Origin of the sequence: Shewanella sp. NFH-SH190041, from assembly GCF_024363255.1 — a bacterium.
Classification (GTDB): domain Bacteria; phylum Pseudomonadota; class Gammaproteobacteria; order Enterobacterales; family Shewanellaceae; genus Shewanella.
Genome location: NZ_AP026070.1, coordinates 747,774 through 863,116 on the forward strand (window position 1 = coordinate 747,774; position 115,343 = coordinate 863,116).

At 48.5% G+C, this 115,343-nt stretch carries 90 protein-coding genes and 4 tRNA genes (2 of these 94 cut by a window edge); 56 read left to right on the forward strand and 38 right to left on the reverse strand.

The window, feature by feature from the left end:
• Positions 1–278, reverse strand: the start of a protein-coding gene (locus NFHSH190041_RS03370; RefSeq protein WP_261923904.1) for a fumarate reductase flavoprotein subunit. The gene continues 1,720 nt to the left of window position 1, outside the view; only the first 278 of its 1,998 coding nucleotides appear in the window; its start codon is at positions 276–278; the stop codon falls past the left edge of the window.
• Positions 279–356: 78 nt separating this feature from the next.
• Positions 357–1,076, reverse strand: a complete 720-nt coding sequence (locus NFHSH190041_RS03375) for a fumarate reductase cytochrome b subunit (RefSeq protein WP_261923905.1) — start codon at positions 1,074–1,076, stop codon at positions 357–359.
• Positions 1,077–1,864: 788 nt separating this feature from the next.
• Between NFHSH190041_RS03375 and aspA the strand changes: the two genes are divergently transcribed.
• Both aspA and NFHSH190041_RS03385 read left to right on the forward strand, forming a co-directional pair.
• Positions 1,865–3,328 (forward strand): aspartate ammonia-lyase, encoded by a 1,464-nt coding sequence (aspA, locus tag NFHSH190041_RS03380; protein ID WP_261923906.1) that lies wholly within the window; start codon positions 1,865–1,867, stop codon positions 3,326–3,328.
• Between the two features lie 234 nt (positions 3,329–3,562).
• Complete coding sequence (locus NFHSH190041_RS03385) at positions 3,563–4,867, forward strand: anaerobic C4-dicarboxylate transporter (protein WP_261923907.1); 1,305 nt, start codon at positions 3,563–3,565, stop codon at positions 4,865–4,867.
• Positions 4,868–4,988: 121 nt separating this feature from the next.
• Here NFHSH190041_RS03385 and NFHSH190041_RS03390 read toward each other — a convergent pair whose 3' ends face one another.
• Positions 4,989–6,314 (reverse strand): outer membrane protein transport protein, encoded by a 1,326-nt coding sequence (locus tag NFHSH190041_RS03390; RefSeq protein WP_261923908.1) that lies wholly within the window; start codon positions 6,312–6,314, stop codon positions 4,989–4,991.
• 1,252 nt (positions 6,315–7,566) lie between these two features.
• Positions 7,567–7,728 (reverse strand): hypothetical protein, encoded by a 162-nt coding sequence (locus NFHSH190041_RS03400; RefSeq protein WP_261923910.1) that lies wholly within the window; start codon positions 7,726–7,728, stop codon positions 7,567–7,569.
• Between the two features lie 73 nt (positions 7,729–7,801).
• Here NFHSH190041_RS03400 and fdnG (NFHSH190041_RS03405) point away from each other — a divergent pair, with 73 nt between their 5' ends.
• From fdnG (NFHSH190041_RS03405) to selB (NFHSH190041_RS03430), 6 genes are all read left to right on the forward strand, one after another.
• Positions 7,802–10,822, forward strand: a complete 3,021-nt coding sequence (gene fdnG / locus NFHSH190041_RS03405; protein WP_261923911.1) for a formate dehydrogenase-N subunit alpha — start codon at positions 7,802–7,804, stop codon at positions 10,820–10,822.
• A 3-nt stretch (positions 10,823–10,825) separates the two neighbouring features.
• Positions 10,826–11,710: a formate dehydrogenase subunit beta gene (fdxH, locus tag NFHSH190041_RS03410; protein ID WP_261923912.1), complete on the forward strand. Its 885-nt coding sequence runs from the start codon at positions 10,826–10,828 to the stop codon at positions 11,708–11,710.
• A 3-nt stretch (positions 11,711–11,713) separates the two neighbouring features.
• Positions 11,714–12,352 (forward strand): formate dehydrogenase subunit gamma, encoded by a 639-nt coding sequence (locus tag NFHSH190041_RS03415; RefSeq protein ID WP_261923913.1) that lies wholly within the window; start codon positions 11,714–11,716, stop codon positions 12,350–12,352.
• Position 12,353: 1 nt separating this feature from the next.
• Positions 12,354–13,259, forward strand: a complete 906-nt coding sequence (gene fdhE / locus NFHSH190041_RS03420; protein ID WP_261923914.1) for a formate dehydrogenase accessory protein FdhE — start codon at positions 12,354–12,356, stop codon at positions 13,257–13,259.
• A gap of 82 nt (positions 13,260–13,341) precedes the next feature.
• Positions 13,342–14,787 (forward strand): L-seryl-tRNA(Sec) selenium transferase, encoded by a 1,446-nt coding sequence (selA, locus tag NFHSH190041_RS03425; protein WP_261923915.1) that lies wholly within the window; start codon positions 13,342–13,344, stop codon positions 14,785–14,787.
• Positions 14,784–16,694 carry a selenocysteine-specific translation elongation factor gene (gene selB, locus NFHSH190041_RS03430; protein WP_261923916.1) on the forward strand — a complete coding sequence of 637 codons (1,911 nt, stop codon included), beginning with the start codon at positions 14,784–14,786 and terminating at the stop codon, positions 16,692–16,694. The genes selA (NFHSH190041_RS03425) and selB (NFHSH190041_RS03430) overlap by 4 nt, the downstream gene beginning before the upstream one ends.
• 13 nt (positions 16,695–16,707) lie before the next feature.
• Here the strand turns inward: selB (NFHSH190041_RS03430) and NFHSH190041_RS03435 are convergent.
• A tRNA-Sec gene (locus tag NFHSH190041_RS03435) sits at positions 16,708–16,802 on the reverse strand.
• 137 nt (positions 16,803–16,939) lie between these two features.
• Between NFHSH190041_RS03435 and fdhD (NFHSH190041_RS03440) the strand changes: the two genes are divergently transcribed.
• The 9 genes from fdhD (NFHSH190041_RS03440) (at position 16,940) to NFHSH190041_RS03480 (ending at position 29,961) form a co-directional block, all read left to right on the forward strand.
• Positions 16,940–17,803: a formate dehydrogenase accessory sulfurtransferase FdhD gene (fdhD, locus tag NFHSH190041_RS03440; RefSeq protein ID WP_261923917.1), complete on the forward strand. Its 864-nt coding sequence runs from the start codon at positions 16,940–16,942 to the stop codon at positions 17,801–17,803.
• 608 nt (positions 17,804–18,411) lie between these two features.
• Positions 18,412–21,429 carry a formate dehydrogenase-N subunit alpha gene (fdnG, locus tag NFHSH190041_RS03445; protein ID WP_261923918.1) on the forward strand — a complete coding sequence of 1,006 codons (3,018 nt, stop codon included), beginning with the start codon at positions 18,412–18,414 and terminating at the stop codon, positions 21,427–21,429.
• Between the two features lie 2 nt (positions 21,430–21,431).
• The gene (fdxH, locus tag NFHSH190041_RS03450) at positions 21,432–22,346 is read left to right on the forward strand and encodes a formate dehydrogenase subunit beta (protein ID WP_315972964.1); all 915 of its coding nucleotides are present in this window, start codon (positions 21,432–21,434) and stop codon (positions 22,344–22,346) included.
• A 5-nt stretch (positions 22,347–22,351) separates the two neighbouring features.
• Entirely contained in the window at positions 22,352–22,996 is a 645-nt protein-coding gene (locus tag NFHSH190041_RS03455) for a formate dehydrogenase subunit gamma (protein WP_261923919.1), read from the forward strand.
• A gap of 1 nt (position 22,997) precedes the next feature.
• A complete protein-coding gene (gene fdhE, locus NFHSH190041_RS03460) occupies positions 22,998–23,963 on the forward strand; it encodes a formate dehydrogenase accessory protein FdhE (RefSeq protein ID WP_261923920.1) in 966 nt (321 codons plus the stop codon).
• A gap of 100 nt (positions 23,964–24,063) precedes the next feature.
• Complete coding sequence (gene selA, locus NFHSH190041_RS03465) at positions 24,064–25,545, forward strand: L-seryl-tRNA(Sec) selenium transferase (RefSeq protein WP_261923921.1); 1,482 nt, start codon at positions 24,064–24,066, stop codon at positions 25,543–25,545.
• Positions 25,542–27,731 carry a selenocysteine-specific translation elongation factor gene (selB, locus tag NFHSH190041_RS03470; RefSeq protein ID WP_261923922.1) on the forward strand — a complete coding sequence of 730 codons (2,190 nt, stop codon included), beginning with the start codon at positions 25,542–25,544 and terminating at the stop codon, positions 27,729–27,731. Before selA (NFHSH190041_RS03465) ends, selB (NFHSH190041_RS03470) begins: the two co-directional genes overlap by 4 nt.
• The gene (fdhD, locus tag NFHSH190041_RS03475; protein ID WP_315972965.1) at positions 27,731–28,702 is read left to right on the forward strand and encodes a formate dehydrogenase accessory sulfurtransferase FdhD; all 972 of its coding nucleotides are present in this window, start codon (positions 27,731–27,733) and stop codon (positions 28,700–28,702) included. Before selB (NFHSH190041_RS03470) ends, fdhD (NFHSH190041_RS03475) begins: the two co-directional genes overlap by 1 nt.
• 860 nt (positions 28,703–29,562) lie before the next feature.
• Positions 29,563–29,961 carry a hypothetical protein gene (locus NFHSH190041_RS03480; protein WP_261923923.1) on the forward strand — a complete coding sequence of 133 codons (399 nt, stop codon included), beginning with the start codon at positions 29,563–29,565 and terminating at the stop codon, positions 29,959–29,961.
• 205 nt (positions 29,962–30,166) lie between these two features.
• Here the strand turns inward: NFHSH190041_RS03480 and NFHSH190041_RS03485 are convergent, their stop codons facing one another.
• The 6 genes from NFHSH190041_RS03485 to cutA all read right to left on the reverse strand — a co-directional run bounded on the left by NFHSH190041_RS03485 (position 30,167) and on the right by cutA (position 36,522).
• Positions 30,167–30,616 (reverse strand): hypothetical protein, encoded by a 450-nt coding sequence (locus NFHSH190041_RS03485; protein ID WP_261923924.1) that lies wholly within the window; start codon positions 30,614–30,616, stop codon positions 30,167–30,169.
• Complete coding sequence (locus NFHSH190041_RS03490) at positions 30,609–30,932, reverse strand: hypothetical protein (protein ID WP_261923925.1); 324 nt, start codon at positions 30,930–30,932, stop codon at positions 30,609–30,611. The genes NFHSH190041_RS03485 and NFHSH190041_RS03490 overlap by 8 nt, the downstream gene beginning before the upstream one ends.
• Before the next feature lie 109 nt (positions 30,933–31,041).
• Positions 31,042–32,226 (reverse strand): galactokinase, encoded by a 1,185-nt coding sequence (locus NFHSH190041_RS03495; RefSeq protein WP_261923926.1) that lies wholly within the window; start codon positions 32,224–32,226, stop codon positions 31,042–31,044.
• A 325-nt stretch (positions 32,227–32,551) separates the two neighbouring features.
• Positions 32,552–34,174 carry a cation:proton antiporter family protein gene (locus tag NFHSH190041_RS03500; RefSeq protein WP_261923927.1) on the reverse strand — a complete coding sequence of 541 codons (1,623 nt, stop codon included), beginning with the start codon at positions 34,172–34,174 and terminating at the stop codon, positions 32,552–32,554.
• Positions 34,175–34,345: 171 nt separating this feature from the next.
• The gene (locus NFHSH190041_RS03505; RefSeq protein ID WP_261923928.1) at positions 34,346–36,196 is read right to left on the reverse strand and encodes a protein-disulfide reductase DsbD; all 1,851 of its coding nucleotides are present in this window, start codon (positions 36,194–36,196) and stop codon (positions 34,346–34,348) included.
• On the reverse strand, positions 36,193–36,522 hold the full coding sequence (cutA, locus tag NFHSH190041_RS03510) for a divalent-cation tolerance protein CutA (RefSeq protein WP_261923929.1): 330 nt from the start codon (positions 36,520–36,522) through the stop codon (positions 36,193–36,195). The genes NFHSH190041_RS03505 and cutA overlap by 4 nt, the downstream gene beginning before the upstream one ends.
• 216 nt (positions 36,523–36,738) lie before the next feature.
• On the opposite strand from cutA, the gene NFHSH190041_RS03515 reads away from it, so the two are divergent.
• A complete protein-coding gene (locus tag NFHSH190041_RS03515) occupies positions 36,739–37,299 on the forward strand; it encodes an FxsA family protein (RefSeq protein ID WP_261923930.1) in 561 nt (186 codons plus the stop codon).
• 42 nt (positions 37,300–37,341) lie between these two features.
• On the opposite strand, the gene NFHSH190041_RS03520 is transcribed toward NFHSH190041_RS03515, so the two are convergent.
• Positions 37,342–38,226, reverse strand: a complete 885-nt coding sequence (locus NFHSH190041_RS03520; RefSeq protein ID WP_261923931.1) for a LysR family transcriptional regulator — start codon at positions 38,224–38,226, stop codon at positions 37,342–37,344.
• Between the two features lie 382 nt (positions 38,227–38,608).
• Between NFHSH190041_RS03520 and NFHSH190041_RS03525 the strand changes: the two genes are divergently transcribed.
• Positions 38,609–39,037: a PACE efflux transporter gene (locus NFHSH190041_RS03525; protein WP_261923932.1), complete on the forward strand. Its 429-nt coding sequence runs from the start codon at positions 38,609–38,611 to the stop codon at positions 39,035–39,037.
• 33 nt (positions 39,038–39,070) lie between these two features.
• Here NFHSH190041_RS03525 and NFHSH190041_RS03530 read toward each other — a convergent pair whose 3' ends face one another.
• Complete coding sequence (locus NFHSH190041_RS03530; RefSeq protein WP_261923933.1) at positions 39,071–40,894, reverse strand: protein kinase domain-containing protein; 1,824 nt, start codon at positions 40,892–40,894, stop codon at positions 39,071–39,073.
• Positions 40,895–41,173: 279 nt separating this feature from the next.
• Here NFHSH190041_RS03530 and NFHSH190041_RS03535 point away from each other — a divergent pair, with 279 nt between their 5' ends.
• On the forward strand, positions 41,174–41,518 hold the full coding sequence (locus tag NFHSH190041_RS03535; protein WP_261923934.1) for a hypothetical protein: 345 nt from the start codon (positions 41,174–41,176) through the stop codon (positions 41,516–41,518).
• A gap of 138 nt (positions 41,519–41,656) precedes the next feature.
• Positions 41,657–42,316, forward strand: a complete 660-nt coding sequence (locus NFHSH190041_RS03540; protein ID WP_261923935.1) for a thiopurine S-methyltransferase — start codon at positions 41,657–41,659, stop codon at positions 42,314–42,316.
• 157 nt (positions 42,317–42,473) lie between these two features.
• On the opposite strand, the gene NFHSH190041_RS03545 is transcribed toward NFHSH190041_RS03540, so the two are convergent.
• Positions 42,474–43,547, reverse strand: coding sequence for a porin (locus NFHSH190041_RS03545; RefSeq protein ID WP_261923936.1), 1,074 nt, complete (start codon positions 43,545–43,547; stop codon positions 42,474–42,476).
• Positions 43,548–44,115: 568 nt separating this feature from the next.
• On the opposite strand from NFHSH190041_RS03545, the gene tcdA reads away from it, so the two are divergent.
• Positions 44,116–44,949: a tRNA cyclic N6-threonylcarbamoyladenosine(37) synthase TcdA gene (gene tcdA / locus NFHSH190041_RS03550; RefSeq protein ID WP_261925024.1), complete on the forward strand. Its 834-nt coding sequence runs from the start codon at positions 44,116–44,118 to the stop codon at positions 44,947–44,949.
• Between the two features lie 464 nt (positions 44,950–45,413).
• The gene (locus tag NFHSH190041_RS03555) at positions 45,414–46,025 is read left to right on the forward strand and encodes a superinfection exclusion B family protein (protein WP_261923937.1); all 612 of its coding nucleotides are present in this window, start codon (positions 45,414–45,416) and stop codon (positions 46,023–46,025) included.
• A gap of 39 nt (positions 46,026–46,064) precedes the next feature.
• Here NFHSH190041_RS03555 and NFHSH190041_RS03560 read toward each other — a convergent pair whose 3' ends face one another.
• A complete protein-coding gene (locus NFHSH190041_RS03560) occupies positions 46,065–46,199 on the reverse strand; it encodes a DUF3149 domain-containing protein (RefSeq protein ID WP_261923938.1) in 135 nt (44 codons plus the stop codon).
• A 280-nt stretch (positions 46,200–46,479) separates the two neighbouring features.
• Here NFHSH190041_RS03560 and NFHSH190041_RS03565 point away from each other — a divergent pair.
• Positions 46,480–46,566 (forward strand) — tRNA-Leu (locus tag NFHSH190041_RS03565).
• A gap of 449 nt (positions 46,567–47,015) precedes the next feature.
• Here the strand turns inward: NFHSH190041_RS03565 and NFHSH190041_RS03570 are convergent.
• Positions 47,016–47,624, reverse strand: a complete 609-nt coding sequence (locus NFHSH190041_RS03570) for a DeoR family transcriptional regulator (protein ID WP_261923939.1) — start codon at positions 47,622–47,624, stop codon at positions 47,016–47,018.
• Between the two features lie 179 nt (positions 47,625–47,803).
• On the opposite strand from NFHSH190041_RS03570, the gene NFHSH190041_RS03575 reads away from it, so the two are divergent.
• On the forward strand, positions 47,804–48,187 hold the full coding sequence (locus tag NFHSH190041_RS03575) for a hypothetical protein (RefSeq protein WP_261923940.1): 384 nt from the start codon (positions 47,804–47,806) through the stop codon (positions 48,185–48,187).
• 54 nt (positions 48,188–48,241) lie between these two features.
• Here the strand turns inward: NFHSH190041_RS03575 and NFHSH190041_RS03580 are convergent, their stop codons facing one another.
• The gene (locus tag NFHSH190041_RS03580) at positions 48,242–48,487 is read right to left on the reverse strand and encodes a hypothetical protein (protein ID WP_261923941.1); all 246 of its coding nucleotides are present in this window, start codon (positions 48,485–48,487) and stop codon (positions 48,242–48,244) included.
• Positions 48,488–48,489: 2 nt separating this feature from the next.
• Here NFHSH190041_RS03580 and NFHSH190041_RS03585 point away from each other — a divergent pair, with 2 nt between their 5' ends.
• Complete coding sequence (locus NFHSH190041_RS03585) at positions 48,490–48,813, forward strand: hypothetical protein (protein ID WP_261923942.1); 324 nt, start codon at positions 48,490–48,492, stop codon at positions 48,811–48,813.
• Between the two features lie 4 nt (positions 48,814–48,817).
• Here NFHSH190041_RS03585 and NFHSH190041_RS03590 read toward each other — a convergent pair.
• From NFHSH190041_RS03590 to NFHSH190041_RS03600, 3 genes are all read right to left on the reverse strand, one after another.
• Positions 48,818–48,893: transfer RNA gene (locus tag NFHSH190041_RS03590), tRNA-Lys, on the reverse strand.
• Positions 48,894–48,924: 31 nt separating this feature from the next.
• Positions 48,925–49,000, reverse strand: a tRNA-Lys gene (locus NFHSH190041_RS03595).
• A gap of 169 nt (positions 49,001–49,169) precedes the next feature.
• A complete protein-coding gene (locus NFHSH190041_RS03600; RefSeq protein ID WP_261923943.1) occupies positions 49,170–50,297 on the reverse strand; it encodes a DNA cytosine methyltransferase in 1,128 nt (375 codons plus the stop codon).
• A 250-nt stretch (positions 50,298–50,547) separates the two neighbouring features.
• Here NFHSH190041_RS03600 and NFHSH190041_RS03605 point away from each other — a divergent pair, with 250 nt between their 5' ends.
• Positions 50,548–51,150, forward strand: a complete 603-nt coding sequence (locus NFHSH190041_RS03605) for a hypothetical protein (protein ID WP_261923944.1) — start codon at positions 50,548–50,550, stop codon at positions 51,148–51,150.
• Positions 51,151–52,477: 1,327 nt separating this feature from the next.
• Here the strand turns inward: NFHSH190041_RS03605 and NFHSH190041_RS03610 are convergent.
• The 3 genes from NFHSH190041_RS03610 to NFHSH190041_RS03620 form a co-directional block, all read right to left on the reverse strand.
• The gene (locus tag NFHSH190041_RS03610) at positions 52,478–53,428 is read right to left on the reverse strand and encodes an IS30 family transposase (RefSeq protein WP_261921717.1); all 951 of its coding nucleotides are present in this window, start codon (positions 53,426–53,428) and stop codon (positions 52,478–52,480) included.
• A 491-nt stretch (positions 53,429–53,919) separates the two neighbouring features.
• On the reverse strand, positions 53,920–54,720 hold the full coding sequence (locus tag NFHSH190041_RS03615; protein WP_261923945.1) for an FTR1 family protein: 801 nt from the start codon (positions 54,718–54,720) through the stop codon (positions 53,920–53,922).
• A gap of 857 nt (positions 54,721–55,577) precedes the next feature.
• Positions 55,578–57,974 (reverse strand): DUF1561 domain-containing protein, encoded by a 2,397-nt coding sequence (locus NFHSH190041_RS03620; RefSeq protein ID WP_261923946.1) that lies wholly within the window; start codon positions 57,972–57,974, stop codon positions 55,578–55,580.
• A gap of 567 nt (positions 57,975–58,541) precedes the next feature.
• Between NFHSH190041_RS03620 and NFHSH190041_RS03625 the strand changes: the two genes are divergently transcribed.
• Both NFHSH190041_RS03625 and NFHSH190041_RS03630 read left to right on the forward strand, forming a co-directional pair.
• Positions 58,542–59,000, forward strand: coding sequence for an inhibitor of vertebrate lysozyme family protein (locus NFHSH190041_RS03625; protein WP_261923947.1), 459 nt, complete (start codon positions 58,542–58,544; stop codon positions 58,998–59,000).
• A gap of 205 nt (positions 59,001–59,205) precedes the next feature.
• On the forward strand, positions 59,206–59,775 hold the full coding sequence (locus NFHSH190041_RS03630; RefSeq protein ID WP_261923948.1) for an anthranilate synthase component II: 570 nt from the start codon (positions 59,206–59,208) through the stop codon (positions 59,773–59,775).
• Positions 59,776–59,997: 222 nt separating this feature from the next.
• Here the strand turns inward: NFHSH190041_RS03630 and NFHSH190041_RS03635 are convergent, their stop codons facing one another.
• Positions 59,998–60,729, reverse strand: coding sequence for an IS1595 family transposase (locus NFHSH190041_RS03635; RefSeq protein ID WP_261925025.1), 732 nt, complete (start codon positions 60,727–60,729; stop codon positions 59,998–60,000).
• A gap of 897 nt (positions 60,730–61,626) precedes the next feature.
• Here NFHSH190041_RS03635 and NFHSH190041_RS03645 point away from each other — a divergent pair.
• The 11 genes from NFHSH190041_RS03645 to NFHSH190041_RS03695 all read left to right on the forward strand — a co-directional run bounded on the left by NFHSH190041_RS03645 (position 61,627) and on the right by NFHSH190041_RS03695 (position 76,929).
• Entirely contained in the window at positions 61,627–64,110 is a 2,484-nt protein-coding gene (locus tag NFHSH190041_RS03645; protein ID WP_261923949.1) for a S9 family peptidase, read from the forward strand.
• Positions 64,111–64,548: 438 nt separating this feature from the next.
• A complete protein-coding gene (locus NFHSH190041_RS03650) occupies positions 64,549–65,769 on the forward strand; it encodes an aspartate aminotransferase family protein (protein ID WP_261925026.1) in 1,221 nt (406 codons plus the stop codon).
• 63 nt (positions 65,770–65,832) lie between these two features.
• Entirely contained in the window at positions 65,833–66,858 is a 1,026-nt protein-coding gene (gene astA / locus NFHSH190041_RS03655; RefSeq protein WP_261923950.1) for an arginine N-succinyltransferase, read from the forward strand.
• A gap of 5 nt (positions 66,859–66,863) precedes the next feature.
• Positions 66,864–68,324: a succinylglutamate-semialdehyde dehydrogenase gene (gene astD, locus NFHSH190041_RS03660; protein WP_261923951.1), complete on the forward strand. Its 1,461-nt coding sequence runs from the start codon at positions 66,864–66,866 to the stop codon at positions 68,322–68,324.
• Between the two features lie 337 nt (positions 68,325–68,661).
• A complete protein-coding gene (locus NFHSH190041_RS03665; protein ID WP_261923952.1) occupies positions 68,662–69,477 on the forward strand; it encodes a DUF1338 domain-containing protein in 816 nt (271 codons plus the stop codon).
• Positions 69,478–69,614: 137 nt separating this feature from the next.
• Complete coding sequence (locus NFHSH190041_RS03670; RefSeq protein ID WP_261923953.1) at positions 69,615–70,049, forward strand: hypothetical protein; 435 nt, start codon at positions 69,615–69,617, stop codon at positions 70,047–70,049.
• 824 nt (positions 70,050–70,873) lie between these two features.
• Positions 70,874–72,100, forward strand: a complete 1,227-nt coding sequence (locus NFHSH190041_RS03675) for a NupC/NupG family nucleoside CNT transporter (RefSeq protein WP_261923954.1) — start codon at positions 70,874–70,876, stop codon at positions 72,098–72,100.
• Between the two features lie 3 nt (positions 72,101–72,103).
• Complete coding sequence (gene deoD / locus NFHSH190041_RS03680) at positions 72,104–72,814, forward strand: purine-nucleoside phosphorylase (RefSeq protein ID WP_261923955.1); 711 nt, start codon at positions 72,104–72,106, stop codon at positions 72,812–72,814.
• 452 nt (positions 72,815–73,266) lie between these two features.
• The gene (locus NFHSH190041_RS03685) at positions 73,267–74,496 is read left to right on the forward strand and encodes a NupC/NupG family nucleoside CNT transporter (protein ID WP_261923956.1); all 1,230 of its coding nucleotides are present in this window, start codon (positions 73,267–73,269) and stop codon (positions 74,494–74,496) included.
• A gap of 104 nt (positions 74,497–74,600) precedes the next feature.
• Positions 74,601–75,047 carry a PaaI family thioesterase gene (locus NFHSH190041_RS03690; RefSeq protein ID WP_261923957.1) on the forward strand — a complete coding sequence of 149 codons (447 nt, stop codon included), beginning with the start codon at positions 74,601–74,603 and terminating at the stop codon, positions 75,045–75,047.
• Positions 75,048–75,483: 436 nt separating this feature from the next.
• Positions 75,484–76,929: a catalase gene (locus NFHSH190041_RS03695; RefSeq protein ID WP_261923958.1), complete on the forward strand. Its 1,446-nt coding sequence runs from the start codon at positions 75,484–75,486 to the stop codon at positions 76,927–76,929.
• Positions 76,930–77,324: 395 nt separating this feature from the next.
• Here the strand turns inward: NFHSH190041_RS03695 and NFHSH190041_RS03705 are convergent, their stop codons facing one another.
• Positions 77,325–77,894 carry a TMEM165/GDT1 family protein gene (locus tag NFHSH190041_RS03705; protein WP_261923960.1) on the reverse strand — a complete coding sequence of 190 codons (570 nt, stop codon included), beginning with the start codon at positions 77,892–77,894 and terminating at the stop codon, positions 77,325–77,327.
• A gap of 622 nt (positions 77,895–78,516) precedes the next feature.
• On the opposite strand from NFHSH190041_RS03705, the gene NFHSH190041_RS03710 reads away from it, so the two are divergent.
• On the forward strand, positions 78,517–79,710 hold the full coding sequence (locus NFHSH190041_RS03710; RefSeq protein WP_261923961.1) for an amino acid permease: 1,194 nt from the start codon (positions 78,517–78,519) through the stop codon (positions 79,708–79,710).
• A gap of 155 nt (positions 79,711–79,865) precedes the next feature.
• The gene (locus NFHSH190041_RS03715) at positions 79,866–82,019 is read left to right on the forward strand and encodes a S46 family peptidase (RefSeq protein ID WP_261923962.1); all 2,154 of its coding nucleotides are present in this window, start codon (positions 79,866–79,868) and stop codon (positions 82,017–82,019) included.
• A gap of 10 nt (positions 82,020–82,029) precedes the next feature.
• Here the strand turns inward: NFHSH190041_RS03715 and NFHSH190041_RS03720 are convergent, their stop codons facing one another.
• The 4 genes from NFHSH190041_RS03720 to NFHSH190041_RS03735 form a co-directional block, all read right to left on the reverse strand.
• Positions 82,030–82,773: an RNA pseudouridine synthase gene (locus NFHSH190041_RS03720; protein ID WP_261923963.1), complete on the reverse strand. Its 744-nt coding sequence runs from the start codon at positions 82,771–82,773 to the stop codon at positions 82,030–82,032.
• Positions 82,685–83,503 (reverse strand): DUF998 domain-containing protein, encoded by an 819-nt coding sequence (locus NFHSH190041_RS03725; RefSeq protein ID WP_261923964.1) that lies wholly within the window; start codon positions 83,501–83,503, stop codon positions 82,685–82,687. The genes NFHSH190041_RS03720 and NFHSH190041_RS03725 overlap by 89 nt, the downstream gene beginning before the upstream one ends.
• A gap of 130 nt (positions 83,504–83,633) precedes the next feature.
• Positions 83,634–84,314: a hypothetical protein gene (locus NFHSH190041_RS03730; RefSeq protein WP_261923965.1), complete on the reverse strand. Its 681-nt coding sequence runs from the start codon at positions 84,312–84,314 to the stop codon at positions 83,634–83,636.
• A 210-nt stretch (positions 84,315–84,524) separates the two neighbouring features.
• A complete protein-coding gene (locus tag NFHSH190041_RS03735; RefSeq protein ID WP_261923966.1) occupies positions 84,525–85,865 on the reverse strand; it encodes a Na+/H+ antiporter NhaC family protein in 1,341 nt (446 codons plus the stop codon).
• A 434-nt stretch (positions 85,866–86,299) separates the two neighbouring features.
• On the opposite strand from NFHSH190041_RS03735, the gene NFHSH190041_RS03740 reads away from it, so the two are divergent.
• The 6 genes from NFHSH190041_RS03740 (at position 86,300) to NFHSH190041_RS03765 (ending at position 92,107) form a co-directional block, all read left to right on the forward strand.
• Entirely contained in the window at positions 86,300–87,577 is a 1,278-nt protein-coding gene (locus NFHSH190041_RS03740; RefSeq protein ID WP_261923967.1) for an O-acetylhomoserine aminocarboxypropyltransferase/cysteine synthase family protein, read from the forward strand.
• 104 nt (positions 87,578–87,681) lie between these two features.
• A complete protein-coding gene (mpl, locus tag NFHSH190041_RS03745; protein ID WP_261923968.1) occupies positions 87,682–89,052 on the forward strand; it encodes a UDP-N-acetylmuramate:L-alanyl-gamma-D-glutamyl-meso-diaminopimelate ligase in 1,371 nt (456 codons plus the stop codon).
• Positions 89,049–89,729: a flavin prenyltransferase UbiX gene (locus NFHSH190041_RS03750; RefSeq protein ID WP_261923969.1), complete on the forward strand. Its 681-nt coding sequence runs from the start codon at positions 89,049–89,051 to the stop codon at positions 89,727–89,729. The genes mpl and NFHSH190041_RS03750 overlap by 4 nt, the downstream gene beginning before the upstream one ends.
• Before the next feature lie 7 nt (positions 89,730–89,736).
• A complete protein-coding gene (gene hpt / locus NFHSH190041_RS03755; protein ID WP_261923970.1) occupies positions 89,737–90,267 on the forward strand; it encodes a hypoxanthine phosphoribosyltransferase in 531 nt (176 codons plus the stop codon).
• A gap of 131 nt (positions 90,268–90,398) precedes the next feature.
• Positions 90,399–91,334: an ABC transporter ATP-binding protein gene (locus NFHSH190041_RS03760; protein ID WP_261923971.1), complete on the forward strand. Its 936-nt coding sequence runs from the start codon at positions 90,399–90,401 to the stop codon at positions 91,332–91,334.
• A 2-nt stretch (positions 91,335–91,336) separates the two neighbouring features.
• Complete coding sequence (locus tag NFHSH190041_RS03765) at positions 91,337–92,107, forward strand: ABC transporter permease (RefSeq protein ID WP_261925027.1); 771 nt, start codon at positions 91,337–91,339, stop codon at positions 92,105–92,107.
• 121 nt (positions 92,108–92,228) lie between these two features.
• On the opposite strand, the gene panC is transcribed toward NFHSH190041_RS03765, so the two are convergent.
• From panC to sfsA, 7 genes are all read right to left on the reverse strand, one after another.
• Positions 92,229–93,074, reverse strand: a complete 846-nt coding sequence (gene panC / locus NFHSH190041_RS03770) for a pantoate--beta-alanine ligase (protein ID WP_261923972.1) — start codon at positions 93,072–93,074, stop codon at positions 92,229–92,231.
• A 9-nt stretch (positions 93,075–93,083) separates the two neighbouring features.
• Positions 93,084–93,878 (reverse strand): 3-methyl-2-oxobutanoate hydroxymethyltransferase, encoded by a 795-nt coding sequence (gene panB, locus NFHSH190041_RS03775; protein ID WP_261923973.1) that lies wholly within the window; start codon positions 93,876–93,878, stop codon positions 93,084–93,086.
• A 135-nt stretch (positions 93,879–94,013) separates the two neighbouring features.
• Positions 94,014–94,490: a 2-amino-4-hydroxy-6-hydroxymethyldihydropteridine diphosphokinase gene (folK, locus tag NFHSH190041_RS03780; protein WP_261923974.1), complete on the reverse strand. Its 477-nt coding sequence runs from the start codon at positions 94,488–94,490 to the stop codon at positions 94,014–94,016.
• A 1-nt stretch (position 94,491) separates the two neighbouring features.
• A complete protein-coding gene (gene pcnB / locus NFHSH190041_RS03785; RefSeq protein ID WP_261925028.1) occupies positions 94,492–95,901 on the reverse strand; it encodes a polynucleotide adenylyltransferase PcnB in 1,410 nt (469 codons plus the stop codon).
• 78 nt (positions 95,902–95,979) lie between these two features.
• On the reverse strand, positions 95,980–96,852 hold the full coding sequence (gene gluQRS / locus NFHSH190041_RS03790; RefSeq protein WP_261923975.1) for a tRNA glutamyl-Q(34) synthetase GluQRS: 873 nt from the start codon (positions 96,850–96,852) through the stop codon (positions 95,980–95,982).
• A 56-nt stretch (positions 96,853–96,908) separates the two neighbouring features.
• On the reverse strand, positions 96,909–97,352 hold the full coding sequence (gene dksA / locus NFHSH190041_RS03795; protein WP_261923976.1) for an RNA polymerase-binding protein DksA: 444 nt from the start codon (positions 97,350–97,352) through the stop codon (positions 96,909–96,911).
• A 160-nt stretch (positions 97,353–97,512) separates the two neighbouring features.
• Positions 97,513–98,217 (reverse strand): DNA/RNA nuclease SfsA, encoded by a 705-nt coding sequence (gene sfsA, locus NFHSH190041_RS03800; RefSeq protein ID WP_261923977.1) that lies wholly within the window; start codon positions 98,215–98,217, stop codon positions 97,513–97,515.
• A gap of 204 nt (positions 98,218–98,421) precedes the next feature.
• Here sfsA and pepB point away from each other — a divergent pair, with 204 nt between their 5' ends.
• Positions 98,422–99,702 (forward strand): aminopeptidase PepB, encoded by a 1,281-nt coding sequence (gene pepB, locus NFHSH190041_RS03805; protein WP_261923978.1) that lies wholly within the window; start codon positions 98,422–98,424, stop codon positions 99,700–99,702.
• 157 nt (positions 99,703–99,859) lie between these two features.
• On the opposite strand, the gene thpR is transcribed toward pepB, so the two are convergent.
• On the reverse strand, positions 99,860–100,378 hold the full coding sequence (gene thpR, locus NFHSH190041_RS03810; protein ID WP_261923979.1) for an RNA 2',3'-cyclic phosphodiesterase: 519 nt from the start codon (positions 100,376–100,378) through the stop codon (positions 99,860–99,862).
• 149 nt (positions 100,379–100,527) lie between these two features.
• On the opposite strand from thpR, the gene NFHSH190041_RS03815 reads away from it, so the two are divergent.
• The 3 genes from NFHSH190041_RS03815 to mrcB all read left to right on the forward strand — a co-directional run bounded on the left by NFHSH190041_RS03815 (position 100,528) and on the right by mrcB (position 107,678).
• Complete coding sequence (locus tag NFHSH190041_RS03815; RefSeq protein WP_261923980.1) at positions 100,528–102,699, forward strand: putative bifunctional diguanylate cyclase/phosphodiesterase; 2,172 nt, start codon at positions 100,528–100,530, stop codon at positions 102,697–102,699.
• A gap of 110 nt (positions 102,700–102,809) precedes the next feature.
• Entirely contained in the window at positions 102,810–105,317 is a 2,508-nt protein-coding gene (gene hrpB / locus NFHSH190041_RS03820) for an ATP-dependent helicase HrpB (RefSeq protein ID WP_261923981.1), read from the forward strand.
• Positions 105,318–105,335: 18 nt separating this feature from the next.
• Complete coding sequence (gene mrcB, locus NFHSH190041_RS03825; RefSeq protein ID WP_261923982.1) at positions 105,336–107,678, forward strand: penicillin-binding protein 1B; 2,343 nt, start codon at positions 105,336–105,338, stop codon at positions 107,676–107,678.
• Between the two features lie 268 nt (positions 107,679–107,946).
• Here mrcB and NFHSH190041_RS03830 read toward each other — a convergent pair whose 3' ends face one another.
• The gene (locus NFHSH190041_RS03830) at positions 107,947–109,458 is read right to left on the reverse strand and encodes an EAL domain-containing protein (protein WP_261923983.1); all 1,512 of its coding nucleotides are present in this window, start codon (positions 109,456–109,458) and stop codon (positions 107,947–107,949) included.
• Between the two features lie 415 nt (positions 109,459–109,873).
• On the opposite strand from NFHSH190041_RS03830, the gene NFHSH190041_RS03835 reads away from it, so the two are divergent.
• The 4 genes from NFHSH190041_RS03835 to NFHSH190041_RS03850 all read left to right on the forward strand — a co-directional run.
• Positions 109,874–111,613 (forward strand): DUF4856 domain-containing protein, encoded by a 1,740-nt coding sequence (locus NFHSH190041_RS03835; protein ID WP_261923984.1) that lies wholly within the window; start codon positions 109,874–109,876, stop codon positions 111,611–111,613.
• A gap of 143 nt (positions 111,614–111,756) precedes the next feature.
• Positions 111,757–113,016, forward strand: a complete 1,260-nt coding sequence (locus tag NFHSH190041_RS03840) for an imelysin family protein (protein ID WP_261923985.1) — start codon at positions 111,757–111,759, stop codon at positions 113,014–113,016.
• Positions 113,016–115,256, forward strand: a complete 2,241-nt coding sequence (locus NFHSH190041_RS03845) for a TonB-dependent receptor family protein (protein ID WP_261923986.1) — start codon at positions 113,016–113,018, stop codon at positions 115,254–115,256. The genes NFHSH190041_RS03840 and NFHSH190041_RS03845 overlap by 1 nt, the downstream gene beginning before the upstream one ends.
• 12 nt (positions 115,257–115,268) lie before the next feature.
• A protein-coding gene (locus tag NFHSH190041_RS03850; protein ID WP_261923987.1) for a sterol desaturase family protein crosses the window boundary here: on the forward strand, positions 115,269–115,343 show its 5' end (the start). 1,170 nt of this gene lie beyond the right edge of the window; the window shows 75 of its 1,245 coding nt (coding positions 1–75); its start codon is at positions 115,269–115,271; the stop codon falls past the right edge of the window.

Below are 115,343 nucleotides of genomic sequence, written 5' to 3' on the forward strand. Positions count from 1 at the left end.
GCACAGTGGGCAAACATACGGGCGACTTTTTGATCGCAACCCCAGTCAGAACCTTTTACGGTATCTTGAAAGTGAACATCTTCGTTATCACCCATACCTTTGACGGTATTCCCTAAACTGGCCTGCATACCACCTTGTGCTGCAGCGGAGTGAGAACGTTTTGGTGGAATAAGGGATAAAACCAGGGTATCCAATCCGCGCTGTTTGGATTCAATGGCGACCCTCAGACCAGCAAGGCCTGCGCCGACAACCAGTGAATCGGTATAGAAAATTTTCACACTAACTCCTTAATACCCGATGGTCGGGTACCAAATTTCAATCTTGTGCTTTTATTGATTTTTGTTCTTTATCTGAACTTAATGCGGTACATATGGGGTAACAGGCAGAGTTAATTGCGCACCCAGATGCAGGTAAGTGCACAGGCTGGCCAGTCCCAGTACGAATAGATAAGCAATCAGTACCATGGCGATGCTTCTAACCAGGTTACGGCGTTTGAACAGACCCCATTTCACGCTGACACGGTACAGACCAAATACCCCGTGGATAATCACGATAGGCAGGAAGATGCTGTACAGTACCCACACATTGTCCAGATAAACGCGGGCAGGTGACATATTAGGGCCGATGCTAGGCTCTTGGATCATCTGGAACAGGTGAACAGGCACTAAGAAGAACAGCGCGCAGCCAGTGAGCAGTTGCCAGAACCAGATAGTGGTATCACCGTGTTTTACTGTGCCTTGGAAGTTTCTGAGTGCGCGCCATTGGCCAAGTTGGGCAGGGAAACGGCGCAGTGCAGTCACTGCGTGGATAATAAAGACCACCAACATAAAGACAGAAATTGCCCGGGTGACCCAGTGCCAGCCATAAGGAGTATCGCTGAACATGCTGCCTTCAAGGAACTGCACTGTGTGGAAGAATGCTTCCTTGCCGAGCAGAATACTGGATTCAAAGTGCAAGTGCACAAGCAGGAATAAACCTAAGATAATGCCGGTGGCACTTTGTAACATATCGGCTCTGGCACTGCCTGGAGTCCCCACCACCCTTGGGTTAAATGGATTTGGAATAAAAACTTTCATTGCTGTTTATCCATCTCTGAAAAGACTGTTAATGAAAATGGAACATACGAAGTGTATTTAAAATAACAAGTATCAAATGTATCAGAAGGCTATTAAAAACAATCTGGGATAAACATCACTGGAATTTTGAAGATTTTTAAAGGTCGCTCACAAATTCGTTTAAAAAAATAGTTTTTTTAATCATCAAATTTATTTCTTTTAATTTTTTATATCGCTAAAGTTGAATTATTCGAAAGCCTATATTAGGAATAACGAAAAATGATTTATATATCGCGTCTCAGTGAGTAATTATTAATGAATAAATCTTTATAATAAATTTTACTGATATTTAAAAAGGGAAGGATAAGATTTAATTGAGAATTATTATCAATAATAAATGATTTGTTATGCAGTTAAATGGCGTTTAAATTCAAAAAATTCATTAACTTATTGTGTTTAATGGGTTTTATTTTGTGTCTTGGGATAGCATTTCCACAAATGTATTCACCTGACTGTGATCTTGTTTGCATCGTGAGTTTTAAAAATAAAATCTTGGTGACAGTGGTCACGCCAATATAAAATTTCGCACTATCAAATTAGAAATGAGATATTCACCACAATTATTCTGAACTAACTTGTCCATATTATTTGCAATCAAATGTAACAGGTAATTTGATATTGGTTCAGAGCATCAAAATATATTGCTTTACCTTGTTGGTTATCATTATTTATCAATTTAATATTAATTGATGCAATACATATTGATGGGCTGTATTTTAAACTCCTAATAAAAATAGGATATGGTTATTATGATTACTAATGTAGAAACCCAAACTCAAGTTGGTGTTGAAACTGCTTTACCAACCAGAACTGAAGTTGACTTGTTGGGCGAACGTCAGGTACCTGCTGATGTATATTGGGGTGTACATACCTTAAGAGCAATTGAAAACTTCCAGATTTCAGGTAAAACCATTTCCGATGTACCTAACTTTGTTCGCGGTATGGTATTTACTAAAAAAGCAGCGGCAATGGCTAACAAAGAGCTGCACGTTATCCCTGCAGAAATCGGCCAATACATTATTGATGCCTGTAACCTGGTTCTGGAAACCGGTAAATGTATGGATCAGTTCCCATCTGATGTATTCCAAGGTGGTGCTGGTACTTCCGTAAACATGAATACCAACGAAGTGATTGCTAACGTGGCACTGGAGCTGATGGGCCACGAAAAAGGTGAATATCACATCATTAACCCTAATGACCATGTTAATAAGAGCCAGTCAACCAACTGTGCTTACCCAACTGGTTACCGTATTGCTACTTATAACTGCATCGTTGAGTTGCTGGAAGCCATCAATTATCTGAAAGGGTCTTTTGACGTCTTGGCAGAAAAACATGCTAATGACCTGAAAATGGGCCGTACTCAGTTGCAAGATGCTGTGCCTATGACAGTAGGTCAAGAATTCCACGCTTTTGCCGTTCTGCTGCAAGAAGAAGTGAAAAACCTGCAGTATGCCGCTAACCTGCTGCTGGAAGTGAACCTGGGCGCAACTGCTATCGGTACTAGCCTGAACGCGGTTGAAGGTTTCTCTGAACTGGCTATCAAACACCTGGCAGAATGTACTGGCCTGAACGTGTCTAAAGCAGAAGATTTGATTGAAGCAACTTCTGACTGTGGTGCTTATGTTATGGTACACGGCGCCCTGAAACGTCTGGCGGTTAAACTGTCTAAAGTTTGTAATGATCTGCGTCTGCTGTCCTCAGGTCCCCGTACTGGTTTGAAAGAAATCAACCTGCCAGAACTGCAAGCAGGTTCTTCTATCATGCCAGCAAAAGTTAACCCAGTAATCCCAGAAGTGGTTAACCAAGTATGCTTTAAAGTTATGGGTAACGATATCACTGTGACTATGGCTGCTGAAGCTGGTCAGCTGCAATTGAACGTGATGGAACCTGCTATTGGCCAAGCAATGTTTGAGTCTATCTCTTTGCTGACTAATGCTTGCAGAACTTTGGCTGACAAGTGTGTTAACGGTATTACCGTGAATGCTGAGCGTTGCAAAGATTATGTATTTAACTCTATCGGTATCATCACTTATCTGAACCCATTCATCGGTCACCATGAAGGTGACGTGGTTGGTAAAATCTGTGCTGAAACTGGCCGCAGCGTCCGTGATGTAGTACTGGAACGTGGTCTGCTGACAGAAGCTCAACTGGACGATATCTTCTCTGTTGAGAACCTGATGCACCCACAATATAAAGGTAAACGTTTTAACTAACCGCTACGTTAAATAAGTATGAGTGGAAGGAGTCGTTACTAACGGCTCCTTTAACACTGTTATTTACCGGGGCGAGAGTTAGAGCGGAATTTGATCACGGCTTTCATTCTACGACTTTACTATCGTTCAGCGACCATAAAGTGATACCTATTTCCCTGGCGAATGGCTCGGCGGAATAAGATAGCGATCAAGATTCTAGTGCTTTGCCCTGGTGCTTTATCAGGACGTTTTTCTATGAGCATCGTTGAACTATTTATTGTATTGGCGTTTATCTTTTTAGGCGCCAGAATCGGTGGGATTGGTATCGGTTTGGCCGGTGGTGCCGGTGTTTTGGTCCTTTGCTTTGGTTTAGGATTAGATGCCGGTCATATTCCCGTTGATGTTATTTTGATCATTATGTCTGTGATCACCGCCATTTCTGCTATGCAAGTAGCTGGTGGTATGGACTGGTTGGTGGATGTCGCTGAAAAATTTCTGCGCAAAAACCCGAAACGCATTACGTTTTATGCCCCTATTGTGACCTATTTAATGACCCTGCTTGCCGGGACAGGTCATACCGCATTTTCTACTCTGCCTGTTATTGCTGAAGTGGCCAAAGGCCAGGGCGTTCGTCCGTCCCGTCCTTTGTCTATTGCTGTAGTCGCCTCTCAGGTTGCTATTACCGCCTGTCCAATTTCTGCTGCCGTGGTCTTTTTTGCCGGTGTGCTGGCTCCGGTTGGGGTGGGTTATATCGAGCTGCTGCTGATTTGTATTCCAACCACATTTGTTGCCTGTATGATCGGTGCCTTTGTGGCGAACTTTATGGGCTGCGAACTGAAAGATGACCCTGTTTATCTTGAGCGTTTGGAAAGCGGTTTAATCAAGCAACGTACCACTACTGAACGTCGTCAAATTAGCAAACATGCAAAATTGTCTGTTGGTATCTTCTTTATTGCCATTATTGCTGTGGTAGCTTATGCCACTGTGATCAGTCCAACTGTTGGTCTGATTCACCATGCGCCTATTCCACGTAACGAAGCCATCATGTCTATGATGCTGGGCGCGGCGATGCTGATTGTGCTGCTATGTAAGGCTGATGCCAGCAAAATCTCCAGTGCCGGTACTTTTAAATCTGGTATGAGTGCTTGCGTGTGTGTACTGGGGGTTGCTTGGTTAGGTGATACTTTTGTGGCAGCCCATATTGGTGAGATTAAAGAATTTGCCGGTGGCCTGTTGGCCCAATATCCTTGGATGTTAGCGGTAACCTTATTCTTTGCCTCTATGCTGCTGTATTCTCAAGGTGCAACTACTGCTGCTCTGATGCCTGCGGCAGTGGCAATTCATGTTGCGCCTCTGACGCTGGTTGCTTCATTTGCTGCGGTCTCTGCACTGTTCGTGTTGCCTACCTATCCAACACTGCTGGCGGCAGTGGAAATGGATGACACTGGTTCAACCCGAATTGGTAAGTATGTTTTCAACCATCCTTTCTTTATTCCTGGGGTGGTCAGTATTGTGGCTGCAGTAGCACTGGGCTTTGCTTTTGGTAGCCTGATTATTTAATTTGCACTGCAGCATTTGCTGATTATCGATTGGTTGATGATTGAGCCAATGCTAAGCATATTAAAAGGGCGCTTATTACTTTATTTAGCAATAAGCGCCCTTGTTTTATCTATGAAATTTATCAGAAGCGGTAGCTTAACTGGACACCCATCAGCCAGACATCCCCTTGGGTGGTGCCGCTGAACTCTCCGCCAAACATGGCGGCAACTTTATCTGAACGGGCACCTTGGCGTGGCTCTGATACCCGGGATTGCTGTGCCAGCAAATAAGCCATACTGATATCAACAGTCATATGTTTTGATACCTGATAACCATATCCCAGTGAAGCCCAATAACGGTTCATTTCCGGAATGGTCAGGGTACGGGTTGCATCATCCACAGATGATTTATCAAATGCGATACCACCCCGGATGACGCTGCGGTCAGAGACTTGGTATGTGCTCCCCACTGCGGCCCGGTAACTGTCATGCCAGTTTTCTTCTTTTACCAGCCAAGCGTTTTCTGGTACGCCCGGAATTTCCGCCCGCAGTTGGGTAAATTTACTCCAGTCTGTCCAGTTAACGCTGGCATGTAGCGCCAGGCGTTCAGTCAGTTGGTGTTTCGCGGCCAATTCTGCGGTAGCGGGTAGCGTCAGCGCCATGGTACCCGGATAATGCTGCTCTGGTTTGAGAGGATTAAAGCCTAAGCCATAGGCATGTCCTTGCAGCTTTAAGTCCACCTCTGAGCGGTAGCTCAGACCAATGGTGGTTGCCTGGCTGGCATGCCACAGAGCCCCTGCTTGCCATGCCCATGCGGTATCGTCACCGGCCATATATTTCAGCACTGTGCCTTTGGGGACAGATTGCGGAAATAACTGCAGTGGCGCTGAGCTGGTCGCACTGATATCCGCATCGGCCATCACATAACGCAGACCAAACCCCACGCTGATGCTGTCATTGAAGCGATAGGCAATATTGGGGTTTATTTCAATGGCTTTAATAGAAGCCTCATTGCCGAATTGGGTGCCACGGAAGCTGTCTTCCAGTTTGGATGACATGCCATACCCGGCACTCATTGCCAGACCTGCGCTCCAATGCGGGTTTATTTGATAGCTGAGATAGGCATTGGGGATCAGCGCGCTTTTGGCGATATCTGTGGCCTTGGTGTCATAGGTTGTCACCTGATGCGTTAAGCCATACATATGTTGGATACGGGTCTGGCCAGTGATATCAATATGCGGCATGACCTTGATGGCGCCAGCAGATATCTGTAGACCGGGTAAATCTGATAACAGTGCTGGGTTTCTGAATTGTGCGGAGGCGTTATCAGCTATCGCCGCTTCCCCGGCAAATGCCCGGCCTAAACCGGTAGCAGATGTTTCCGCCAATTGGAATCCGGCGGCATAAACCTGTGCAGATCCTGCTGTTAATGCTGCCGCAGCGGCGCAAATTAATGTGTGTTTTTTCATCTGTGTCTACCGGGGTATATGGCTGTGTTGATGAGCTTATGTGAGTAACCACCAACGCTGGAAAAGTGGCGCAGTTTAGAGATGTGACAGCACAATGCAAGTGCCCGCCGACAAGGCTTTGTGCGTTTTTGACGAAAAAAATAATGAAATCATATTGATGTTAAGTGGTCTTACTTCTGTAGTCCTTTGGTTTGATAAAGGTACTGACTAGGGTCTGTTGACCTTTCAAGTTTGTTTTTGCAGCGATTTGAGGATGCTTTATACAAGGCAGAGGCTTTGATAGGTAGTTGTGCTACCTGATAAGCCGATAACGCAGTAGAAAGGCGCCTCAAACGCTGCCCGCAGGGTTCGGCTAAAAGCGTTTTACTCTTTGTTGAGCGGTTCTTGCTTAGAATAACTAGGCGACAAACCACTCGCCGCGATTAAAACGCTTTTATCTCGAACAAAATTTAATCACGAAACGTCAACAGACCCTAGGATATTGAGCGTTCGCTTTAGGGCAAGCGATGTTGAGATGACGCTGCTAATATCAACCTTGATTTCGTTAAGGGCTGAACAGAGAAGTGAGTTGCTTGCATGGCGCGTAACATTGTTATTGGATGTAAGCACGCACCAGAATGTTATTGCTAGCGTCTTATCAAACGCCATATCAAGCGCTATCTCAAAAGCCACAGTAATCCAAAGTGTAGATTTGCCTGTTTGGCTTTAATCTTGTTTTTCTATTTATTTCCCTATTTATTTCACTATACCTGTGTGTTTTAGTCGGGTTTTCAACTTGTATCACCGTGGTACAGCTTGGCTACATCAATTAACAAATGCACGGAAAAATGGGAACGTACCCTTTATGTGATATGGGTCATTTTGTCTATAAAACATTATTCTGGCGTTGATATGCTGTGTAGATCACATAGATGCGCTGAAATTTGAGCTTGAGCACGGAGTTTGGTTGCCATGACTGCAGCTATGGAATAACCCGCGTCAGCAAAGGATATCGGCGATATATCGATATGTCACAGCGCATTATTTTAGCAAACTTATGCTTTTGCAGTGACTGATTTTGCTGTGTGTCATAATGTATCAGTCGTCCATGTCAATCTGTCCATATCGTCTGACTACTGTTTTAACAGTGTTTATATCTATTATTCTGATTATTATTGGTATTATATATTGCAATATAACTATTTAATGGTTGTTTTGTGCGATATCGAATTTTAAGTGATCTGGATCAAGTGTCGTAAATTGTCATTATTAGTCATTTCTCAGATACTCGCTGCCGCCGCAGAACATGCTGCGGTACAACGGTTCCCTGTTGTTGGTGGCGGCCAATGCTGCACCAGCCCCGATCTATGTCGTGTGATCGGGTATGGGTATCGGACACGGTGTTTGTGATCTGCAGCGCTTTAGGCGATTGCATATCAGAAACCTTTGTCCTTGGAGACTATTGATTGGCACTGCATGTGTATTGCCATTGATAAGGGTGATGAGTAATGAACAGACGACAGTTTTTTAAACTGTGCGCAGGCGGGGCAGCAACCTCGGCTATGGCTGCGCTGGGTATGATGCCCGGCATAGCCTTTGCCGCGCCTCGCGAATTTAAATTGATACGGGCCAAAGAAACCCGTAACAACTGCTGCTACTGCTCCGTAGGCTGTGGCCTGCTGATGTATAGCCGTGGCGACATGAGCAAAAACGTGGAACATGCACTGTTCCATATCGAAGGTGATGCTGATCATCCAGTAAGCCGTGGTGCCCTGTGTCCAAAAGGTGCCGGTCTGTTGGATTTTGTTAACAGCCCAGACCGTCTGAAGTACCCAGAGTGTCGTGCTCCTGGTGCTACTGAGTGGACTCGCATCAGCTGGCAGGACGCATTCAAGCGTATCGCCCGTTTGATGAAAGATGACCGTGATCAAAACATGATCACCGTTAATGAAGATGGCACTACAGTAAACCGCTGGATGACCACAGGTTTGCTGGCTGCATCTGCCCAGAGTAACGAAAACGGATTCCTGACCCAGAAGTTCTCCCGTGGTCTAGGAATGGTAGCCGTCGATACCCAGGCCCGCATCTGACACGCACCAACGGTAGCAAGTCTTGCTCCATCATTTGGTCGCGGCGCGATGACAAACCACTGGATCGACATTAAGAACGCTGATGTGATTGTGGTTATGGGCGGTAATGCCGCTGAAAACCACCCAGTAGGTTTCGGTTGGGTTACTGAAGCAAAACAGCATAACAACGCCAAACTGGTTGTGGTTGATCCACGTTTCAACCGTAGTGCTGCTGTGGCTGATTACTATGCCCGTTTACGTTCCGGCTCTGATATTGCCTTTTTCCTGGGATTGATCCGTTATCTGATCGATACCAAGCAGGTGAACTATGAGTATGTGAAGACCTTTACCAATGCTAGCTTTATCGTTCGCGAAGGCTTTGGTTATAAAGATGGTCTGTTCACCGGCTATGATCCTGAAACTAAGAGCTATGACACTGAGTCTTGGTTCTATGAGCTGGATGCAAACGGTTATGCCAAGGTTGATGAAACCTTAAGCCACCCACGTTGTGTATGGAACTTGCTGAAACAGCACGTTGACCGTTACACCATTGATGAAGTGGTTAACATTACCGGTACGCCGAAAGCCCAGTACGAAAAAGTCTGTGGCATCATCGGTGAAACCCATGCCAACAACAAGGTTGCAACCTTCCTGTACGCTCTGGGTTGGACTCAGCACTCTAAAGGTGCTCAGAACATCCGCTCTATGGCAATGGTACAGTTGCTGCTGGGTAACATTGGTGTGTTGGGTGGCGGTGTTAACGCTCTGCGTGGTCACTCTAACATTCAGGGTATTACCGATATGGGTCTGTTGGCGCAGAACCTGCCAGGTTACCTGAAGCTGCCAAATGATAAAGACGTTGATCTGCGTGCTCACTTGAAGCACAACACCCCAGCTGCACTGCGTCCGGGACAGACCAATTACTGGAGTAACTATCCTAAGTTCTTCGTGTCTTTGATGAAATCATTCTGGGGTGCAAACGCTACCGCAGCCAATGACTTCGGCTATAACTGGATGCCTAAATGGGATGAGCAGTATGACATACTGCGTTATTTCCAGATGATGAAAGACGGCAAGGTTAATGGCTATTTTATTCAGGGCTTTAACGTTTTGGCTTCACTGCCAAACAAAGCCAAGACTCTGGATGCACTGTCTAAGCTGAAATTCATGGTCGTGCTGGATCCGCTGGCTGTAGAAACTGCAACTTTCTGGCGCAATAAGAAGCTGTTCAACGAAGTTGATTCTGCCAATATCAAGACCGAAGTGTTCCGTCTGCCTACTGGCTGTTTTGCCGAAGAAGAAGGCACTATCGTGAACTCTGGCCGTTGGATGCAGTGGCACTATAAGGGTGCTGCAGCGCCTGAGGAAGCCATGAGTGATGGTGAAATCTGGTCCGGTATTCTGCATGAGCTTAAAGCCCTGTATGCCAAAGAAGGTGGTGTACTGCCAGAAGCGGTTGAAGCAATTGACTGGAACTATGTTGATCCGCACAACCCACGTGCTGATGAACTGGCTAAAGAACTGAACGGTAAAGATCTGATCACTGGTAAGCAGCTGTCCAGTTTTGCCCAGCTGAAAGCTGACGGTACTACATCAAGTGGTTGCTGGATCTACACAGGCTCTTGGACTGAAGCCGGTAACATGATGGCTCGCCGTGATAACTCAGATCCATCTGGTAAGGGTATTACCCCTAACTGGTCATTTGCATGGCCGCTGAACCGCCGGATTCTGTATAACCGTGCTTCTGCCGATATCAATGGTCAGCCATGGGATAAAGACCGCACCCTGATGCAGTGGAAACACGGCAAGTGGACCGGTATCGACGTGCCTGACTTCAATGCCAAGTTGGATCCGGTTGCCAGTGCTAAGACAGGTTTCCTGATGAACCCTGAAGGTACCGGTCGCCTGTTCTGTACCCGTCTGATGAAAGATGGTCCATTCCCAGAGCATTATGAACCGTTTGAAACGCCAATCGGTACTAACCCAATGCACCCGGAAGTGGTACAGAACCCAGCAGCCCGTATTTTTGCTGATGACGCTGCCCAGATCGGTGATTTTAAAGAATTCCCATATGTGGGAACCACTTATCACCTGACTGAGCACTTCAACAACTGGACTACCCATGCGCGTCTGAACGCCATTGCTCAGCCTCAGCACTTCATCGAAATGGATGAACAGCTGGCTGCTGAAAAAGGCATTAAGAACGGTGACTGGGTCAAGGTAAGCTCAAAACGTAGCTATATCGTGACCAAAGCCATGGTAACCAAGCGGATGCAGCCTGTCATGGTGAATGGCAAGCAGGTACATACCATTGGTATTCCACTGCACGCCAACTATGAAGGTCTGACCCGGGAAGCGTATGAGATTAATGCTCTGACGCCAGTTGTGGGCGATGCCAACAGCCAGACTCCTGAGTACAAGGCATTTTTGGTTAACATTGAAAAAGCAGAGGGGCTGTAATCCATGTCAGCAAGAGACATTATCATGCGCTCAGGCACCTCTGAGCTGACCCCAGCCGCCCAGGCTCGCCACGCAGTGGCACCTGTGGCCAAGCTGTTTGACGCTACCAAATGTACCGGCTGTAAAGGCTGTCAGGTAGCCTGCAGTGAGTGGAACGACCTGCGTGCCCCTGTGGGCACCTTCCAGGGCAGTTACCAAAACCCAATGGAGCTGTCATCTGAGTGTTGGACTCTGATGCAGTTCCATGAAGTGATGGATGACGACAAGTTCAGCTGGAACTTCACCCACACAGCTTGTATGCACTGTGGTGACCCATCTTGTCTGAAGGCTTGTTCTACTGCCGGCGCCATTATCAAGCGTGCTGACGGTACCGTGGACTTTGATGCCGACAAGTGTATTGGCTGTGGTTACTGTGTCACTGCTTGTCCATTTGACGTACCAAAACTGTCCCCTGTAGACCACAAGGCGTATAAGTGCACCATGTGTGCCGACCGTCTGGCTGCGGGCATGGAGCCTTCCTGCGTGAAGACTTGTGTGACTGGTGCACTGAAGTTCGGTACCAAGGAAGACATGCTGTTTACTGCGCAGCAGCGGATTAAACAGCTGCATGCTGAAGGCCATACCAAAGCAGGTATCTATGATCCTGCAGGTGTAAACGGTACTGGCATGATCATGATTCTGAAGGATATCACTAAGCCTGAAGAATACGGTCTGCCAAAAGACCCACAGGTCAGCACACCTAATACCCTGAAACAGGACTGGATTAAGCCTCTGGGCGCCGCCGGTATTCTGGGTCTGGCTGCTGTTGCTGTGATCCACCGCATTGCTGTGGGCCGCAACGTTGTGGAAGAGGAAGAGTCCTCTTCTGACAAAGCAGATAAGGAGTAAGTCATGGAAAAACAGCAAATGATTACCCGTCACAAGTTGGCCGGTCGTCTGTGTCACTGGTTTATTGTGGCTACCGGCCTGTTCACTTTCTTGACCGGTTTCTCCTTCCTGTATCAGTCATTCCAGTGGCTGGGGTTCATTTCCGGTACCCCACAACTGGCCCGTGTGCTGCACCCATTTGTGGGTCTGGCCATGTGTGTTGCGCTGATGCTGATGCTGTCCCGTTACTATGGCCACAATAAGTGGATCAAAGGTGACTTTAAGTGGCTGCTGAGCGTGAAGGAAGTATTGCTGCAAAATGAGGACAAAATTCCTCCTGCCGGTCATTACAATGCCGGTCAGAAGATGTTGTTCCGTATGTTTGTGGTATGTGGTCTGGGCTTGATCATCTCTGGCTTTATCATGTGGCAGCCTTACTTTGCGCCTCACTTTAGCGCGGCGACCGTGCAGTGGGCCGTAATGTGTCACGCAGTATTTGCCCTGATTATGGCCTTAGGTCTGATCGTGCATGTTTGGATGGCAGCTTGGATTGAAGGCTCTATCACCGGCATGCTCTATGGCAAAGTTAGCCGTGCATGGTTGCATAAGCACCATCCACTGGCGTTGAAAGAAATCGACGAAAACTCTCAGGAAACTCATTGATATGACTGAAGCAAGCTCCCAAGCTGGGCAACTGAATCCGCCTAGCCTGGCTATCGTGTCGGTAATCGCAGCCGATCCGGCTAAACTGTACCGCCGCCGCGCACAGCGTATTGCTGCGGTGAAGCAGGACAGTCAGATCGCTGACTACCTGCTGATGCTGGAGCAATTGGTACTGACCCAAGCAGATATCGCTGCCAACGGGGAGTTCGGCCCTGTGCCTGAATATACCCCAGGTGAAGAAATGCCTTTCTCACTGGCGCACTTTGGGGAAGACAGATGCTGGCAGGGAGTCTTGCTTGAGTTGATCGCAGGTCTTCAGCCTCGGGTGTCTACCGAGGTCGCCGATGTGCTGAGCCGCCTTGGCCGTGAAGATGGCGCCCAGCTGCAACAGTGGGCCGCTGCGCTGCGCAATGGGAAGTTCTCTGCCGTACCTGGCGAATACAGCCTGTTTATTTGGGCTGCACTGTCGCTGTACTGGTCCCATTGGGCACCTATGGTGATCCCTTCTTTGAAGGTAGAGCTGATGGCCCATAAGGAACTCTGCCCAGTTTGTGGCAGTCACCCTGTGGCCAGTGTGGTGGTGGATAAGCCGCGTAAAGGTCTGCGTTATCTGCATTGCAGCATGTGTGAGAGTCAGTGGCATTTAGTCCGGGCTAATTGCACTCGCTGCCATGAAGACGATGGGATTTACCTCTGGGCTGAGCAGGAGAAAGATGCTGCAGTGCGTATCGAAAGCTGCGATCACTGTAAAGGCTATACCAAGATGATGTTTACTGATCTGCACCCGGATCTGGACGCGCCAGTGGATGATTTACTGACACTGCATTACGACCAGTATCTGGCGGAGCAGGGCTTTAAACCCACTACGGTTAACCCTTTCCTGCTGGTACATGAGGATGCTGAGTAAGCACGATTGAACCAATGGCGGACAGCAGTTTGCTGTCCGCTTTTTTTCGTTTTTCCGCTGGAAACTGAGTAAGTAAAGACCCATGACTCAAGCTATCAATACCCAACAGGCGCTGTACCGTGCCCTACCGGCTATGGACACGCTGTTGCTGATACCTCAAGTGATTGGCCTTAGCCGTCAATATGGCGCGGCATTTGTGAAGAACACACTGACCGGGCTACTAAATCAAGCCCGGCAGCAGATTGCCAAGCAGCATTCATTACCACACTGGTGCCTTGACCAAACCGCGTTGGTTGACTGGTTAACGCAGCAACTCCAGCTGCAAAGCCGTCACAGTATGACGCCAGTGATGAACCTATCCGGCACTGTGTTGCACACTAACTTAGGCCGCAGTCAGCTCAGTGAAGCGGCGATTACGGCAGTAACCGATGTGATGCGTTATCCGGTGCCGCTGGAATTTGATATGGGCGCCGGTAAACGGGGCCACAGAGACAGTCGCATCAGTGAGCTGGTGCATGAGCTCACTGGTGCGCAGGCTTGCTGTGTGGTGAATAACAATGCTGCCGCGGTACTGTTAATGCTGGCGGCTGTGGCACCGGGCAAAGAGGTGATTGTCTCCCGGGGGGAGCTGGTGGAAATTGGCGGCGCTTTTCGTATTCCGGACATTATGGCGCAGGCCGGTTGCAAGCTGGTTGAAGTGGGCTGCACCAATCGCACTCACCTTAAGGACTATGCTGCCGCCATTACCGACAATACCGCCGCGATTATGAAGGTGCACACCAGTAACTACCATATCAGTGGCTTTACCGCTGCGGTCAGTGAGGCTGAGCTGGCGGGGTTATGCCAAGCGCGGGGGGTGGCACTGATATCGGATTTAGGCAGTGGCGCATTAACGGATTTAGCCCGCTTTGGGCTGGACAGTGAACCGATGCCGCAACAGATGCTCAACGGCGGGGTGGATTTGGTCAGTTTTTCAGGGGATAAGCTGCTGGGCGGGCCACAAGCTGGTTTAGTGGTTGGGCAACAAGCGCTAATCGACAAGCTGCAATCCCATCCGCTTAAGCGGGCGCTGCGCTGTGACAAGATGACCCTGGCGGCACTGGAAGCCACTTTACTGGCTTACCGTAACCCAGAAACATTAGACAATGAACTGCCGATGCTGCGCAAATTAGCGCGGCCAGTGCCGGAGCTTAATGCCGTAGGCGAGTGGTTATTGGCGCAATGTCGCGCGCTACATCAGTACTTTTCTATCACGCTAACCCCGTGTGAGACTCAGGTGGGCAGCGGCTCACAACCCCATGTGCTGTTACCGTCAGTGGCGCTGTGTTTCAGCCCTAAAGAGGATAATAGCGGCCCGGGTGTGAGAGCTCTGGAGCAATGTTTTAAAGCGGCAACAGTATCTGTGATCGGCCGGATATCGGCCAACCGTTTGTGGTTGGATTTGCGCGGCTGTGATGATGATGCTGCGCTGGGACGAGTTATCGCCACACTGGATGCGGCCCTGAGCCGGGGAGAGATTAGCCTGTGATTATTGTGACTGCCGGTCATGTTGACCATGGTAAAACCAGCCTGTTGCAGGCGCTGACCGGAACAGACGCAGACCGTCTGCCAGAGGAAAAGCGCCGGGGGATGACGATCGATCTGGGTTATGCCTTTATGGACATTAACCGGGATCAACGGCTGGCTTTTATCGATGTGCCGGGCCATGAAAAATTTATCAACAATATGCTCTGTGGTATCAGCCATGCCCGCCATGCCATGCTGGTGGTGGCCTGTGATGATGGGGTGATGCCCCAAACCCAGGAGCATTTGCAGATCCTCTCATTGCTGGAGCTGGAAACGCTAACACTGGTATTGACTAAATGTGATCGGGTAGAGCCTGCGCGCATTGCCGCAGTGGATGCCCAGTTGGATCACTTGTTAGCCGGTTTTCCGGCGCTGTCAGGTGCAGTAACAGAGCGATTTGCCGTGTCATCCCTCTCTGGGGTGGGCATTGAGGATTTAAAACACTATTTATGTGGGCTTGCGCGGCAGGAGCTGGCGCATCAAGGCGGTGACTGCCGCAGTTTTCGGATGAACATCGACCGAGCATTTACCGTAAAAGGGGCAGGCTTGGTGGTGACCGGAACGGTGATCAGCGGTGAAGTGGGGTTGGGGAACACGCTTTATTGTAGTGGACAGAAACAGCCTTTGAGAGTACGGGGGGTACATGCTCAGGGGCAGCTGAGGGAGCAGGGCCGCGCAGGGGAGCGTGTGGCACTGAATCTTACCGGCGGCAGTCACCACCATACCCCACAGCGGGGCGACTGGCTTAGCGCATTAGCACAGCCCGAGCCTTGTGAACGCGTTACTGTTGTGTATCAGGGGGAGTATCCGCCTAAGCATTGGCAAAGCGCGCATTTTCATCATGGTGCGAATCACACCACAGGCCATATTGGTTATTTGAGTGCCCTAGATAACGGGGCTCATTTGCTGGAATTAGTGCTGGATAAGCCTTGGTTACTGGCTTGTCGAGATTTGATTGTTATCCGTGATGCCGGTGGTAAGCAGACATTGGGCGGCGCGCGGGTTATCGAGCTTAATCCGCCAGCCCGTGGCAAGCGTAAACCGGAACGTTTGACGCAGCTGAGTGCTTTGGCTGAGTGCAGCACAGCGTCGGCGGCCTTGGCACAGCGACTGATGGATAATGTGGTCAGTGAGCCAGATTTCTGTTGGGACTGGCAACTGTCGCCACAAGCTGCTGAGGCGCTGGTATATGGGCTGCAGGAAAGCGGTATTGTGCTGAACCGGGTAGCAGACTATTTGGTCGGCGATAAGCCAGTCGCTGCGCTGACAGCGCGCTTATTAGGGCTATTAAATCAATACCATGATGCTCATCCTGATGAGTTAGGTTTGGCACGGCCGCGATTAGGGCGGATGCTGCAGGCAAAAATGCCACAGGAAGTGCTGGATTTTGCTCTGAATAGCTTGCTTGAGCAGGGTGAGCTACAGCAACAGCGTGGGCTGCTACACCTGCCCAGACACCAAATTAGCCTGACTGCCGCAGAGACCGCATTGTGGCAACGGATGCAGACACAGATGCAAGCTGATCCTCAGCCCTTATGGGTGACGGATTTTGCCACTGAGCTGGGTGAGGATGCCGCGGTGATCCGACCGCTGTGTTACAAGCTGGTGCAGCTAGGTTATCTCACCGCCGTGGTGCGGGATAGATACTTGGCCACTGAGCAGGTATATGGTTATGCCGCGCTGATCCGTCACTATTTGGCGAGCCATGATGCGCTGGAAACCGCTGCATTTCGTCAGCTGATTAATCTGGGCCGTAAAGTCAGTATTCAAGTGTTAGAAATGTTTGATAAGAGTGGATTTACCCGCCGTAAATTTCAGTCTAATGCCAGAACATTGCGGGATGAGAATCTGTTTATCAGCGAAGAGTAGTCATGTGGGAATTTGGCGGAAGAACACAGGAGTTGAACCTGCCCGGGACTGCTGGCAGCCCCACCCGGATTTGAAGTCCGGACGCCTCACCGGAGACGACGTTCTTCCCAAGAAGTGTCGGGATAATATGTAAATCCCGATGTGAGTTCAAGGATAAATCACCTAATTTTACTAATTAACTTTGAATTAAATCATCAGGTTACATTGATGTTGATTGAGGGTTAATTATATTAACTGGAATCACGATGGAAAATAAATCAGCCCCGGTAACCCAGCATCTGGATGTCATCCGTTTTCAGGGCAGCAGTCTGCATACTGCTGAGGATATTGTGGCCAATGAAGTGCGGGTCGCGCTGGTTTATAACGGTGTGTCTCACACTGTGATGATGGCATCCCCGCAGGATCTGGAAGCTTTTGCCATCGGCTTTACCCTGTCGGAGCGTATTGTCGAGCAGTTAGCGGAAATCAAGGATATTGAAATCCAGACCGTTGCGAATGGCGTGCTGATTTATATGGAGATCACCCAGCGGCGCTTTATTGCCTTAAAAGAACAGCGCCGTTCTATGGCTGGCCGTACCGGGTGTGGTCTGTGTGGCGTGGCTCAGTTGGAGCATGCGATGAAGCCTGTTATCCAAGTGGCTGATAGTCAGCGCTTTGCCTTGGCTGATTTAACCAATGTACTGGACACCATTGCTGACTATCAGCCGATATTCGGAGATACCGGTGCAACCCATGCGGCGATGGCGCTGGCCGCTGATGGTTCATTTATCAGCGCATTTGAAGATGTTGGACGGCATATTGCCCTGGATAAACTTATCGGTGCATGTGCCAAAGAGGCTATCCGCCCTGCTGCGGTACTGCTGACGAGCCGTGCCAGTTTTGAAATGGTGCAAAAAGCCGCCAGTGCAGGGATTGAGATCCTGTTTGCTATCTCGGCTGCTACTGCGCTGGCAGTGGAGTTAGCGCAGCAGTCCAATATCACCTTGGTGGGTTTTTGTCGTCATGGTCGGGCGACGGTTTACAGTCATCCACAACGTATTGAAACCGGTTGCCAGAACAATTTTGTTAACTTTCCTCACAGTGATACTGAGCTGGCGGTGGCGAATTAAACTTCCTATTACACTAAAAATCTAATTTATTCCCCGCTTAAGTACCTAGTGATAACCATCACAAAACAAAAATGACCCAGAGTTAATGTCTGGGTCATTTTGTCTTAACTCGTATATCAGTAGTGCATATTGTAGATTTGGCTAATGTATAGCCTCTATTTTGACTGTCTCAATTTATCTTTATTAACCCCTGCCCTGATGCGGTTTTGTTAGGGTGGTAGGGTGTGTTTTACCCCTTATCGATAATGTTATTTTCAAGTTGTATCATTTTAAATTTTGCTAGAGCATGGGACATTATTTCCCTTGATGGGTTGTCAATATGTCCAATGCTGTTGTTGGCTATTTATTTGGTGTTTTAAGCTGAAAATTAATAAACATATGAATTATAAAGTTGAAAAATTGGTGTTTTGCAGAATAACTTTGCATTAGCTGTTGAGCTGTGATCTTCGTCTTGACGGATTTATTGTCATTATTCGTTTGTTTTCTGATACTCGCTTGGCCTTAAAACGGGTTTGCTGTTTTAAGGGTGTGACTCGGCAGTTAACATAACCGGTATTAAATCGGGCTGCTGTCGGGTAGGAATCTTTTCAAGTGTGAGGCTACTCAAGATGGACAGACGACAGTTTTTTAAACTGTGTGCCTGCGGAGCGACAACCTCAGCGATTGCAGCTTTGGGCATGATGCCCGGTGAAGCGATGGCCGCGCCCCGTGAGTATAAATTGTTAAGAGCGAAAGAAACCCGCAACAACTGCTGTTATTGCTCCGTAGGCTGTGGTTTGCTGATGTACAGCCACGGTACCGTAGGCAAAAACTCAGAGCAGAGTATTTTCCATATTGAAGGGGATGCTGATAACCCAGTAAACCGTGGCGCTCTATGTCCTAAAGGCGCGGGTTTGGTGGATTACGTCAACAGTCCACATCGTAACCAGTATCCGGAAGTGCGGGAGCCGGGTACCAATGAATGGAAACGTATTTCTTGGCAGGACGCTTATGCCCGTATCGCCCGTCATATGAAAGATGACCGCGATGCAAACCTGATTGAGAAAAATTCTACAGGTCAGACAGTTAACCGCTGGATTTCCACCGGTATGATGACCTCTTCCGCCCAGCCAAATGAAGGCGGGTTTATTACCCAGAAATTTGCCCGTTCTTTGGGCATGGTACCAATCGATACGATTGCACGTGTGTGACACGCCCCAACGGTAGCAAGTCTTGCTCCAACATTTGGGCGTGGCGCCATGACCAACCACTGGATCGATATTAAGAACACCAATCTGGCTGTGATTATGGGCGGTAACGCCGCAGAAGCACATCCGGTCGGCTTTGGCTGGGTGTCTGAAGCGATGCAGCACAACAATGCCAAACTGGTGGTGGTTGATCCTCGCTTTACCCGTAGTGCCTCATTGGCTGATGTTTATGCTCCACTGCGTAGTGGTACCGATATTGCTTTCCTGCTCGGGGTGATCCGTTATCTGATCGAGACAGATCAGGTTAACCATGACTATGTCAACGCCTATACCAACGCCAGCTATATCGTCCGTGACGACTTTGAATTTAATGATGGTCTGTTCAGCGGTTTTGATGAGCAAAACGGCGGTTACAACAAAGAATCTTGGTTCTATGAACTGGATGATGACGGTTATGCCAAAGTTGACCCAAGCTACCAGCACCCACGCTGTGTGTGGAATCTGCTGAAACAGCATGTTGAGCGTTACGACTTTGATACCGTGAGCAATATTACCGGTACACCGGTTGCCGATTATCAGGCAGTCTGTGAAGCCATCGGCTCTACCCATACCCATGACCGTGTCGCGACCTTTATGTATGCGCTGGGCTGGACTCACCACTCAAAAGGTGCCCAGAACATCCGTACCATGGCCATGGTACAGCTACTGCTGGGGAACATCGGGGTATTGGGTGGCGGGGTTAACGCATTGCGCGGTCACTCCAACGTACAGGGCGCCACAGATATGGGTCTGCTGTGTCAGAGCCTGCCAGGTTACCTGAAGCTGCCAAATGATAACGATACAAATCTGCAGACGTATCTGAAGAACTACACCCCTGTGCCGCTGCGTCCTGGCCAGACCAACTACTGGCAGAACTACCCGAAATTCTTTATCTCGCAGATGAAGTCTTTCTGGGGTAAGAACGCCACGAAGGCGAATGATTTCGGTTATGACTGGATGCCAAAATGGGATCTGCAATATGACCATATCAAGCATCTGGACATGATGTACCACGGCAAGGTCAATGGTTTGTTTGTGCAGGGCATTAACTGCATTAACTCTATGCCAAACCGCAACAAGACCTTAAAGGCGCTGAGTAACCTTAAGTACTTGGTGATCATGGATCCGCTGCAGACTGAAACCGCTGAGTTCTGGCAGCATGCTGCTGACTACAACGAAGTGACTCCGGCAGATATTCAGACCGAAGTTTTCCGTCTGCCAACCACGCTGTTTGCTGAAGAAGAAGGCTGTATTGTTAACTCAGGTCGCTGGATGCAGTGGCACTGGAAAGGCGCGAACCCACCGGGTGAGTCTAAGCCAGATGCTGAGATCCTCTCCGGTCTGATGTTGACCCTGAAGCAACTGTACAAAACCGAAGGCGGTAAATTGCCAGAGCCGGTACAGGCAGTGAAGTGGGATTACCATAACCCGGCGTTCCCGCACGGGGAAGAAGTGGCGAAAGAACTGAACGGTAAAGATATTGCTTCTGGTCGTCAGTTGGATAACTTCACCCAGCTTAAAGATGATGGCAGCACAGAATGTGCTTGCTGGATCTACTCCGGTTGCTGGACTGAAGCGGGCAATATGATGGCGCGCCGTGACAACCATGATCCATCCGGCAAAGGTATCACGCCGGGATGGGCGTTTGCTTGGCCGATGAACCGTCGCGTGCTGTATAACCGCGCATCTTGTGATGTGAACGGTAAGCCATGGGATCCAAACCGCATGATTCTGGAATATACCGATGGCCATTGGCACGGTATCGATGTGGGTGACTTCAATATGAAGCTGCCACCACAGGAATCTGCCCATCCGTTCATTATGCAGCCTGAAGGTGTGGGTCGTTTCTTCGCCCTGCGTATGCTGGCAGAGGGACCGTTCCCTGAGCATTACGAGCCGATGGAATCACCAATTGGTACTAATCCGCTGCACCCGAATGTGGTCAGTAACCCTGCGGTACGTATGCTGCCAGGGGTGAAGGAGACTTTAGGTACCAATAAGGAGTTCCCTTATGTCTGTACCACTTACTCTTTAACTGAGCACTTTAACTATTGGTCTACCCACTGCCGTCTAGCGGCCATCTCTATGCCGGAAACCTTCGTTGAAATTGACGAAATGCTGGCCAAAGAGAAGGGCATCAATAACGGTGATTGGGTCACCATCAGCTCTAAGCGGGGCACAGTGGAAACTAAGGCACTGGTGACACAACGTCTGCAGCCACTCAAGGTCAATGGCCAGTGGGTTCACACTGTCGGTCTGCCACGTCACGGCAGCCATAAGGCGCTGACCCGTAAGAGCTACACCTGTAACGTGCTGACCACGGAAATCGGTGACGCTAATACCCAGACTCCTGAGTACAAAGCGTTTTTGGTCAACATTGAAAAGGCGAAGAGGGTCTGATTATGTCTGCACAGGATATTATTTTAAGTTCAGGCACATCCAGTATGGCCCCGGCCGCTCAGGTGCGCCGCAAAGTGGCAAAAATGGCCAAGCTGTTTGATGCCACCAAGTGTAACGGTTGTAAAGCCTGCCAGGTGGCCTGCAGTGAGTGGAACGATCTGCGCGCCCCTGTGGGTGAATTTACCGGCAGCTACCAGAACCCGGCGGACTTGTCCTCCGAGTGCTGGACGCTGATGAAGTACAACGAGTTCAAACAGGACAATAAGCTGCACTGGCAGTTTACCCATAGCGCCTGTATGCACTGTGATGATCCCGCCTGTCTGACGGCTTGCTCCACCAAAGGTGCCATCGTTAAGCGTTCTAACGGCACGGTGGATTTTGACTCGGATAAGTGTGTTGGTTGTGGCTACTGTGTCAGCGCCTGTCCGTTCAACATTCCCCGTATCGACCCTGTGGATCAGAAAGCATATAAGTGTACTTTGTGCTCTGACCGTACCCAGATTGGCTTAGAGCCTGCCTGTGTCAAAACCTGTATTACCGGCGCACTTAAGTTTGGTACTCGGGAAGACATGCTGTTTTACGCCGATTTACGGGTTAAGCAGCTCAAAGAGCGAGGCTATGCCAATGCCGGGTTATATAACCCGCAGGGTGTCGGCGGCACCGGGATGATGATGATCCTGCATGATGTCAACAAACCGGAAAGCTACGGCTTACCAGCGGATCCGAAAACCAGCTTGCCGACCACACTGTGGCAGGATGTGGTTAAGCCGCTGGGTACCGCCGGTATTGTGGCCACTGCGGCGGTGGCGATTTTGCACCGCATTACTGTGGGCCGCAATATTGTTGAGGAAGATGAGCCGGCTGCGTTTGACCACAGCCACAAAGATACCCATAACCAACCGTCAGATAAGGAGTAACAGCTATGCAAAAGCCTGACAGAATTTTGCGTCACACCCTGTTTGACCGCATCTGCCATTGGTTTGTGGTGGCGGCGGGTCTGGTGACCTTCTTGACCGGTTTCGGGTTGTTTTTCCCCTCGTTCCAGTGGTTGGGTGCCATCGCTGGCACCCCACAAATGGCGCGCTTTGTTCATCCATTTGCCGGGCTGTTGATGTGTTTGCCCCTGATGCTGATGTTGGTGCGTTATTACCACCATAACAAGTGGGAAAAGAACGATCTGAAATGGATGTTGGCGATCAAGGATGTGATGTTCGAGAACGAGGACAAAATCCCGGCTATCGGCCATTACAACCCAGGTCAGAAAGTGCTGTTCCGTACCTTTGTGGTGACCTCTATCGTCCTAACGGTAACAGGTTTCATCATGTGGCAGCCTTACTTTGCCCCTTACTTTGACTCTACCACTATTGAGTGGGCCATTTTACTGCACGCAGTTTGCGCGGTGATCATGCTGATCTTCGTCATGGTGCACTTCTGGATGGCAACTTGGGTGGAAGGCTCTGTGGCCGGGATGCTGTATGGCACTGTGTCACGGGCTTGGTGTAAGAAGCACCACCCGAACATGCTCAATGATCCCGAACTGAAAACAATTAAGCAGGAAAAACACTGATATGAGTACAGCTCCAGTTAATGTGACAGGTCTGGACCCTGAAATGCTGGCAAAGGATGCCTCAGTTATTAAAACCCTGATCCCGGCTAACCCGGTTGCCGTCTACCAGCGCCGTGCAGAGCGGTTGGCGGAATTGGCTCAGGACACTGCCATGACAGAATACTTTGGCTTACTGAAACAGCTAACAGCGGCCCAGGCGAAACTGGCAGCAGATTCCATCCTTGGGCCCAAGCCTAAGCTGGATATGAGTCAGGCCAGGCCAATGGCATGGCACCACTTTGACTGGGGCAACTACTGGCAGTCAGGTTTGTTAGAACTGATCAGTGAAGTCTTACCCGGTGTTGCGCCATCGCTGGCCGCGGTATTGCGGGAGCTGGCGGTAATGGAGCAAGACAAACTGCAGCAGTATGCCGAAGATATGCTGGCTGGGCACTTTACTCGTGTTCCTGCCCAGTACAGCTTGTTTATCTGGGCTGCACTGTCGCTGTATTGGTCCCGTTGGGCTGTGGATGTGGCAACTGAGCTGGCTGCAAAAGGCGTTGGGTATAAGTCCCTGTGCCCGGTCTGCGGCAGTCATCCGGTCGCCAGTGTGGTGCGGGAGCAACCCCGTCAGGGGCTGAGATACCTACACTGCAGTTTGTGTGAAACCCAGTGGCATCAGGTACGCGCCGAATGTACCTGTTGTGGGGATAATACTGATATCCACATCTGGTCAGAAACCGAGACCAAGGCACCACTGCGGATTGAAAGCTGCGGTAAGTGTCAGGGTTACACCAAAATGCTGTTTACCGATATCGACCCGCGGCTGGAAGTTGCCGCCGATGATCTGGCCAGCATGATGATGGACGCCCATTTGGTAGAGCAGGGGTTCCATGCTTCTACTGTCAATCCACTGTTGCTGGCTCATGAGCAAACAGAGGATGGTCAGGAGGTTGAAGCTCCTGTGACTGACACGCAGTCACACTGAATCTGACAAGAACAATCGTGTTTAATTGAATATCCGGGAGGCAGTGCGCTGCCTCCCGCTTTCCCCGCCCTGTATCCAAACAAGCATGTAAACAAGACTTATGACTCAAGCTATCGACTCTTCCCGCGCGTTGTTTCGCCTGCTGCCAGCGATGGACAGCCTGCTTAAGATATCTCAAGTGATGAGTTTTACTCACTGTTATGGTCGCTCTGTGGTCAAAACCTGCCTGGCTGCCATGTTGGCACAAGCCCGCCAACAAATTGCCCATGGCGGTTCGTTACCGGATTGGTGCCTTGATCAAGCGGTGTTGCTTAGCGCGCTGGAGCAGCAACTCCAGCTGCAAAGCCGTCACAGTATGACGCCGGTGATGAACCTATCCGGTACTGTGCTGCACACTAACTTGGGCCGCAGTCAGCTCAGTGAAGCGGCGATTGCGGCGGTAACCGATGTGATGCGTTATCCGGTGCCGCTGGAATTTGATATGGGCGCTGGTAAACGGGGCCACAGAGACAGTCGCATCAGTGAGCTGGTGCATGAGCTGACTGGCGCGCAGGCTTGTTGTGTGGTGAATAACAATGCTGCCGCGGTACTGTTAATGCTGGCGGCTGTGGCACCGGGCAAAGAGGTGATTGTCTCCCGGGGTGAGCTGGTGGAGATTGGCGGCGCTTTTCGTATTCCGGACATTATGGCTCAGGCCGGTTGCAAGCTGGTTGAAGTGGGCTGCACCAATCGCACTCACCTTAAGGACTACGCTGCCGCGATTACCGACAATACTGCCGCGATTATGAAGGTGCACACCAGTAACTACCATATCAGTGGTTTTACCGCTGCGGTCAGTGAGGCTGAGCTGGCGGGGTTATGCCAAGCGCAGGGTGTGGCACTGATATCGGATTTAGGCAGTGGCGCATTAACGGATTTAGCCCGCTTTGGGCTGGACAGTGAACCGATGCCGCAGCAGATGCTTAACGCCGGGGTGGATTTGGTCAGCTTCTCAGGGGATAAGCTGCTGGGCGGGCCACAAGCTGGTTTAGTGGTTGGGCAACAAGCGCTAATCGACAAGCTGCAATCCCATCCGCTTAAGCGGGCGCTGCGCTGTGACAAGATGACCCTGGCGGCACTGGAAGCCACTTTACTGGCTTACCGTAACCCAGAAACATTAGACAATGAACTGCCGATGCTGCGCAAATTAGCGCGGCCACTACCGGAATTGACCGTGTTGGGGCAATCGTTACTGGCTTTCGCGCCACGGCTAGCCAAGTTGGGTGTGACTTTGCAGTTGGCAGCTTGTGATACTCAAGTGGGCAGCGGCTCCCAACCTCATTTATTGCTGCCTTCAGTGGCCTTGACTTTCGCCCCAGCGGGTCGATTGTCACTTGGCATGCTAGAGCAGATATTCAAGACGCTGCCTCGCCCTGTAATTGGGCGAATATATGCCAACCGATTGTGGCTGGATTTACGTGGCTGTGAGGATGATACCGCGCTGGGGATCGCCTTGGAGCAATTGCTGACCAGACTCACTGCATATCAGGCATCACAGCCACAGGATACTGCTGGGGGTGAACGCCAGGAGGTGAGCGCATGATTATTGTTACCGCAGGTCATGTGGATCACGGTAAAACCAGTTTGATCCGCGCGCTGACCGGCACGGATGCCGACCGATTGCCTGAAGAGCAGCGCCGGGGGATGACGATCGATCTGGGTTATGCCTTTATGGACATTAACCAAGGTCAGCGGCTGGCCTTTATTGATGTGCCGGGCCATGAAAAATTTATCAATAATATGCTCTGTGGTGTCAGCCATGCCCGTCACGCCATGCTGGTGGTGGCTTGTGATGATGGCGTGATGCCACAAACCCGTGAGCATCTGCAAATTCTGACCTTGATGCCACTGCAGACACTGACGTTGGTTTTGACCAAGTGCGATCGGGTCGCAGATAGCCAGATTGCAACTGTGCAGCGAGAGGTGATGCAGTATTTGGCCCAATGCGCGGGCCTCAAGGGGGTCGCGTGTTATCCCTTGGTGGTGTCAGCCCATAGTGGCCAAGGCATGGCGGCGCTGAGTCAACATCTGCAATCACTGGCGACGGCGAAGCAAGCTTGTGATCAAGCTGTTTTAGCCAGTGGATTTCGTATGGTGCTTGACCGGGTGTTTACGGTAAAGGGCGCCGGTTTGGTTGCCACTGGCACAGTGATCAGCGGCGCCGTGGCGCTGGAAGACAAGCTGCACTGCAGTGGACAAAACAACTTGTTGCGGGTGCGCGGGCTACATGCCCAGGGGCGGAAGGTTAGCCGGGCTGTGGCGGGTGAGCGGGTGGCATTGAACCTCACCGGTAATAGCCGCCCACTAAGCCGAGGGGATTGGTTATCATCCTCTGCGGAGCCGATTGCCACTGACCGCATTAGTGTGCTGCTGCGTGGGTTTACTCCGACCCATTGGCAAAGCGTTCACTTGCACCATGGCGCCAGTCACTGTCTTGGCCGCATTGCATTATTAACAGAGCTAACAGAGCTGCCTGCGGCTGATGGGGTGTTAGAGGAGAGTGCCAATCTGGCATTAGCTAGTCTTGCAGGCGCTGATCAGGCGGCGCTGTATCTTGCCGAGTTGGTCTTGGAACAACCTTTAGTACCTGTCGCCGGGGATATGCTGGTGGTTCGTGATGCTTGTGGCCGTCATACCTTGGGCGGCGCACAGGTGTTGGAGTTGTCTGTTCCGTCCCGGGGCAAACGCAACACAGCAAGACTGGCTTATCTCACTTCGCTGGCGCACTGCGTATTCGCCGCCAATACCCTGATGAACGATGCTGTGGCACAGATCCCATCGCCAAGCGCTGCGCAAACATCAGAGCTGCAAACAAACAGGTTGCAGACCATTTTGTTGCGCTGTGGCTATCAGGCTCAGTCGGTCGCCCAGTTATCTTGGGATTATCAATTATCTGCTAGTGCAATGGCGACATTGAGTGCCTCGGGACAGCTTGTTTCTCGAGGCGGTTGGCTGGTGACGGCAGAACGATTAACCGAATTACAGCAAGTAATTGTGGCGCGATTGGATGCCTTTCACCAGCATAGCCCGGATGAGCTTGGTGTCGGGCGAGCCAGGTTGATGCGTATGTGCCATTGCAATTTACCGACCCCATTGATCAGTGCAGCAATTGATGGCTTGGTGATAGCGGGCTCACTGGCAACAACCCGAGGCTTGCTGCATTTGCCCCAGCACGCCTTAGCGCTGAATGATACCGAGCAACAGTTGTGGCAACAGTTACAGCCCCAGTTTGTGCAATCCCGCGGCATGTTGTGGACCACGGATATCTGCACTGCGCTGACGCTGGAGCCAAAGGCGGCGCGGCAACTGAGTTACAAGCTGGTGCAGCTGGGTTATATCAGTGCGGTGATAAAGGACAGATACTTGCTGACGGACACCCTGCAGCAGGGCGCGACATTGTTGCTGTGCCATTTTGCCAAGCACAGTGAGATTAGCACCAGCGAGTTTTGTCAGGCGATGGCAATGGGGCGCAAGGCCGGGATCCAACTGCTGGAATATTTTGATCGCAGTGGCTTTACCCGCCGCTTACACCGAGCCAGTCAGCGCTCATTACGTGATGGTGAATTATTTGCCCATCTGCGGGATGAGGGGACTGATACAAAGCATACTGTCGCCATGATGGCGAAGAATGAATTGACCCAGCGACCGGCACAGTCCGGTGCTTATACCAGCTGCCTTAGCGCCAACCAATTTAGTGCCAGCCAATGTAGTGCGGCAGAGAGACAATAATGGATCAAAGTATGGATATGATGGTGACGTTTGATGAGCAAAATAGCTGTGCATTGTCTGGTGTCCCCAGCTTGCAGATGACTGATGCTGGGCAAGGGTGCGATAGCGGATTTGCCCCACAGGTTTCTCAGCCCACTTTCCAGCCGGTGACTCAGGTCGCTGGGGTACTGTCCGGTAAAGATGGTTATGTCACTGATGTCAGTGATGCCCTTGCGCAAGAAGTGCGGGTGGCATTGGTATATAACGGTATATCCCATACTGTGATGATGGCATCGCCTGAGCATCTGGAAGAGTTCGCGATCGGTTTTACCCTATCAGAGCGTATTGTGAGTGATATCAGCGAGATCAAAGGGGTTGAGCTGGAATATGTGACATTGGGCGTGATAGTGCAGTTGGAGATTACCACCAGACGTTTTGCTGAGTTAAAACAGCAGCGGCGTAATATGGCGGGTCGGACAGGCTGCGGCCTTTGCGGGGTTGCTCAGTTAGATCAGGCCGTCAAATCTGTGATACCGGTTGTTGGTGAGAGTCTTTTCAGTCTTGGTGCACTACAACAGGCACTGGGGCAACTGAAGGCATATCAGCCTTGTTTTGCCCAAACAGGGGCAACCCATGGCGCCATGGCGCTGGGCGCAGATGGCAGTATCCTCGCAGGGTTTGAAGATGTGGGGCGACATATCGCGCTAGATAAATTAATTGGGCATTTTGCCAAGCAAAAACAGCCCATGCCTAAGGCCGTACTGCTAACTAGCCGCGCCAGTTTTGAAATGGTGCAAAAAGCCGCGGCGGCTGGGGTGGAGCTGTTATTTGCTTTGTCAGCGGTTACTGCGTTAGCCCGAGAGCTGGCTGCGAACAGTAATATCACCTTGGTGGGGTTTTGCCGTGATAACCGCGCGATGATCTATACCTGCCCCCAGCGAATAATGGCTGATGGTGTGTCGTCGCGCTGTGATGATGTTAATGCGGCCTGACACTCCCCGGGATGATTTTTAGCGCTGTGTTTTAATGGATACCTTTCCAACTCAGTTAGCGGTAGGGCATTCAGTTGCTGCCAGACGGCGCTAGAACGCTATAGCACTGGGACGTCAAAACGAGGTATTGTGCTGTATTAGTGTCGATGCCATGTCATTTTGCTAAGGGGCGATAGCCATTGCGGTATCGCCCCTGTTTATCTCTTAGCTTTTTTATCCCTTAGCTTTTTTATCTCTTATCTCCCCTTACCCTTGGTTCTTCTTTTTGCTTGTATCGTCGCTTTGATTATTTTTTCGTTGCGACTTACCTTGTCATGCCTTTGTCGCATCTCCTTGCCATATCTCTTTCCTTTGGTGTGTTGATGCTGTGCGCTGTTGTTTCTGCATCCTGTGTGTTCCCTTTATCTGAAATGGGGCAGAGATTAAATTTAACCAAAGGCTAAATTAACCTCTTTGCATGCTTAGCATATATGGGAATTATCTATTCCCCGGGCAGTCTTACCGGGTATAGGCTGAATGTCTGATTGGAGGCAGGTTCATACCGTTACGGCGTTGGACGTAAAAGGTGTCACTTTTACGGAAAAATACCTCAGTATTGTTTGGGGCAATCTGCCTTTTGGGATATTTGCGGCCAGAAAATTTTGGTCTACATTCTTTCAGAGCTTGGGAAATGTACAGTAGCGGTACATTTATTGGAAATTAGTGAAAAATTCATGCCTGAGGCATTGATTATTGCTAAGTTTCTGTAAAAATACCGGCTTATCAGAGTCCGCCACTACCCAGGGCGGAAAATAGCAGATAGCGTTCCAGCTATTTCAATCGTTTCAGTTATATGTGTTGATTTATAGGTGTTGGCATATATGTATAACACGTCAAAAAAACAAATTTGGTTCGGTGAGCTGAGAACCTCCCGCGGTAATACCGTTGTCATTCATGATAATCAGCTACCTGACGCCTCCGTAGGACGGATTTTTCTCTATAACACTGATCGCAATGCTATCGTGGAATATGTAGAGGAGATTGTAAAACCCAACTTATATGAATTGGATGAAGCGGCAATTAAAGCTGCTGAAACCAAGTTCGGCGTGGCCTGGAAGATGGCTCGGGCAGATTTTTTGGGTAAACGTATGAATGTCAATGAGCTAGAGGACAATGTGCCGGTAGTGAAAAAGCCTAAGGTGGAATTGGAAACCGAAGATGGCTATGACAATGATTACGATGATGATGATTGGTCTGATGATGATTACGATGATGAGTAATCAGATGAATTAATAAAAACGGCAGCCGACGATGGCTGCCGTTTTTATTTCTGCGCAGTGTATTGCTTGGCAGTAAATAAGTGAGTAATGCGTTGAGCGGTTAAAAAGTAAATAAGCGCTTGGCGAACTGTCTTATTATGTCAATCAACTTGAACAGGGACTTTCTCTATGCTCAAGTTATTATGTCTCTGCGCTGTGAATATGGCTATAAATTGTCAAATTGATAGCGGATTAGCTGGGTCAGTGGCGTGTGCTGCTCGGGTTGCTCGGCAAATTGAGGTTGCAAGCCAAAAGCGATATCGCGACTAAAATCGCGGCAACGGTGAGTTGCCTGACCTTCTAATTCTGCGGCGCGATTGAGGCGCAGCTGAGGGCAGTTACTGTAGACGACTAATGCCCGCTTGCTCTGTGTGGCATACAGGGTTGCTTGGTGTTGTAGTTGCATATCTGTTTGGGGCTCTGGTGCCAGCAGGGCATCATTGAGCGGGTAATCGGTGAGTGTTCCCTGCTGATTAATTTGCAGGTGATGGTCTGCTAGAGACGCACTGGGTTGAGTGCCATTGAGATTGACCAGCATATTGTGGCGTTGAAGTGTAATACCTTGGCAGGTTACTTCCAAATACAGGTTGTTGCCAGCTAAGCGGTAGTCAAGCATGGATCATGCCCTCATCGGTAGTCAAACTCACTCTAGCGCCGTCGGATAATGCGCCGAGTTGCCAGTGATGTCGATGCAAGGGATTATTGGCGATCACGGCTCCAAGGGCGGTTGGTAGCGTGAGATAATCTTCGGCGCTGTTACACCCCAGGATAAGGTTTCGTCGCTCACCGGCGGGATCCGGAGCCCAAAGTGCCCGGATAATACCTCCGAGGCTCAGTACTTCCAGTGCCAGAATGCCGTTATCTATCTGTAAACGTTCAATGCGCCCGCCTCGGGGATCATGCCAAGGCTCCAGTACGTTGAAACGTACCATGAGAAAATCCTTATTGCTTTGAATAGTTTAGAAATATTCTATTCTGCGGGCGCTTTTTCAGCAGTGATGCAGGTCTAATACTGGGTGATAAATATCCACCCCCTTTGGGTTATATTGCTGCCAGTTTGATTTGGCCGGCGGCATCCGCGGCATGACACACATAGATATCCGCTTCGGGGAAGCGACGATGGATATCAGTACTCAGGCTGTCAGCCAGTGTTTGTGGCAGCAGTGCGAGAATAATCTGATCTGCTGTCATACGTACCGCCCCCTGTTGGCCGGCGGATTGTTGGATCTGTTGGCAGATTTCATTGGCGCGGGGATTATCTACCCCATAGTCATCGACTAAAGAGCGATGTGAAGCACTCATTAGCGCATTAAGCAGGGACATATTGCGGTGGCGCAGTGCCGAAACCATACGATGAGCCCGTTGATTTTCCGATAACAGATGCCGCACCTGCCTAAAGGCGCGATCATCAATACCATCTTCCTCACTTAAGGCACTACGGGCATTATCAAGTTGCTCCAAACTGAGATTGCGCAGTGAATCGAGGTGGAAAAAGGCATTCATGGTACTGCAATGCTGTTGCCGCGCGAGACGTCTGGCTTCAGTTTTGGCAATGACGGCGGCGGGTTTGATGATCAGAAATGCCATATTTTCGGGCAGGGGAATAGGTTGGCAGTCCAGATCTAAGCTATCGATCATTAACAGGTTATCACGCTGAGCCAGCACACAACTCATCTGACTTAGGGCACCACAAGTATGTTTTAAATAAAGTTGCTCAGCCCGCTGGGCCAGTTGCGCAATCGCTAATGGGGACAGTGGCTGATCAATACAGAGATTTAATGCTGTGCCAAATGCAGTTTGTAGCGCGGCATTGGTTCCCATGGCGGTATTGGCTGGAATACTGCTGGCCACGGCCATGTCCAGTCCCCCCAGCTGCAGTCCGGATAATGTCATAATCCGGGTGATACCTTTTAGGTTATTGAGGCTGTCACTGTCTGGCTCTGGCGCCCCTTCTTCGCCTGCGCGCCATTGGTAGACTTGCCCGGCGTGAATGCCCTGTCCTTTAATGGCAGAGGGGTGAAAGGCAACCCGGAACTGACCATCTTGCCTTGGTTTGACAGCAAAGACGGTGTGGTAGTCCACCGCACAGCATAATGTCAGGCCATCATGGCAGTCACTGTAATCACCGATAAGGTTGACCCGCCCAGGAGATTGATACAAGGCGCTGGGTTCGGCGGAAAAGGCCTGTTGGAATAATCGGGTGACGGTATCGGTGACGCTGTTCATACAAAGACAATCCACTGCGCTATTAAACTGGGTTATTGATTACCGGGTAGCAAAAATAACTGCTCATTAAGGCGGTGTTAGTGCTTTCGGTTGCTTTTGTTATATCACGGCGTTGAAAAATGTGTAACTAAGTTTTTCAGCCAATGAGGGCAGTTAGCCGGGAGAACATGCTGAATGCTCAATAAGCTGGCAGTGGCCGGTGTATGGGGCGTGCTGGAATGCGTGCTGGGATAAGTTTAGCGGCTTAATCTAGGCGCTAAATTGTTAAAATATTTGCATTTCACCGGGGAGAACCCCGGTGAATATCGGGCGTAATCGTCTAAAATCAGCTAGCTGATTTAACAGTTTGTGACGCTTTATCTTGTTGGTTGAAATACAGCAGCTCGGCAGTGACATGGTCGACAAAACCGGCCCCTGCGGCTTCATACAGGTTATAGATACTGTGCACTCCGGCATCACGCAGGGACTGAGCATCGTCAGCATACTGGACTATAGCACTGATTTTGCCTTGATAATCTCGCTTACGCAGTTGCTCCACGGCGAACAGGTTACCGCCATGGTGGGGCATCGCCAGCAGCACTAATTCCAGTTCATCAGCACTGTCGAGCTTTTCCCAAAAATCGATATCAGCAGCATCGCCCTGAACTACATTGCGGCCGTAATTTTTATGTTGCTCTACCAATTCCTGTTTGTGTTCAATGCCTAGCACTTCACTGCCGAATTTGGCGATGAGCTCATCATAGGCTCCGGCACCGATACGGCCCATACCGATAATTAAAAATCGAGGGTTACCAATGGCAATGGCTCTGTCTTCCGGATGCAGCGGATAGCGCTCCATTTGCCGCAGTCGGGTATTGTAGCGTTGATACAGACTACTGACCGTCGCATTGAGCGGCGCTGACAGCAGAAAACTGATACTTAAGGCGACGGCGATAATCACCAGCCAATGTGCCGGTAACCACCCTTGATGGGCTGCAACTGCAGCAACAATCAAACCAAATTCGCTGTAATTCCCCAGGCTGAACGAGGCCTGCATGGCGGTGCGGGATCTAAGTTTAAAGCGGGTCAGCAGGTAGAAAAATAGCGCGATCTTTAATGGAATGACGGCAACCAGAATACCGGCCAGCGCCATATCCCCCCAAGAGGGTAAGCCATTGAGTCCTATCGTCAGGAAAAAGGCGACTAAGAAAAGCTCTTTGAAGTAAAACAGTGACTTTGCCAGCTCGTTGGCTTTGGCGTGCCCCGCCAGCAGAATACCGACGATGAGTGCGCCGAGATCCGGTTTTAATCCGACAGCCTCAAACAAGCCGGCCCCGACGACCAGCGCCATGACCAAGCCAAACAGCACCAGTAATTCTCCGTGGCCGACTCGGTCAAAAGCCCGGTAAAATAGTGGTCGTGCCAAGGGGAGCAATAAAAGCCCTAATGCCCAGACACTGGGCCACTGCCCCTTGGATAGGGTAAGAAACACCACGGCAAAAATATCTTGCATGATCAGAATGCCGATAGCGATGCGGCCATACAGCGTCTGCATATCGCCTTTATCTTCCAGCACCTTAACTGCAAAAACGGTACTGGAAAAACCCAGTGCAAAAGCCAGCAATCCTAGCTGAGTCCAGTTTAAATCGATAAGTTGGCTCAGTCCGGCCAGTCCCAATAATTTCAATAGCGGGATAAAAAACAACATGGAACTGGCCAGGTGCATACTGGCTCCCGCCCACACCTCAGCTTTAAACAGACTGCGAAGGTCGAGCTTTAAGCCGATAGCAAACAACAGCAAGGTTACGCCGAGATTGGCTAATTGCTCCAGCAGTGGCAGGCTGGCTTCATTAATGCCGAATAGAAAGAGGACAAACCCGGCAATAAGGTAGCCGATGAGGGGCGGCAGGCCGACCCGGCTGACCAATAGGCCGCAGGCGAGGGTTGTGATAAGAATTGCAGGTTCCATGGCCATCCTTGAAGCAGTCGAACTGGGGCCATTGTATAAGAAAAAGAGTGTGTTGCAGTACGGAATATTGAAATAGTTTGTGCCAGAAGAGCAGCTTTTTTTACATCCAGTGTTCTGGCATGAAAAAGCCGCCGAGGTGAGCGGCGGCTTAACACAGACTATCCTGTCAACTTAGTGTTGCAGCAGGTTGTCCAAATGGGCGGCAAAGTCTTTCGGTCCCATAAAGCCGGTAACCGTCAGTTGTTTCTGCTGTTGCCCGTTAGCATCGAACATCAGCAGCGTCGGCAGTCCCAGTACATGGAAATGCTCCAGCAAGGCCACATCTGTGGCATCATTTTTAGTGACATCCGCCTTGAGCAAGACCATTTTGGCAAAGCGTTGTTTGACTTCAGCGTCTTTAAAGGTAATTTTTTCAAACTCTTTACAGGCTACGCACCAGTCGGCATACAGATCCAGTAATACAGGCTTACCTTGGGCTTTCGCTTTTGCCAACTCAGCATTCAGATCGGCCAGCGATTTCACCTTGATAAAGTGGTGACCGGTTGCAACGTCCTGACTGACAGCGGTATTTTGATTAAAGCCCAGTTTATGCATTACTGACTGGAAGCCGTAAGAGAAGCTGGCCAGTAGCGTCAAGGTCAGCAGCACGGAGCGTACTGTCTGTTTCCAAGTAAACTCTGTCAGTTTATTTTGGTGCATCAGATAACCGGTAAAGGCGATGCCCCATACAGACCAGAGCAGATCAGACACTATGCCCGGCCAGATGCGGCCAATCATAATTACCGACACGGCCAATAGCAGGAAGCCAAAAATCGTTTTGATCACTTCCATCCAACGCCCGGCGCGAGGCAGCAGTTTTCCGCCCGAGGTACCCAGTAGCAGTAATGGCAGCCCCATGCCCATTGCCAGCACATACAGGGTTAAAAAGCCCAGCAACAGATTGCCGCTTTGCGCGACATAAATCAGTACCCCGGAAAGTGGCGCTGTGGTGCAGGGGGAGGCCACTAGACCTGAGATAACCCCCATCACAAACACACCGGTTAGGCTGCCGCCGCGTTGGTTGTTGGAAACGTTATTCATCTTTTCCTGCCAGCGGGATGGCAGGCGCAGCTCATATAAACCAAACATAGACATACTGAGCAGCACAAACAGTATCGCAAGGCCAATCAGTACTGCCGGATGTTGCAGGGCTGCCTGATATTTCATTCCGGCAGAGGCCACAATCAGCCCCAGCACGGAATAGGTAATCGCCATCCCCTGTACATAGGCCATGGACAGCGTAAAGGCCTTGGCGGTGGAGAGCTTTTGCTTCTGCCCGACAATAATGCCTGACAAAATAGGGTACATGGGGAAGACGCAGGGCGTCAGTGCCAACCCAATCCCCAAACCAAAGAAGATCAGTAGTGTTAGAGCCAGATTATCCTGGTTGAGCATACTGCTTAAGCTATCTTGCTCACTGACGACTGCCGGGGCTTTTGCTCCGGTATTGCTTTGCTGGGCGGCCGTTTCAAACAGGGATGTGTGTTCGGTATTGGCAGGCTTTGTGGTTGTGACCGTGCCGTCATTGGCAGCGACCGGCTGAATATCGGCGGTGCGAGTGGTAGGAGGAAAACATAGCTTACCTTCAGCACATCCCATAAAGGTGACCGACAGTTTGGCATGATCGCCGGCCTGCTTTACGGCCAGTGGAATATCTACATAGCTGTAATACACCTCTTGATCGCCAAAATAATCATCGTGGTGCAGTTTGCCTTTGGGCAGGGTAAATTCGGCCAGTGTGGCGCCATCGGCGCGGATTTTCAGCTTGTCTCGGTACATGTAGTAACCGTCGGCAATGACGAAATTGACCTTTAGCTGATTACCTTGCTGCTGAAAATCGAAGGCAAAGGCTTTATCCACCGGCATTAATTCCGGCTCTTCATTTAAAAAGCTGAATTTTTTGCTGTCAAAGATGCCTTCACTGTGCGCGAGTGGCGCCAGCATCACCCATCCGGTAAGCAGTAATGCAAATAGTTTTTTCATGGTTGGCTGTGTTCTTTTATCCAATCTAAGTAAGCGGGAAGACCGGCAGTGACAGGGACGGCGATAATTTCCGGCACCTTATAAGGGTGCAATTCCTGCAATTGCTGGGCCAGCGCATCATAACAGCTTGCCAGACATTTAATCTGTAAGCTGATTTCCTGTTCTTCACAGATTTCACCATCCCAGTGATACAGCGAAGTGACTGGGGCGGAAATCTGAACACAGGCGGCCAAATGCTGTGTCAGCAGGGCCCGGGCCAGCTCAGTTGCACAGGTTTGAGTCGGGCAACTGGTGAATACCACTAAGTATTCGCTCGAGTATTGCATCACATATTCCTTAACTGTGGTTTAAGCCTTGAGCGGTAAGCTGGTAACTGTACGTGTTTTAGCAGTTACTTGCATTAGCAGGGGGCAAAAACAGTGAGTCAGTTCAATGCCGAGGGAAAACCTCGGACTGACTTGAAAATAGACAAGGGAAACCCCATTTAGTTTTCAACAGATGAAAAAACGCTATTCCCTGCATTAACAATTGATGAGGTCTGCATGTTTCCGATTTTATTCCTGATATTTATTTTGGTTCCCGTTGTGGAGCTGTCGGTGTTGATCAGGGTTGGCGATATTCTGGGTGCCTGGACCACGGTGGCACTGTGTTTATTTACCGCGCTGGTGGGGGCATCGCTGGTGCGTAGTCAAGGGCTCAGTACCTTGATGCAGGCCCGAGAAAAATTGGCTCGGGGCGAATCTCCAGGACAGGAAGTGATTGAAGGCATGATGCTGGCCGCGGCAGGTGTGCTGTTGGTGATCCCGGGATTTGTCACTGACTTTATTGGCCTGTTGTTGTTAACTCCGCTGACTCGGGGGCCGATTGCCCGTTATCTGCTCAAGCGTGCCCAGATTAAAGTCAGTAAACAAGGTGGTTTTAGCGCAGGTTTCGGCGGTCAGGGCTTTGGTGGGTTTGGGCAGCAGTCTAGGCAGAATCCATTTGATTCGGCTCGGGATAATCACAGCGGCAATACCTTTGATGGTGATTTTGAGCGCAAGCAGGATGACGATAGAGGGTTGTCTCAGGGCCGTAACCCTAAAGATCCTGACTCCCAGCAGTAAATGTTGCTGATATAAAACAGGCCGCATATGCGGCCTGTTTTATTAGGGGTGAGCAAAGTGTGCAACCAGTGCCTGTATTAGTTGGGCGGTGATCGGACCGGGTTGCCGCTGGCGGGATATCAGGGCGCCAACTGCGGTGATCCAGCCATTAGGCTCATGGGCGATGGGGAGGCGCACTAAGGTGCTATCTTGCAATTGTCGGTTGACCATGGCTTCTGGAACTAACGTCCACCCCAGCCCTTTTTGTGCCAGATTGATCAATAACTGATGACTGTTGGCATAGGTCACTTTGGGGGTAATGGCATCACTGAACCACAGCTGCTCTTCGCTCATGCTTTGGTGCACCAGTTGCCGTTGGGCTGTTAAGTCTGTGGCCTTGACCTTAGGGAGGGCGGCCAAGGGGTGAAATGGGGCGCAGACGGTAATAAATTTAATATGGCCTAGGTTGAGAAAATCCACCGAAGTTTTCATTTCTCCGGTTTGATACACAATGGCCAGTTGCGCCTTAGCCTCTACCAGCTGGGTTTCAGCATCAAAACTGGATAGTAGTTGAATATTAAAGTGGGTGGTGGGGTAGTGCTCAATCAATTGCGCGATGATCTCCAGTACACCGGCATCTGCCAAGCTTTCATCAATGATGATGGTGAGCTCGTTTTCCTGCTGCGCTTCGAGGGCGCTGACTTTCTGATCAAAAAATTGTTTTTGTTCCAGTAATGCTCGGGCGATGGGCGCGAGTGCTTGTCCAGCCTCGGTTAATACCGGGGTATTACCACTACGGTCAAATAAGGTTTGATCCAGTGCGATTTCCAAATTAGCAATGGCTTGACTCACACCGGATTGCGCGCGTTTAAATTTCCGCGCCGCAGCGGAAAAACTACCGCAGTCGCATACGGCCAAAAATAAACTTAGCTGTTCAAAACTGTACATAAAACAAGAATCTCTAGGGGCTGTGGACCTTTCAAGTTTGTTTTTGCAGCGATTTGAGGGGCTTTATACCAGGCAGGGGCTCTGATAGGTAGTTGTACTACCTGATAAGCCGATAACGCAGTAGAAAGGCGCCTCAAACGCTGCCCGCAGGGTTCGGCTAAAAGCGTTTTACGCTTTGTTGAGCGGTTCTTGCTTAGAATAACTAGGCGACAAACCACTCGCCGCGATTAAAACGCTTTTATCTCGAACAAAATTTAATCACGAAACGTCAACAGACCCCAGGTATCACGCTTTGTGATAGTAGCTAACTTGGCTTTCTTTTTACCGTACCGATAATCAGATTTCCGTAAGTTGGATCTGATAATGAAGGATGGATGGGAGAATGAGCTTTAAAGAGCGTTGTTTTCATGCACTGTTATTTGAAATCTTGGTGATTATTTTTTCAGTGATTGGATTAAGCGTTTTTACCAATCATGGCGCGGGTGAGCTGTCAGGCACCATGGTGGCCGTGTGTACCATAGCAACAGTGTGGAATTTAGTGTTTAACCGTGTGTTTGATATGTGGTTTACCGCCCCGAGGGAGCAACGCGGGGTTTTGATGCGTATTATGCATACCCTGCTGTTTGAGGGGGGACTGCTATTTATTACCACGCCAGTGATTGCCTGGATCCTGTCAGTGAGTTTGTGGCAGGCATTGGTGATGGATATTGGGGTGACCTTATTTGTTACGGTATACACCTTCTTTTTCAATTGGATATACGACAATGTCCGTTTGCATTTTGTGCATTACAGCTTAAACCGGCCGGTTTAATCATGCTAAGCCGCAGTGTTGCTGTCCTGTGGCTTAGACCAATCCCTGCTCTGATATCGAGCGGGGATCTTTAGGATAATAATGGTTTGGTAATTGGGTTAATGGGCTGAAGCTGCGAGTATTTTTATAGGGCAGTTTCATATAACCGGCTACGCCGTATCCTTGGATATCGGCTAAATGAGCCAAAATGCGATCCAGGCTGGCACGAAAAGCGGCCTGGCGTCTGGGATTGAGCAGGGTAAAGTCACTGTGAATTTTCATATGGGTTGGCAGCACTTCAAAAATAATGCAGCCGGTATGATGTATGCGATTGAGGATGGCTAACTCCGCCATAATTGCGGGGGGCAAAACTAAGTTTTCATCCGGATCTTGTCCGTCTTCAAAATAAGAGTGTAATTTGGCGCTGTCATCCGGCACGGGGCCGTGGCTGAGTCGAAATGGTAACTGCTGACTGGCTGCGGCAGTGAAAGGTTGTTGTTCATGGCTGCGGCTAATATGTAAGGTGTCGCGGGCATTGAAAAAACAGGCTTTAAACGTCCCCTGTTTGCCGATGCCTCTGGCCAGGTTAATGATATTGCTCAGCAGTCGGTTAACGGGATGCAGCATACTGTCATCATGCAGCGCCAGATTGGAGTCCACCAAAATCTCCCCTGCCTGCCAGTGAATAACTAATCCGCCTAGAATGGGATAACGACCTAATTGACTGATGGCGGTGATAAATCCTTTTTCGGTATCGGCCATCCCGGCCAGCATATTGCGATAATAGTGGCCGACGGGCAATTCATCTTGCTGTGGTGCGCAGGGTGTAATGGCCGAATTATCTCGCAAAAATGAGGTGCGCGAGCTGTAGCTGACGGTATCAATTGCTGTTGGCGAATGCAGCCGCCAGAGCGGGACAGGGCTCTGACTCGGCGGCGCTGGCAGCGGTGGTAACAGGAGTTTTGCTGTGCGGGTCATGGCACGGATAAAGTAATCCCCAGCGCGATGCCTGAGTTTGGCGTCATGACTGAGCATACCACTAAGGATGTCGGCCAGTTCCCTTGGTAGCCCCAAGCTGGCTGGGGTGATGACTTCACTGCCAAAGCGGCTGGGTAAGCCGGCGGCCAAAGCATACAGTGTGCCTGCTACGCCTTGTTCATCAAATCTGGGATTGGACAGTGCGCCATTTAATTGCTCATCACCAATAAAATACACATCGCCTAATCGGGCATTGCTGGTGTGTTGCTCACTGCTGAGTAAGTTCATGATGTTACCGGCTACGGCTTGCCCGCGTTCATCACGCTGGGCGAAGACGGCTGACCCCCAGTCTATCAATGACAGATGCTGATTGCTGTTGTCCCACACCAGATTAGAGGGTTTGATATCACCGTGTACCAGAGGTGTCCCTTTGCGAAGATAGTCCAGAATATCTGCCAGTTGCCGAGCTATGGTCATGATTTTCCCGGGTGATAACGGGCCATGTCGGCGGCAATATTGAGCCAGATCTTCTCCGACGGCACGTTGCATCACCATAATGCCCTGACGGCCCAATTGTTCAAAACGGATTAACGCCGGAATATGGGGATGATTGATCAGCGATAGAATATGAGCTTCTTCTGCCAGCCGGTCCTGAATATGGTGTGGTAAGGTCAGCCGACAGAATTTAAATACGTGTTCTTGTCCGTTGCGGTTGTGCCCTGCAAAGACAAAGCCATAAGCGCCTTTTCCGATCAGCGTGACTGAATGGTAGCCAAGCTTCCCTAACTGTTGTCGGCATAATCGCAGCCAAGCCCGGTGTTTGCGGGCATCATTGGCCTTGAGCAGGTAAATGGACTGCTCTTCGGCAATATAAAACTGCTGTTGGGATAGGGTTGACACTCAAGCCACCTCTTTGGGACGCGTTTATGACCTTTGGTGGTGGTAACCCGCTGTGATGGTCACAGATACCTATGCCGGGTTGGGGTAAAATACACCAAGTTTGCGGTTAATATTTAAACAAAAGTTAGGTGCTTGGTGCAAATATCAGCAGCAGTGTCTGTACTGTGGAATTCGGCAAACCATTTGATGTAAATCAAGTTTGTTCAAGTTAGCTCTGGGTAATCTTGATTGTGAAATAATAACGCGATAGACAGAATTGGATCCCGGACAGGAGGGCTTATGACTGCCCCGGATAAAGCACAGTTAATAGAGTTATATGAATTTGCCCGTAAACGCGTGGTACAGTCGATGGAATTACGTCACTGTCCCCATGCTGGTTTTTACAATCCCACAGATGAGCAGTGTCTATTTTGTCATCAGGGGATGGAATGTGTCTGGATGAACCACAACGATGAATTGGTGTCATTGGCCGATAAATCTGTTGAGGAGTTAAAGCAGCAATTATTGATTGCAGTGGACTTTATTGACTCCAGTTTGACCCCGTATCATCTGTCCCGCCGACAGTGTCAGTGTGAAAATTGTGTCTGGCTGCGCAAAGTACAGGCAGTTCTTGGTGACAATTGATTAACATGATGATTTGCCAACTGATTCACATCTTTTGGTTGGTGTAATTTGAAATGGATCACACAAAAGATTAAGGTGGCAATTTAAAAAGCATGCGGTAACAGGCATGCTTTTTTATTTTCCGTGATAGGGGGCAATATGGACGCGACATTCTGGCATCAAAAGTGGCAATCCAGTCAAATTGGCTTTCATTTACCTGAGATTAATCCGCTGCTTACACGTTACTGGCAGCAAGTTTGCCAATCAAGTCGTGCCCCTGTGTTCGTGCCTTTGTGCGGCAAAAGTGTCGATATGTCCTACTTGGCCAGCTTGGGACACAATGTCATCGGGTGTGAGTTGAGCCAATTGGCGGTGGAGCAGTTTTTCCAAGAGCAGCAATTACCTTTTCATATGGCCGAGATGACGACCGGCTTGCGCTGCTATCAGGCTGAAAGTATCTCCCTGTATCAGGGCGATATGTTCATACTCGATAGTGATAAAACTGCGATGTGTTCACTGTTTTACGATCGGGCGGCATTGATCGCTTGGCCTGAACAGATGCGCCAGCGTTATGTGCGTAAGCTGATGGAGATGGTGCCCGCCGGAGCCCGTGGGTTATTGATTACACTGGACTATCCTCAAGACAGTTTACAAGGGCCGCCTTTTGCTGTCAGTGATGCTTGGTTGCAGCAGCATTTGTGCGATGGCTTTGAGATAACACAGCTCAGTTGTGACGATGTGCTGGCCGCTAACCCCAGATTTGTGAAAAGACAGGTGCCTTGGTTAACCGAATCTGCTTATCTGTTAGTTAGGCGCTAGTTTGGGCCATGAATACTCGCGTCAAAAGGCGTGTATTTTTGGTGGAGATGACTTCCAGGCCGGCACAGCATGATAAAACAAAGGCGCCTGATGGCGCCTTTGTTGTTATCTCACCTGTCACTTTGCTAGCCAAGCGCTAACAGAGCTGCGGGGTAGATTAGAAGTCGTAACGAACACCAACGGTGAAGACATTGTCATCTTTCAGATCAACTTTATTGGCACCATTATGGTAGCTGCCTTCATACAGTGCGTAGTGGCCATAAATCAGGGTAGATTTTGCCAAACGGTAATCGGCACCCAAGGTATATTGGTTAACTTTGAAATCTTTTTCTGCGGCCAGATTATTTTTGATCAGTTTCGCAGCATAAGCGCCTAAACCTGAATCGTCATAGCCATACTCAGCTTTCAGGTTAACACCGTTGAGGTTATAAACCACGTTGACAAAGTAGCTGTCGCCTTTAACGTCATTCATGGATTGAGATTTTGAATGCTGGTACAGGCCGCCAAGTTTGAAGTCAGCCAGTTTTACCTGACCAACGGCACGGTAGGCTTCAATGCCACTAATACCGGTATTGTAAGCTACTGCAGCATAGAAGTTTTGGGCTTTCAGTTTTTTGTCACCCGCGGTAGCGCTGATGGCATACATTGCGCTGCTGTCTGGAGCGCCGTTTGCGTGTTGACGATTATCCTGATTGTCTTCCACCAGATAGGTGGCATTTACTGTGACCAGATCGCCTAACTTAGGAGAGTAGTACCAGATACCATCTGCAGAGCGGGTTTGTGCAGCAACTAAACGGTCGATATCAGCATTGGTGTTGCCAAAAATATCCACACCGCCTTCAGCTTGTTTAAATACAGTATCATTACGGCCAACTAATACAGTACCGGCCTGGGTTTTCAGACCTAAGAAAGTATTACGGCTTGTAAATGGCTTTTTGGCACCGTCAACACCGGTATTTTCAACCCCGAACTCCATTTGGTAAATAACATCAAAACCCGCTGCGATATTCTCAGACCCTTTTACCCCTAGGTAGGAGAAGTTATTTTCAAAATAGGTTCCGCCGTTTTGCATATCGATGTTACTGGTTGTTCCCTGCAGGGTTGCACCATTGCTGGCATTGGTGACGGCCAGATCCAAACGGCCGTAAAAATCAGGGCCGGCAGCCAGAGCAGACGCTGAGGCCATTGCCAGTACAGATGCGATTGAGGCAGAGATAAAAGTCTTTTTCATTCGTTTTTGCTCCCTAAAACTTCCATTTGATTTGAATTTGTATTCAGCTGTGCTGCAGACATCCTGTCTGTAACAATTCCGGCGTCAATTCTCACAGGTTTAAATACAGAAGATTGTGTGGTACTTCATAGTTTTATGGATTAATCATGCTACCTAGATCACGGTGTTGTTGCGGCTAAATCGTCCGTTTTACGCTGAAATTACGGGCATTTGAGCGAAATAAATAAAATACTTAAATTCTTTTTAATCATTAGGTTAAAAATCTTGATAACAAATATATTTGAAATGTAGGTTGCCCAAATGTAGTTGCGACTAACAAATGTACAGCGCAACATCTGTGTCTGTTTGGATAAAAAATACACACACTTTTACTGTGATTGTGCAGAATGTAACTGTTTACACCTGTGGCTGTTTGTGGAGCATCGACAGAGAAATTGTTCATCAGCTATGGACGATTAAACGTGACTTGCTGCCCGTGACAGTACTTTAGGGTAGAATGCCCGGCTTATATTTGGGGCCGGGTGTTCAGTCGGCCGGTATTAGCGACAGAATTGGGGTTAAGAGTATGATGTCTGAGGGATATCAGAATCGGTTTGGTGGTATTGCGCGTTTGTATGGCCGCCAAGGATTGCATAATTTTCATCAGGCCCATGTCGCTGTGGTGGGAATAGGCGGTGTTGGCACTTGGGCGGCTGAAGCGTTAGCTCGTAGTGGTGTTGGACGAATTACCCTGATCGATTTAGACGATATCTGTGTTACCAATACCAACCGGCAAATTCATGCGCTGCGAAGTACTGTTGGGCAATCCAAAGTTGAGGTGATGGCTGAGCGTATTATGGCGATTAATCCGGACTGCCAAGTGGAGCAGATTGAAGATTTTATTACCCCAGATAATTTGGCCCAGTACTTTGTACCACCCAAAGCGGGAGGGAGTTTGGATTATGTCATTGATTGTATTGATGCGGTTAAGCCTAAGGCGGCGCTGATTGCTTGGTGTCGTCGACATAAAATTCGCATTGTCACCATTGGCGGCGCTGGTGGTCAGACAGATCCAACCCAAGTCAATATAACCGATTTGGCTAAAACCTATCAGGATCCTTTATTGGCAAAAGTGCGTAACTTGCTGCGGCGGGAATACCATTTTTCTAAAAATGTGCAGCGTCGATTTTCTGTCGATGCGGTCTTTTCTACCGAACAATTAACCTACCCTGCCGCCGATGGTGAGGTTTGCGCGGCAAAACCAGAAGCGGGTGGTACGATGCGGATGGATTGTGCTTCTGGTTTTGGTGCTGTGACGGTTGTAACCGGCACATTTGCCTTTGTCGCGGTTAGCCGAGTGCTGAAAAAACTTGCTGCACTTACAACTGATGAGTTGCAGGCTAATCGAACAACATCGATTTAACGCGATTGAGACTTAAGCACACTGCTATTGACCGTTTGAGCTCATAGCAGTGTGACACTATTATCTCGTTGGCTTTATTGTGAGCAACGAGCAATTTTTTCTTTGTTCTTTTCCTGACGTTAGTTTTCACTGACTGGTTTATTTCCAGCCCCCCTTTCGATAAGCACTTGCCCTTTTACTGATTTGCATGGGATGGAGCGTGACAGCTTTTGCCGGGCTTGGCTTTTTAGCTGTCAAAAAATTGCCTGAAAGATAGGGCGATACCAAATCGTAAGCTGCTGTATGAATGTAAAGCGGTCAGTATTTAGCTGATGAATACTCTTTTAATATAAGTGACTTATTGCTGGTGTCGTGGTTGATATTAGCGAGTCACTATCGGCATATTGGTTTGGACTTTCTGCTGGCGCGCTTTTTGCTCTATTTGTTCCACCTGAGTTTGATTTATTGAAATGGTGGAGATGACGATGTTGAAAATGAAATTCGCGGGCTTACCCGATATGGATACCGGCAAATTGGCATTTAACAGCATGTTGTGGCTGGTAACAGTTACTGTGGCATTACTGACGTTACCTGAGTCGCTACTCAGTCTGTTAGGGATCGGCAATTGGGTTAATCAGTATAATCATTTTATTGGTTTAGGCATGTTAGTCGGGCTGACTTACTTTGCGGCCAAAGTGATCAATATTTTGTTGGATGAAGCCATACGTTATTTGAGCAATAAACGGATAGAGGAGCATATTGAACTGAAAGTGAGTTTGTTGGATCTCTCCGAGCGTGCATTGTTGCGGGAATTTTTTTTACAGGGGGCAACGATAGTGACTCTGCCACAACAAGAGCCAGCAGTGCAGAGCTTATTGCAGTCAGGCATTATAGAATGTCTCGGGAATGAACAACCCCTGCATGTGCATGGCATCGGGGCTGATTATAAAATCAGCCTTAAGGCTCGTGGTCACCTCAATCGTCAGGTGTTGGGATTACCGCCTGGGCAGCCAAGCGCGGAGGAAATGCGGGCACTGATTAAAACTCGCCCGGCATTTATCAGTAATTTGATGCCAAGCCGTAAACATGCTGCCTAAATGTGGCGCATGGTTTGGTAGCGATTGTGAACTTAGCCATTATTGATTTTGTGGGGCGGACTTTTTGATAAACATCCATCCCAAATAACTAATAATGGCTAAGGTGGTAAAAATGACCGTCATAGACATCAATCCAATAGGGTTACCAAATAATAGTTCCAGCCAAAATGCCATCTATATGCCTCCTTTTGTTGATTCTTTATCAGTTTAGGAAAGCGTTAATCAAGCAAACCTGATCTAAATCAAGTGAAGTAGGTTAAAAAGTAAACTCATACATTTGGATGGTTTGGTGATTTTTAGGGTGGCGAATACAATTTCAACAGATTCGGTTCTAAAAATGTGCAAACGATTGTGATTAGGCAGAAAGTCTGCAAACAGGGCTTGTCAAAGCACATTGGCCATGTATAATTCACCACATCTTGAAGGGGACAGCTTCTTTAAGAAACAATATAATGCCAGAGTGGTGAAATTGGTAGACACAGGGGATTCAAAATCCCCCGCCCTTAAAAGCGTGTCGGTTCGAGTCCGACCTCTGGTACCAAACTTAAAAATCAGCCTAGAGCTGATTTTTTTGTATCTGGAGTTTAGGATTATTGAATCCAAGGGATTCCTGTTCATAACATCGGCCCGCGTTTAAAAGCATGACGGCTGGAGTCCGACCTCTGGTACCGAACTTAACAATCAGCCTAGCGCTGATTTTTTTGTATCTGGAGTTTAGGATTATTGAATCCAAGGGATTCCTATTCATAACATCAGCCCGCGTTTAAAAGCATGACGGCTGGAGTCTGAACTCTGATACTGAACTTAAAAATCAGCCTAGAGCTGATTTTTTTGTATCCGAAATTCAGCGAAGCTCTTTAGTTCGTCCTGTCTATAACTGATTCCGGTCAATATCCTGTCCTTTTTCTGACGAAATTCTCAGTGCATTATTCGTTGGCTCTAGTCGCGTTCGTAAATTCTTCCTTTAGAAAGCCAGCATTAACATTCTTTCTACTTTGTCGCTTTCCGGTACAGCTCCGGACTGATGAGAAAAACTTTGGACTCAAAATAGGCGTAAACGAGTCGGGCGGCCGCTGTTTCAATCCCCTGTGTCTGACCTGCTTTCACTGACTGTAATTTCCTTTGCCAGCTTGCAGCCAAGTACCATTGAGCCTGTTCAAAGACCAGCTTGTAGGGCTCTACTTCCATCATCACATTGGCTACGTTGAGCATGAGGGCTTGTTGCTGACTGATAGCCTGTATCAGCTTTCTGGTCAGTACAGGGTCTAATTGCTGCTCACTGGCTTTGAATAAGAGGGCAGAGTTAGGAAGCCGTCCTTCAACCTCGGTGGTTGGCAGTAGTTTATCCATACCCATTTGCTTCATAACTTGTTGTGCTGAAGTGTTACTCGGTCTAGGGAGATAGTCAGCGCTTAACCAGTAGTGATTGCCTTGCCTTTCAAGTGGCAGGTAGCCCCGACGGGTATTGAAGTCCCGCTGTAAAGTGCGCTCAGAGACATTAAATTCCTGACACAGTTCTATCAGTTTTAGCTTTTGGCCTCGAAGCAACCGAGTCAGGATGATGGCTAATCTCAAGGCGAGTTTGTCGTGTTCTTTCATGCCAATGATGTTAAATCCCCATGTCGTCAGGTTGTGTCGGTTTGAAATTTTGGTGCGGGGCTAGGGATTGGGCACAAAGAACTGACATTACTGGCATAGGACGACATGACATAACCTGTCGGGTAGAAAGGGGAAAATGTCGCCGTCAACGTGACAGACTAAATTTGGACGGAAAATATATGATTTTGGGTATTCGTAGTGTGGGTCTTGTAGCGGTTTTAAGTGCCGGTCTGATTTGCTCAACTGCTTTCGCTTGGGGTGATAGTGATCTTGTAAAGACGGTGAAAAGTCACGAATTGCAGAGTTGTGGTGGTAAAACGCTTCAGACAATAGTCGAAGGCTCAGCTAAGAATTTGGTGTGGACAGGCAAAGAGAACACTGGCAGTGGGAATTTGGTGAACATTGAGGGTAAATTCAAGAACAGCGGTGCATTAATGGCGATGCAATTTAAGGTTAATGATGATGACTCTCTGAATCTTCGATTAATGATGGTCAATGGCATGGTGCTATCACCATCAGATAGACTGTTCTATATCAATGAGATGTGCAAAGTCGTTCGATAGTATAAGAATTGAAAGAAATGGCTCTAAGCTCGTGAAAGCTTGGAGCCATTTTTTTTATGCTAGGACGGTGTGGGCAATAACAGTTTCTAAGCCTGTTAAGTAATCTTGGGATAAAATGTCTACACCTGTTTTGAAGTGTTGGAGAATCACCATTTCGATGACAGATAATGCTTCGAGTTGCTTTTGAGATAGTGACAGTGCTGTTAGCGCCGTATTGATTGTAGCGTCTTCTTCATGAGCTTCATGCTCCCAAATGATTGTCATAACGAGCTTTTTTAGTGGCAGCTTTAGTGTGGGCATAAATGTCTTTTGGGTATGTCAAATGGCTAGATAGTGTAACGCCATTTTTAGGGAAAATTGGGATAACGATGATGAGTAAATTTGAATTAGGTACTGAAGGTATAGGTGATGTACCAGATTATCTGGCTCAGGAAGGTTTAGAGCTTGCTGTTAGGTACTTTGAAGAGCAGGAAGTGGAGCCAGCAGAGTGTTATGCAGCTTATCAGTTGGATCGTGATTCGGAACTTGGTCAGGTTTGGTATGCAGCAGAAAAGGCGGCTAACAAGGTTATTGAGGGAAATCAGAGGTATGAGAATTCAATGATTGTGTTGGTAAATTTATACTGAATAATGGTGGGTCGTGAAGGATTCGAACCTTCGACCAATTGGTTAAAAGCCAACTGCTCTACCGACTGAGCTAACGACCCATTATTGGAGAGATTGTTAAAACATTGATAGTGGTGGGTCGTGAAGGATTCGAACCTTCGACCAATTGGTTAAAAGCCAACTGCTCTACCGACTGAGCTAACGACCCATCAATGCCGCGGATATTATCCTGTTCATTTTTCTTAAGCAAGAATAAATTGGGGTATAAAAATTGGTTGCTTGTTTTTTATTCTGCTGGGTCGGGTGGTTATTGTTTCTTGGTTTGATAGTAGCGTAGAGAAAAAGTATCGCTACTATCCTTTGAACGAGTTTATGCTTTAGATAGAAGCTATTTTTGCAAGCAGTTCTTTTGCAAGGTATCTTGCAGCAGGAAGCGCTACAGCATCCCCCATAGCTCTATAACCATCATTGTAACTTCCAGGTATGGAAAAAGAATCAGATGCTCCCATTAATCTGGCTGTTTCTCTGACAGTGAGTAATCGTATATTGAAATCCTTGCCATTATAAATTACCACAAACTGTCGACTGCTCCCTCCGCTTGGAGTGCGTAAACATCCCGCAATGCCATCGAATCTTAGTTCTAGAACTTGTTTCCCTTTTCGCATTCTTTTGTAACCGGGAAATACTTTTTGGCCATACTTAGTGCATTCCAACATTTTTTCTAGGTGTTGTTTAGGGATTAACTCTAAATGTTTTCGAGTCTTCTCATCATCAAAGACTGGTGCTTGAAAGTTGATAATTGCTTCAATCGTTGATGTTCGCTTGGGAGGTTGTGGTAAATTCCACCAAATCCAGTTAGATGTTAACTTTGCAACTTTCTTGATTGCATCATTGTGGCACCAAGTTGCATCATTACGTATAAAAGGATCGATGGGAATGCTTGACTTGACTCCTATGACGAAAATACGAGGTCTGGACTGTGGTACCCAGTTAATGGCATCCAATAACACAGTGCCAACATTGTAGCCTCTTTCTATTAAAGCTTCGTGTAAAGCTAAATAGTTTTCCCCATTTTTTGAAGTAATTAAACCAACAACGTTTTCAGCTACTACGACTTTGGGACGTTGTTTGACTTCATCAAGAACTCTTAGCCATTGCCATACCATTCCACTTCGTTTTGCGTTAATCCCATTTTGATTACCTGCAACAGAAAGGTCTTGGCAAGGGAAGCTTGCCCAAGATAATTCATGATTAGGTAGGTCATTACCATCGACTTGTTCAACCGAACCTAAGTGAAAAATATCTGAAGAGTGATTTGCCACAAAGACGTTGCTTTTTTTTTCACAAATATCATTTGCCCAAACAGTGCTAAAAATTCCTCTCATAGCCTCTGAAACTAAACCACTTCCAGCAAAGAAATCTGCACTTCTAGGCAAGTTTATATCACCGTTTGTTTTTGGGGACTGTTCGGAATTTATATGCTTAATAGAGGTTTTTTTGAGCATTTGCATGAGCCTTAATACTGTATTTACGTACAGTGATTTTGCACTAAAAAAATCGAGTTTGCTACTATATCTCAACTTTGTTGTTATTTCTCAAGAGATTCAAGGGCTGTGTTACAGATCTTTGTTGGATATTACTTTTTAGAAGTGCAACTGATTGTTTTTTAAATATTTAGTTTGACATTTCTATACGTTGAATTCAGTCTATTTTCTTTGTTTTTGAATATAAATATATAAGAAGAGACTTAGAATTATGTCTGTTTCTAAAATTGATGCGGCATATGTGTTTTATAAAACACATATTTTTAAGCCGGATTTATTTGAAATGCTTACTAGTCATGGATTGAAGGTTCCTGGCTCTGTGCCGTCTGTTTTGTGGGAGCTGTTTGGCTCGTTACTAACAGGTTGTAATGGTGCAGGAAATATAGGAGCTGATTTGCAGGGGTGGGAAGTAAAATCCTCAACCGAAGGATCATCTTATGAGTATCAATATCATCTGAATACAGGATTAAAAAAGCTACATGAGGATTGCGAGGTAAGTCATCTATTTTGTTCTTATGCTAGAGACTATAGTTCTGTTGAAGTTAGAGTTATTGCAGGTAAGGATTTAGCTGATAGTTATTTTAATAATTGGATAGCTGGATACTTGAAAAATTATGATCGGCAGGCAGATGGGGCTTCACGTAAGCAGCGATATCGAAAAAGTATTCCGTATGGATATGTTCAAAAAAATGGAATCGTTGTGCTGAGAATTGAAGAATGTGAGATGGTTTATAAGTGTGAAGAGGCTTTGAACCGTTTTAATTCTAGGGTAATTATTATTAAGGATCAGGTAACAACTCCTATTCATAGTTGATAAATTTACTCAGGATTTGTTGTCGCCACAGTAGAGTTCGTGCGGTAGATGATGCAGACTGGTGGGGAATTCAAGATTTTCAAAATCCTTTGCTCATAGCTGACTAGTTTACTCAGGATTTGTTGTCGTCACAGTAGAGTCCGTACAGTAGATAATGTGCTCGTGTGGGAAATTCAAGATTTTCAAAATCCCCCGCCCTTAAAAGCGTGTCGGTTCGAGTCCGACCTCTGGTACCAAACTTAAAAATCAGCCTAGCGCTGATTTTTTTGTATCTGGAGTTTAGGATTATTGAATCCAAGGGATTCCTATTCATAACATCAGCCCGCGTTTAAAAGCATGACGGCTGGAGTCTGAACTCTGATACTGAACTTAAAAATCAGCCTAGAGCTGATTTTTTTGTATCTGGAGTTTAGGATTATTGAATCCAAGGGATTCCTATTCCTAACATCAGCCCGCGTTTAAAAGCATGACGGCTGGAGTCTGAACTCTGATACTGAACTTAAAAATCAGCCTAGAGCTGATTTTTTTGTATCTGGAGTTTAGGATTATTGAATCCAAGGGATTCCTGTTCATAATATCAGCCCGCGTTTAAAAGCATGACGGTTCGAGTCCGACCTCTGGTACCAAACTTAAAAATCAGCCTAGCGCTGATTTTTTTGTATCTGAAGTTTGGGATTATTGAATCCAAGGGATTCCTATTCATAACATCAGCCCGCGTTTAAAAGCTCGAAGGCTTGAGTCTGAACTTTGGTACCGAACTTAACAATCAGCCTAGCGCTGATTTTTTTGTATCTGGAGTTTATGATTATTGAATCCAAGGGATTCCTGTTCAAAACATCGGCCCGCTCTTAAAAGTGTGACGGCTGGAGTCCGACCTCTGGTACCAAACTTAAAAATCAGCCTAGCGCTGATTTTTTTGTATCCGAAATTTCAGCGAAGCTCTTTAGTTCGTCCTGTCTATAACTGATTCCGGTTAATATTCTGTCCTTTTTCTGACGACATTCTCAATTCATTATTCGTCGTCTCTGGCCGCGTTCGTAAACACTTCCTTTAAAAGTTAGCAGTAACATTTTCTCTTCTTTGTCAGTTTCTGGTACTGCTCCGGACTGATGAGAAAAACTTTGGACTCAAAATAGATGCAAACGGGCCGGGCGGCCGCTGTTTGAATCCCCTGTGTCTGACCTGCTTTCGCTGACCCGTAATAACTTTAGTTTCCTCTATATATTACTCCTTTGCTTTCATTGAACAGTGAGGGAACTGAAATGCAAAAGAAATTAAGGTTTACCACTACGCGCGCATTCAACCCCGAAGTGCACCACTCGCTTCATTAAGCTGCTTTTCGTAATTCATCGAATACTACAGCAGGCTGTTTGAAACCAAGGCACTTTCTCGGACGTGAGTTAAGTGCTCGTTCGATGTCAGCAATTTGCTTATCCGTTACCGTGCGTAAATCAGTTCCCTTGCGGATATACTGCCGCAACAGACCATTGAAATTCTCATTCAACCCACGTTCCCATGATGAGTATGGGTTGGCGAAATAGATATCTACCTTCAGTGCTTGTGCAACCTTTTGATGGTCACAGAACTCGCTGCCATTGTCCGCTGTGATAGTGTGAACGTGACTGCGATACCGCCAAAGCATGCCTATCATGGCTCGGCTCACATCGGCTGCGCTTTTGGCGGGCACTTTACGGATTAGATACAGTTTGCTTTTGCGTTCAACCAAACTGACTATAGCGCCAGTGCCTTGTTTTCCCAACACCGTATCGGCTTCCCAATCACCTAATCGTGCTTTTTCGTCGACAACTGCCGGCCGGTGTTCAATACCTATGCGATTTGGAATGATAACCCGTTTCGCACGACAGCCTTTGCGGTATTTACGATGACCGCGTCTCAGCGCTTTATAGAGCTTTCCGCCACGCTGCTTGTCCTGCTGAACAAAGCCATAAATCCATGCATGACTGACAGGGTAACCGATAAGTTGACCTACGCCCGCGATTTGTTCTGGACTCCACTTTTGCTTCAGTCCGAACTCAACGAAAGTGACGGTCGTTACAGACACTCGATTTTTGGCAGCCTGGCAGCGGCGCTTAACTGTCTTGGCCTGTGCAACTTCAGGCAAATAATGATTGTCACGAATACGGTTACGACGAACCTCTCTACTCACCGTGCTGTGGCTCACTTTTAAGCGTTTGCCGATTGCTCGATAGCTGAAGCCCTCGCGTAGGTAGGCTTCGATCTGGTATCGTTGCCCTTCGATCAACTGCTTGTAACTCATGGTAATGACTTCTATTTGTTTGGCGACGATAGAGTACCACCTACAGGCAGTTGATCTCTTCTTACCGTTTAACCATGAGTGGTGCACTTATTATCTGAATTCAAGCGTTATTAAAATCGCTACCTGCCAATCCAGTTGAAGCCGCTGCGACAGAGCTGGAATTTTCAGATACTGACGTGATCGGGCTGAAATGCCTATCAAGAAAGATGGGCAGTAAATGATTGTTACTGAAATATACCTTTAATGGTAAAAAGCAATCCATTGCTATTGGGTGTTTTCCAGATGTGGATATCACGACTGTCTGCAAGGTTGCCTGACAATATAAAGCTGATATTGCACTGGGCAAAAATCCAAAACAAGCGTGTGATACCATCAAAAGTATGCCAATGGTAAAGGTTTGTTTGACGATACTTATGCCTTGTTATGCGCGCCGGCGTAACCAAACATGGTTGGCTGATAACTCAATATGTTATTCGGCTATTTTTTATCAATCAGGCTTTTTTACTTATATGGCTCGACATAGAAAATATAATTACAAGCGCGGCTATGTAAGTAATGATCTGAATCATATATGGTTTTTCAGCATAACCAAAGATAACATGAGCAAACAGCGCGATCGGGTTCGAATGATGGTCAAAGTACGCTGAGGTATCCCATACTTGGAATGAGCCTAATGTCAGATACTTGGCTTTTACTAACTTACTTACAGCGTTGGCATACATTCCAGCAGCTAGAAATGTCATTAAAAAACTAAATGTATTAAAGACTTTTGAAATATTTACTCGAATCAAGCCAAGATACATCATTACACCAATAATACCAGCTGAAACAGCCCCGCCTAGCGCTCCAATAGCAATATTGATTGTTCCAATTGAATTGTCATTGGCCATCAGTCCCAGTGTAAACAGTACAATCTCAGCTCCTTCTCTTACGATAGTGAGTAATGCAACTAAGCCAAGACTTTTGACGGCATTGCCAGCATTCACTTTTTCTTTAATATCTGTTGCCATCTTACGTCCTTGTATCTTCATCCAGATGACCGTATAAGCAATTAAGGTTGCAGCAAATATCAGAATTAAAAAATTAGTAATTTTATTTTGAATAAGACTCGAAATGAAATCACTAGATAAAGCCATAACACCAAGCGTAAGTGAGATAACAAGGCCAATCCCAGTTCCCCCTAGTATCCATTTTTTGCTATCTGTAGTTCCTTTTGTTGCTGCGAGTAAAAGTGAAACAACAAGAGCCATTTCGAACCCTTCTCGGAACGTAATAATAAAGCTATCAAACATAGGTATATCTCAGGTGAAAGCAAATGAGATTGAATGCTATTCTCAAATTCGACTTTGTTCAATAGTTTGGCTGTGAAGTATTTGGGGTTGATTTGGTGTTTAAATGTGATCTTTAAGTTTTTATTATTATTAGTGTATGATATTCATAATTAAAATTTAGCAGTAACTGCTGTTTTTGCTCTATATAATTTCTGTTTTTCGTGAATTTATTATAGTGATAGTATAAAAATTACAAATGGTTACTTACTTGATGAACATTGTTGGGGAACAATATGATGGATGCTTCATCAATATTATTGGCTCATTTGGGGAGCTTGTAGCCGATTTTAGTAGAGATCTTTTCTATTATTTTAGAATTGTTTTATTTTTATTCTATTTACTCATATTGAATAGCATATCACTATGATTTATATCTATTACATTGTGTAGTGCTCCTTTGTGAAGGATATTTCTTCATCGTTGCTCTTATTTTCCGCCCGATTATCTGCTGCTGACTTTTGGTATCCGAAATTCAGCAAAGCGCTTTAGCAGTGCTAACCATAGTTAATTTCGGTTAGTATCCTGTTCTTGTCTCTGACAAAAACCTTATTGCATTATTCGTCGTTTCTGGTCGAGTTCGTAAACTTTTCCTGTAAAAAAATCGGCATTAACATTCTCTTTGTTTTGTTAGTTACCAGTATCTGACATTATGGGAAGGTATACTGGCGCTATTTTTTGAGGTGGATAGGAGGTGGATAATCTAGCAAATTCACAATGATTTGATGAGTTATCTCAATGCTAAAGAGAGCTATCACTGAACCTATAGTGTTTATGGCTCAGGATAACTCTTAGTGATAAAGGCTTTGTGTTAATCGATTTTATTGTGGTCGTTTTTCATTCCAACGGTAACAGGCTCCGCCTTTATTACATTGATTGGCATCGCGACAGGTTTGCTCTCGAGTAAAGCTGTTGGTATCAAACCAAGTCCAACGTCCTTGATGATTGCGCCATAAATGCTGACAAACGCCAATATCTTCAGAATTTGTCCAGCGATAGCAGGCGCCACCACTTTGACAACGGTTTGCAGCCCAACAACTACTAGGATTTTTAAATCTGTTTGCCCAATAGGAACCGCCATTCCAACTCCAGCGGCCATTTAACCATTGTAAATGTTCACACCTTCCCCAGTTTGGAGTAAAGCTAGATGCATTATCAGCATCAAACAACTTTCTGCTTGAATTACAGCGTCCACCTATGCATTGGAATAATACGCCTAACGCAGCGAAAGAGATGCCACTTCCTGAACCGTGATCGACATTTGGTAATTCACCAGCAGCTCCACCGATAGTGCAATTCCCTACGGAAAGCATATTTTGATCAAAACTTTCTTCCGGTGTCGTTGGCAGTGATGGAGATAAAGTAAATACTACCGCTTCTGTTAAATGAGGATAACTGGCCGGTGCGTATAATCTCAAAGCCTGTTCCAACGTCGCGGGTGTCTGAATATCAGTAGTTACCCTTTGAGTAAACTGCTGTAATGTTGTTTGAGGTGATTCAGCTGATGGAATAAGGTGTAAACCAGTTGCAGTTCTGACTAAAGAAAGCGCGTGGCCAACTTCTTGTCCCTGTTGATTCACTAGGCTGTAGGTAAGAATAAACATTGTTCCTACAGGACTATTTCTCATCGTATTTAACATCGCTTGATATTCAAAATATCCTAATTCGCGAAGACGATTGTAATAAACTCTGGAATTAATAGTGAGTCCTGAACCACCCAGCATGGTGGATAAAACATTACTGGCAAGATGCTGAGCAGAGAGCACCTCATCGCGGGGAGTATTTAATGGATCAAATTGTCCTGGATTTATATCATCAAATATCTGTCTGAAATTAGAGAATGCTGCTGGATATCTAGTTCGAAAACTATCAAGAGATGTCGTTCGAGGGGAGAGGGTGAAAAACTGTGGACTGGCAGTTATGATTGGAGGCATGTTACCGTGTCGATGCATTTCCAATACCATTTCAATAGCGTGGAGAAAACAAGGTCCACAGGTGCCAGCAGCAACACTTCCACCAGGATGCGTTGATATTTTATATAATCGAGATAGCCATAAATTAATATTGAAATTAGCTGGTAATCTCAACATGCTGCTATTATCGGGTGGGTTAGTAAAGGTGCCTGGACTGGGACAGATATTATTCCTTAATGAACCAAAATAGTTTCCGGAAATATAGCTCTGCCTACCAATTGTTTCACCTGCATCGTTGAATACATAGAGCGGTTTAAACCGATCTGGAACTTGTTTTAGATTATTTGGTTTTATTGTAAATCCGGTACCTATATCAATACCGCCAGCTCTTTCTACACCGAAGATATTGCCATTTACATCTTCGATTTCAAGTATAAAACTTTTTTGGTTTAGTTGGCCATTGACACTGGATGTTATATTCCACTTCAGTGGTAGTGGTGTAATACCATCAGCATACTTATCAGGACATTGTTGAAAGCTGATAAATTCACTATCTTTAGTACTCCCGATCATATTTGAGCGAAGACAGTATTGCTTTCCGTCAGGCATGATGGTTGATATTTGCTTGTTGGCAGGATTGTAACGTAATGTTCCATTACTAATTTTTCCATCTTTTCCCAAGATGCGATTATAGGATTTAGCATTGTATGAATAATGAAAGTTAAAATCATATGAAAGTGTCATTGGCGGTGGAACAAGGGCAAATAATATTTGTCTTCCCGTTACTTTTAAATCATATAAATTACCTGTATTAGCTGATGTTGCTAAAAACCAATTGATTTCTTGTAATCGATTTCCTGTATGTTGATTAACCATTTGCTGAGTTTGATTATTATATTTCCATATCTGCCTAGTATTATTTATTGAACAAGGTTTTAATTCAATATAGTAATAAGTATTTCTATTACTCGTTGCTGTATCAGTCATGCAAAGGAATCTATCATCATTATTATTATCAGTAATAGATGTGGAGATATGACCCTGCACATCATATCTCCACGTGTATGTAATACAGTCTAGACTATCTGCTCTTGCAGCTTCATAAGCATAATAAACATTGTCTTTTGATGATAAATATGGAGAAACACAGTAAGTATTATTGTTTCTAAGTAAGACTTCAAAATTTGAATCTACAGGACTATCTGTTTTTTCTGGTTCTATAGTTGCTGATGAGTAAGATGAAAACATTAAAAGTAATAGACAAAAAAATAAATTAAATCGCCTGATGTTATATAAGTTATACATACGCTACACCACCTTTTTGACTAAATCCCTAAATTTAGTGGTTAATTGCATAAGTGATTGTAATATTTTGGTTATTATTATGAAACTGGTTGTTTTATCAAACCACAATTAAAGGTATAGGGTTACATGCAGATGCTCAATGATATTGGTGTAATAATAAATTTGTTTTTATTATAAATTAAAATGTTATATAAAACTAATTGAATAATATATCTCTTGTAGTTCTTATAAAAATATGACTTCTGTTGGAGACATTTAGAAACTCATTATTCAGTCATTTCGGTAACCATATGAAAAAATAAACTATTTATTTGCGTGAGTATAAACTGAAGAGAAATAAAGTAATATGATGATTTTCTTGATGTGTAGAAATGGATTTATCTTGTTATTTTTGTAATCAATATGTTGGTTGAATTATTGAGTATTAGTATTGATTCTTAAAAATCTATTTTATTTTGCCTGTATGATATTGTAGCTCTGACAATCTTTAATGTCTTAGCATGTTTCATGGCCCGTAAATGCAATACAATATTAAGCTAGTGTGATTGGTTAAAATGAGTAATAAAGATGAAAAATGTATTGCTGGCTGCGGGTGTTATGGTTGCTTTGGTTGGTTGTCATTCTGGTAATGATGAACAGAAAGCGACGTCTAAAGTTGAGCAGCCTACCCCCGTTGCTGAATCTGCTCAGCAACTACCGACAATTCCAGCCGTATCGAATAAGCCAATTCCTGCTTGGGTGTATCAACAAAGTAAAGTGACGGCTCCAATGGGGAATGTACAGATTGCGGGTAAAACTTATACTGCGACTAACTTCTGTAAGCCCCATGATTGTGGCGGCAATTTTATGATTACTTTGACTGCTGATAATACCGCCGGCGTCTCTTTGGTTGTTGCTGTGGAAGATGTCGATGCAGCGATTATTACGCCAAGTAAATATGCTACTTACTGGTTTATGGGCAACCCTTCTCACGCTGAGCAGCAAATGCTGGTTAAGCTACTGAATGAAAACCCTAACTGGCAGTAATTATCTTCAGGTTTGTTCAGGTAAAGAGGATATTTGAGCCTATTCGCGAATAGCCATGTTAAATGGCTATTTTGTCGCAGTTCAATCCTGCTGCAGTAGATGATTGTCACAGGTTGCTGTGATAGCATCTGCGGCCAGTTTTATGAAGTGGTGGGCAAGCTGGGTTGTCACACTCTTTTGCGGCAAAGGGGACGATGGAATAATCATGCTGTTGATGATCGATAACTATGATTCTTTTACTTTTAATCTGGTGCAGTATTTTCAGCAGTTGGATCAGGATGTGCTGGTTAAGCGCAATGATGAAATCAACCTCAGTGACATCCGTCGTTTAAACCCTGCGCATTTGGTTATTTCTCCCGGCCCCTGCTCACCTAATGAGGCGGGAATTTCGTTGGCGGCGATTGCTGAATTTGCCGGTGAAATTCCATTATTAGGGGTATGTCTTGGTCATCAGGCTATTGGGCAGGTTTTTGGTGCTAATGTTGTCCGAGCCCGTCGGGTTATGCATGGTAAAACCAGTCGTATCAGTCACAATGGCGGCGGGGTATTTGCTGGGCTGGCTAATCCATTACAGGTGACCCGTTATCACTCATTACTATTAGATAGAGTGCCGGAGCATTTTCATTTAGATGCTTGGTTTGATGATCCCAACTGTGGCCGGGAAATTATGGGCATGAGCCATAGTCAGCTGCCCGTCTATGGTGTGCAGTTTCATCCAGAGTCTGTGCTTACCCTGCAGGGACACGAGTTACTGCAGAACTTTTTGCAAAAATAAAAGAAAGTACCCTAGGTGATATAGTTACCTTTTTTATCGGTAACACGCCTAATGTGAGGCGCTATTCAGGTTAGCACTGGTAACTGATCCCCAGATTCATTTGCTAAAGAGACGCTTGGTTTTTGACATCGAGTTCACTGTTGTTATAAAAGCGGTGGTAAACGTATTGTCCTTAGGGTCTGTTGACGTTTCGTGATTAAATTTCATGCCTATGCACTTTGCTCAGCATGAGTTCATAGGTGAATGAAAAATAGCTATATTTAACAGCCGCATAGGAATTTGTTTTTCTATTCTTCTGCGATTTTCTTTCGGCGTCACTCTGGCTTCGTGATGCTGGGTTTTATCAATGATAGTCAATGCACGTAGCCCATCTGAGCGAACATATTGATTGGGGAGAATATGCGCTTGCACAAATTGCTCGACACTTTGGTGGCTGATACGGTTAACAGCCTGCATGGCAATATAGCCGGCTCGTTCACCTTGGGTTTCAACGGCCACAATTATCGGTGTTTTCCCTGCCGCGCCTCGACCACGTTTACCTTTTTGTTTGCCGCCAACCAAGCAATCATCCAATTCTATGTTGCCAGATAACCAATACAGTCTGTCTCTGTGCCCCATTGCGATACGCAATTTTTTCAGTATCAACCTTGCCGTTCGCCAGTTAACTTCAATGAGCTTTTTGAGCCGTAATGCTGATATTCCGCCTTTGTCTGACCCTATAAAATAAATGGCCGTAAACCATTTAGACAGCGGGATATGCGTGCCGTGAAACAGCGTGTCAGATGTCACAGATGTTTGCTTATGGCACTGACAGCATTCATAAAGCTCACGGGTATGGATTTGATAGGCTTGACGATGACCACATTTAGGGCAGATAAATCCATCCGGCCATCGCTGCATTTTCAGGTAATCAAGACAGGCATTTTCTGAATAAAATTGACGTTGCCAATCTATAAACGCCTAGTTATTCTAAGCAAGAATCGCTCAACAAAGAGTAAAACGCTTTTAGCCGAACCCTGCGGGCAGCGTTTGAGGCGCCTTTCTACTGCGTTATCGGCTTATTAGGTAGCGCAACTACCTATCAAAGCCTCTGCCTTGTATAAAGCATCCTCAAATCGCTGCAAAAACAAACTTGAAAGGTCAACAGACCCTAGTCATGAATGCTGGCGTTGACCATTGAATTTCCGCCGAAAGCGCCTTTTTTAAGTACATCCTAATAATCATTAAGCAGATTCCCCAGATTCTTGATTGTTAGCTAGAACACCCGCAGTGCCCATCCCACAATTCCGGGTATTTCCTCGGATATTTTCAGATCAAACTTCATCTACCAGTCGGCAGGTTGACTATTTCTGCTTGTGATAGCCTGTGTTTTAGCCCATTGGCGATGATAAAGCGCTCAAAGCCATCTTTATCGAAAGGTATGCCGACTCGGTCTGTGCCGTATACCACATGGGGATAATCTAAATGCGGGATATACAGCGTTGTCGGTCACCATTCCAGTTGCCATCACCAAAGATGTTGTCGCTGTTATTAAAGGTATCGCTATATGGCTGTCCTTCACTGGCTTGTCCTAGCAATAGAACTGGTCATGGGGTTGACATCTTCTGCGTAGGTAAAGGCGTGGCTTATGTTGTTTTGATAGCGGATTGTCACTATTGGAAGGCGCTGAGGATTATATTCACTGTAGCAAATACTTGAGTAAATCAAACTTATCCCACCGCCTGATTGAGGCAGTAAAAGAATGTGACAAGTTTTTTCAGCCGCTTATGCCAGTGATTGAATATTGATATAAAGATGGGCTGCACGCTGTTTCAGGAAATTCGAACAGCTAAGTATCAATAAGGATGTCCCATGCTTAAACATCTCGCCGTCAGTGCCCTGACGCTGTCTTTGCTGTCTGCCTGTGCTCATACCACAACGCCAACCAGTGTTTCGGCTTCCACCAATGCGGCGACAGATGCTTTGCTAAAATTACATTTTACTGCCCCGCCAGTTGCAGGTAAGTCTCTGACGTTAAAACAGATTATGGCTAATCCAGATTGGATGGGGATATTGGCTCAAGGGGGATATTTTAGCGATGATGGCCGCAGTATTTATTACCGCCGTCAGGCTAGTCAGGCCGCTTTTGCTGATTATTATCGTTTGGAATTGGCCAGTGGTAACAGTGAGCAACTTACTGCGGCGACCTTGCATCAAGCGGATCAGGCCAATGGTGTCTATAACCGAGATCGCAGTCTGAAGGCTTGGCTCTATGAGGGCAATTTGTTTGTTAAGCAACTGGCTGATGGCCGGGTGACCCAGTTAACCCGAAGTCATCGCCGGATTGAGAATCTGCGTTTTTTAACTGATAACCAGGTGGCTTACTGGTCGGATGGTCAGATTTTCAAAGTCGATCCCGCCTCAGGATTGACTGAGCAATTGGCCCAAATTGAGATGAAAGCTGCGCCCAAGGGGGTTGTTGCGCCAAAAGGATATCTGGCGCAACAGCAGCACAGGTTAATTGACTATGTGGCTCAGCAGCAACTTAAGGCTGAGCAGCGCCAGCAACAGCGAGAATTATTACAGCAGCAGGATCCGACATTAGCGCCCGCGCCGTTTTATTTGGGGGATAAGCATAGGATAGTGGAGATGAGTCTCTCCCCTGACGGACGTTATGCTGTGCTGGCGTTGGCGGATAAATCGGCGAGCTGGCGAGACAAGCATGACATTATGCCTGATTATCTGGCCAAAACCGGGTATGTGGATGCCGTGTCGGTGCGAGCCCGAGTGGCGGAAGCTGACAGCCGCGGTCAAGAGTTTAGGATATTGGATCTGCAAGCAAAGCGTCATTATCCCCTGACTATCGAAGGGTTGACGGGATTTGATGAAGATGTGCTGGCGGCGGTGAAAGCCGAAAATGCTGCGGTAAACGGGCAGGATTACCAGACTCAATCAGCTCCCCGAGAGGTTGCCCTGATGATGGATTGGGGCTGGCAGCAAAGTGCGATGCAATGGCATGACAGTGATAACCAGTTGGCGATAATGCTGGAGGCGCAAGATAACAAAGACCGCTGGATTGCCACAGTGGATTTGGCTAAAGGAAAATTGATCACTCAGCATAGGTTGCATGATGATGCCTGGGTTAACTACACCCATAACCAGTTTGGCTGGTTGCCGGGGAGTGACACCCTGTATTACCTGTCAGAGGAGAGTGGTTATTCCCAACTGTACGTTAAAGCACCGGGTAAAACCGCCCGTGCGCTGACTGCCGGACAGTTTGTGGTCAGCGATCTGCAGTTGTCTCCAGATGGCGGTTATATCTACTACAAAGCCAATAAAACCCACCCCGGAATTTACAATGTGTATCGGATCGAGCTGGCCACAGGCCGCAGTGAGGCGGTGACAGATTGGGATGGTAATTTGGATTATCAGCTCAATCCGGCCGGAGATACCTTGCTGCTCAGTGCATCGCGTCGCACCCAGCCATCAGAGTTATATCTGCAACCTATTGGGCAGCCGATGCGGCAATTGACCCATTACACTAGCCAAACCTTTACCGATTATCCTTGGCAGGCGCCGGAGGTGGTTGCTGTGCCGTCATCCCACGGCGCCGGTCAAATATATGCCCGAGTATATTTGCCTCAGGGGTTTGATCCTGCGCGCCAAGCTGAGTATCCGGCGGTTATTTTTAACCATGGAGCAGGGTATCTGCAGAATGCTGATTTCGGTTTCTCCGGCTATTTTCGTGAGTTTATGTTCCATAACCTGCTGACCCAGCGAGGCTATGTCGTCATGGATATGGATTATCGCGGCTCCAAGGGCTATGGTCGCGATTGGCGAACCGCCATTTATCGTCAGATGGGGCACCCGGAAGTGGAGGATTTGCAAGATGGGGTTAACTGGTTGGCGCAGCATGCCAATGTGGATCCTAGTCGAGTTGGCACCTATGGCGGTTCTTATGGCGGATTTCTAACCTTTATGGCGCTGTTCACTGAGCCGGAACTGTTCCAGAGCGGAGCGGCATTACGGCCGGTAACTGATTGGGCCCATTACAATGCACCCTACACCAGTAATATTCTTAATACGCCGCAGCTTGATCCTATCGCTTACCAGCGCAGCTCACCGATTGAACACGCTCAAGGGTTGCAAAAACCGCTGCTGATCATGAGTGGTGTGTTGGATGATAATGTGTTCTTCCAGGATTCAATTCGTTTAGTACAACGATTGATTGAACTGGAAAAGCCCATGTTTGAGATGGCGGTATATCCGGTTGAACCCCATGGTTTCAAGCAAGCTTCTAGCTGGCTGGATGAGTACCGGCGAATTTTACGTTTATTTGAACAGACGCTGAAATAATCGTTGTTACTGACAATGCCATGGCGTGGTGATCCCGCCATGGTATGTTCAGACGCTAAATGCAGTGTATTTAAGCTGTTATCACTGTTCCAGTGACAGGTTGTCGTGGACGCAAAGTTAGTTTATTTATTCATATATTGTGCATATATAGTGAAAACAAAAGAAACAAAACTTTTTTGTGCTTATATATGCGAAATATTGTGCATTTTTACGCTGTTATCCTTATCTATTTCTCATCTTTATTCAGCAATGTGAGCTAAGTAGCAAGACAAAGCTGCCAAAAACTGGTTTTTAGATCACATTTTCGCTAATAATGTCGCTATAAACATTAAAACTCTGTTTGGATTCTCTTTACATATTCAGCCGCACCCCGGTAACAGTGGAAGATAGAGATGATCTGACTTCATCGCTGATGCCCGGCAAACAAGGACAATAATGATGATGGATAACAAGACGAAGTTGACCCGCGAACAGTTTGACAAGGTGATGGTGCCTAATTATGCCCCTGCGGCAGTGATCCCGGTTCGAGGACAGGGCAGCCGGGTATGGGATCAAAACGAGCGGGAATATATCGATTTTGCCGGTGGTATTGCTGTCAATTGCCTGGGACATTGTCATCCGGCGTTGGTGGGCGCTTTAACTGAACAGAGCCAGAAACTGTGGCATTTGTCTAATGTGATGACCAATGAGCCAGCCTTGGCCTTGGCCACGGCGCTGGTGGAGCACACCTTTGCTGATAAGGTCTACTTTGCTAACTCCGGAGCAGAAGCCAATGAAGCGGCGCTGAAGCTGGCACGCCGTTACGCCAGTGATAAGTTCGGGCCAGAGAAAGATGAGATTATTGCCTTTAATCAGGGATTCCATGGCCGCACCTTCTTTACCGTCAGTGTTGGCGGCCAAGCGGCCTATTCCGATGGATTTGGCCCCAAGCCAGAGGCCATTACCCACCTGCCTTACAATGATATTGCAGCATTAGAGCAGACGGTTTCTGACCGTACCTGCGCCATTATGCTTGAGCCGCTGCAGGGCGAGGGCGGCATTATTACGGCTCACCCAGAGTTTCTTGCCGCAGTGCGCCGCTTAGCGGATAAACACAATGCCTTGGTGATTTTCGATGAAGTGCAGACTGGGGTTGGGCGCACCGGGGCGCTGTATGCCTATATGAATACCGATATGGTGCCGGATATTCTCACCACCGCCAAAGCCTTGGGGGGCGGTTTTCCCATTGCGGCTATGTTGACCCGGGAAGACATTGCCGCTCATCTAAAAGTCGGTACCCATGGGTCGACCTATGGTGGTAACCCCTTGGCCTGCGCGGTGGGAAATGCGGTGATGTCTGTGGTCAATACCCCGGCAGTACTTGATGGGGTCCGTCAGCGCGAGCAGTTATTCCGTCAGGGTCTGGAAAAAATTAATGCGAAATATGATGTGTTCAGTGAAGTCCGTGGCAAGGGACTGTTGCTGGGCGCGGTGCTGAATGAGCGTTACCAGGGCCGCAGTCGGGACTTTTTACAGGCTGCTGTTGCCCAGGGGCTGATGTGTCTGGTGGCGGGTACCAATGTGGTGCGCTTTACGCCGTCACTGGTGATCCCGATGGAGGATATTACTGAAGGACTGATGCGGTTTGAGCGAGCGGTGGCCAAGGTAACGAAGGCCTGATTGGGCTACGTGATTCAGAGTTGTCGGCAGGGAATGCCCTACCGGTAAATAAGGAGATTTCTGATGTTGATCATACGTCCCATCCAACTGGCAGATTTTGATGCATTGCTGCAGATTGCCCGGGATTCCGGCCATGGTTTTACTTCTTTGCCGGTGAATGAAGAACTGCTGCGCAATAAGATTATCAAGGCCGAAGCCTCCTTTGCCAAGCAGGTGGATACCCCTTTTGATGAGGGGTATCTGATGGTGATGGAAGATACAGACAGCGGCCAGGTCGTTGGTACCTGCGGGCTGGAAGCCGCGGTGGGGATGGAAGATGCCTTTTATCATTACCGCCTAGGGACTGAGGTGTATCACTCGGAGCAGATTGACGTGCGCAATGAAGTGGAGACCCTGACCCTATGTCACGATTACACCGGTGCGGCGGAGTTGTGTACCCTGTTTCTGCATGACAGTCATCGGGAAGGCAACAATGGCCGCTTTCTCTCCCGTAGCCGATTTTTGTTTCTCGCCCAGCATCCAGAGCGATTTGGTCGTACTGTGATTGCTGAAATGCGCGGGGTCTGTGATGAGCAGGGGAACTCCCCCTTTTATCAATGGTTGCAGGAACACTTTATCGGCATTGATTTTGTCCGGGCTGATTACCTTTCAGGGCTTGGACGTAAGTCGTTTATGGGGGAGATGATGCCCCGTAACCCGATTTATGTCGCATTGTTACCCGATGATGCCAAAGCAGTGATCGGTAAGGTGCATCCTAATACTCGGCCTGCACTGCGCCTGCTGGAGGCGGAAGGGTTCCGCTGCCGGGGTTATGTTGACATTTTTGATGGCGGGCCAACGGTGGAGTGTGATCTGCAGGCGATTCGCTCAGTACAGCTTAGTCGGCAGATGACAGTTAAACTGGGTGAGGTGGATAGCAGCGCCGAGACTTATATGGTGGCTAACACCAGTGTGGCTCAGTATCGGGCCGTAATGACACCGCTGTTGGTGAATGAAGCGTCAGATATTGCGGTGCTGAGTGTGGATACGGCAGATGCACTGATGGTTAAGGATGGCGATCCGGTACGGATCTTAGCATTACAGGGATAGCAGAAATGACACAATATATTAATGGCAGTTGGCAAGATGGGTTAGGGGAAGCATTTTGTTCGCTCAATCCCGCAGACGGTGAAACCCTGTGGCAGGGCAATGGCGCCACAGCCAACCAAGTTGATGCGGCGGTGAGCGCAGCTCGTGATGCCCAATTTGACTGGTTTATGCTGGGATTTGAGGCCAGATTGGCCATTATCGAGGCCTTTCGGCAGCAACTTGAGCAGCATAAAGCCCCATTGGCAGAAGTGATTGCCCGTGAAACCGGCAAACCCAGCTGGGAGACGGTCACCGAAGTCGCAGCCATGATCGGGAAAATTCCACTGTCAGTGTCAGCTTATCAACAACGTACCGGCCAAAGTGAAAAAGAATTGCCGGGCGGCCGGGCGGTTCTGCGCCACAAACCCCATGGTGTGGTTGCGGTTTTTGGCCCCTATAACTTCCCCGGGCATTTGCCCAATGGTCATATTATTCCGGCTCTATTAGCCGGTAATACCGTAGTGTTTAAGCCCTCGGAATTAACCCCGAAAGTGGCGGAAGAAACCATAAAGCTCTGGCATAGCGCAGATTTGCCTGCCGGGGTGATTAATCTGGTGCAGGGGGAATTAGACACAGGTAAAGCGTTGGCGGCGCATCCTGGGTTGGATGGACTGTTCTTTACCGGCAGTTCCCGCACCGGGCATTTGCTGCATGAGCAGTACGCAGGCCATCCGGGTAAAATTCTGGCACTGGAGATGGGGGGAAATAACCCTTTGATCGTTAAAGATGTCGCCGATACCAAGGCGGCCGTGCACGATATTATCCAATCTGCCTATATCTCATCTGGCCAGCGTTGTACCTGTGCGCGGCGTCTGTATGTGCCCGAGGGGGATGATGGCGATGCGCTGTTAGTGCAGTTAGCTGATGCGGTGCGCAAAATCCGGGTTGGCTGTTGGAATGATGATCCTCAGCCCTTTATGGGGTCAATGATCTCTGAGCAGGCAGCGAAGGGCATGTGTGAAGCGCAGCAGCGCTTGCAAGTGTTAGGGGGACGCTCACTGGTGTCTCTGACCCATTTGCAACCTGGCACCGGGTTGGTTTCCCCAGGTTTGATTGATGTTACCGATATTGCGCAGTTACCGGACGAAGAGTATTTCGGCCCGCTACTGCAGGTGGTGCGCTATCAAGATTTTGATGAAGCGATTACGTTGGCCAATCAAACCCGTTATGGCTTATCCGCCGGTTTACTGGCGGATAGTCGGGATGACTTTGACTATTTCTTGGCTCGTATCCGCGCTGGCATTGTGAACTGGAATAAGCAGATCACTGGCGCGTCCGGCTCAGCGCCATTTGGGGGTGTCGGTGCGTCGGGTAACCATAGGGCATCGGCTTTTTATGCCGCGGATTATTGCGCTTACCCTGTGGCATCGGTTGAAGCTGACGGGGTTGCGTTACCGGCCAGCCTTAGCCCGGGTTTGACGCTATAGCAGACTGAATATCGATACCTAATGTGATTTACCTAGGGTCTGTTGACCTTTGGGATTGAATTTTGTTCGAGATAAAAGCGTTTTAATCGCGGCGAACGGTTTGTCGCCTAGTTATGCTAAGCAAGAACCGCGCAACAAAGCGGAAAACGCTTTTAGCCGAACCCGTCGGCAGTGTTTGAGGTTTCTTTCTACTGCGTGATTGGCTTATCAGGTAGCGCACTAGCTACCAAAGCCTCTGCCTGGTATAAAGCACCCTCAAATCGCTGCAAAAATAAACTTGAAAGGTCTACAGGCCCAAGTACCCCGCCGATATTATTCGGCGGTTTAAGGAGCAAGCATGCACACTGATGTGAACCAGCTATTTGCCGCCATGTGGCAGGACTATATCCAGATGACCCCATCCGCGGCCAAGGTGCACCAGCTATTAGGGCAGGGGCAAAGCGGGGGCATTATCAATGATCATATTGCCCTGAGAACCTTTGATTTGCCCCAAGTGAATTTGTCGGTGTTAGCGGCACACTTTGAAGCGCTAGGCTATGTAGCCTGTGGTGAATACCACTTTAAAGCCAAGAAGTTATATGCCCGACACTTTGAGCATCCAGACCCAACTCAACCTAAGGTGTTTATCTCTGAACTTTTGCTGGCTCAGTGCAGTGACAAGTTGCAACAGACGGTGGCTAACTTGCTTGAGCAACTGCCGCCGGAGGCGGTTAAGGCGGATAATTTCCTCTATTCTGGCCGGCACTGGCAGTTAGATACCGGCACTTATGAGACCTTGTTAGCTGAGAGTGAGTATGCGGCTTGGGTTGCGGCTTTTGGTTATCGTGCTAACCACTTTACGGTTTCAGTTAACCATCTGCAGGCGTTTGACAGTTTAGCCGAGATTAATCAGACCCTAAAACAGCATGGTTTTGTATTAAATACTGCTGGTGGCGAGATTAAAGGCTCGGCCGAGGTCTTGCTGGAGCAGTCTTCTACCATGGCAGATAAATTGCTGGTGACGTTCAGTGATGGTCAGTTGATGATCCCCAGCTGTTTTTATGAATTTGCTCTGCGTTATCCCATGGCAGATGGCACTTTGTACCCGGGGTTTGTGGCCGCGTCAGCGGATAAGATTTTTGAAAGTACCCATGCTGCCGGTCGGCAGGATTGAGGCGTAAGCTGAACCTGCAGCTTATGCCCATTGCACATATTTTGTGTCGGTGGGGTTTTTTGCCTGAGCAGGGTAGACTGACGGGGACAACATCTAAGGTGTTGTCCCTTTTCTTTTTCCATTCGGTGGGGATAACCATGAACAGACAGGAACAAAGTGTGCCCATGTGGCTGATGATTTTTATTTGGGTCAGCCTGCTGTGGAATCTTTTGGGGGTGATGAATTTCTTTTTCCAATTGACAGCCGATCCCCAATCGCTGGCGCAAATGACAGAAGCGCAGCGGCAAATGCATGCCAGCACCCCAGGGTGGTTGACGGCAGTATTCGGGGTTGCAGTTATTTCCGGGGTGATAGGCTGCGGCTTGATGATGCTAAAACGTGCCCGCGCAGTCCCTGTGTTGCTGCTGAGCTTGTTAGCCGTGCTGTTGCAAATGGGGTATGCCTTTACAGTGCAGGATGTGTTGGGTGTGTTGGGCGCTAAAGCGGCGATTTTACCCGTGACAGTGACTCTGTGGGCATTGGCTCTTTGGCTGCTTAGCCGTAGAGGTGTTGTCCAAGGTTGGCTGCGTTAAGCCGAGGGTTTTGTGCGGTGTGTCAGAGTCATTTGTATTGGGCTTATAACTGATTTGAGCTAGGCAAGGCTTGTGTGAGCTCAGAACTTATATAGCTCCGGGCTGTTCATATCTAGCTCAAGGCTGTTTATATCTAGCTCAAGGTTGTTTGAGTACAGGGCTGAGGTTTCGTCAGCCCTTTTTGTTGTTTGCGGCATGGTGTTGTCTTTTGAGATTGCCTCTTTACGCGGTATTTCATTGGTTTTTGTTTTCGCGCTGTTAGCTTCTTGTCCTTTTCATTTTCCTTATCAGCGTGCTGACTGCTGACTTCTGACTTCTGACGCCTTATTTCTTGGGATGATAAGGACAGGATATCACTGTGATGATGTGCTCTGTGTCGGCACAGGTGGCGCGGTATTTATCACATTATCTCTCTTGGTCTTCCTTAAATTCATATGGGAAAGTTGATACAAATGAGATGTTGGTTGCAAATAGTTTAAAGCACCTAGCTTTGTTGTTTACTGCTGTAATTCACTTTCAAAACTGATCTGATTAATACTCGTATTTACCGATTAAATCCCCCTGTAACATTGGATTTTGCGCTGATACAACTGCATACACTGTGTTGTGAATTCTCAATTAGGCTTTGCTTATTTTTAAATTTATTTATGTTATATCGCGCTATTTATAGGGTAAATATTGCTGTTTATATGCGTTTCAGTGTTGTTTTTGATTTGAATTAGAAAAAATAAAAGTTATCTCCGGAAGGGTGATCCCGATCGCTTGCCGCTAAAATCCCCCCAGATACACTGCTGCCATCTCCAGCTCTTCCAGGGTAATTTTTTATGGAAATTTTCATCAGTTTATTGGGCATGCTCAGTCTTATGGGACTGGCCGTGCTGCTGTCAGAAAAACGCCGTGCAATCCGTCCCCGTACTGTCCTGGGGGCGCTGGCATTCCAAATCGCATTTGGCGCATTCGTGATGTATGTCCCCGCTGGTCAGGCCGTACTTGATGCTGCTTCCGGCGGCGTGATGCATGTGATTGGCTACGGCAATGAAGGCCTGACATTCCTGTTTGGCGATTTGGCCAAATTCGGGGTCGGTTTCATCTTTGTGATTAACGTGCTCTGTGTCGTGGTATTTATCAGCTCGTTGATCGCCGTGTTGTACCACTTAGGCGTGATGCAGATGGTTATCGGCGTTATAGGTGGGGCTTTGTCCAAATTGTTGGGCACCAGCCGCGCTGAATCCTTATCCGCGACGGCGAATATTTTTGTTGGCCCGATTGAGGCACCATCCATGGTGCGTCCATTTGTGAAGCATATGACCCGCTCTGAGCTGTTTGCGGTGATGACGGGTGGTTTGGCATCGGTCGCTGGCGGCACCATGATCGGTTATATCCAGATGGGTGTGGATGTTAAGTATGTGCTTACTGCGGCGTTTATGACCGCCCCAGCAGGTTTGCTGTTTGCAAAACTGATGTGGCCTGAAACAGATAAGCCAGTTAATGACATCAAAAAAGTGATGGATGATGTTGAGGATAAGCCTGCCAACGTATTGGACGCTGCGGCAAACGGCGCCGCAATGGGGATGCAGCAGGTACTGGGCGTATCAGCGTTACTGCTGGCTTTTGTTGCCCTGATTGCCATGGTGAACGGCATGATTGGTGGCATCGGTGGCTGGTTCGGCGTTGAAGAGCTGACATTGCAGATGATGCTGGGCTATCTGTTAGCGCCACTGGCTTGGGTTATGGGCGTGCCATGGAGTGAAGCCACTACTGCCGCCTCCTTTATCGGCCAGAAGCTGGTGATTAACGAGTTCGTGGCTTATGTGGACTTTTTGAAAGTGGCGGAAGAATTGTCGGACAAAACCAAGGTAATTATCAGCTTTGCCTTGTGTGGTTTTGCCAATATCGGTTCTCTGGCTATGGTGATTGGTGGTCTGGCAGCGCTGTGTCCTGAGCGACGCCATGACCTAGGTAAGATTGGTATGAAAGCGCTGATTGCTGCTGCGCTGGCCAACTTGATGAGCGGCACCATTGCCGGTTTGTTATTCAGTATCGGGGGTTAACCTATGACACCACATATCAATGCACAACAAGGTGATTTTGCAAAAACCGTATTGATGCCAGGCGATCCATTGCGGGCTAAATATATCGCTGAGCAGTTCTTGGACAATGTGCGTCAAGTGACAGATGTCCGCAACATGTTGGGCTTTACCGGTGAGTATCAGGGAAAACCGATTTCAGTGATGGGTTCAGGTATGGGGATCCCTTCAATCTCCATTTATGCCAAAGAGCTGATTACTGAATACGGGGTCGAAAATATTATTCGTATCGGCTCCTGTGGCGCGGTCAGTGACAAGATTAAGCTGATGGATGTTGTGATGGCGATGGGGGCCAGTACAGACTCAGGTGTTAACCGCACCCGCTTCCCCCACACCGATTTTGCCATGATTGCTGATTTTGGCCTGTTGCGCTCTGCTGCAGATGCCGCTGAGCGGTTAGGTGCCAGCTACCATGTGGGCAATCTGTACTCTTCCGATCTGTTCTACTGCAGTGATGACAGTCGTTACGATCTGATGGAAAAGTACGGCATGTTGGGAGTGGAAATGGAAGCTGCTGGCCTGTACGGCGTTGCTGCTGAGCATGGCGCTAAGGCGCTGGCCATGATGACGGTGACGGATCATCTGCGTCAGGGGCTGCATCTGAGTGCGGAGGAGCGTCAACAGACCCTGAATGACATGATCCGGCTGACGTTAGAAGCGGTTAAACAGATTGACTGATAACTGTAAACACACCAAATAACAATAAAGGTCAGGCTTAACCTGATTACCCTACTGGCCCCGGCTATCCACCAATAAAAAACAACAGGATACTCGGGGCCTTTTTTATCTTTTACCTGATTTTCTAAGGCATTTTGACTGTAATGAGATTTCTGCCGCAGCGTTGAGTTGCTGTAGCAAAGGCTGATATTTCTAGAGGCTTTATTTTTAAAGGTAATCATTCAATTTCATCATCAATTTACTCATTTTTTTACCTTCATTTCTCCCCCAGAGACCATCTGCTATAACCGCCGTTAACCCCACCTGAATGTTGTGTTTATTTTAAGTTTACATAGATTTTGATATGAAATAGCTAAAATAGCTGTTTTGTGTGCAGAAAATTAGCATTACCTCTTGCCCTGAACAATTTCCTGAATACACTTCCGCCATCGAAACATATGTTAAAGGTTGGTATGGAAATTTTAATCAGTGTAGTGGGGATGATCAGTCTGATGGCGTTGGCTGTGTTGCTGTCAGAAAACCGCAAAGCGATTCGTCCGCGTACTGTTTTTGGCGCATTGGCATTCCAGATTGGCTTTGGTGCTTTTGTGATGAACGTACCTGCCGGACAAAAGATGTTGGATGCTGTTTCTGATGGCGTGATGAAAGTGATCAGTTACGGTCAACAGGGGCAGATTTTCCTGTTTGGCGATCTGGCCAAGTACAAAATGGGCTTTATTTTTGCCATTAACGTGCTGTGCGTTGTGGTGTTTATTGCTTCACTGATCGCCGTGTTGTACCACCTTGGCATTATGCAGAAATTAATCGGTCTGATTGGTGGACTGCTGACCCGAATTTTAGGGGTGAGCCGAGCAGAATCACTGTCTGCTACCGCTAATATTTTTGTTGGCCCGGTAGAAGCGCCAACTATGGTGCGGCCATTTATCAAACATATGACTCGCTCAGAGTTGTTTGCGGTGATGACTGGCGGTCTCGCTTCTGTTGCCGGTGGCACCATGGTGGGGTATATCCAGCTGGGTGTGGATGTGAAGTATGTGTTGACGGCAGCATTTATGACCGCGCCTGCGGGGCTGTTATTTGCCAAGTTAATCTGGCCTGAAACTGAAAAGCCGGTAACTGATATCAAGCAGGTGCTGGATGAAGTGGAAGATAAGCCCGCTAACGTACTGGATGCCGCGGCCAACGGCGCCGCGATGGGACTGCAGCAGGTGATGAATGTGGCGGCGCTGTTGCTGGCATTTGTGGCACTAGTGGCACTGATCAACGGCATTATGGGTGGGGTTGGTCATTGGTTCGGTATTGACGGCCTGTCACTGCAGATGATGTTGGGTTACCTGCTTGCTCCTGTCGCTTGGTTAATGGGCGTGCCTTGGCATGAGGCGACCACGGCGGCTTCCTTTATCGGCGAAAAAATGGTGATTAATGAATTTATCGCCTATGTGGATTTTATTAAGGTTGCCCCAGAGCTGTCGCAAAAAACACAAATTATTATCAGCTTTGCGCTGTGTGGTTTTGCCAACGTTGGTGCTTTGGCTATGGTGATGGGGGGCTTGACCGCTTTGGCACCTGAGCGTCGTCATGATTTGGGCATTATGGGAATGCGGGCGCTGATTGGTGCCGCACTGGCTAACCTGATGAGTGGCACCATTGCCGGTTTGCTGTTCAGTTTGGGAACACTGTGATTTAGCCCGCCTTGTAATCCATTAGAATTGTGTGATGCGCCCTATTAAAGGGCGCTGATTATCAGTAGACTGCTGCCAATTGACAAGCAATAGGGAATGCGAACATGAGTATTTGGTTCAGGCCCGTCACCATTGAAGATTGTGCTCGGCTGGATAAAGGGATCACCGGCAAAGGCACCCTGATGCAAACGTTAGGCATCAGTATTACTGAGATTGGTGAGGATTATATGGTGGCCACCATGCCTGTTGGTCCGCACTTGCACAACCCATTGGGGATAGTACACGGTGGGGCGAATGTGGTGCTGGCGGAAACCGTGGCCAGTTATGCGGCAAATTTTGCTGTGGATTTTGAACGGTTTTATTGTGTTGGTCAGGAAATTAATGCCAACCATTTAAAAGCTGCCCGTAACGGTGAACTCAGAGCGGTGGCAAAGCCAGTCCATCTGGGCAAGCGTAGCTCCGTGTGGGAAGTCAAAATTTACAATAGTGCCGGGGAGATGACTTGTATCTCCCGCATGACAGCAGCCGTGGTTGCTCGTCCTGCAATATAGTGTGTTGGGCTGCCCGTGGCAGCCCAAGTATTTTGTGTCATCCTCTGCTTATTTTTTCCGCTACACCTGTCAGTAAAAGCTGACATTCAATACCGACTACCGCAGGGTGGTTGTTAAGAAAAATTCACTTAAATCATACGTCTAACATAATCCTTGCCAGTACATACTTGATCAGGATCATTCTTTATTTCAGCTTTGGTAGATTGCAACAATCTGATTTAATCGGTTTTTTATTAATTCGGGGCGGCGTAACCTAATATCAATTTCTTGCTGAGGAGCCGTGAGTGATGCCGGACCTTTATGACATCATCGAAGCTTGGCTCAACAATGGAAGGGAATGATTTCTACGCGCCAGCCGCCATTGCTGTGCTGCTGACCGTGAAATTGAGCCAGGCTCAATTTCCTGATGAAGATGTATAAGATTTTAGGAGTGTGTATGACTAAGAAACTGACCACAGCATTCGGTGCCCCGGTGTCTGATAACCAAAATACCTTAACTGCCGGTCCCCGCGGACCATTGCTGATGCAGGATGCCTGGTTTTTAGAAAAACTGGCTCACTTTGACCGTGAAGTGATCCCTGAGCGCCGCATGCATGCCAAAGGTTCAGGGGCTTACGGTACCTTCACTCTGACCCAGGATATCAGTAAATACACTAAAGCCATGCTGTTTAATGGTGTCGGCAAGCAAACCCCGATGTTTGTGCGTTTCTCTACTGTTGCCGGTGAGCGTGGCGCGGCAGATGCTGAGCGTGATATCCGTGGTTTTGCGATGAAGTTTTATACCGAGCAAGGTAACTGGGACTTGGTGGGTAACAATACACCGGTATTCTTCCTCAAAGATCCATTGAAATTCCCTGATCTGAATCACGCCGTAAAACGCGACCCTTACACTAATATGCGCAGCGCTAATAATAACTGGGATTTCTGGACATTATCCCCAGAAGCGCTGCACCAAGTAACCATCACCATGGGTGACCGGGGGATTCCAAAATCTTTCCGTCATATGGATGGTTTCGGCTCTCATACCTACAGCCTGATCAGTGCTGACAATCAACGTTATTGGGTGAAGTTCCACTTTAAAACCCAGCAAGGTATCCAGTATCTCACTGACGCTGAAGCGGAAGCTGTGATTGCCAAAGATCGTGAAAGTAACCAACGTGATCTGCATGATGCCATTGATCGTGGTGATTTCCCGAAATGGACCATGTATATCCAAGTGATGACTGAAGAGCAGGCCCAGCAGTTTCGCTTTAACCCATTTGATTTGACCAAGGTATGGCCACACGGTGAATACCCAATGATTGAAGTGGGTGAGTTTGAACTGAACCGTAACCCACAGAATTACTTTGCCGAGGTTGAACAAGCTGCATTTGCGCCAACCACCATTGTGCCAGGTATCGGTTTCTCACCTGACAAGATGCTGCAGGGCCGTCTGTTCTCTTATGGTGATACCCAGCGTTATCGTCTGGGGGTTAACCACAGCATGATCCCGGTTAACGCACCAAAATGTCCATTCCACTCTTACCATCGTGATGGTCAGATGCGGGTTGATGGTAACTCAGGTTCTACCATTGCCTATGAGCCAAACAGCTATCAAGAATGGGCTGAGCAGCCAGATTTCAGCGAACCACCACTGAAAGTATCTGGTGACATCGACAGATACAGTCAGGCTGAAGATGATCATTATACTCAGGCCGGTGATCTGTTCCGCCTGATGAAGAGTGATGAGCAGCAACGTCTGTTTGATAACACCGCGCGTGCCATTGGCCCCGCTGACCGTCATATTCAGATCCGTCATATCCAGAACTGTCTAAAAGCGGACCGTGCCTATGGTGAAGGTGTTGCCCGTGCGCTAGATATTCCGCTAAGTGAAGTGGAATAACCCCTATCAATCCCAGCAGGGGTTGATGCTCTGAACGCCAATGTTTGGGAGACCTTAAGGTCTCCCTTTTTTATGTGCTTGAAAGGCTACTTACCGCGATTAAAACGCTTTTGTCTCGAACGAAATTTAATCACGAAAGGTCAACAGACCCTAGGGTCTGTTGACCTTTCAAGTTTGTTTTTGCAGCGATTTGAGGATGCTTTATACAAGGCAGAGGCTTTGATGGGTAGTTGCGCTACCTGATAAGCCGATAACGCAGTAGAAAGGAGCCTCAAACGCTGCCCGCAGGGTTCGGCTAAAAGCGTTTTACTCTTTGTTGAGCGGTTCTTGCTTAGAGTACTAGGCGACAAACCACTCGCCGCGATTAAAACGCTTTTATCTCGAACAAAATTTAATCACGAAAGATCAACAGACCCTAGCAATGTTGCCACCCCCAGCAGGATAAAGATAACCGCACTGATACGGCGAACCCACTGAAGCGGTAATTTCCCGGCGCCATAATGGCCAATCAGTACCACAGGCACATTGGCCAGCAACATGCCTGCAGTCGTGCCTAATACAACTGGCAGTAGATGTTGGTAATGGGCTGCGAGTACCAGGGTGGCAATTTGGGTTTTGTCCCCCATTTCGGCAATAAAAAACAAAATCGCTGTGGCGATAAAGGGGCCGAAACGATCAAATTTTCCCGGTCTGTCGTCGGCTTTATCTGGTACCAGTACCCAAAGTGCGATCGCAAAAAATGACAGGGCAACTAAGTATTGGGTCACAGTGGGAGACAGATAACCGGTCAGCCATTGTCCCAGCCAGGCGGCGATGAAGTGATTCAATAGGGTTGCGATGAGCATGCCACTGATAATGGCCGTTTTATTTTTGAATCTGGCCGCCAGCAGCAGTGTTAACAGTTGGGTTTTGTCGCCAATTTCAGCCATGGCAACGGCGAGGGTTGAAGCGATAAATGCGTCCACGATGATACTCCGGGACGGCACCTGACGGGCATTGAGACACGCAGGCACCGCCCATTACAAAATAATGGGTGTTATGCCTGGGTCTTGCCGGGCTCAGAATATGAGCTGTAAGCACCATGGCTGCGGCCAAGTCTGTTGATACTTACCCTGATGTGGACATCAGTCAGCTACTCCCCCAAGGGGGTTGAGATTGTACTGTTTTTGCGGCTATCTGCAACATCTGCTGTAAAAATGTGCCCATGTATCCGGTTTGCAGCCTTGCTGTTGGTTGTTTGGGGTGGGAGTGCGATAGGGGCTTGCTCGGTTGCTACGGCTTTGCTAATGTCGCTGCAAGTCATTTTTTTAGAGTAAGCAGAGTGAAACTATTGCTGTTGATTGATAAGCGATTTAGCCCGCCCCGGTGGCTCGGCTGAATCCGTTAGGAATTCATGTCCGGCCATTGGGGCCAAGACCATAAAAACCATCAGGTTGGTATGGTGTTGGAGGCTGTGACGGACATTCCGGGTAAGCAATATTCAATCAAACTTCCCTTTCAGAAAACGCCTGTTTTCTTCCCCGCTCTCCTTTACCGCCGTTCTGAATCTGACCTAATAACAACTTAAAATAAAACGGGGTTATCGTTGTGAGTTTAAAAATTCTCGGATCTATTGCCATTGTGGCAGGCACCGCTATCGGCGCAGGTATGCTGGCCTTGCCGTTAGCGACGGCGGCGTTGGGGCTATTGCCAGCAATGTTACTGTTAGTCGTGGTGTGGGGGCTGTCTGCGTACACCGCTTTGCTGATGCTGGAGATTAATTTAAAAAGCGGGGTGGGGGACAATGTGCATGCCATTACTGGCAAACTGCTGGGGAAAACCGGTCAGTTTATTCAGGGGGCATCGTTTCTTAGTTTGCTGTTTGCCCTGACCGCGGCTTATCTGACCGGGGGCGCTTCCCTGTTGGTGTTAAAAGCCGATGCCTTATTGGGGATTACGCTGGATAATCAATTGGCGGTGGTGCTCTTTACTTTGTTGCTTGGGGGCTTTGCCGCGCTAGGGGTTGCTTGGGTTGATAAGTTATCCCGCTTTCTGTTTACCTTGATGGTGGCCTTGTTGATTGTCGTTGTGCTGTTTTTGCTGACGGATGTTAGCCCAAGCGCACTGGCGGAGCAGGCCGCCAGCCGAGATCTCACCAGCAGTTGGATGGCAGCTGTCCCCGTGGTGTTTACCTCATTTGGGTTCCATGTCTGCATTGCTACCTTAGTGCGTTATCTTGATGGTGATACGGCCTCTCTGCGCCGGGTATTACTGATTGGTTCCACTATTCCGCTGGTGTGTTACGGGCTATGGCTATTGGTGACATTGGGCACAGTGGGCGCAACCACCATTGATGGATTTGCGGGCTCACTGCCAAGCTTGGTGACCGCGCTGCAGGACATCGCTAATAACAGTTTGATTAGCAAAGCCATTGGACTGTTTGCCGATTTGGCGTTGATCACCTCATTTTTAGGGGTCACGCTGAGCTTATATGATTTTGTGGCTGAGTTGACCCGGGCAAACAGCAGTTGTACTAGCCGACTGCAGACCTGGCTGATTACCTTTATTCCGCCACTTTTGTGCGCCTTATATATTCCAGAAGGCTTTGTGGCGGTATTAGGCTTTGCCGCTATACCGCTGGTGGTGATGATTATTTTCTTACCCATTGCGATGGCGCGGCGGCAGCGCCGGATGGGGACGCATGGCTATCAGGTGCAAGGTGGAAATGCCTTCCTAGCGCTATCAGCCCTGTGTGGTGTCGTGATTGTGATCGCTCAGCTGTGGGCCGCATTTAGCCATTGATAGCAGATGCTGATGAGAGCTGTAAGTAAATGTTTTATTGAGGTGAATTGTTTGTTGGCTTAATGGGTTGCTGTGATAAAGTCGGGGCGGAAACGCTCCGGCTTTTTTATTGGTTATTGACCTGTCGGGGATAATGCTAAAAGGACTTAATGATAATGAAAAACTGGCTGATCTCTGCAGTGCTGCTCAGCGCTGCTGCTCCGGCGCTGGCGGATGAAGGTATGTGGCAACCCCATCAGTTACCTGCCATGGCTGATGTATTAAAGGCAAAAGGGTTACAAATCGACCCTGACACTATTTCGACCCTGACGGAATTTCCCATGAATGCGGTGATAAGCCTAGGTGGCTGCACGGCATCATTTGTGTCGCCTAAAGGGCTGGTGGTGACTAACCATCATTGTGCTTATGGCGCGATTCAATACAACTCAACGGCAAAAGATAATTTGCTCAAAGACGGATTTCTAGCTCGGCAGTTAACCGATGAACTGCCCGCGACGCCTGGCTCTCGCATTTATGTTACCAAGGCTATCAGCAATGTGACCGAGGCTGTCACCAAGGGGCTGGCGGATAAACAAGGCAAAGATTTTTACCGGGCAGTGGAAGACCGGGAAAAAGCGCTGGTTGCTGAATGTGAGCAGGGTGGCGGGTATCGCTGCGAAGTGTACAGTTTTCATCGTGGGCTGGAATATTACCTAGTAAAACAATTGGAAATCCGCGATGTGCGCTTGGTGTATAACCCGGCAGGCAGCGTGGGCAAGTATGGCGGTGATATTGATAACTGGATGTGGCCGCGTCACACCGGCGATTTTGCCTTTTATCGCGCTTATGTTGGCCCGGATGGGCAACCGGCTGATTACAGCCCGGATAATGTTCCCTTTACCCCAGACAGTTTCCTAAAAGTATCTGCCAAAGGGGTACAGGAAGGCGAGTTTGTTATGGTGACCGGCTACCCGGGGCGGACCAATCGTTATCGCACGGCAGCAGAAGTGGAAAATCAGTTTGGCTGGACTTATCCAAATTCCAAGGCGCTGCGGGAAACGATTATGACACTTATCCGGCAGACGGCCCCAGAAGGCAGCGACGCACGGATTAAGTATGAAAGTACGCTGGCAAGTTTGGCTAACTATGCCAAGAACTTTACCTCGATGATCGAGTTCTACGGCAAATCCACCATGTTGGCCGATAAAATTGCCATAGAGGAGGCGCTGGCGGCTTGGATTAATGCCGATACTGAGCGTCAGCGGCAATATGGCTCGGCGCTAACCGAGCTCAATACGCTGATTGCCCGTAGTCAACAGACCCGGGAGCGGGACTTGCTGATGGCGTATATGGGGTACAGCCAGATGCTCAGTGCCGCCGATCGTTTGTATCGCTTAGCCCATGAGCGGCAAAAGCCGGATATGGCCAGAGAGCCGGGTTACCAAAGTCGGGATATGACCCGTTTCAAATCTGCCATGGAGCGGATTGATCGTCGCTATGATGCCGCTGTGGATCAGGCTATTTTGCAGGAACTGTTGGCGCAATATGCCAAGTTGCCCGCTCAGCAGCGTCTAACTGGCGTGGATAAGGCGTTTGCCATTGATGCGGGCGCGAGGCAAACCCGTGCGCTACTGGCCAATGCTTATGCCAATACTGAGCTTGCGAATAAAGCGGCGCGCTTGGGATGGATGGAAAAATCCGTGGCCGAGTTTAAGCAGTCAGATGATCCCTTTATTCAATTGGCCGTCGCCCGGTATGACACCCTACGGGCGGAAGAGTCCCGGCGCAAAACCCTCTCGGGCGAACTGATGAAAGTGCGGCCGTTATATATGGATGCCATTATCGGTTACAACCAAAGTCAGGGTAAACAGGTTTATGCCGATGCCAATTCCAGCTTGCGGGTCAGTATCGGTAAGGTGACAGGTTACGCGCCGCAGGACGGGCTTTACGCTATACCTTTTACCCGATTAGAAGGCATTTTGGCTAAGGATACCGGCATTGCGCCGTTTGATGCGCCACCTGAGCAATTGGCACTGATTAAGCAAAAACAGTACGGTGATTACTATATGCCAGCCATTAATTCGGTGCCGGTGAATTTCTTATCGACTTTGGATACCACAGGTGGAAACTCCGGCTCGCCGACCTTAAATGGCCGGGCTGAGCTGGTGGGGCTGCTGTTTGACGGGGTGTATGAGTCCATTATTGGTGACTGGAATTATGACCCGCGTACCAACCGCTCTATTCAAGTCGATAGCCGCTATATGCTATGGGTGATGGAATATCTGGATAAAGCGGACAATCTGCTCGCAGAAATGGTGATTGTGAAATAACGCCAGTGGTTTACGCCTGCGCCGCCAGTCCGGTGGCGCATTGTAATGCGGCCAGCTCATCTGGGGTGAGTGGCCGCATTTCTCCTGCTGCCAGTGGCCGACCACAGCCATGATGCAGCGTTAGATTCATCAGTGCTACTCGCTTCAAATCAATGACATGGTGCCCTAGCGCCTGACTCATGCGGCGGATCTGTCGGTTCATGCCTTGGGTGAGGGTGATGGCAAAGCGATCTTCGGTGAGACGACGGCAGTCACAGGGCAAGGTTGTGACATCCCGATAGCTGACGCCAAGGCACATATTGCGGATAAATTCATCACTGTAAGGCCGGGCGAGGGTGACATGGTAATCCTTGCTGTGGCCAAAACCCGGGTGCATCAGACGCTGGGTCAGTTCGCCGTCATTGGTCAGCAGTAACAGCCCGCGGGAGTCTTTATCCAGTCGCCCCACCGGGTACAATCTCGGGCAATTGGGTAACAGGTGGTACAGACTGGCAGGGTCGTCGGGGAGTAGACGGCAATCGATGCCAACCGGTTTATGAAATAGCAGATAAGTTTTTGGCTCCGGCCCGGGAATGAGATTGCCATCTAAATAGAGTGCTTCTTTGGCCGGGTGATCTAGCCCGGCCAGGAAGTGTACCTTATCGGTATGGTTGGCTAATCGGCCATCAAGGCTGATGCGGCCGGAGCTTATCAGTCGCTGTGCCTGTTTGCGGGAGCAGATGCCGCATAGGGCAAGATATTGTGCCAGTCTCATGATGTATTGCTGCGCCAGATGAGGATGAAATCTGATATTGGGGCTGCAGGGTATCATAATATGCATTTAAGCGGCGGCGCATATTCAGGGTCTGCAGAATATCCCAATGGATGGACAAGATAATCACCAGCCAGGAATTGATGGCAATGGGGCACAAATGCGGCATGTCAGATTGGGGGCAGAGCAGCAGCTTCATATTATGCCAATCGAATTGTTTTAAACAATTCGCCGCGGTGAGAAACAGTAAAATGCTGACTAACATCATTCCTTTGGTGCAGTATGGTTTGCATCGGATCCAACTGATAATGGCAAGTACACAAAACAGTTGGGTACTGACTAGCATGCTGGCATGGGCGTAACGATGTAGTTCCATCAAGGTGGCGGGAAAGGCGCCTAACAACAGGGTGGAGATCCCCAGCCAGCCTCCGGACCAGGATAACCATTGACTTAACCGGCCGAGTTTTAGGTGGTACAGGCCAAACATCGACATCAAGGTACAGATGCCATAAGAAAGCATGCCGGCATTAAACAAAAAGGCCAGCGTGCATTGATTGTAATCTCCCAATTGACTGAGGCGCAGGCTAAATACCATGCTGCCGTGCAGTATCAGTTCGGATAATAGGGTCAGCAGTACACAAACGGAGCTGACGCCAGCGCCTGTCAGTGTCAGCATAATCACCAGACGATGTAATTCTAGGTGATCCAGTGCGGTTTCATAAGTGGCAAACATGAGGCTTACTGAACGAATTTCCGAATCCGCTAATATTCACGAAACCTGCCACCAGTGCTATGACTTGGATCACAAAAAAGTGTGAACCATCTTAGGGGGTGACATTTAATCTACTGTATTTTATGGTTTTTTACCCTAAAGTTGGGTTGCGCTCAAGCAGTAATCGCCTAGCCATTAATGCCAGGCCAATCCCGGCTGCCATAGTCATTAGGGTATGCCACCACATTAGTAGTGCGGTATAACACCATTGATAGGCGGGACACTGATGCTGCAGTAGCGCCTCAGGTGCCAACTCCATCAGTAGCAGTACACTGGCAGCAATCCCCAGTAAACTGGCCAGCCAGAGCCCGGGACTGCACAGATAAGGATGGCTGAAACGGCACAGCACCAGCAGGGAAAAAAGCACCATGGTGGTACAGATAAAAAAGGTCACCGCCATATGGTGGGCGGCGGTGTCATTATAGGGGTAGACTCCCAGTAGCATAATGCCGACCCCGACGGTGGTCCCGGCCAAGGATAACATCAAGGTAAAGCGGTTATGTCGAAGTAGGTAAAGTCCCAGCATTGCGAGCACAAAGCACCCGCCAGCCAACAGCAGGGATACATTATACAGATAGGCCAGAGGTGAGCGGAGGTAATCGCCGAGGACATCAATGTGTAGATTGAAGATCTGCCAGCCTATGCGATGGGATAAGGCGATCATGGTGGCCAGTATGCCAAGGGCACAAATAACAACCCCCACCAGTGACATATGAAAAATCAGCCTGTGGGGGTCATATTGGCCATGCTGTATGTCATCATCCTGTGACATGGAGTATCCCTACCATAAAACCTGTTTTTAGGGTTTGTTGACTTTTCAGGGGTAAATTTTGTTTGAGACACCTTTCTACTGCGTTATCGGCTTATCAGGTAACACATCATCAAAGCTTCTGCCTTGTATAACGCATCCTCAAATTGCTGCAAAAACAAACTTGAAAGGTTAACAGACCCTAGCATGGCGTTAGGAACAGGCGACTGCAAGTTATTTTTCTTTTCTGAACAATACGATGGCAACAGCAACCAAGGCCAGAATCGGTCCATACCAAGTGTAGGCCACCGCTGAAAGCGGGCTGATAGCAAAAATTGAGGCGATCAGCAGTGCTTGGGCACCATAGGGAATGAGTCCCTGTACGATACAGGCAAAGATATCGAGAATACTGGCGGCACGTTTAGGGCATACTCCGTGTTTAGTGGCCAAGGCTTTGGCGATATCCCCGCTGACTACAATGGAAACTGTGTTGTTCGCCACGCAGGCATTGGTAGCGGCAACAATACCAGCCATACCCAGTTCTGCCGCCCGGGTGGAGGCTTCGCCTTTAGCACTGGAGAAACGGGCAATCAGTTTTTCAATCTGACGGCTAACAAAGCTCAAGCCACCTTGCTGCTGCATCAGTGCTGCCAATCCGCCGACCAGCATGGAGAGGATAAAGATCTCCTGCATATTGCCAAATCCGGCATAAATATCTTTAGCGAACGTTACCCAGCCATATTCCCCGCCGAGAATACCGGTCGCGCCGGCCAGCACTATACCGATAGCCAGCACCACAAACACATTCAGCCCAGCGACGGCCAGTACCAAAATGGTGAGGTGGGGGATCACCTTAATCGGATCGGTACTCTCATGGGCCATAATGGCGTGGCCATCTCCGGTAACAGAGAAAAGGATTAACGTAATCAGTGCCGCAGGCAGTGCGAAAATCAGGTTTTCGCGGAATTTATCTTTCATATCACAACCCTGAGTACGGGTTGCTGCAATGGTGGTATCAGAGATGATCGATAAATTATCACCAAATAGCGCGCCGGACATCACAGCGCCGGCCATCAGCGGCAAGCTGATATCCGCTTCTTGAGCCACGCCAAGTGCGATAGGGGCGACGGCGGCAATGGTACCCATTGAGGTGCCCATGGCGGTGGCAATAAAGGCGGCGATAACAAAAAAGCCTGGTAGTAATAGCTGAGAAGGGATCAAGGACAGCCCCAGCGCCACAGTTGCATCAACGCCACCGGTTGCTTTGGCCACGGCGGCAAAGGCACCTGCCAGCAGATAGATAAGACACATGGCAATAATATTGCTGTGACCAATACCGCCGATAAAGGTTTCTATCGCTTGATTAAGCTTTTCCCGTGACAGGATCAGCGCCAGCACAATGGCGGGCAAAATAGCTACAGGGCTTGGCAATTGATAGAAGGCGAAATCTACCCCCTGAGTTTGGAAGTAGACCCCGGCACCAATAAATAGGGCCAGGAAAAGAAACAGGGGCAAGAGTGCCAGAATCGAACCGGCCGGTTTTGCTGTTTCTGGGGTTGTGGAATTGGTCGACATGCTGCTCTCTCAATACTGTTTAGGGTCGGGTTCTCCATGCTGGAGTGACGCTGATGTTATTCGGGGCCTGATGTTCCTGCCGGTGGCAATGGCATCTGCCAGATTATCGGGCCAGCATAGTTGAATGTCTGGACGTCCGTCAATATAGACGTCTAGATGTTTTTGCTTCTGTATTGGCTTTGTGAACATGCTCACATCATTATCAAAACAGAATTTCAACCCAGGGGAAACCATCGAGCCGCAATCACAGTGTAGATCTGTGAAGTTATAGACATCTAGATGTCTATTTGTTAGCTTGAACACGATAGCGCATTTATTCAGCAATATTATTGAGCAATATGACTGCCCTGTGCTTGGGATAAGCTGTGGCGTTATGTTTGATTTAAATGCCACCTTTAGTTTGAGATGACATCGATATTTCAGGGAGATAAGAAATGAAACTGGCGACATTGGCACTGCACCATGGTTATCGCAGCGATCCGACCACCCGTTCGGCAGCGGTACCGATTTACCAAACTACCTCCTACACCTTTGATAACACCCAACACGGGGCAGATTTGTTTGATCTGAAAGTGCCGGGCAATATCTACACCCGGATAATGAATCCGACGACAGAGGTATTGGAGCAGCGCTTAGCAGCGTTAGAAGGGGGCATTGGGGCTTTGGCTGTGGCATCGGGCATGGCAGCGATCACCTACGCAATCCAGACACTTGTACAGGCAGGGGACAATATTGTCAGCACCAGTCAGTTGTATGGCGGCACCTATAACCTGTTTGCCCATACCTTACCACGCCAAGGGGTTAACGTACGCATGGCGCCAGCAGAGGATTTTTCGGCATTAGAGCAGTTAATTGATGCTGATACGAAAGCGGTATTTTGTGAGTCTATCGGCAACCCATCCGGCAATGTGGTGGATATTGCCCGTTTGGCAGAGATCGCTCACCGGCATGGCGTGCCATTGATTGTCGATAATACGGTGGCAACCCCGGTACTGTGTCGTCCCATCGAGTTGGGCGCTGATATTGTTATCCATTCTTTGACGAAATATATCGGCGGTCACGGCACCACAGTTGGCGGCATTATTATCGATGCTGGAAAATTTGACTGGCAAGGGGACAAACGCCGCTTTGCAGTGCTCAATGAACCCGACCCTTCTTACCATGGAGTGGTGTATACCGATGCATTTGGTCCGGCGGCATTTATCGGCCGGGCACGGGTGGTGCCATTGCGTAATACTGGCGCTGCACTGTCACCCCAGAGCGCGTTTTTATTACTACAAGGGTTGGAAACCTTAGCACTGCGGATGGAGCGCCATTGCAGTAACGCGCTGGCGTTGGCCAAGTATCTGCAGCAACATCCGGCGGTGAGTTGGGTCAATTATGCCGCGTTACCTGACAGCCCACAGCGGAATAACTGCGACAAAATTTGTCAGGGTCAGGCATCCGGCATTATTAGTTTTGGTATTCAGGGCGGCCGGGAAGCCGGTGGCCGCTTTATTGATGCATTGCAGTTGATCCTGCGCTTGGTGAATATCGGCGATGCCAAATCGCTGGCATGTCATCCGGCCAGTACCACCCACCGGCAGCTGGATGCCAAAGAGCTGGCCAGTGCCGGGGTCAGTGAGGATCTGATTCGGATTTCTGTGGGGATTGAGGATATCGACGATATTATCGCCGATGTCAGCCAGGCTCTGGCGCAGGCAAACGCCTGAAAAATGCGGGGAAACTCTCCACTCTGACAGGCTTGTGCTTATGCTGGCCAAAGGTACAATGGTTTGGATTTTCACTGATTTTTCAAACTTGAAAGAGTGAGCACATGCACGTACATATTCTTGGGATCTGTGGCACCTTTATGGGCGGGCTGGCTTTGCTGGCCCGAGAAATGGGCCACAGGGTGACCGGGTCGGATGCCAATGTTTATCCACCTATGAGTACTCAGTTGGAACAGCAGGGTATCGGTCTTATTCAGGGTTTTGACCCGACGCAGTTGGATGATACCCCGGATTTAGTGGTGATTGGCAATGCCATGAGCCGAGGTAATCCCTGTGTTGAAGCTGTGCTCAACCGTGGTTTGCCCTATACCTCAGGCCCCCAGTTTCTTGCCGACCATATCCTGCCGGGTAAATGGGTATTGGCGGTATCGGGTACCCACGGCAAAACCTCGACCGCCAGTATGCTGGCTTGGATTTTAGAAGATTGCGGCTATCAGCCCGGCTTTCTGATCGGCGGCGTGCCGCAAAATTTTGGCGTGTCAGCCCGCTTGGGGCAAACCGATTTCTTTGTGGTGGAAGCCGATGAATACGACAGTGCCTTTTTTGATAAACGCTCCAAATTTGTCCATTACCATCCTCGCACTTTAGTGATCAATAACCTGGAGTTTGACCATGCTGATATCTTTGATGATCTGCATGCGATTGAGCGCCAGTTTCACCATTTAGTCCGTACCGTCCCCGGACAGGGCAAGATTATCTGGCCATCCCATAGTGAAGCGGTACAACGTGTGATGGCCATGGGCTGTTGGAGTGAGCAAGAAACCCTGAATGCCGACGGGGATGGCTCTGGCTGGTCACTGCAGGCGTTGGCCGAAGATGGTCATCACTTTGCAATATCCCTTGATGGTCAGTTACAAGGAGAGATGAGCTGGGAGCTGATAGGCCGACATAATATGGAAAATGCGTTGATGGCGGTAGCTGCTGCCCGGCATGTCGGCGTGAGTCCCCATGCCGCAATGGCTGCCCTTGAGCAATTTATGCCCCCTAAGCGACGACTGGAGCAACTGGGCTGCATTGATGGTGTGACCTTATATGATGATTTTGCCCATCACCCCACAGCGATAGCCACTACGCTGCAGGCATTGCGAGCCAAGGTGGGGGATGCGCCGATTACCGTGGTGCTTGAACCGAGATCCAATACCATGAAACGGGGTGTTTATAAGGATTCGCTGGCTGGCGCCATGGCGCTGGCAGATAGGGCGCTATTGTTCCAAGGCGAGGCGGTGCAGTGGGATTTGCACAGCGTGATGGCCGGTGCGCCGTTGCCGGTACAGGTATTTGATGCCATTGAGCCGCTGGTAACTGAGTTGGCTGATACCGCTGTGGCAGGTGAGCATATTGTGGTGATGAGTAATGGCGGCTTTGGTGGCATTCACGGCAAGATATTGGCCGCACTGAAGGACAGAGCAAAATGAGTCACAGTCATTACGGCAGCTTGAATGCGCCGGAGAATTTCGGCGAGCGGGCTGTCAGTCTGGCTTGGACCGGTGCATCCGGTGCCCCTTATGGGTTAACGCTGCTGCAATGCCTGTTGCAGCAGGGTATACATGTTTATCTGATGATTTCCAGTGCCGCTCGGGTAGTCTTGGCCACTGAGCAGGGGTTAAAGCTGAGCAGTCACCCCCATAAAGCTGCGGAGCAACTCCACAAACAGCTTGGGTCACTGCCGGGACGATTGACGGTATTAGGCAAAGAAGAATGGTTTTCACCTCCGGCGTCCGGCAGTGGTGCTCCGCGCCAAATGGTGATTTGCCCTTGTTCGACCGGTACCTTGGCCGCCGTTGCCACTGGGATGAGTAACAATTTGTTGGAGCGGGCGGCGGATGTGGTGCTCAAAGAGCGCGGACAGCTTATCTTGGTGCCACGGGAAATGCCGTTTAATGCTATCCACCTAGCGCATATGCTGAGCCTTACCCGAATGGGCGCTGTGGTTATGCCTGCATCACCTGGTTTTTATCACCATCCCCAAACAGTGCAGGATCTGGTAGACTTCGTGGTCGCCCGGATTTTGGATCATCTGGGTGTCAATCATGAATTAACCGACCGGTGGGGATATTCTCCATCCCTACAACCTACCGGCGATGACAATTGAGAGAAATATGAAACATACCATTGAAGAGATGATTTCTACCGCTGAGATCAACGATAAGCTGGATGAATTGGCAGAGAAGATCAATGCCCACTATCAAAACAGCGAACGTCTGTTGATGGTTGGTCTGCTGAAGGGATCGGCTGTTTTTATGGCGGATTTGTGCCGTCGGATTAACGGCCATGTTGAAATCGATTTTATGGCTGTTTCCAGCTATGGCAATGCCATGACCAGTTCACGGGATGTGAAAATCCTCAAGGATGTGCAATCCGATATCTCTGGCCGTGACGTACTGATTGTGGAAGATTTGATTGACTCAGGTAATACCCTGCAGAAAGTCCGTGAGATGCTGCTGTTGCGCGAGCCTAAGAGTTTGGCGCTGTGTACATTGCTGGATAAGCCAGAACGCCGGGAAGTGGATGTGCCGGTAGACTTTGTTGGCTTTACCATCCCTGATGAATTTATTGTTGGCTACGGCATCGATTTCGCAGAACGTTACCGCAACCTGCCCTATATCGCCAAAGTGATTCCACAGGAATAATTTCGCGGCGCGATTACGCAGATTGCCAGAAGAAAACTCCCGCCTTGGCGGGAGTTTTAGTTTCAGCCCGATTCGTTCTGATAGTGCGCTATTAAAGCGATAGGGAGATAACCATATTTGAAGGGGACATCATGTCACAGCAGGCGCTGGTACTCGAAAACCTGAGAAAAACATACAAAGGCGGGGTAGAAGCGGTGCAGGGAATTAACCTCACCGTTGAACAAGGGGATTTCTTTGCCTTGCTGGGCCCTAATGGTGCCGGTAAGTCCACTACTATCGGTATTATCAGTGCCTTGGTGCATAAGACTGCCGGGCGGGTGACTGTATTTGGCTATGATACTGACCGGGAGTTAGAGCGAGCCAAGCTCTGCATTGGCCTGGTGCCCCAGGAATTTAACTTTAATCAGTTTGAAACTGTGTTGCAGATCGTCGTCAATCAGGCCGGCTTTTACGGGGTTCCCCGTGGTGAAGCATTAATCCGCGCTGAAAAGTATCTGACAGAACTGGATCTGTGGCAAAAACGTCATGCGCAGGCACGGCAGTTGTCCGGTGGGATGAAGCGTCGACTGATGATCGCCAGGGCATTGATGCACAATCCACAGTTATTGATTTTGGATGAACCGACTGCCGGGGTGGATATTGAGCTGCGCCGCTCCATGTGGGATTTTCTCAAACAGCTGAATAAATCAGGGGTGACGATTATTTTGACCACCCATTATCTGGAAGAGGCTGAGATGTTGTGCCGCAATATCGGCATTATTGATAAAGGCCAGCTGGTGGAGTGTACCTCCATGAAGCAATTGCTCAGTCAGCTGAATGTGGAAACCTTTATTTTGGATTTGCGCCATGCCTGTGCGCAGGCTCCGGAATTAGGGGATATTCGTTGCCAATTATTGGATGAGCGCACGCTGGAAGTGGAAATTGCCAAGGATCACAGCCTTAACGATCTGTTTGCGCAATTGACAGCGCAGGGGCTGGATGTGGTGTCGATGCGCAATAAGAGTAACCGGCTGGAAGAGCTGTTTGTGAATCTGGTAGAGCGGGCAAAACAGGAGCGGGCCGCATGAATATGACCGGGCTGTATTTTACGGCATTTAAAAGTATTTTAATTAAAGAAATCAATCGTTTTACTCGTATTTGGGTGCAGACGCTGGTGCCGCCTGCCATCACGATGACGCTGTATTTTCTGATTTTCGGCAATTTAGTGGGGCGGCGTATCGGTGAAATGGGCGGTGTCTCTTATATGGAGTTTATCGCTCCGGGGCTGATCATGATGTCGGTGATCACCAACTCTTACTCTAATGTGGCATCGTCATTTTATAGCGCTAAATTCCAGCGTAATTTAGAAGAGCTGATGGTGGCACCTGTGCCCCACTATGTGATGATTGCCGGTTATGTGTTTGGCGGGGTTGCCCGAGGACTGTGTGTTGGGCTGATTGTGACCTTAGTAGCGTTGTTTTTTGTCGATATTCATCTGCAACATCCGTTGCTGGTGGCGCTGACTGTGCTACTAACCTCGATATTGTTTTCTTTAGGCGGCCTGATTAATGCGGTATTTGCCAAGAGTTTTGATGATATCAGCATTATTCCGACCTTTGTGCTGACGCCGCTGACTTATCTGGGCGGGGTGTTTTACTCTCTTTCCCTGCTACCACCGCTATGGCAGGGCATTTCCGCCCTGAATCCTGTGGTGTATATGATTAACGTGTTTCGCTACGGTTTTCTCGGTACTGCGGACATTAGCGTGCCGCTATCGCTGGCGATTATGGTGGCCTTTTGTATTGGGCTGTGGTCGGTGGCTTACTATCTGGTATCTCGCGGTATTGGCCTGCGGACTTAATTTGGTGAAGCCAATAGCGCTTATGTTGCGCGATATTGAATCAATAAAAAGCCACCGAAAGGTGGCTTTTTTATAGTGCTGACGTTATGCCATGTGGCCGCGATAAACCTGATGCGCCGGGTTAACGGCTGAACTCCAAATTATCAATTAGGCGGGCTTTTCCCAGATAAGCCGCAGCAAGGATAACCAGGGCGGTATCTGTGTCCGTCACCGGTGCTAAATTGTGAGCGTTGCGGATCTCTAGATAGTCAGGACGCAGTCCGGCATCAGCCAGTGCCGCTTTTGCCTGTGCAATGGCTTGAGGGATGGGCATGGCAGTTTTAACCGCAGCAGCCAGATTATCCAGCGTACGTTTTAGCGCAGGCGCTAAGGCTTTTTCTTCTGCGGTGAGATAACCATTACGTGAACTCATCGCCAGGCCGGAAGGCTCACGCACAGTATCAATACCGATAATATCTACCGGTATGGACAGATCTTCTACCATGGTGCGGATCACCTGTAGCTGTTGGTAATCCTTTTTACCAAACAGTGCCATATCTGGCTGCACCAGATTGAAGAGTTTACAGACTACGGTGGCAACGCCTCGGAAATGCCCCGGCCGGGTTTGGCCGCATAGCTCGTCACTGATCCCGGGCACCTCAACATAGGTCTGCGCATCTAAGCCGCGGGGATAGATGATTTGTGGCGTGGGTGTAAATAGCAGTCCGGCACCAGCTTCTGCCAGTGCCAGCTTATCTTCATTGAGCGTGCGGGGGTAGGCATCCAAATCTTCGTGCTGACCAAATTGTAGTGGGTTGACGAAAATGGAGACCACCACATGGTCAGCCCGATGACAGGCTTCACGCACTAGGGTGATATGTCCCTGATGCAGATTTCCCATGGTAGGCACAAAGGCCACGGTTTCACCTTGGGCGTGCCAGGCTTTCACCTGGGCACGGATTTCAGAAATATTGGCACTGGTAATCATGTTTACAACTCAGTTAAAAGTATGTTCTGGCGCCGGAAACTCACCTTTGGCGACTTCATCGATATAGGCCCGTACCGCAGCACGGATTTCGCCTGTCTGCTTAAGATAATTTTTAGAAAAACGGGGGATATAACCACTGGAAATCCCCAATACATCATGCATTACCAGAATTTGTCCGTCAGTGTCAGCTCCGGCACCGATGCCGATTACCGGAATTGTCAGCGCCTGGGTAATGGTGCGTGCCAGCGGGGCGGGAATGCACTCTAATACCAGTAACTGTGCGCCGGCCGCCTCAATCGCTTTTGCCTCGGCCAAAATGCGCTTGGCATTATCTTCATCTCGCCCTTGCACTTTAAAACCACCGAAGACATTAACCGATTGCGGGGTCAGTCCCAGATGGGCGCATACCGGGATACCACGCTCAGTCAGCATCTGGACACTGGGTAGCAGCCATTGACCGCCCTCAAGCTTAACCATATTGGCACCAGCCTGCATCAGGATGGCGGCATTTGCCATGGTTTGCTCTGTGGTGGCGTAACTCATAAAAGGCATATCCGCGATCAACAAGGTACGTTTGATACCATGGCGGACACAACGGGTGTGATAGGCGATATCCTCAATCGTGACGGGCAGAGTATCATCATGGCCCTGCAGTACCATCCCGAGGGAGTCTCCCACCAAGAGTACATCAATGCCTTCTTCATCAAAGGCGGCGGCAAAGCTGGCATCGTAGGCAGTTAGGGCAGTAAATTTGTGCCCCTCTTGCTTGAATTGACGCAGTGTTGAACTGGTAACTTTAGACATATTGGGTACTTATAAAATTTTTTAGATAGGCAGTTATAAGGGAACTGGCGCACAAGTTCAACGATCCTGCTCGCCTTTCCGCTCAGCAAGATGGCCGGAAAACCTAATTAGGATAGGGAATTTAGTTGAAAGGAATCAGAGCGGCGTGAGTTCAGCTCGCAGGGCCGGCGTAAGCAGCGCGGCCAGGGGGGTGCCGCAAGGCAGTATCAGTTGGGGGGCCAAATCACTTAACGGTACCAGCACGAAACTGCGGGTTTTCATGCCGTAGTGGGGGACGGTTAATCTTGGGGTGTTAATCTGTTCATTGCCGTAGAGCAAGAGATCGAGATCTAATGTTCGTGGGCCCCAGCGTACCAGTCGCTGCCGGCCTTGTTCCTGCTCAATATGTTGCAGGGCATCCAGGAGCGCTATGGGGGCTAATTGGGTGCTAAAGCTGGCAACCCCATTAATATAATCTGGCTGGGGGACGTCCCCCATAGGAACAGAGCGATAATAGGGGGAACATGCGAATGTACCGGGCATCGCAAGTTGAGCCAGCGCCCGACAGGCGCTGTCCAACTGTGCTTTGGGATCGGTGAGGTTTGCACCGAGGGCGACAAATACCTTGGGCATATTACTCTGCGGCCGAACCATTGCTGCTATCGCTGCGTTTGCGACGACGAGGATTACGGTTGCGTTTACGGCCACCGGCTTTGGGGCCGGATTTCGCAATCACGGTACGGGTAGCTTCATCCGCTTGGACAAAGTTTTTCCACCAGTGGGCATTTTTGGCCACTGCGCCGCCTTCAGCTTCACCACGCAGTTGCAGTAAATCGTATGCTGCGCGGAATTTAGGGCTTTCCATCAGTTTGAAGGCTCGTGGGTTCTGACTGCGCTCAAAACGTAACTGCATCTGCCAGATATCTCGGGCAGGGGCGGTAAAGCGACGCGGAATACTGATGCTACGACACTGGTCTTCCAGAATATCACCCATGGCAGCAAAGCAGGCATCATACAGCGGCAAGCCACTTTCCAGGGCGATCTCTTCCGCCCGGGTCCGCAATGGGTACCATAACAGTGCAGCATAGAAGAACGCTGGGGTGACAGGTTTATCCTGATTGACCCGTGCATCGGTATTGGCCATCACCATCTGGATCATACGGGCAGCCGGATCTTTGGGGTTTTCTTTGATGCAGCTGTGCAGCAATGGGAATAAAGGCTGGAATAAGCCATATTCCTGCATCATTTCAAAGTTCGCTTCCCCTTTGCCAGCAAAAAACAACTTGAGAGCTTCTTCGTACATCCGGGCAGAAGGAATATCACTGAGCAGATGGGCCAGCTTACGGATAGGCGCCGCAGCAGAAGCATCGATTTGCATATTCAGTTTGGTGGCAAAGCGGACAGCCCGCAGCATGCGTACGGGATCTTCCCGGTAACGGGTTTCTGGATCGCCGATAAGCCGTAGGGTGCCGGATTTCAGATCCTGCAGACCGCCGCCATAGCTGCGGATGCTGAAGTCACTGATATCGTAGTACAGCGCATTGACGGTAAAGTCACGGCGCTCGGCATCTTCGTCGATGCTGCCGTACACATTGTCACGCAATAACCGACCAGAGGCATTGGCTTTGGAGGTTTTATCATTACCGTGGCTGTGGTGGCCGCGGAATGTGGCAACTTCGATAATATCGCGACCAAATACAATGTGAGCCAAACGGAACCGACGGCCGACTAAGCGGCAGTTGCGGAACAGTTTTTTAATATCTTCCGGTGTGGCATCGGTGACTACATCAAAATCTTTCGGTTCAAGCCCTAACAATAAATCCCGTACGCCACCGCCTACCAGGTAGGCTTTGTAGCCAGATTTATGTAGTCGATATAATACCTTGAGAGCATTTTCACTGATTTGTCTGCGGGAGATACTGTGGCTGTCACGGGGGACGATCTCCAGGCTCAGGCCTGAATCCAGGGTCTCAATTTCCTGATTTTTGCTGGTTTGGCTATCGTCAAACAGCTGTTTACAGAATTGGCTGATACGGCGAAAAATGGGACACCTCGGGATGTTATAAAGTAAAGGGTTAAAAACAGGCGGCTATTCTATACCAATTGACCGGCGATGAGTATATCAGCCCAGCAGGATCTCATGCCGGACTGGAATTCGGGATAAATCAAACTGGGTAACAGCCTGAGCCAGCATTTGACGGATATCCCCGCTCATCTCCACCGGTGACTGTCCTAAAAAGGCTAAAGCAGCTTGCAATGCAGGTTGTGGATGCCGTTTATCTACAGCTGTGGCATGGTTTTGTTTTGACAGTTTAAATCCTGGGGTTTCGCAGGCCAGCGGCAGGTGTAGCCATTGGGGAACGGGTAGGTTAAACATGTGGTACAGACTGATTTGTCTGACGGTGGCCTCGAGCAAATCAGCTCCGCGAACCACTTCTGTCATACCTTGATAGGCATCATCTAATACGACCGCCAATTGATAAGCGTACAAGCCATCACTGCGTTTGATAATAAAATCTTCTGTGGCGAAGGTAATATCCGTTGTGACCGGGCCTTGTAAATTATCAGTAAATTGGCTGATGCCTGCGCGGTTACGTATCCGCAGGGCGCCATCGCTGTGGGGCGTGGTTAATTGGCCGCAGCCACCGTCATAGGTTCCACCCATAGCTTTAATTTGTTTACGGCTGCAATGGCAAAAATAGGCATTATCCTGCGCAATCAGTTGCTGCAGATGATACTCATAGGCTTCTAACCGTTGACTTTGGTAAAGCAGAGGGCCATCCCAATGGAGACCACAACTTTCCAAGGTACGTAAAATATCATCAGCAGCCCCCGGCACTTCCCGAGGCGGGTCAATATCTTCAATGCGGACTTTCCACTGACCTTGCAGTGAGCGGGCGCGCAGATAACTGCCTAATGCGGCTACGAGAGAACCAAAATGTAATGCGCCGGATGGAGAGGGGGCAAAGCGCCCAATATAAGGAGAGTTATTCAAGATCGTACTTCAGATACAATGAGAGCGGGGAAGACCCCGCTCTTATTTTACAGGGATTAACCTGCCATTTGCTTTTCTCTGATCTCTGCCAGTGTTTTGCAGTCGATACAGAGGTCGGCGGTTGGGCGCGCTTCTAAGCGGCGGATGCCGATTTCGATACCGCAAGATTCGCAGAAGCCAAAATCGTCTTCTTCGATTTTCTGCAGTGTCTTCTCAATCTTCTTAATCAGCTTACGCTCTCTGTCACGTGCCCGTAGCTCAAGACTGAATTCCTCTTCCTGAGCTGCGCGGTCTACAGGATCTGGGAAGTTTGCGGCTTCATCCTGCATGTGGTTTACAGTGCGATCCACTTCTTCACGCAGTTGGTTACGCCAGGCATCTAAAATGGTCTTGAAGTGATCCATCTGCCGGTCGTTCATGTATTCCTCACCCGGTTTTTCCTGGTAAGGGTCTACACCTGCGATAGCGAGAACGCCAAGTTTTTTGGTGCCTTCAGGCATAACGCATCTCCTGTCATCATTTGCGTTGTAGGGCGTCTGTTTCAGAACGGCCGCTATCTATATCAGAATCTTTACACCTAGGCAAATCTTTCGCTTCACCTCGAATTAATTATTTGACTATGTCCGCTAATCGTCTGAAATTCAAATTTAGCGCCGACTTTTATACCAATATTGGACAGGTATGGCGGATTTCAATAGCTTGGTGAGACAACTCGCATTTGTATGCCAATACCTCGACGCCAGCGGCCATGGCCTGTGTTAAACCAGCGGCATAATCCGGGTCAATATGGGCGGCCGGAGACACAGAATTTATGCCGCTATGCTGCACCACAAAGAGCAATACGGCGCGATGGCCGGACTGGACCATTTGTATCAGTTCCCGCAGGTGTTTTTGCCCTCGGGTTGTAACGGCATCGGGGAAATAACCTTTGCCATCTTGCAATAATGTGCAGCTTTTTACTTCAATATAGCAGTCGGGTTTGCCGTCAGCACTGAGTAGTAGGTCGATGCGACTGTTCTCTTCGCCGTAGCGAACTTCCCGCTTCAGTTGGAGATACCCCTGTAACTCTGCGATTACACCATTAACAATTGCTTCTTCCGCCAGTGCGTTGGCGCGGCCGGTATTGATCCCGATGAGATCCCCCTGCGGGGTTTGCATCAGTTCCCAAGTACAGGGGTATTTACGCTTAGGATTATCTGAATGGGAAAACCACACTGGCTGACCCGGGAACAGACAATTTTTCATTGAGCCGGTATTGGGGCAGTGTAAGGTGATTTCGCTACCATCATTCAGTGCAACATCAGCGAGAAATCGTTTATAGCGTTTTATCAGGGTGCCTTGGCTTAACTCAGATGAAAATTTCATATTAAATCCTGCTGACGTACCAATTCACTTGGGTGGATATAAAAGAAGGGCAACAGGCTAGCAACTTGTGCCTGCCTGTCAATCAAATGGCAATTTTTTTATATTTTCCAATTACCTTTATCGAAAAAGAAAGGTGTATTTTGCATTGCACCTCAAGGTTGCCGGAGTACACTGATGCGGTACTTTCATTAACAAGGAATTGGTATGACAGAGCTTATGTTGGTCGGCTTGACCCGTGAGTCGGCCGGTGCCGGTTGGGGCAAAGCGGATGTGACTTTCGCCGGTAACGCCGCTTATATCCACCTGCAGGACAGCGCTCCTGCGCTGCAAATCCAAAAAGCTGCCCGAAAATTACGGGCATTGGGGATTAACCAGGTTCAGCTAGAGGGTGATTTGTGGGATATCACCAACCAATGGGCGTTTGCGCAAGGGTTTGTTGACCCCAAATTCGATTATGTTCTGCGGTGGTGTGGTGATGATGCCACACAGCAGACACTGACACAGCGCGCTGATTGTGCCAATTTTGCTCGCCAGTTGATTAATGATACGCCGGAAAATCTCTCACCGGTGAAACTGGCGCTAACCGCTGCTCATTGGCTGCAGGATTTGGGGGGCGAACATGTGTCTTACCGATTGCTTGAAGGTGAGGCATTACTGGCTGAGCAATGGATTGGTATTCATGCTGTTGGCCGGGGTAGTGACCGGCCTCCTGCCATGCTTGAGCTAGACTATAACCCGTTAGGGGAGGATGCGCCGGTTGCTGTGGCGCTGGTTGGTAAAGGGATCACCTTCGACTCTGGTGGCTACAGCATTAAAACCTCAGAAGGTATGCTGGGGATGAAGTGCGATATGGGCGGAGCCGCGACCGTGACGGCAGCGTTAGGGCTGGCCATGCAACAGGGGCTGAATAAGCGAGTCAAACTCTATCTGTGCTGTGCGGAAAACTTGATCAGCGGCCATGCCTATAAGTTAGGTGACATACTGACTTACAAAAATGGCGTTACAGTGGAAGTGGTCAATACCGATGCTGAAGGGCGTCTGGTGTTGGCTGATGGGTTACAAGCTGCTTCTGCCAGTGGTGCTCAGTTGATTATTGATGCCGCTACCCTGACTGGCGCCGCCGTGATGGCGGTGGGGAAAATGTACAATGCGATTTTCTCTCCCCAGCCCGCAGTGTTAGAGCAGGTGCGTCAAACAGCCACAGATGTGGGTGAGCGTGTATGGCCGTTGCCATTAGATCCTTGGCATAAAGAGATGTGTCCATCGGCCTATGCTGATACTGCCAACAGTCGCGCAGTGAAAGGCGGTGGTGCAGGCGGCGCATCCAATGCGGCAGGTTTCCTGTGGCGTTTTGTTGATGATGGCGTAAATTGGGTACATATGGATATTGCATCGGCCTTTGAAGACAGTGCCGGGCCACTGTGGAGTGCCGGGGCGACCGCGCACGGGGTGTTAACCATCGCCGAATTACTAAAAGCCCAGTAATTATTGTTTGGGTTTGAAAACCGCCGCTTAACCGGCGGTTTTTTATGGGCAAAGAAAAGTGCTATCGCTATAAACAGGGTTAAGTTTTTTGCCATAGGGCTTAACCGACAGATACATCCTTCATCGCTTTAGCGGGTGTCAGTTAGTCTGCGTAAGATTAAGCCTTATCCAGCGGCCAACTTTTGAGTATGCGATAACGCACGCCATCTCCTGGATTATGTGAGTGATATAGGTGAAGTTGCGTCGGCTTAAGGGTTAATGCTGGCACTTTGATGTGCTGCGGTAGGATATAGGCTTTGCGGCACAGGGTGATATGGGGCTGATAGTCATATTCACTTTGGTGTAGGCCCAGATGTGCTGCCATCAGTTGTGTCTGGATTGCCATTTGTTTTAGTGCCGCATCAGATGGCGCACCGGTAAGGCAAAGTATGCGGGGTTTTTGCCAGAGACATAACTTGTCCAAGGTGACGGAAAAACTGGGTTTATCCATTTGGTTGAGGGATTGGATAAGCTGTTGTTGCTGGGCTTGGCTGAGTGGCCCTAAAAAAGCAAGAGTCATATGTAGGTTGGTAGGCGGAACAGGGTTGCATGGCCCCGGGAGTGCGCTTTGTAATCTGAGCAGCGACTGTATTTGTTCTGTATCTGGGCTAAAGCCGAGAAAAAGTCGTTTTTTCATCTTCAGTCTGCAGCAGCCATTTTGCCTAATATACCCCAATTGTGGCTGAGAAATGGGCGGGATGCATCATAGGCACTATCCTTATAGGAATAGATAATGTCATGGACATGACGCTGGTGTCTTCGCTGGTGCCATAAAAAAGGTTGTTTATGTCAGAAGAGCATACCCAATTGTCGCAGACCTTGGTGGCCTTATTTCACGAAGCCCCCCTACAGACGCTGGAGCAGAACGTTGATCGAGCGTTAAAAATTATCTGCCACCATCTCGACTGTGATGCTGTGTTTGTGTTGGGAGGGGAGCCGCCGACACCATCTCAAACGCTTTATTTTCATCCCCAGGCACCATTAACCAATGGCAGCGACTGGGCGCTTGCCGGATTTCCCCTGTTTCGTCGTCTGCTGCGCACCCCGCAATTATTGAGTTGCAGTGATATTTGCTTACTGCCGAGCCATGCCAAAGCGGAAAAACAATTTTTGCAGTATCAGGGGGTGCAGAGTTTGGTATTGCTGCCTGCGCTGGCATTTGGTCAAAGTCGGATTGCTGTGGGCGCTGTGTGTTGCCGCCCCAGAGCATGGGATAGGCACTTTATGGCGGAATTACACCATGCCCAAGCATTAATTGGTGCCGCAATGGAGTTAACCCGAATTGCTGGGGCATTGTTGGACAGTGAACGTCACTATCAAGAGCTGTTTAATCAATTGCCTTTAGCTTGTGGTGTACTGGATAACAGTAACCAGTTGACCATGCTTAATGCCACCGCCAAAGCCAACTTGCCGGGAGAAGATACAAAGGATCTGTTTACCCGTTTGTCGCCGGAGCAGCATGGCATGTTACAAGAAACCCTATCAGTGGTGCGCGATGGGGTGCTGCCCCAAGCATTTTGCGAATTACCAGTTGCGAGTCGACGCCAAAACAGCCACTGGATGAAATTTACCTTCAGCCCTATGGCTGACAGCGGCAATCTGGTCTTTGTGGCGGAAAATACCGATGAGCAGCACCGCTTGGCAAATGAACTGTCATTTCAAGCAAATTATGATGCCCTGACCGGTTTACCTAACCGTCAATGTTTTGAAGCGATACTGACTCGTTTAGTGCAGCAGCCAGGTCCCGCCCCTGTCTGTATTGCGTTTTTGGACTTGGATCAGTTTCAGGTTATCAATGATGTCAGTGGGCATATTGCTGGAGATAAGCTCTTGTGCCTAGTGGCGATGCGTTTGCAGCAACTGGTGCGTAAAGGGGATATTGTTGCCCGGATTGGTGGGGATGAATTTGCTATTGTGATGCATCATTGCAACCCGGACTCCGCTCGGGTGATTGCCGGACGGATCTGTCATCAACTGGCTGCTTATGAGTTTAACTGGCAAGGGCGTGAGCATAGCGTTAGTGCCAGCATCGGGCTGGCTGCGGTGCCGGATGATACTCCGAATATTTATACCGTGATGAGCCAAGCTGATGCCGCTTGCCATTTGGCGAAAGAACAAGGGCGTAATGGCTGGCATTACTATGATCAGCAAGATCCCAATATGAGCCGCTTATATACCGAAATGCTGGCGTCGGTGGATATTCTCAGTGCCTTGAGTCGTAATCAATTTGAGCTGTATTTTCAGTTGATTGAGCCGTTGAATAAGGTCCGCGATGGCTTACATATGGAAATTTTACTGCGTTTGCCAAGGGATAATGGCGAGATGCTATCGCCAGCCATCTTTTTACCCGCAGCCGAGCGGTATAATCTGGCCGCACGGATCGATCGTTGGGTCGTGGATCATCTGCTGGCTTGGGCGGCGGGACACCCAACGCAGTGGCAGCAAATGGCCATGGTGTCGGTGAATCTGTCGGCAACATCGCTGGCGGATGATGATTTTATGACTTGGCTGGAGCTGAAGTTGATGAGTGAGCCTGAACTGGTAGACAGACTCTGCTTTGAGATTACTGAAACGGCGGCCGTGCGGCAGTTGGAGTTAGCGCAGCGATTATGCGATATGTTAAAGCCCTTGGGGTGCAAGTTGGCATTGGATGATTTTGGCTCAGGTTTTTCCAGTTTTGCTTATCTCAAAGAACTGGATGTGGATTTTGTCAAAATCGACGGGCAGTTTATCAGTCAGTTATGTGATAACGATAAAGACAAGGCCATTGTGAATTCTATCTGTCAGCTGGGACAGAATATGGCATTTGAAACCATTGCTGAGTTTGTTGAAACCGAGGCGATTGGCCGGGAGTTGCAAGCCATTGGTGTGACCTATGGTCAGGGTTACAGTTATGACAGACCCTCGGCGCTGAGCCAGCTAGAAAGTGAACTTAAACAGGTTCGTTCAGCGGGATAAATTCGGCTAACGGATACAATTTAAAGCAGTTTCCATCTCCGTCATCGCGTGGACTTGGCAGGCAGTTCCTTAGTAAACTGGCGCCATTTTCCGGCTTTGATGAATTTCTTTTGAACCAGCTCCCCATCCATGACCTGCTGCCTGCGATACGTTCTGCGCTTGGCAGTCACTGCCAACTTATCCTTCAGGCCCCGACCGGGGCAGGTAAATCTACAGCATTGCCGCTGGCAATGTTGGATTGGCCAGAAATTGACGGTCGCATCATTATGCTTGAGCCTCGCCGGGTGGCCGCCCGTAATGTGGCCCATTTTGTGGCACGTCAGCGTGGTTGTTCTCTGGGGGATGAAGTGGGTTACCGGGTTCGGGGCGAGAGTCGAGTCAGTACGCGTACCCGGCTGGAAGTGGTGACTGAAGGGGTGTTAACCCGCATGATCCAGCAAGATCCTGAATTGACGGGGGTCGGTTTGGTGATCTTCGATGAAATCCACGAACGACATCTGACCACGGATTTATCCTTAGCGCTGGCGCTGGAAGTACAGGCATCTCTACGTGATGACCTAAAAATTCTGGCGATGTCTGCAACCTTGTCTGGTTTATCGCTGCATGAGGTTATGCCTGATGCGCCTGTGCTGGAAAGCGCCGGGCGCAGTTTTCCGGTCACGATTTGTCACCAGCCGTTGAGTGGGCAAACTGATTGGTTGCCACAAATGGGGCAAGCCATGGTGCGCTTGCTACAGCAGTTGCCAGCAGAGCTTGAGGGACAGTGCCATCCCGGCGTGCTGGCATTTTTGCCCGGTAAAGGGGAGATCCAGCGCTTACAGCAGTATCTGCAACAGCGATTGCCGGCCGCAGAGTATGATATTTACCCTTTATATGGCGAATTAAGTGGTAAGGCGCAAGATGCCGCTGTTGCTCCCGGCCAGCCGGGACGTAGCAAAATTGTGTTGGCTACCAATGTGGCTGAATCAAGCCTGACTATTGATGGCATCAGCATTGTGGTGGATTGCGGTTACCGTCGCCATGCCGGCTTTAACCCAAAAACTGGGGTGACAAGGCTGAGCTTAAAACGCATTAGTCAGGCGTCTGCGACTCAGCGTGCGGGCCGGGCTGGGCGTTTGCAGGCCGGTTATTGTCTGCGACTATGGGGGCAAGAAGAGCACGACCGGTTGCCTCGGGCTGAAGCCGCAGAAATTCTGCATGCGGATTTAGTTTCTATGGCGTTGGATTGTGCCAGTTGGGGGGGGCAGCAATTGGCCACTTTGCAGCTGTTGACCCCGCCGCCAGTTGCCCATGAACAGCAGGCCTGGCAGTTATTACAATCCCTTGAGCTGGTGGATGAGGGGCATAAATTAACGGCGTTAGGACGTCAGGCTTATGCATTGGGCTGCCATCCGCGTTTGGCTTATATGCTGCTAAAAGCACAGCAACTTACACGCTCGCTAAATGATGCCGCTTTGCTGCCATTGGCTTGCCTAGTGGCTGGGGTGATGGAAGCACGGGGATTGCCGCGGCGGGGCGAAGATATTAGCCAGTATCTGGTATTGGCGACTCAGGGGCAGTCTGGACAGCAGGTTTGCCGTTGGCTGCAGCGTTTTGCTGTTACGACAGACTTATCTCAGGTGGCCGCTTTGGCTCATCCACGGGATATCGGCTTACTGCTGGCGCTGGCTTACCCTGACAGAATTGCCCGCCGCCGGGGCGTAGATGGGTTTGTGCTGGCCAATGGTACCGGGGTAACGATTGCAACAGAATCAACACTGGCACAGCAGGATTATCTGGTGGTGGCCGATTTTCAGGAAAGTGCTGGGCGTAGCGCTGGGCGCATTTATCTGGCATCGGCTTTTGATCCTTTATGGTTGGATGGCCCTTTGGCTCACCTGGTGACGGAGCATACCAGTTGTTGCTGGGATGAGCAGGCCAGTCGGGTCAGTGCGGTGCAGCGCTGGCAAGTCGGGCAATTAGTTATCCGGGAAAAACCAGTCGTTAAGCCAGATCGCGCAATGATTAAGCAAGCTTTATTGGGGTGGGTCTCTCGCCAGGGGCTGTCTGTACTGGGGATGGATGATGCGGCCAAACAACTGTGTATTCGGGTGGCCTTAGTGCGTGAAAGTGATCGCTCTGGAGACTGGCCAGACTTTAGTGATGACGCGCTACAAACTGGGCTTGCTGATTGGCTGGGGCCGTACTTGGACAATATCAATTCTGCGGCACAACTGGTTAAATTGAATGTGCGAGAATTGCTGCTGCACAGCCTGAGCTGGACACAACAGCAGCAGCTTAAAGCCTTGTTGCCGTCACGTTGGCCGTTACCCACCGGTACAGCGCCGATCCGTTATGAGGCAGATGGCCGGGCGCTGATGAGCCTGCGTTTGCAAGAGGCGTTTGGCATGGCTGACAGCCCTTTACTATTAAATGGTCAGTTGAAAGTGACGATGGAGTTATTGTCGCCCGCGCGCAGGCCATTGGCATTGACCGCCGATTTGGCCAGTTTTTGGGCCGGTCCTTACACGGAAGTGAAAAAAGAGATGCGTGGGCGCTATCCCAAGCATGTGTGGCCTGATGATCCAGCTAATACCACACCGACTAAATACACCAAGAAAAACCAACATAAAAATTAATACGCCATACCTGACATTATGACTAAATCCACTCCCTCAAAAGGGAAAAAAACAGAGACATCACAACCTACGCCGAAAAAAAAACGGGGTAAATCTAACGCTGAAGTATTTTCCCCCGGCCGATGGCTATGGGGGGTGATGTGGCGAATGATGCTGGCAGGCGCGGTATTGGTAGGCTGTTACTGTATCTACCTGGATCAGATTATTGCCCGTAAATTTGAGGGGCAAAAATGGTATTTGCCCGCGCAGATTTTCAGTCGTTCTATGGCGCTTTATTCCGGCGCCGCAGTTAGCCATCATCAGTTGATTGCTGAACTTAAGCTATTGGGGTATCGCAAAGTGGCAAATCCTTCCCAAGTGGGAGAGTTTTCTGCTTCAAGCACTAAGGTGGATATTTGGCGCCGGCCATTTTTACACCCCACAGGGCAGCAGCTGGAAAGTCGGGTATTGGTGGAGTTTGACTCTCAGGGCGTCAGTGCGGTGCGGCGACAACAAGATGGCCGTGAATTGGCGGTATTTCATTTAGAACCCATGCTGCTCGACCGGATTATTGCCACTGATGGTGAAGACCGGCTGTTTGTGCCGACAAAAGCGATTCCACCCCGCTTGGTGGATGCACTTATCCTGACTGAGGACAGGCAGTTTTATTCCCACTATGGGGTCAATCCAGTTGCTATTGTGCGGGCGGCAGTGGTTAACCTGACTGCGGGGCGCACTGTGCAAGGTGGCTCGACCTTAACCCAGCAGCTGGCGAAAAACTTTTTTCTTTCCAGTGAGCGCTCTATATCGCGCAAATTCAGAGAGGCGCTGATGGCGGTCATTATTGATGCCAGATACAGCAAGGCTGAAATTTTGGAAGCCTATCTCAATGAAGTGTATATGGGGCAGGATGGCAACCGGGCCGTGCATGGCATGGGGCTGGCGTCACAGTTTTATTTTGGGCGGCCCATTGGTGAGCTGACGTTAGCACAGCAGGCTTTTTTGGTGGCGGCGGTAAAAGGCCCGTCTTATTACAATCCCTGGCGTTATCCTGAGCGGGCGTTAGAACGGCGGGATTTGGTGCTCCGTCTGCTGATGGAAGGGGGCAAAATTTCTGCGCGACAATTTGCCGCAGCAGCGCAATCGCCACTGGGGTTACGGCCTGCGGGGCGGGCTGTACATCAGAAATTACCGGCGTTTTTTGCTGAAGTGCGCCAGGAGCTGGCCGATCGTTATGGGGATGCCATGTTGAAAAAATCTGGCATCAAGGTCTATACCACATTGGACCCTATTGCCCAAGAGGCGGCAGAAGCGGCTGTGGTTTCAACGATGGCGCAGCTGGAAAAGCGTAATCGGGATCTGCAAGTGGGTATGGTGGTGACGGATAGATTCGGCGCAGGTATTGCCGCCATGGTGGGAGATAAAAATCCGGCATTTTATGGCTTTAATCGCGCTGCTGAAATTCGTCGTCCGATTGGTTCACTGATTAAACCTATCGTTTATATTACAGCGTTGGAGCAGGGCAGGAAGTTCAATTTAGCTACACCACTGAAGGATGAGCCTATTACTTTGAGTAATGGCCGGGGGCAGACTTGGTCACCGCAAAATGCTGATCGTCAGTTCCGTGGCCAGGTGCCGCTTATCACGGCATTGAGTCATTCTATCAATGTGCCGACAGTAAATTTAGGCATGCAGGTGGGGTTGGACAATGTCGCCTATAACCTGAATCATGCTGGTTGGCCGGATAAGATACCTGAATATCCATCTATGTTGTTGGGGGCTGTTAATGGATCGCCCTTGATGGTGGCTCAAGTGTATCAAACACTGGCGGATAATGGTCGATACCGGCAATTGAGAGCTGTTACTAATGTGCTAGATGAACATAATCAACCATTACAGACTAAAGCATTACCGGAATATCAGGCGTTGCCGGTGGCTGCTGATTATTTAGTACAGTACGCCATGACTCAAGTGGTGGCCTCGGGGACTGCGCGTCGGTTAGGGCAGGCTTTTCCCGGTGTGACGTTGGCAGGGAAAACCGGCACCAGTAGCGCGAGTCGGGATTCTTGGTTTGCCGGATTTGATGAGCGCAATGTTGCCGCTATCTGGGTTGGCCGGGATGATAATGAAAAAACCAGTCTCTATGGCTCCAGTGGCGCGATGGCGGTGTACCAGGCCTTTTTGCATGAACGTCCCCCGGTAGGATTGCGAATGACACCTGTCTCAGGAATCGTGCCGGGATTCTTTGATGCGACCACGGGGGCAGATCGTGCAGCGGATTGTAATAATGTGTTGGCGTTGCCCGCGCTAAGCAGTGCTTATCGGCCTGATGAGAGCTGTGGTGGTACCAAAAGCTGGTGGCAGCAGCTTTGGGGAAATTGAGTCTTGCAGAGCTAATGATGTGACTTTTTAGCTTAAACTGTGCTTGAAAGAAAAACGTTTTAATTATGGTGGGAGGTTCTGGCTTAGCCATGCTAAGACAGAACCGCTCAATAAAGCGTAAAACGCTGTTAGTAGAATTTTTCTGGCTGTGGGCTCTTTTCTACTGCGTTATTGGCTTACTAAGTAGCCCAAGGTCATATCAAATACTCTGCTTTGTATAAATTAAATTGCTGCCAAATAAGCTGAGAGGACAATAGTCCCCTGAATATTATGAAGCTACTGGCAGTTGGTAGTGCCTATTGCGATCAAGAAACTGCATTTGTTTTACGGTATCAGGTTTACTGTATAAATAGCCTTGATGCAGAAACACGCCTTGTTGTAATAAATAATCTGCCTGTTTTTTATTTTCCACTCCTTCTGCAATCATTTCTAATTTGAAGTCATGGCCAAATCTAATCAAAGAATTAAGCACCCCAGCCTTAAAATCATCGGTACCAATAGTATCAATAAACATTTTATCAATTTTAATGGTTGTAATATCTAATTGTTGTAAACAAGATATCCCTCCAAAGCCAGTACCAAAATCATCTATTTTAATCCGATAACCATATTTATTTAATTGTGATATTTGTTTTGCAGCATTTTCTGTATCAATGATAGGTTGCCGTTCTGTTAATTCGAAGTGTAGTCTTCTTGGGCTTGGATAATTTAACTCCTTAAGTAAATTTGTTAATATTTCAGTTTCTAAATGAGATGCGACGATATTAATGCTGACCCAGGTCCCCGCTGGCAATTTTGGAAGGTCTTTAATAACTTGTTTTATTAATTGCTCTGTCATAGGAATAATTAAATTACTGCTTTCAGCAAAATCAATAAAAGTGCTTGGAGGAATACATTGTTTTTTATGATACCAGCGAATTAATGCTTCATACCCTACGGTATAACCACTACGGGCATCAACAATAGGTTGATATAGAGGTTTAAACTCTTTTTGTGAAATCCCCTGCTGTAACATTTGGTTGAGCGATTGTTGTCGTCTTTTCCAGAAGAAGAAAATGATTATAATAATTGAAAATATTATTCCTGAAAAAATAGTTGTATTTATTGCCCATTGTCTACTGTATTGAAATAAATTATTCCCTGCCCAAAGAATAATTTTATTTCCTACCTGATTTGAAATCCGTACTATTTTCTTTGCATTATTTTCATGAACAATGTCTTCATGTCCTGTTTTTGTTATTTCATTATTGTTTAAGTTTGTTTTAATGAAAAAACAGTCTGTACATGGTCTATCTGCAATATAAATTCCGCCTGGGGAATTAAAGATCATGTACAAATTTCCTTTGTCGCTATGTAAGTTTAAAACAAGCTGACTGTGTAATGCACCTTGATAATAGTTCATTTCATGATTTTGATGAGTTAATAATAATTGTTTGAAATCAGGCTTATAACTATCACCTAACGTAGAACAACTTCGTTTATCATCAGTAATCATACCAATAACACGAATAAAAGGATTATCACGGTACTCTTGTTGTAATAAGCTTTTATCTTGCTTGCCGCAATCATAATGTAATTGGGAAGATAGACGAGTAAGAATATTATCAACAGTTGCTGCATTTTGTTGTTGTCTAATAATTAACTCGGACATTTTTTGCTGCATAAGACTGTTAAAGCGATAGTCTGTCAACATAATGATGCTGACATTGACCAGTATGGCCAGTAAAAAAATAGCAAAAAAAGCATGAATAAAACAGTTAACTAATTGCTTTATCAGCATGCCCTAATCCTTTAGTCAATTTAAGATAATAATAGTGTGTTGTATCTATGTTAATGATGATGCGCAATGATGTTGATCATTTTTGTGTTGAATTCAGCTTATTTTTTTGAGTTAACGTGAGTCGAGATTGAATGAGAGTTGATAAAGAATAGCGCGTTGCAAAGTTGTGTTAGCTTGCAAGCAAATTGTTATCTAAATAATATTGATTGTTATTTAGATTACTGTAACATCCTTAACTAGTTTTTGCTTAACTATTCGTCTTGGTGTTGGTGATTTTTTCTATCTTGTTGGTTTTAAATAGTTTTATTTGTCTTGATAGAAGTAAAGCTCTGGATTTTAGAGCCTAGATTGCAGGATTGGCAACATTGACTGGATAGCAGGCATTCATCAGATATGACTTAGCAAGGGAATCTATATGCAAGCCAAGAAAACACTGTCAGCCACTTTGGTGGCGATGTCGCTGGGAACCTTAACCGCCTGTGGCGGTAGCTCTGATGACAGCCCAGCACCTCAGGTTAACGCTGCGCCCACCAATATCACTTTAAGCCAAAATAGTGTTACTGAGCGGCTAGCGGGTCAGATGGTTGGACAGTTAGCGGCGGTAGATCCCGACAGTGGTGATAGCCACACGTTCACAACGCAAAGTACCGTGTTCACCATTGATGGCAATATGCTGAAAATGGCTGATGGTGCCATGTTGTTTACCAGCGAAGAGGGTGATGACATAGATGTGCTGGTGACAGTGGCAGATCAGGGTGGCCTGACCAAGGATGTGATGCTGACTGTGGCATTGACACCTAAGCCTGAAATGTATGAGTTTGCTAGCCATTATGGCGCGCATCGCTCCAGTGTTAGCTATACCGGTCAAACGGCGCGTCATATTTTGATTGCAGAGCTGAATCAATATGTTAAATCCGGCTTGAAGGCCGATATGGATGCCGGCACTGTAACGACTGCCGCGCAGACGTTGGCCAAGTTAAATCAATTCTTTAATCCGGATGAGGCAACCCAATATCCGGACCTGCCGATCACCTTTTTGGACAATAGCAAAGATGCTCTGATTGCTGATATCACAGGTTACAAAAGCCTGTTGCAGAAGGTCGCTGGAAATGACAGTGGCGGGCAGAGCAAAGACTGGAACACCGCCGGGGTATTTGTCGGTTGGACTGACGGCATGACACCGACAGCGGTGGTGGGAGATCTGTTTCAGCGTTTGGCTGACAACGTTGAAATTGAAAAAACCGATGGTAATACCCGCCAGGACCCCCTTGGTAATGACATCAGCAAAATTTACCTTGATGAAGATGGGGTCGATTTAGCGCAGATGATCCAGAAATTCCTGTTGATGGCCGTGCCTTATTCCCAAGCATCTAATGATTATTTCGGTGATGACACCGACGACAAGGGGTTGCGTACCGATAACACTGGGCCAGCTAAGGAAGGGGCGCTGTATACCAATTTAGAACACCAGTATGACGAGGGCTTTGGCTACTTTGGTGCTGCGCGTAACTATCTGGATTATGCCGATGTGGAAATTGCCGGCAAGGTCTCTGAGGGGAATGGTCGGGCGGATTGGAACAAAAAGCACGACACCGATGGGGATGGAAAAATTGATTTGCGCTCGGAGTATAACTTTGGTCAGGCGGTTAATGCGGCTAAGCGAGATCTGGGTTCAGCTGCCAATGCTGCTGCCACAGATTATACCAAGCAGGCCATGGATGCCTTTGTCGCCGGACGTCAGTTGATTAATGACCATGTCGGCGCTGATTTAACTCCGGCGCAGAAGACTGAGCTGAAAGACTTTGTTACCACAGCACTGGATGCCTGGGAGCGAGCTATCGCGGCCACTGTAGTGCATTACATCAATGATACCCGCGCAGATTTAGCGCCACTGGCAACCAATGGTGACCCCGCGCAATTTAACTATGCCGATCTGGCCAAACACTTTTCAGAAATGAAAGGTTTTGCGCTGGGGCTGCAGTTTAGTGAATACGCGGCCATTAATGATGCTGATTTTGCCCAATTGCAGCGGCTGATGGGAATGGCGCCTGTGATTACCGGCGATGTGGACAGCTACCGAGCGGATTTGCTACAGGCGCGGGATCTGTTGCAGCGGGTATATAACTTTAACGCTGACAATACGGCCAATTGGTAAGTTACGCCACCCGTTAAGTGACCCCGCCTCAGCCCGCCCCGGTATTGTTCATCTGCCGGCCGGGCTGAGGCTTTTTGCTATATATCGGTAATGGCTGGTTCAAGGTGCATAGACAAGGTTGTAAGTACAAGGAGAGATACAGGATGAAAGCCCAGCGTTTCCCGCATTCGGTAGCGATACTGCTGTTGGCCGGGACACTGCAGCTAACTGGCTGTGGTGAGGAGACTTCCAGTACAGCAGGTCCGGGATTTGCCCCGGATATTGGCAGTGACTTTGATGAGGCGGCTTTGGTGGCTAACCTCACTGATAATATTATTTCCCCGGTTTTTACCCGTTTTGCGGCGGTCAGTGGCGAGCAAATCAGCCATATCAGTCAATATTGTCAGGCAGAGCAGCAATTTGCTGCCGGCGAGTTAGATGATAATGCCCGCTTACAGGCCTTGGAAACGGCCCGTCATGGCTGGCGCAGCAGCATGCAGGTGTGGCAGCAGATCGAGGTGATGCAGATAGGGCCGCTGCTGAGCGATGATCGTGCACTGCGCAATAAAATTTATAACTGGCCGTTGCCGGGGGTTAGCCGCTGCGGCGTGGATTTGGATGTGGTGGCTTTTGAAAATAATGATATCAATGGCACCCCTTATGATATCAAGCGCCGCACTGCGTCCCGTAAAGGCTTGGCTGCGCAAGAGTATCTGTTGTTCACTCCGACCACGGATCATGCCTGCAGCGGGGATATTGTGCCCCAAGGATGGGATAACCGCCCGGAACCATCACGTCGTCAGGCGCGCTGTGCGTTTGCCCGGGAGGTGGCCAGTGATATTCACGATAATGCCAACAACCTGTTGTCACTGTGGCAAGGTGAGCAGGGTTATGCCGCCAAACTGAAATCCGCCGGTCAGGCCGGAAGTGGGTTTGCTTCTGTTCACGATGCGGTTAATCGCCTCAGTGATGCCCTGTTTTACCTCGACTCCATTACCAAAGACGTCAAATTGGCCAAACCGCTGGGGCGGGTGGCTAACCCTTGTGGCACCAGTATCTGTCCCGAGTCTGTCGAATCGCCGTTATCCGCCGAATCAATCAACAATATTGCGCAAAATTTAACAGCGTTGCAGGCGCTGTATTTGGGCAATGACGCTGCCGGTAATCAGGGGGTCGGTTTTGATGATTTTCTGCGTCAGGAACAATATGCCGATGTGGCCGCGCGAATGGATGCTGACATTACCACGGCGTTGGCACTGAGTCAGGCCTATCAAGTCTCACTGGCCCAAGCGTTGGAGAATGACACCGCCCAGGTGACAGAAACCTACAGTGCGGTAAAGCAGGTGACGGATACGTTAAAAGCGGATTTTATTGAGCGTTTGGCACTGGAACTGCCTAAGACGTCAGCGGGGGACAATGACTGATGAATGACATATGGCGGTATACCGGATTACCTCTAGCCATTTCCTTGGCGATTTCATTGACTGGCACATTGGCTCCAAAGAGCTGGGCACAAGCACAAGAAGGGGATGAGGACGGTGATGCCTATATCGAGACCATGCAAATTATCGGGCATGATCAGTCTCTGCGGCGGGAGTCTGGCAGTGCCACTTTGATTGATGAACTGACACTAGAAACCTTCAAGTTTGATGATATTAATCGCATTTTGTATAGCGTTCCCGGCGTCAATATCCGTGAAGAAGACGGCTATGGCTTAAGACCCAATATTGGTTTTCGCGGTGCAACGCCGGAGCGAAGTAAGAAAATCAATATTATGGAAGATGGGGTGCTGATTGGACCGGCACCGTATTCCGCCCCTTCGGCTTATTACTTTCCCATGATGGCGAAAATCACTGCCGTGGAAGTATTTAAAGGTCCTGCCGCGATTCAATATGGTCCCAACACGGTTGCCGGTTCGCTGAATTTGGTGACTAGACCTGTTCCCTCCGCTCGTGAAGGATTGGTGGATATTGCCATTGGCAGTGATGGTTTTGCCAAGCTGCACAGTTACTATGGTGACACGATAGGCAATATGGGATTTTTGCTGGAGGGTATTCACCTCAGAGCCGATGGCTTTAAGCATCTCGATGGAGGGGGCGATAGCGGGTTTGATAAAAATGATCTGATGGCTAAATTCCGCTATGACCTTGATGGCAAAAATTTTCATCAGGTATTTGAACTGAAGCTGGATTATGCCGATGAGCACTCTGATGAAACCTACCTTGGCTTGAGTGATGCCGATTTTGCTGTTGATCCTAATCGGCGCTATGTTGCCAGCGCGCTGGATAAGATGACATGGCAACATAAACAGCTGCAGTTTACCCATTTTCTAGCGGGGGAATCGCTGGAGCTGGCGACCCGGGTTTATCGCAATAACTTTAGCCGGGCTTGGTTTAAGCTCAATGGCTTTAAAGGTGGGCTGGTAAACCGTAGCTTGCAGGAGATCTTGGCCGATCCTTTTCGCGACGATGTTAACCGGGATTTTTATCGCATCTTAACCGGGCAGCAGGACAGTGATGCGCTGCGACCTTATCAACAGTTGGTACTGGGCAATAATGACCGGGATTATTTCTCCCAGGGGATTGCCAGTGATCTTTCTGTCAGTTGGCCTGTGTGGCAGTTTGCCAACCAAATTGATATTGGGCTGCGGCTGCATCAGGATGAAATTCGCCGTAACCATACGGTTGAAGATTATATAATGCGTGGCGGTCGGCTGACTGACGGCAGTGGCGCAATGCTTGCTGCCAGTGGCACGAACACAGAGAAGGCCACTGCAGTGTCTCTCTATCTGCAGGATACCCTGACGCTGGGCGATATTGATATAACTGCCGGGGTGCGGGGGGAGTTGATCGATAGCCGCTATCAGAACCGGGCGGCAGGCGAGGCAGATGACTGGCTGAAAAAAACGACCCGTATCTGGTTGCCAAGCTTGAGCTTGTTTTACAGCGTGGGGGATGATGCCGGGCTGTTTTTTGGCGTACATGAAGGCTTTTTACCGACTAGCCCTAAGCAGGCGCCAGATATTTCACCGGAAAGCAGCGTGAATTATGAGCTGGGTGGGCGTTACAACGATGGCGAATTAAGCCTTGAGCTGGTGGGCTTTTTCAATGACATCAGTAATCTAAAAGAAGGTTGTCAGTTTTCCAGCTGTGGCAGTGACAATGATACCGAATTTAACGGCGGAAAAGTGGATGTGCTGGGAGTGGAGTTGACTGCTGCTTACAGCTGGACCTTGGGAAATGGCTGGGAGTGGCCGATATCTCTGGCCTATACCTATACCCGCTCAGAGTTTAAGACTTCGTTTGATTCTGGCTTTGATATGTGGGGACAAATCAGTGCCGGGGACCAACTGCCTTATTTGCCGGATCATCAGGGCAGTGTGTTGACCGGCATTGTGGCCGATAGCTGGGATGTGAATTTGGTGGTGCGCTATATCGGCGAGATGCTGGAAGCCTCCGGTGACGGGGTGACCCTGTCAGGGCAACATACTCCGGCGTTGACGGTATTGGATATGTCCGCCAGTTATGATTTGGCCGGTTACGGGCTGCTTTACCTGAAGGCGGATAATCTGTTTGATACCCAGAAGATTGTCAGCCGGCGACCCTTTGGTGCGCGCCCGGGTAAACCGCGTATGTTCCAGCTCGGTTATCAGTACCGTTTTTAAGGTTGAGCTAGCATGGAATGGGCTAATGACCTGACGCAGCTTGCTGGGATAATGACGGCCAGTGTGGCGGAGTTACCCGGCTATCTG

Bases quoted from the DNA above. Each gene is read 5' to 3' on its own strand.
- NFHSH190041_RS03375 (WP_261923905.1), bottom strand. From the start codon at position 1,076: ATGAAAGTTTTTATTCCAAATCCATTTAACCCAAGGGTGGTGGGGACT.
- aspA (WP_261923906.1), top strand. From the start codon at position 1,865: ATGATTACTAATGTAGAAACCCAAACTCAAGTTGGTGTTGAAACTGCT.
- NFHSH190041_RS03385 (WP_261923907.1), top strand. From the start codon at position 3,563: ATGAGCATCGTTGAACTATTTATTGTATTGGCGTTTATCTTTTTAGGC.
- NFHSH190041_RS03390 (WP_261923908.1), bottom strand. From the start codon at position 6,314: ATGAAAAAACACACATTAATTTGCGCCGCTGCGGCAGCATTAACAGCA.
- NFHSH190041_RS03400 (WP_261923910.1), bottom strand. From the start codon at position 7,728: ATGCAATCGCCTAAAGCGCTGCAGATCACAAACACCGTGTCCGATACC.
- fdxH (WP_261923912.1), top strand. From the start codon at position 10,826: ATGTCAGCAAGAGACATTATCATGCGCTCAGGCACCTCTGAGCTGACC.
- NFHSH190041_RS03415 (WP_261923913.1), top strand. From the start codon at position 11,714: ATGGAAAAACAGCAAATGATTACCCGTCACAAGTTGGCCGGTCGTCTG.
- fdhE (WP_261923914.1), top strand. From the start codon at position 12,354: ATGACTGAAGCAAGCTCCCAAGCTGGGCAACTGAATCCGCCTAGCCTG.
- selA (WP_261923915.1), top strand. From the start codon at position 13,342: ATGACTCAAGCTATCAATACCCAACAGGCGCTGTACCGTGCCCTACCG.
- fdhD (WP_261923917.1), top strand. From the start codon at position 16,940: ATGGAAAATAAATCAGCCCCGGTAACCCAGCATCTGGATGTCATCCGT.
- fdxH (WP_315972964.1), top strand. From the start codon at position 21,432: ATGTCTGCACAGGATATTATTTTAAGTTCAGGCACATCCAGTATGGCC.
- NFHSH190041_RS03455 (WP_261923919.1), top strand. From the start codon at position 22,352: ATGCAAAAGCCTGACAGAATTTTGCGTCACACCCTGTTTGACCGCATC.
- fdhE (WP_261923920.1), top strand. From the start codon at position 22,998: ATGAGTACAGCTCCAGTTAATGTGACAGGTCTGGACCCTGAAATGCTG.
- selA (WP_261923921.1), top strand. From the start codon at position 24,064: ATGACTCAAGCTATCGACTCTTCCCGCGCGTTGTTTCGCCTGCTGCCA.
- selB (WP_261923922.1), top strand. From the start codon at position 25,542: ATGATTATTGTTACCGCAGGTCATGTGGATCACGGTAAAACCAGTTTG.
- fdhD (WP_315972965.1), top strand. From the start codon at position 27,731: ATGGATCAAAGTATGGATATGATGGTGACGTTTGATGAGCAAAATAGC.
- NFHSH190041_RS03480 (WP_261923923.1), top strand. From the start codon at position 29,563: ATGTATAACACGTCAAAAAAACAAATTTGGTTCGGTGAGCTGAGAACC.
- NFHSH190041_RS03485 (WP_261923924.1), bottom strand. From the start codon at position 30,616: ATGCTTGACTACCGCTTAGCTGGCAACAACCTGTATTTGGAAGTAACC.
- NFHSH190041_RS03490 (WP_261923925.1), bottom strand. From the start codon at position 30,932: ATGGTACGTTTCAACGTACTGGAGCCTTGGCATGATCCCCGAGGCGGG.
- NFHSH190041_RS03495 (WP_261923926.1), bottom strand. From the start codon at position 32,226: ATGAACAGCGTCACCGATACCGTCACCCGATTATTCCAACAGGCCTTT.
- NFHSH190041_RS03500 (WP_261923927.1), bottom strand. From the start codon at position 34,174: ATGGAACCTGCAATTCTTATCACAACCCTCGCCTGCGGCCTATTGGTC.
- NFHSH190041_RS03505 (WP_261923928.1), bottom strand. From the start codon at position 36,196: ATGAAAAAACTATTTGCATTACTGCTTACCGGATGGGTGATGCTGGCG.
- cutA (WP_261923929.1), bottom strand. From the start codon at position 36,522: ATGCAATACTCGAGCGAATACTTAGTGGTATTCACCAGTTGCCCGACT.
- NFHSH190041_RS03515 (WP_261923930.1), top strand. From the start codon at position 36,739: ATGTTTCCGATTTTATTCCTGATATTTATTTTGGTTCCCGTTGTGGAG.
- NFHSH190041_RS03520 (WP_261923931.1), bottom strand. From the start codon at position 38,226: ATGTACAGTTTTGAACAGCTAAGTTTATTTTTGGCCGTATGCGACTGC.
- NFHSH190041_RS03525 (WP_261923932.1), top strand. From the start codon at position 38,609: ATGAGCTTTAAAGAGCGTTGTTTTCATGCACTGTTATTTGAAATCTTG.
- NFHSH190041_RS03535 (WP_261923934.1), top strand. From the start codon at position 41,174: ATGACTGCCCCGGATAAAGCACAGTTAATAGAGTTATATGAATTTGCC.
- NFHSH190041_RS03540 (WP_261923935.1), top strand. From the start codon at position 41,657: ATGGACGCGACATTCTGGCATCAAAAGTGGCAATCCAGTCAAATTGGC.
- NFHSH190041_RS03545 (WP_261923936.1), bottom strand. From the start codon at position 43,547: ATGAAAAAGACTTTTATCTCTGCCTCAATCGCATCTGTACTGGCAATG.
- tcdA (WP_261925024.1), top strand. From the start codon at position 44,116: ATGTCTGAGGGATATCAGAATCGGTTTGGTGGTATTGCGCGTTTGTAT.
- NFHSH190041_RS03555 (WP_261923937.1), top strand. From the start codon at position 45,414: ATGTTGAAAATGAAATTCGCGGGCTTACCCGATATGGATACCGGCAAA.
- NFHSH190041_RS03560 (WP_261923938.1), bottom strand. From the start codon at position 46,199: ATGGCATTTTGGCTGGAACTATTATTTGGTAACCCTATTGGATTGATG.
- NFHSH190041_RS03570 (WP_261923939.1), bottom strand. From the start codon at position 47,624: ATGAAAGAACACGACAAACTCGCCTTGAGATTAGCCATCATCCTGACT.
- NFHSH190041_RS03575 (WP_261923940.1), top strand. From the start codon at position 47,804: ATGATTTTGGGTATTCGTAGTGTGGGTCTTGTAGCGGTTTTAAGTGCC.
- NFHSH190041_RS03580 (WP_261923941.1), bottom strand. From the start codon at position 48,487: ATGCCCACACTAAAGCTGCCACTAAAAAAGCTCGTTATGACAATCATT.
- NFHSH190041_RS03585 (WP_261923942.1), top strand. From the start codon at position 48,490: ATGTCTTTTGGGTATGTCAAATGGCTAGATAGTGTAACGCCATTTTTA.
- NFHSH190041_RS03600 (WP_261923943.1), bottom strand. From the start codon at position 50,297: ATGCTCAAAAAAACCTCTATTAAGCATATAAATTCCGAACAGTCCCCA.
- NFHSH190041_RS03605 (WP_261923944.1), top strand. From the start codon at position 50,548: ATGTCTGTTTCTAAAATTGATGCGGCATATGTGTTTTATAAAACACAT.
- NFHSH190041_RS03610 (WP_261921717.1), bottom strand. From the start codon at position 53,428: ATGAGTTACAAGCAGTTGATCGAAGGGCAACGATACCAGATCGAAGCC.
- NFHSH190041_RS03615 (WP_261923945.1), bottom strand. From the start codon at position 54,720: ATGTTTGATAGCTTTATTATTACGTTCCGAGAAGGGTTCGAAATGGCT.
- NFHSH190041_RS03620 (WP_261923946.1), bottom strand. From the start codon at position 57,974: ATGTATAACTTATATAACATCAGGCGATTTAATTTATTTTTTTGTCTA.
- NFHSH190041_RS03625 (WP_261923947.1), top strand. From the start codon at position 58,542: ATGAAAAATGTATTGCTGGCTGCGGGTGTTATGGTTGCTTTGGTTGGT.
- NFHSH190041_RS03630 (WP_261923948.1), top strand. From the start codon at position 59,206: ATGCTGTTGATGATCGATAACTATGATTCTTTTACTTTTAATCTGGTG.
- NFHSH190041_RS03645 (WP_261923949.1), top strand. From the start codon at position 61,627: ATGCTTAAACATCTCGCCGTCAGTGCCCTGACGCTGTCTTTGCTGTCT.
- NFHSH190041_RS03650 (WP_261925026.1), top strand. From the start codon at position 64,549: ATGATGGATAACAAGACGAAGTTGACCCGCGAACAGTTTGACAAGGTG.
- astA (WP_261923950.1), top strand. From the start codon at position 65,833: ATGTTGATCATACGTCCCATCCAACTGGCAGATTTTGATGCATTGCTG.
- astD (WP_261923951.1), top strand. From the start codon at position 66,864: ATGACACAATATATTAATGGCAGTTGGCAAGATGGGTTAGGGGAAGCA.
- NFHSH190041_RS03665 (WP_261923952.1), top strand. From the start codon at position 68,662: ATGCACACTGATGTGAACCAGCTATTTGCCGCCATGTGGCAGGACTAT.
- NFHSH190041_RS03670 (WP_261923953.1), top strand. From the start codon at position 69,615: ATGAACAGACAGGAACAAAGTGTGCCCATGTGGCTGATGATTTTTATT.
- NFHSH190041_RS03675 (WP_261923954.1), top strand. From the start codon at position 70,874: ATGGAAATTTTCATCAGTTTATTGGGCATGCTCAGTCTTATGGGACTG.
- deoD (WP_261923955.1), top strand. From the start codon at position 72,104: ATGACACCACATATCAATGCACAACAAGGTGATTTTGCAAAAACCGTA.
- NFHSH190041_RS03685 (WP_261923956.1), top strand. From the start codon at position 73,267: ATGGAAATTTTAATCAGTGTAGTGGGGATGATCAGTCTGATGGCGTTG.
- NFHSH190041_RS03690 (WP_261923957.1), top strand. From the start codon at position 74,601: ATGAGTATTTGGTTCAGGCCCGTCACCATTGAAGATTGTGCTCGGCTG.
- NFHSH190041_RS03695 (WP_261923958.1), top strand. From the start codon at position 75,484: ATGACTAAGAAACTGACCACAGCATTCGGTGCCCCGGTGTCTGATAAC.
- NFHSH190041_RS03715 (WP_261923962.1), top strand. From the start codon at position 79,866: ATGAAAAACTGGCTGATCTCTGCAGTGCTGCTCAGCGCTGCTGCTCCG.
- NFHSH190041_RS03720 (WP_261923963.1), bottom strand. From the start codon at position 82,773: ATGAGACTGGCACAATATCTTGCCCTATGCGGCATCTGCTCCCGCAAA.
- NFHSH190041_RS03725 (WP_261923964.1), bottom strand. From the start codon at position 83,503: ATGTTTGCCACTTATGAAACCGCACTGGATCACCTAGAATTACATCGT.
- NFHSH190041_RS03730 (WP_261923965.1), bottom strand. From the start codon at position 84,314: ATGTCACAGGATGATGACATACAGCATGGCCAATATGACCCCCACAGG.
- NFHSH190041_RS03735 (WP_261923966.1), bottom strand. From the start codon at position 85,865: ATGTCGACCAATTCCACAACCCCAGAAACAGCAAAACCGGCCGGTTCG.
- NFHSH190041_RS03740 (WP_261923967.1), top strand. From the start codon at position 86,300: ATGAAACTGGCGACATTGGCACTGCACCATGGTTATCGCAGCGATCCG.
- mpl (WP_261923968.1), top strand. From the start codon at position 87,682: ATGCACGTACATATTCTTGGGATCTGTGGCACCTTTATGGGCGGGCTG.
- NFHSH190041_RS03750 (WP_261923969.1), top strand. From the start codon at position 89,049: ATGAGTCACAGTCATTACGGCAGCTTGAATGCGCCGGAGAATTTCGGC.
- hpt (WP_261923970.1), top strand. From the start codon at position 89,737: ATGAAACATACCATTGAAGAGATGATTTCTACCGCTGAGATCAACGAT.
- NFHSH190041_RS03760 (WP_261923971.1), top strand. From the start codon at position 90,399: ATGTCACAGCAGGCGCTGGTACTCGAAAACCTGAGAAAAACATACAAA.
- NFHSH190041_RS03765 (WP_261925027.1), top strand. From the start codon at position 91,337: ATGACCGGGCTGTATTTTACGGCATTTAAAAGTATTTTAATTAAAGAA.
- panC (WP_261923972.1), bottom strand. From the start codon at position 93,074: ATGATTACCAGTGCCAATATTTCTGAAATCCGTGCCCAGGTGAAAGCC.
- panB (WP_261923973.1), bottom strand. From the start codon at position 93,878: ATGTCTAAAGTTACCAGTTCAACACTGCGTCAATTCAAGCAAGAGGGG.
- folK (WP_261923974.1), bottom strand. From the start codon at position 94,490: ATGCCCAAGGTATTTGTCGCCCTCGGTGCAAACCTCACCGATCCCAAA.
- dksA (WP_261923976.1), bottom strand. From the start codon at position 97,352: ATGCCTGAAGGCACCAAAAAACTTGGCGTTCTCGCTATCGCAGGTGTA.
- sfsA (WP_261923977.1), bottom strand. From the start codon at position 98,217: ATGAAATTTTCATCTGAGTTAAGCCAAGGCACCCTGATAAAACGCTAT.
- pepB (WP_261923978.1), top strand. From the start codon at position 98,422: ATGACAGAGCTTATGTTGGTCGGCTTGACCCGTGAGTCGGCCGGTGCC.
- thpR (WP_261923979.1), bottom strand. From the start codon at position 100,378: ATGAAAAAACGACTTTTTCTCGGCTTTAGCCCAGATACAGAACAAATA.
- NFHSH190041_RS03815 (WP_261923980.1), top strand. From the start codon at position 100,528: ATGTCAGAAGAGCATACCCAATTGTCGCAGACCTTGGTGGCCTTATTT.
- mrcB (WP_261923982.1), top strand. From the start codon at position 105,336: ATGACTAAATCCACTCCCTCAAAAGGGAAAAAAACAGAGACATCACAA.
- NFHSH190041_RS03830 (WP_261923983.1), bottom strand. From the start codon at position 109,458: ATGCTGATAAAGCAATTAGTTAACTGTTTTATTCATGCTTTTTTTGCT.
- NFHSH190041_RS03835 (WP_261923984.1), top strand. From the start codon at position 109,874: ATGCAAGCCAAGAAAACACTGTCAGCCACTTTGGTGGCGATGTCGCTG.
- NFHSH190041_RS03840 (WP_261923985.1), top strand. From the start codon at position 111,757: ATGAAAGCCCAGCGTTTCCCGCATTCGGTAGCGATACTGCTGTTGGCC.
- NFHSH190041_RS03845 (WP_261923986.1), top strand. From the start codon at position 113,016: ATGAATGACATATGGCGGTATACCGGATTACCTCTAGCCATTTCCTTG.